This window comes from Pseudomonas sp. F01002, from assembly GCF_004402115.1.
GTDB classification, from domain to species: Bacteria; Pseudomonadota; Gammaproteobacteria; order Pseudomonadales; family Pseudomonadaceae; genus Aquipseudomonas; species Aquipseudomonas frigoris.
In genome coordinates, this window is the sequence record NZ_SOPU01000003.1 from 199,966 (window position 1) to 314,985 (window position 115,020).

Here is a 115,020-nt window from a genome sequence, read left to right on the forward strand (position 1 = left end):
TCCGTATCGCCGCCGCCCTGTTGATCGGCCCGGACGGTCGCACGTTGTTGGTCCGCAAGCGCGGCACAGAGGCGTTCATGCAGCCGGGGGGCAAGATCGAAGCCCATGAGCAACCGGTCCACGCGCTGGCCCGTGAACTGGAAGAAGAATTGGGCCTGGTCATCGATCCGGCACACGCCACTTATCTGGGGCAATTCTCGGCACCGGCCGCCAACGAGCCGGGTTTTACCGTCCAGGCCGAACTCTTTCAGCTGACCATCGATTCAGACGTATCGCCTGCGGCGGAGATCGAAGAGGTGCGCTGGATCGACCCGGCCACCGACGGTAATGTCACGCTGGCGCCATTGACACGGGACCTGATCCTGCCGTTTTATCGTGCCTTGTTAACCGAAACTGCCTGATTATTCCCGGACAAAGGACTGCCCATGATCCCGCTTCAAGACTTGCTGATCTTTGCCGCTGCCGCATTGCTGATGGTGCTGACGCCGGGGCCGAACATGATTTACCTGATCTCCCGTTCGATCTGCCAGGGGCGCAAGGCCGGTGTGACCTCGTTGCTCGGTGTGGTCGCGGGGTTTTTCGTGCACCTGTTCGCGGCCGCTGCCGGTTTGACTGCGGTGTTTCTGGCGGTGCCGATGGCCTACGAAGTGCTGAAGTGGGCCGGTGCGCTGTACCTGATGTGGTTGGCCTGGCAGGCGGTCAAACCGGGTGCGCGTTCACCGTTCGAGGCGCAGCAGTTGCTGCCGGACTCGTCGCGCAAACTGATCACCATGGGTTTTCTCACGAGCGCGCTGAACCCGAAGATCGCCGTGTTTTATTTGTCGGTGTTTCCGCAGTTCATCACGCCTGAGCATGGCTCGGTGTTCACTCAAAGCATCACGCTGGGTCTGACTCAGATCAGCGTCAGTTTCAGCGTCAATCTGCTGATCGCGCTGTTCGCTGCGGGCATCGCCTCCTGGTTCGTCAACAACCCGTCCTGGCTGGCGGTGCAGCGCTATTTCATGGGGTTCGTGCTGTCGGCGCTGGCGGTGCGACTGATGCTGGAACAACGACGGATGGCTTGAACATGTGGATTGAACGGCTTGATGCCAGTCATGCCCTGGACTATCGGGCGCTGATGCTCGAAGCCTATGACCTGCATCCCCAGGCGTTTACCTCCAGCGTGCGCGAACGCGCCGTGATGCCATTGAGTTGGTGGGAATCACGCCTGACCAGCAAGCTGGACGTGGTGTTCGGCGCGTTCGAAAACGGTGAGTTGGCGGGCATCGTCGGCCTGGCCTTCGAACCCCGGGAAAAGGCCCGGCACAAGGCGACATTGTTTGGCATGTACGTGTCGGGCAAAGTCCGGCAACGCGGGGTCGGTTATCACCTGGTGCAGGCCGCCCTGGCTGAAGCGCAGGACCATAAAGGTCTGAAGCTGATCCAGCTGACCGTCACCGCCGGCAATGACGCCGCGTTCAACCTGTACCAGCGTTGCGGCTTCATCCAGTTTGGTCTCGAACCTTTGGCGGTACGGGGGGGCGAGGACTACTTCGACAAAATCCATATGTGGCGAGAGCTCTAAAGATCGCAGCCTCGTTTCACTCGACAGCTCCTACAGGGTTTGGCGAACTCCTGTAGGAGCTGTCGAGTGAAACGAGGCTGCGATCTTTTTATTACCACTATTTAGTCAGCGAACTGCGCTGACGCCGTCGAGTGTCGAAAACGATGTGTCCTTCGCGGTCAGCAGGAAGTCGCGCATGTACGGCGCATCCAGCATGTCGGCGCGAATCCCGGCGTACAGCGTCGCAAACAAACCTTTCTCACCCAGCCGCTTGGCCTTCACATAACCCCGTGAGCTGTATTCATGCAGCGCCCAATGGGGCATGCCGCACACACCGCGGCCACTGGCCACCAATTGCATCATCATCACCGTCAGTTCCGACGTGCGGACCTGCGCCGGTTCGATATCGGCCGGTTCCAGGAAACGGGTGAAGATGTCCAGCCGATCACGCTCCACCGGGTAGGTGATCAGCGTTTCCGTGAGCAAATCTTCCGGGACGATGTAGGCCTTGCTCGCCAAACGGTGCTGGTTGGCCACCGCGAGCATCGCTTCATAGGTGAACAACGGCACGTAAGTGATCCCGGCCAGTTCCAGCGGGTCAGACGTCACCACCAAATCCAGATCGCCACGGGCCAATGCCGGCAGTGGGGCGAAAGAAAATCCTGAGGCCAGGTCCAGTTCGACTTCCGGCCAGGCATCGCGGAACTGGTCGATGGTCGGCATCAGCCACTGGAAGCAACTGTGGCACTCGATCGCCATGTGCAAGCGCCCGGCAGTGCCCCCGGCCAGCCGCGCGATATCGCGCTCGGCGCCGCGCAGCAATGGCAGGGTCGCGTCAGCCAGTTGCAGCAGGCGCAAACCGGCACTGGTGAAACGCACCGGTTTGGTCTTGCGCACGAACAGCGGCATGCCCATGCGCTCCTCCAGTTCCTTGAACTGGTGGGACAGGGCCGACTGCGTCAGGTGCAGGCGGTCGGCCGCATCGACCAGGCTATCGGCTTCGCGCAAGGCGTGCAGGGTCTTCAGGTGACGGATTTCAAGCACCGGGGGCTCCATGAGGAAAACTTGTGATCAACACGAAAAGGTTGAGTTTGTCTCATGTTGGGTTGGGTGTCGACAATAGCGCCATGTTTTACAGCATCTTTTATAGGGAGCAATTTCACATGGCCTTGGCACACACACTTGGTTTCCCGCGCATCGGCGCTGACCGCGAACTGAAAAAAGCCCTCGAATCCTACTGGAAGGGCGATCTGGATCAGGACGCGCTGAAAAGCGTCGGCCGCCAATTGCGCGCCACCCATTGGCAATTGCAGAAAGACGCCGGCATCGACCTGCTGCCCGTGGGCGACTTCGCCTGGTACGACCAGGTCCTGACCCATTCCTTGACCTTCGGTGTGATTCCCGAGCGTTTCGACAGCGCCAAGAACTCACGCGGCCTGCTGACCCTCGACACCCTGTTCGCCATGGCCCGTGGCGCCACGGCTGCCTGCTGCGGCGGCGAACACAGCAAAGCGCAATACGCCCAGGAACTGACCAAGTGGTTCGACACCAACTACCACTATCTGGTCCCGGAATTCACCGCTGATCAGCAGTTCAAACTGAGCTGGGAACAGCTGTTCGACGAAGTCGACGAAGCCAAGGCGCTGGGCCACAACGTTAAACCGGTAATCATCGGTCCACTGACTTACCTGTGGCTGGGCAAGGCCAAAGGCAACGACTTCGACAAGCTCGACCTGCTGGAACGCCTGCTGCCGATCTACGGCGAAATCCTCGGTCGCCTCGCTGCTCAAGGCGTGGAGTGGGTGCAGATCGACGAGCCGATCCTGACCCTTGACCTGCCACAGGCCTGGAAAAACGCTTTCGAGCGCGCTTACCACATCCTTCAATACTCGCCGCTGAAAAAACTGGTGGCGACCTACTTCAGTGGCCTGGAAGGCAACCTCGGCCTGGCGGTCAGCCTGCCGGTACAAGGCCTGCACATCGACGCCGTGCGTGCGCCGGATCAACTCGGCCAAGTGCTGGACCGTCTGCCGACCTACAAGATTCTCTCGGTAGGCCTGGTGAATGGTCGCAACGTCTGGCGCTGCGAACTGGAGCAAGTGCTCGCTCAACTGCAACCGGCCCAGGAACGCTTTGGCGACAACCTGTGGGTCAGCAGTTCCTGCTCACTGCTGCACAGCCCGGTGGATCTGGATCGCGAAGACAAACTCGACTCGGAACTGAAAAGCTGGCTGGCGTTTGCCGTGCAGAAGTGTGGCGAAATCGCCGTGCTGCGTGATGCCTTGAACGATCCGCAATCGCCCAAAGTGCAAGCCGCCCTGTCCGAAAGCCGTGCCATTCAAGCCAGCCGTGCCGAGTCGCCGCGTATCCATAAAGCCGAGGTGCAGGCGCGCATCAACGCCATCGGTTCGGCGGACAGCCAACGTCACTCGCCGTTCGCCAAACGCATCGAGCAACAACGTGCGCGGTTGAAACTGCCGGCATTCCCGACCACCACCATCGGCTCGTTCCCGCAGACCGGTTCGATTCGTCTGGCGCGGCAAGCGTTCAAGCAAGGCAAGCTGTCGGCCAACGATTACACCGACGCCATGCACAGCGAAATCCGCCATGCCGTGCAAGTCCAGGAACGCCTGGGGCTGGACGTGCTGGTACACGGTGAAGCCGAACGCAACGACATGGTCGAGTACTTCGCCGAGCAACTGGACGGCTACCTGTTCACCCGTTTCGGCTGGGTGCAGAGCTACGGTTCGCGTTGCGTGAAACCGGCGATCATCTACGGCGACCTGAGCCGTCCGACCGCCATGACCGTCGACTGGATCACCTATGCCCAGAGCCTGACCGACAAGGTCATGAAAGGCATGCTCACCGGTCCCGTGACCATGCTGATGTGGTCGTTCCCGCGTGAAGACGTCTCGCGCAAAATCCAGGCTCAGCAGTTGGCCCTGGCCCTGCGTGACGAAGTGGTGGACCTGGAAGCCGCCGGCATCAAGATCGTGCAGATCGACGAAGCTGCCTTCCGCGAAGGCTTGCCACTGCGCCGGGCGCAATGGCAGGAATACCTCGATTGGGCGGTGGAAGCCTTCCGCTTGAGCGCATCCGGTGTGCGGGACGAAACCCAGATCCACACCCACATGTGCTACAGCGAATTCAACGATGTGATCCAGTCCATCGCGGCGATGGACGCCGATGTGATCACCATCGAAACCTCGCGTTCAGACATGGAATTGCTGGAGGCTTTTGAAGCGTTCGACTACCCGAATGACATCGGTCCGGGCGTGTATGACATCCACTCGCCACGGGTGCCGGACACGGCCGAGATGGTGAAATTGATGAGCAAAGCCGTGAAGCGCATTCCGGCGGAGCGGTTGTGGGTGAACCCGGATTGCGGGCTGAAGACCCGGGCGTGGCCGGAGACTGAGGCGGCGTTGGTGAACATGGTGGCGGCGGCGCGGCAACTGCGAAGTCAGTTGGCATAAAGTAACCAAAACGGGAGCGGACAAACCGCTCCCGTTTTACGTTCTAAACCTGATCGAAATGTTTGAGTGCTGCTGATTGTTTGCCGATATCGGCATAGGGAAGCGCAGCGTTGTCGGCGTGGGTCAGAAATCGGTGTTCCGGCAGTTTTAGATGAGCCTTCTCGAATGCACCGAATGCAGGTGCTGCCTTGGCATAGTGGAAATGGGCATACCACAGCACCTTGGGAGGTGTTGCAGTCAGATCCCATACTTCGTACTCCTGCAGGTAATCGATTCGACCGTCAGGGCGTTTACCCAGGTTTTTCATTGGGCTCGTTTTGCGTATCTCCAAGACGTGTTGGCCGACCAGGTCGTCGAGCATTCCATCGGTAGGTTTTTTGGTACTCAACGACTGCCGAGTACGTATTTCACGTCCGCGGGTGGTGAGTTCGGCGGCCTTGTCGCGCAGTTGCTGGATGATGGTGTGCTGTGGAGCAATTTCCTCGATGGGAAGGGCGCGCCGGGTCAACTCGCTGGCCTCACTGACCATCATGTGCTCCAGATCGACCGGGAGCATGCCTTGACCCGCATAGGCTTGAACCTTGGCCTCGTACGTCTGCTGCGATTGCAGTCGGCTGCGGGCATCTTCGACCAGGGAGCCAAGGTCCCTTTGAACAGGGCGAGTTGCCTTTTGCGGCGGGTTCAGCAGGCGAAATTTGCCGTTTGAACCTTGTTCCCAAACCTCCTCGAATCCGCCCTGTCCTGTCAGGGAGTATTGCCGCTTTTGGGTCGTCGGTTCCCAGCGTTCCACCCCAATCAGCAATTGATCGTCTTCGGTGGTGAACACCTTTTTGCTGCGTTGCCCGGCAGGGGAAGCGGGAGCCGGCTGATCGATGGCCTTGCGCGCCCGTTCGGCCATTTTTTCGATACCCTCCAGCAGGGGCGGCACGGTGTCCAGATGGAAGTGCTGTGGGTAGCTGGTGGTCCAGACATTCATATTGCGGCGAAACTGCCCGTAAAGATCGAGGCACTCCTGCAATATCTGATTGCGCTGGGCTCTGGTGGCGGTGACTTCCGGCAAGCTGTATTGAGTGAACAAGGAGCGATCGACTTTGGCCCGCAGATTCTCTGCCTGTCCTTGCAGATAGAACCAGGAGATATCTTGGGTTGTGTCAAAGCGTTTGACGATTTCCAGCCGGTGGCCGGTTCTCAAGTAGAGCAGATTGGTCTCGCTGAGCCGCCCATTCAACATCATGACTTCGGAGCTCAGTTGTGCCTTTTGGGTGCTGACTGTTATGCGCTCGTACCACAGGTTGAGATCGCGCATCGCGGCCTCGATTTGATCCAGCTCGTGCATGAAATCCACACGCACCTTTCTGACGTCTTGCAGAATACGGAAGCGCTCGCTGAGCGCAGTGTCCGGCAGTGCGTCCAGACGGTCGATGAAATCGTCGATCCTGTCGAGCATCCGATCGGCCCGATGATTGGCCAAGAACACCCGTTGCTTGTACCGATCAGTGATCAGCAGGGCGTCATGGCTCTGCATTTCCCTGAGCACGCGCCTTTTGTTGCCATGGGTCAGGGGTAACAGATCAACCAGTGTCTGGTAGTGTCTGCTGGCCAGTTCAATGTCGCCGATACACGCAGCTTCGGTAGCCGGTATCAGTGTCGGACGGTGCTCTACGGCGCTGGCATTGTACTGTTCAATGGCGGCGTTGGTACGCGCAATCCGGGTATCGAGTTGCGGGGCAAAGTCGTCGGCCGCTTCGGTCAGTGCGTGATTTCGGCGAAAAGCCTGATCGGCCCACCATCGCGGCAGGCGTTGGCGAATGGCGGCAGGCCAGAGCGGATCAAGGGTATCCGCCAGATGCCCGAGCGCACCGCCGCCGCCGAGCCCGCCGCCCTCGAAGGTCACCCCGTAGACACCGAAGTAAGTGTCCCAACGCCCTGCTTCATCAAGGCCGATGGGTTGTTTATAGGTTTTTTGACGAGTGCCGCTCAGTCGCCAGTTTCGTGAATCCGTGCTGCGTTCAACCTGAAAGATGCGTCCCTGGCGAACGATAAAGTCGCCGTCGGCGTGACGGTAGATATTGCGGTAAATGCCATGGGTGGCTGGTTGCAGGCCTGTCAGGGAGATCGGCTTTTCGTAATCGTAACCGGCGAAGCGCTGGAAACCGTGCTGCGCTTGACGTTTTGTGCGCCCTTGCAACGCTCCCGTGCTTTTGCCCATTGCTGCCGTTTGACGAAGCCGTGTCAGTGAGCGAGCACCCTTGGCTGAACCGGAGCCTGCGGCAACGCCTGGAAGAATGTCCATGGCGGCATCGATCAATGACAGCAGTACCGATTCAATCTCCGCCAACCCATCGCCGACTTCACCGCGCAATAGTGCCGCGACTGCCCGGTTGGCACTGGTCCAGGCATCGTATAAAGCGATGGCCGTGCCGACAAAGGGCACCACGCCCAACGCCATCTTCATGTAATTGAACGCCCTCGGACCACTGAGCGCGTAGCGCTCCAGGTACAAGGCATCGTTGGAACGGGAGGTTCCGCGATGCGCTTCGATCAGGCGTCCCATATGGGCATTGAGCAGGTGCTCCGCCAGTGACGTTGTTTTCGGCCAGGGCAGCCCCACCCCGATCATGGCGTCGAAATGTTTGAGCACGGCCTGATCGATGCGACTGGTATGGGCCTGCACATTACCCTGCAAGGCCCGGCCCGCCAGGTAACTGACCATTTCGCTACGCAGACACAGGTTGAACAACGCCTTGCGCGCCGATTCCAGGGTGGTGTAGCTCCGCAGGAACTGGCCGTCGGGACTGTCGGGCAGATAGAGCAACGTCATCCCGCTGATTTGCTCTTCAATGAAGGTCACCCCGGACAACGTGGTGGGGCCTTGATTGTGGGTGTCTTTTCCGCCGGCACTCAGGTAGGCCGGCAGAATCGCGATGCGCTTGCGATCAGCGCGCCAGGCTTCCTGGGTGTTGGCGTCGATGGCGATGAGCAACACCTGCAATTCGTCGTGGCTGATTTGTTTCTGCAGTCGCGCGGATTCCCCCTGCAACTTGAGCATCAAGCGCCAGGGCTCGATCAGGCATTCGCGCAGGTGTTCCCTCGCGAAGGCAGATTCGGTTGCCGAGCCGGTGAATGCGTCGCGGATCAACTGTTCATAGGCTTTGGGCAGGTCAAGCTCGGGCAGGGTCTTGCGCAGGTAGCGCAGTGTGATGCCGTTGGCAAGCGCCTGACGCTCGGCAGTGTCTGCTGCGGTGACTTCGACGCGCATGGCGCCCAGTCGCAGTGACAGGGGCTCGAGCTGCATCGACGGGGTGTTGTCGATATTGGTTTGGGCCAGTTCTTCGAGTGACATCTTGCTGCGTGCCTTGCTGGGTACCGCGACGAGTTTCTGCGGGGTTCCCGGGGCGGCACCGTCGGTCAGTTGCTTTTGCAGAGTGACGGAATCCGGCAGGTCAAGTTGCACGTCAAAATGACCCTGGATCGAAAAGTCCTTTCGCAGGCGGGCCTGTAAGTGTTGCCGGGTGAAGTCATCGCGAGGCGTCAGGGCGAGTTCCAGCTGTGTGTGGCTGCGACGCATCGCCACAATGTACGACTCGATCAGGGCCTTGAGTTCAACGCGGTCGGCCACAGACAATTGGGTGAGCCATTCGGGCTTGCGGGTGTACAGCGTGGCACTGCGGTTTTGCTCCAACAGGTGCGAGAACGCCAGGCTTCTGGCTGCATGCCCCGGGACCTGTAAACCGGCGAGGGCGTGCTTGCGCAGTGCTTCCAGTTGATTGTTCGTATCGGTCTGGCGCTGACGTATTTCCCCTGCCTTCTCTTCAAAGTCGGTGGTCTGTTTGTTGAGACTATAGAGCAGGGGGTCGGTACTTATTTTTTTTAGCTGCAAGGCCAGAACGTTGTCCCGGTCCTGGATCTTGAACATCTGTCGCTCCAGCTCTGTGCGGTTGGCGAACCGTTGCAAGCCGCCGCCAGCGCCGGGCCAGTACAGCAAAAGGCTGTGGGGCGATGCGGCGTCGAGCAGCGCCCGGGTGATGACGAAAGGGCCGTTGAGCGCCTGGGTCGTGACTTTGCCGGTATGCTCGGTCATTGACAGTGTCAGGCTGGCAGCGGTGATAGTGGCATCACGATCGGCCGCATGCGGTGTGTCCAATACTGCTTTAAGCAAGCTGAATTCGTCGCTGCTGATCTGTTTCAGGGCCAATTGGAGCTGGGCCTCGGCGCGCAGACCATCCATGTGCGCCAGATACAGCGCGCTGAACTCACGGTTGATAGTCGTAAAGTCGAAGGTACGCGACCTGTAAAGCAGGGCGGTTGCGGCCTTGTCGGCGACTTGCTCTGCCGTCTCCAGCGCCTTCAGTGCCGCCTTGAATGGCTGTTGACGGTCGCTTTCGAATTCATCCCCCAATAGCGTTTCGAGTGCATCGCGCTGCCTGTTCAGCGAGACCTGCCGCTGCGACCACGGAATATCGGCATACAGGCTGCCGAACGGCGGTGGTTCGTCTTCATCGACAATGCTTTCGATTGATATCGGGTTATCAAGACCGGGTGGCACGGCGAAAAAGGTTGCGCTCGAGTGCGGTGGGTTTGAAAGCAGAGCGCTGATGCCCGCCTTCAGCGGTTGAGTGTTGGCCGTGTATTCAAAGCGGATTTTATCGTCGGGCAGGCCTTGGGGGATGAGAGATTGTCGCGACAGCCAGTCTTCCATGTCGCTGCGCTGAGTGAAGACCTGAATGGGAACAGGCCGGCAAGGTAGATACAGCAACTGCATGGTGGGTTGCCGATCACCCACGCTGATGACCCAGGCGGCGGGGAGTTTCAGGGTACCGCTGTCGCTCAACACCAGGGTCAACTGCTCTGTCTGGATAGGCTGATTGTCCAGGATCAGGCCCGAGGCGGGAGGGTCCATGATCAACAACAGCGGCTTCAACTGCTCGGCGCTGAGGGTTCTGCGAGCGAACGCCACTTGTGCGGCGGCCTCAAAATGACTGCGGTACAACTGACCCGCCCGCTCGCGCCGCGCCACCGGCGTACCGGGTGCTCGGGCGTCCCAATAGGCATTCCAGCGTTCGTTGAGCGATGGTTCAGTGCGGTGGCTTCTCAACGGTGCGGCGGCGAACAACGCTTGCAAACCCTGGCTGCTGTCGCGCCAGCGCGCCGAGGCACTCAGCAACAGGCTTTCATCGGAGTTATCTTTCAGGGGCGGATGGGCCGGTATCACGACCGGCGGGGAGACGGGCAGGGGGCTGAACGCACTTTCATTCATGGCAACGTGTCTCTGTGCAGGGGAGCGGTGTATCCGCTCTTGAAGAGCGCCATTAAAAGAAATCCGCAACCGTCCATGGCACTACATAGTTATCGCGTCGACCATTGGGCGATATTCATGAAACTGTCACGCAACTGTGGCAGCGCGCTTGAACAAACTTCATCAGACTCGCGCTCTACTGGAGTTCTGCGTTTCGGTGTTTTTCATGCGTGTTTTCTTTTTCCTGGCCGCGCTGTTGTTCGGCCTGCCGTCCTTGGCGGCGTCTCGTTGCGATATCAATGTTCCGACCGAGCGGGTCGATCTGGCACAGGTGAGCCTGGCGTACCAGAGTATCGGCCGTGCGTCGGACCCTGCGTTGTTGCTGGTGATGGGCCTTGGCGGGCAGTTGATTCACTGGCCGGATGAGGTGGTGGTCGCGCTGTGTCAGCAGGGTTTTCGGGTCATTCGCTATGACAATCGCGATGTCGGTCTCTCGACCTGGCGGCAAACGCCCGTCGACGCGAACCTGACCTTCGAAGTGCTGCGCTACAAACTGGGTTTGCCGGTGTCGGCGCCATACACCCTGACCGATATGGCTGACGATGCTTTTGGCTTGATGGATGCGTTGCACGTCGAGCAATTCCACGTGTTGGGCGCGAGCATGGGCGGGATGATTGCCCAGCACATGGCAGCGATGGCGCCTCAACGGGTCGAGAGCCTGACCCTGATCATGACCAGTTCCGGGGCCGAAGGCTTGCCGGCGCCGAGTGCGGCGTTGGTGCAACTGTTGTCGCGTCGTGGGGCGCCCAATCGCGAAGTGGCGCTGGAGCAGCAAGCCGATTTGCTGGCGGCGCTAGGCAGCCCGACGGTGAGTGATGATCGGCAAGCGCTACTGCATCAGGCGGCGCAGTCCTATGACCGGGCGTTCAACCCCGAAGGCGTGAAGCGCCAGATCATGGCGATTCTCGCCGAGCGCAGTCGTGTCGCGCTGCTCAATCAACTGCGCGTTCCGACGCTGGTGGTTCACGGCACTGCTGATCCGTTGCTGCCGGTCATGCACGGTGTGCACCTGGCGGCGCATATCCGCGGCAGTCAGCTGAAGTTGATTCCTGGTTTGGCCCATCGTTTCCAGGAGGCGTTCAAGGCGCCGTTGCTGGCGGCGGTGTTGCCGTACTTGCAGGCCCACCGCGAAGACACCTCGCATTGGGCGCAGATTGATCCGGTGGCAACCCCGAATCTCCTGTAATCCCCAATCCAGATGTGGGAGCGGGCTTGCTCGCGAAAGCGGTGTATCAGTCAAGCAGATGGCGACTGACACGATGCCTTCGCGAGCAAGCCCGCTCCCACAAGGGATTAGTGGAACGGCTGCCACCTCGGTCTCGTCGGGTGTATCGTTCGAACTTTCCGGCGCGTTCCAGTCTGCGAGGTGTGTGATGAGTGCCCCCCTGAAAATCGATTTCGTCAGCGACGTGTCCTGCCCCTGGTGCGTCGTCGGCCTTTACGGCCTGACCCGAGCCCTGGATTTGCTGGGCGACGAGGTGCAGGCCGAGATCCGTTTCCAGCCGTTCGAACTGAACCCGAAGATGGGCCCGGAAGGGCAGAACATCACCGAACACATCACCGAGAAGTACGGCTCGACGCCCGAGCAATCCCAGAAGAATCGCGAGATGATCCGCGCGCGTGGCGCCGAGGTCGGGTTTGCGTTTCGCACGGACGTTAACAGTCGCATCTACAACACCTTCGACGCCCACCGCTTGCTGTTCTGGGCGGGACTGGAGGGGTTGCAGTTCAATCTGAAAGAGGCGCTGTTCAAGTTGTATTTCACCGAGGGCGGCAATCCGTCCGACCATGGGCAATTGGCGCAGATCGCTCAAAGCGTTGGCCTGGATCGGCAGCGGGCCGAGGCGATACTGGCGTCGGATGAATTCGCCAAAGAAGTTCGCGAGGAAGAGCAGCTGTGGCTATCGCGCGGGGTGAGTTCGGTGCCGACCGTTGTTTTCAACGGGCAGTACGCCGTCACTGGCGGTCAGCCAGTGGAGACGTTTGTCGGGGCGATTCGGCAGATCATGAGTGAAGCGAAGGGCGGGACGGTCAGCTGATTCCCACAAAACTTGTAGCAGTTGCCGAGCCTGCGAGGCTGCGCTCGGCTGCGAAGCAGTCGCAAAACTTGCCACCGTGTTCTTTCAGGAAAACGGCATTGATCGGATTACGACTGCTACGCAGCCGAACGCAGCCTCGCAGGCTCGGCAGCTGCTACAGGCGGGTTTCGGGCAGGATCAAAAATCTCAGCCGTGAAGGCGCACCCAAACGCTGACCAGCACCGTCGCCGCCATCAACCAAGCCACCGCCGCTACAGCGAGCGAAGCCTCCAGCCGCATCCGGTCCACCATCACATACAACGTCGCCAGGTAGATGAAGTAAGGAATGATCGACCACATCCCAAACACGATGGTGGTCTTCAAATCCTCCAGCGAACGGCCCTTGCCGACGATGTAATGAGCAATCAACGCAAAGGTCGGAAACAGCGGCACCAATCCGGCGATGTAATAGTTTTTGGTCTTGGCCAGCGCGGCGAGGATCACCACCACGGCCGCGCCCAGCGTTGCTTTGAGAATCAGGTCCATCAGTGGCTCAGCCCGTACTTCTTCACTTTGTCGAACAGCGTGGTCTTGGCCATGCCCAGTTCCAGGCTGGCCTGGGTCAGGTTGCCGCCGCTGCGCTGCAGGGCGTCGCTCAGCAGGTTGCGTTCAAACGCTTCTACCGCTTCGGCGAAGGCCAGGCCCTGATTGCTGCCGCTGGCGCCGGATTTCTTGAAGGCCGGCAGGCCGAGGGCAAAACGCTCGGCGACGTTGCGCAATTCACGCACGTTGCCCGGCCAGTCGTGGCTCATCAGGTTCGACAGGGTCTGATTGTCCAGATCCGGCACAGCACGGTCGAAACGCAGGGACGATTGCTGCAGGAAGTGCTCGAACAATTGCAGGATGTCTTCGCGTCGTTCGCGCAGCGGTGGCAATTCGAGGGTCACCACGTTCAGGCGGTAATACAGGTCGCTGCGAAACTCACCAGCCTTGCTCGACTCATCCAGATCGGACTTGGTCGCCGCGATCACCCGGCAATCCACCGCCACACTCTGGTTCGAGCCGAGGCGTTCCAGGGTGCGCTCCTGCAATACCCGCAGCAGTTTGATTTGCAGCGGCAGCGGCATGCTTTCCACTTCGTCGAGAAACAGCGTGCCGCCGTCGGCGTGTTCGATCTTGCCGATTCGTCGTTTCCCGGCACCAGTGAAGGCGTTGGCTTCATGGCCGAAGATTTCGCTTTCGAACAGGTTTTCCGGCAATCCACCGCAGTTCAGCGCGACGAACTGCTTGGTGTGCCGCCGACTGAAGTCGTGCAGGCAACGCGCAACCAGCTCTTTACCGGTGCCGGTCTCGCCTTCGATCAGCACGTTGGCCGACGTATCGGCGACGTTGGCGATCAATTCCCGCAGGTTCTGCATGGCTGGCGAGCGGCCGATGATTCGGCCTTCGAGGGAATCCCGTTCCGCCAGTTGCCGACGCAACGAAGAGACTTCCCGCGCGAGGCTGCGTTGCTCCAGCGCACGGCGCGCCACATCGACCAGACGTTCGGGGGAGAAAGGTTTCTCCATGAAGTCATAGGCGCCTTTCTGCATCGCACCGACAGCCATGGAAATGTCGCCGTGACCGGTAATCAGCACCACCGGCAGACTGCGATCGCGGGCCTTGAGTCGGGTCAGCAATTCCAGACCGTCGATGCCCGGCAGGCGGATGTCGCTGATGACGATCCCGGCAAAGTTATCGCCGACCCGCTCCAGCGCTTCTTCGGCGCTGCCCACGCCCACGCAGGGAATGTCTTCCAGTGTCAGCGCCTGTTGGCAGCCGAGCAGCACATGGGGGTCGTCTTCGACGATCAGCACACTAAGGTCGTTGTTCATATTGGCTCGGCGTGAGTGGGGCTTACCAACGGTAAACTGAGGACGAAGGTGGTACCACCGCTGGCCGGGTGCTCGACACCCAAGTGCCCGCCGGTGGCGGCGGCCAGGCTGGCAGAAAGGGTCAGGCCGAGGCCCAGGCCCTGTTCGCCGGGTTTGGTGGTGAAGAACGGTTCGAACAAATGCTTGCGCGCTTCGGCGTCGATGCCGTGGCCGTTGTCGCGTACACGAAGGCGATATTTGCCATCGAACTCTTCGCCTTCGAGCCACAGTTCTGGCAGCGGCTGTGCCTGCATGGCGTCTAGGGCGTTGCCGATCAGGTTGACCAGAATCTGCTCCAGACGGGTCTGGTCGATCTGTACCTGCAGATCGGCGAAGTCTCGGTGCAGTTGCAGATGCGCGCTTTCCACGCGACCACCGAGCAGCTGCAAGGCTGCATCCACCGCTTTGCCGAGGCTGGCCTGACCTTTGTCGTCACCGCGGCGAGCGAACGAACGCAGGCTGGCGGTGATCCGGCCCATGCGGTCGATCAATTCGTTGATGGTCTTGAGGTTGGTGCAGGCAACGTCCAGTTGACCGCGTTCCAGAAAACGCACGGTGTTGCCGGACAAGGTCCGCAGCGCCGCCAGTGGCTGGTTCAATTCGTGGGCGATGCTGGTGGACATCTGGCCGATGGCCGCGAGTTTACCGGCCTGCACCAGTTCATCCTGGGCGCGGCGTAGCGTCTCTTCGGCCAGACGCCGTTCGCGGATCTGGCCCTTGAGCCGTTCGTTGCTGGCGCGCAGATCAGTGGTGCGTTCGGTAATCCGACGCTCCAGTTGATTGTTGGCTTCCTGCAAGGCTTCCCGGGCGGCGAGGCGCGTGGCAATGACCTTGCGCCGCTCGTTCCAGGCGATCAGCAGGAACGCCACCAGGGCAAACGCCACCGCCACCAGAATCCCCTGATTGATCGCTTCGCGACGCAAATCCTGCAGGGGGGTGAGCAGGGTGAAATTCCACGGGGTATCGCTCAATGGCCGGGTTTGCGAGAGGTAGCTGATGTCCTCTTCATCTGATTCCACTTCGCTGTTGGCGGGGAAGGTGAGTTTTTCCTCGCCTTCGGCCAGTCGTTCACGGGCCAGCGGTTGAAGTTCGTTCAGTGGGAACCAGTAGTACTGAAGGCTGCGGGCCAGTTTTTCCTTGGTCTCGTCGCTCAGCGGCACAACCGATTTCAGGCGCCGTGCCGGATCGCTGGAAAGAATGATGATGCCGTTCTCGTCGCTGACGAAAGCTTCCAGCCGTGCGCGCTGCCAGCGTTCTTCCATGGCTTCGAGGCGGACCTTGACCACTGCGACGCCAATAATCTTGCCGTGTTCTTCCAGGCCATGCGCCAGGTAATAACCGGGCTCGCCGTTGGTGCTGCCGATGCCATAGAAGCGCCCCGGCTGGCCGCGCACGGCATTCTGGAAATAGGCACGGAAGGACAGGTCTTCGCCCAGGTAACTGTCGACATCGCGCCAGTTACTGGTGGCCATGACACGGCCGGTGGTATCCATCACATAGATAGCCCGACTGCGGCTGCGCCGGTTCAGGCCTTCGAGGTATTCATTGACCGTCTGCCGGTGTTCCGGTGACGGGTCGGCCAACAGCTTCGAAACGCTGGATTCGAGTTCCAGCAGGCTGGGCAGGTAGGTGTACTTGCTGATCTCGCTCTCGACGGCGCGGGCGTGCAGTTCCAGCTGACGCTGGCCGTTCTCGCTGAGGCTGCGGATCCCGTAGTGTTCACTGACCCAGAAGCCGAGGTAACCCAATCCGATCATCAGGGCGATGACCAGCGGCGGCAGGAACAGATGGCGAATCAGACGGGGTTTCACGGCGAGTGATGGCGGCGCGGCGCGATAGAGAGTGGGGTCGCATTTCATCACAGATGCCTTGGGTCAACCACAACTACAAGCCCCGAAGATCCCGTGTAGGAGCTGCCGCAGGCTGCGATCTTTTGATCTGCTCAGCAGGCAACTTGTTGCCTGAGCTGGCGCCAACATCAAAAGATCGCTGCCTGCGGCAGCTCCTACAGGGGCGGCCGTGTAGGTTTTAGTGCTGCAGAATCTTGGCGAGGAAATGCTGCGTTCGCTCGGCGCGAGCGTTGATGTCGCCGAAGAACTCCTCTTTCTTGCAGTCTTCGATGATCTTGCCCTGGTCCATGAAAATCACCCGGTCCGCCACTTTGCGGGCGAAGCCCATTTCGTGGGTCACGCACATCATGGTCATGCCTTCGTGGGCCAGTTGCACCATCACGTCGAGTACTTCGTTGACCATTTCAGGGTCCAGCGCCGAGGTCGGTTCGTCGAACAGCATGACGATCGGGTCCATCGCCAGCGCTCGGGCAATCGCCACGCGCTGTTGCTGACCACCGGAGAGCTGGCCCGGATGCTTATGCGCATGGGCAGACAGCCCGACGCGCTCAAGCAGTTGCAGGCCTTTCTTGGTGGCTTCTTCCTTGCTGCGGCCCAACACCTTGATCTGCGCGATGGTCAGGTTTTCGGTGATGGTCAGGTGCGGGAACAGTTCGAAATGCTGGAACACCATGCCAACGCGCGAACGCAGTTTCGGCAGGTTGGTCTTCGGGTCGGCGATGGACGTGCCATCGACCACCACGTCGCCTTTCTGGAACGGTTCCAGGGCATTGACGCATTTGATCAGGGTGGATTTGCCGGAACCGGACGGCCCGCACACCACAATCACTTCGCCTTTTTTGACCTCGGTGCTGCAGTCAGTCAGTACCTGGAAGTCGCCATACCACTTGTTGACATTCTTGATAGAGATCATACGGCAAACCTTTTTTGCAGACGCTTGACCAGCAGCGAGGCGGCAAAGCTGATTGTGAAGTACGTGAGACCTGCAAAGATCAGGAACTCGTTGGAGCGACCGATGATGTCGCCACTGGCACGCGAGGCATTGAGGAAGTCCACCAGACCGACCGCGTAGACCAGCGAGGTGTCCTGAAACAGGATGATGCTCTGTTGCAGCAGCAGCGGGGTCATCTTGCGGAATGCTTGCGGCAGGATGATCAACCGCATCATCTGACCATACGTCATGCCCAAGGCTTGGGCTGCACCCATCTGACCCTTGGAAATCGACTGGACGCCGGCCCGGACGATTTCGCAGAAGTACGCCGCTTCGAACATCATGAACGCCACGATGCACGAGGCAAACGCGCCGATCGGGGTGTCTTCGCCGGTGATCCAGCGCAGTACGAACGGCACCGCCAGGTAGAACCAGGTGATGACCAGCAGCAGCGGAATCGAGCGGAAGTAGTTAACGTAGGCGCCGGCAATGTTCGACAGCAGTTTGCTGTGGGACAGGCGCATCAGCGCCAGGATCGTGCCGAGGATGATCCCGCCGGACACGCCCAGTGCCATCAGTTGCAGGGTCATGACCATGCCGTTCCACAAACCCGGCAGGGACGGGATGATGCCCGAGAAGTCGAATTCCATCATTTACCCCCTACGGAGATCAGGCCCGGTACGGCCACTTTCTTCTCGACCATGCGCATCAGCAGCATCAGGCCCATGTTCAGCGTGAAGTAGATCAGCGTTGCCAGGGTGAAGGCTTCGAACAGGTTGGCGGAAAACTCGGCGGTCTGTTTGGTCTGCGCGAGCAACTCCATCAGGCCGATCAGCGACGCGACGGAAGAGTTCTTGAACACGTTCAGGAATTCCGAGGTGAGCGGCGGAATGATGATCCGATAGGCTTGGGGCAGTAGCACGTTCCAGTAGATTTGTGGCAGCTTGAAGCCCATGGCGCGAGCGGCGGATTCCTGACCACGCGGTAGCGCCTGGATGCCGGTACGCACTTGTTCGCAAACGCGAGCGGCGGTAAACAAGCCCAGGCACACGACAACGCTCAGGTACGCCGAGGTGGTCGGATTGAGATCCTGCTTGTACCAATCTTGCAGGTTCTGAGGCAGCAGGTCGGGCACCAGGAAGTACCAGATGAACAGTTGAACCAGCAGCGGCACGTTACGGAAGAGTTCGACGTAACAGGTCGCGATGCCCGATACGATGCGGTTCGGCACGGTGCGCATGACGCCCAGAATCGAGCCCAGTAGCAGGGCAATGATCCAGGCCACGACGGCGATGGCGATGGTCCAGCCCAAACCGGCGACGTACCAGTCGAGATATGTCTCGCTGCCCACGCCGGTGGACTTGAAGAACACGCCCCAGTCCCAGTTGTAATTCATTAGGGTCTCCCCTCAGATCGATCGATGTACAAGTGCCCGCCTGGGGAAGCTCCGTTCCCGCCCGACCTAGGTGGCCTGTTTGGTCAGTTCTGTCAGCTCAACTCCGGCCCCGGAAGTCCATCTCCTGCGTTGCTGTTCCTCGCCATAGCGGGCTATGACTCGTCACAGCGCCTTGGATATGAACTTCCGGCACCGAATTTGAGCTAACGAACTGACCGTACAGGCCACTACGGTCAGGCACACACGAGCGGCTCGACAGCCACCGGTTCGAGTGTTTCCAGAAATGCCAGCAGGGAGTGACTATCCCCTGAAAGGGCAGAGCCCTGTCAGGAGATAAGGTTAGTTAGAATTCAGGACTTTTTTTCTACAGGCTTGTCGTCAGCCGCTTTATCGGTCGGATTGGCGATCAGGGCCTTGAGCTCGTTGCTCATCGGGAAGCTCAGGTTCAGGCCTTTTGGCGGAATTGGCTGCATGAACCATTTTTCGTAGATCTTGTTGATCTCGCCGGACTTGTAAGTCGCGACGATCGCGTCGTCGACAACCTTCTTGAACGGCTCGTCGCCCTTGCGGACCATGCAACCGTAGATTTCGTAGGACTGTGGAGTGCCGGTCACGGCCCAGTCATCCGCCTTCTTGGCTTTGGCGGCTTCACCGGCCAGCAAGGCGTCGTCCATCATGAACGCAACGGCACGGCCCGATTCCAGCATCTGGAAGGACTCGCCGTGGTCTTTGGCGGAGATGACGTTCATGCCCATTTGCTTGTCGGCGTTCATCGACTTGAGGATGCGCTCGGACGTGGTGCCGGCGGTGGTCACGACGTTCTTGCCTTTGAGGTCGTCGAAATCCTTGTACGCGGAATCTTTCTTGGACAGCAGGCGGGTACCGATTTCGAAGATGCCGACGGAGAAGTCAACTTGCTGCTGACGCTCGACATTGTTGGTGGTGGAGCCGCACTCGACGTCCACGGTGCCGTTCTGCACCAGCGGGATACGGGTTTGCGAGGTGACCAGGTTGTATTTGACCTGAAGGTTCGGCAGGTCGAGGTCTTTCTTGATGGCTTCGACGATTTTCAGCTGGATATCGTGGGAGTAGCCCATCGGTTTGCCGGAAGCGTCCGCGATGTAGGAAAACGGAATGGAAGCGTCACGATGCCCGAGGGTGATGACGCCGGACTCTTTGATCTTCTTCAAGGTGCCGGTGAGTTCGGCGGCGAAAACTGGAGTGCTGATCAGAGCGGCAGCAATGGCTGCGCCCAGGAGATGGGGAACGATGCGCATCAAATTTTCCTCGACATTGTTTTTATATGGAGCCAGTTCATCGGCCCTTTTTGTGCTTTGAATGCTTGCCGGCTCCTGAAGGGTTGGCTCAGCGGACATTCGTCCAAGAGTGTAGAGCATGACTCGTGCCAGGCCAGGCTGAATAGATCAACTTATTGATTTATAAGGTTATTAAATATTTATGGCGAGAGTTTTGATGCAGGGGGATCCGGTTAACCGAATCGACTGACAGGTCGCGTTCGGAAAACCGAATGGTGTTCGGGGCCGCTAACGTCCTTTCGGCCAGATAATAGAAGAGCCAGTGATCATGCCATTCATATGACAATCAGCCTCCCTGGCTTAGCGGCGTTTCATGCAGGTAAATCCACTGGGCGTTGTGGTGATGCATGCCAATGATCGCCACCGAAACCCGTGAGCTTTCGCGCTGGTTGAGGCGATGGGTTTCCTTGTAGCGAATCGCCACGCTGTTGCCTTCCTGCCATATCGTCTGCAGGTCGCTGATGACGATCTCGAGACCCGGCTTGGCGCCGACCGCACCCTTGAACATCTGTTCGACCATCGCCCGGCTGACGATGGCAGCCGAAGTGGTGACCATGGTGAAGTGCTCGGCGAATGCCGACATCAGCGGCTCGAAAGCGCTCTGCCCCTTACCGTTTGCGTCGGTGAACAGGGTGTGGATCAACTCGTGCACGTGATGAATGCTGTGTTGCGCCTGTTCAACTATTTTGTTGTGCATGACAGTCCTTTTGAGTGTTCAACTGACTCAGTTGAAAGAGTGGAAACAAGCCTGCCAGTGCGGCGATGGCGAAGGTGCCGTGGTAGGCCTGGGTGGTATCGAAATGCTTCAAGAGCAGGTTGAAAACCATCAGGAAGAGGGCAGCGCCGATGCTGAATGACATCTGTCGGTTGATGTTCCAGATGACACTGGCTTTGTGGGTGTCACTGCCCTCAAAGTCCATCAATGACGTGGTTTGGGCTGTATTGGCTCCGATGCCGCCGCCGATCCCCATCAAGCTGTAGGCGAGGACAATCACCCAAAGGTCCGAGGGATTGCTCACCAGTAACAGGGTGGCAATGCCGGCGCTGTGCAACAGCATGCCGAGGGAAAACAACCGCTTCGCGCCCATTCGGTTATAGACCCGGCCACAGATCAGCATCGCGATGAACGCGCCGATGGCGTAGAGGATCATGAACATCCCTGTCAGTCGGGCACTGAAGTGCAGGGTGTTTTGCAGGAAGAAGATGCTCATCAAGTTGACCCCTGAGAACACACCAGGAATCGCGTAATAGATAAAGATGGAGGTGCTGAGTTTTTTGCTTTTGAGCAGGCTCAGTTCAATGATCGGGTTTTTGCAGGTGCGGTAGTGCAGCCCGTACAGCACGACGAAAGCAACGCCGGCCATGACGAAGAGGGCGGCCACCCATGCCGGAGCTTCGCCGCCATACAACGACATTCCCATCAGCAGGCTGCCGAGTGCCGCGCTTACCAGCAGCAAGCCCTTGATGTCGGGTCGGGGCAAACTCGTCGGCCGCGCTTCGTTGATCCAGAACCAGGACAGCAGCGCCGCGATCAGCGAGAACGGGATGTTGCTGTAGAACACCCAGCGCCAAGAGCTGCTGTCGACGATGACGCCGCCGATGGTCGGTGAAATGGCGGGCGCTATCAGGGCAACGGCCATGACCAATGTGGATATTTTCGCCCGCTGCTTACCCGTGAACAGGTTGAACGTCAACGCCTGACCGACAGGAATCAACAGGCCGCCGCCAATCCCCTGGACAAAACGCCAGATCACCAGCTCATTGAAACTGTTGGCCAGCCCACACATCCACACGGAACCTGTGAACACGATCATCGAGGCGGTGAGAATTTCCCGGCTACCAAAACGACCGGCCAGCCAGGTGCTGACCGGGATGATCAGAGTCAGCCCCAGAATATAAGCGTTAGCCACCCAGGCAACGTCTGAAGTACTAACGTGCAGCGCCGCCGATATACTCGGTAATGCGACCGCCGACATAAAGATGTTAATGCAGTCTATAAAAAAGCCGATCAGAAATATCAGTGCAACTTTGTAGCGATAGGTCATGTTGTTTCCCTTTGCCGCAAAGCATAGGGGCGGTGGACTTGAACTGTCGATACGACTATCCTTGAAACAATGTTTGACGGGATTTAACAGTGAGCCATATTGCTATGCACACTCATCTTAATCGGGTCCAGACATTCCTGGCCGTGGTCGATTTTGGTTCTTACACCAAGGCTGCCAATTACCTGAGCATCAGCAAAGCCATGGCCAGCCTGCATGTCAAGGCGCTGGAGGACGTGCTGTCAGCGACGTTGTTGATTCGAAATACCCGAAATATATCCCTCACCGAAATCGGTCAGGACTTTTATGAAGAGTTCAAAGGTATTGTCGCGGACATCGATAACGCCTTCGATAATGTATTAAAAGGGCATAATCGGGTGTCCGGCAAGTTGCGCTTCAGTTCCACCAGTGAATACGGCGAGGCCTATATTCTTCCGTTGATACCGCAATTTATAGAGCGTTATCCGGAAATAAAACTCTGTTATAACTTCAACTCGTCACTCAATGATCTGGTGGCGGAAAAGTTAGACCTGGTTATCCATTTAGGTAACTTGGCGGACTCTGCTTTCAAGAGCCGTAAACTGGCGGATTATGAAATTGTCCTGGTGGCTACCGAGACGTTTCTTGCACGTCACCCGGTGCAGAATCCTCAGGACCTGAATTCGGTGCCGTGGATCGCCAACAGCAACCTGCAGGCACCGACCCAGTGGTCGTTGCGCCATCCGCAATTGGGGGCTGTCGAGATCAACGGGATCAATCAGTTTGAATCCAATTCTTCCACGGCCATCCGCTCCATGACGTTGTCGTCGCTAGGCGTCTCAGTGCTGCCCGCCTGGGTGGTCAAGGACGACATCGCCAGCGAGCGGCTGATCCGGCTGTTGCCCGACTATTCGCTGCCCTCGCAGTCCGTCAACGTGGTGTTTCCCAACAGCCCGCATTTGCCCCACAAATCGAGGGCCTTCATCGATTTCCTGTTGCTGCATCTGGCGCAGTAAGCACCTACAAAAAAGCCCCTGAATCTTGAGATTCAGGGGCTTTGCTTTAACCGGATTGCCGATCAGGCCGCTTCGATCTTGCTGCGGTTCTGCTCGACCTTGCTCAGATAATCCTTGAGCTTTTCCTGTTCCGCCGGGGTGGTGAACAGCCCCAGCTTGCTGCGGCGCCACAGTATGTCATGCGCGGTGGTTGCCCATTCTTCGCTGCACAGGTAATCGACTTCACGGGTGTAGAGCCCGCCGCCGATGTGTTCGCCCATATCGCCGAGATTCTGCACGCCTTCCAGCATGCGCCAGGTGCGGCTGCCGTAGGTGGTGGCCCAGCGGCGGGCGATTTCGGTCGGCACCCAGTCGAACTTGTCACGGATCAAGGCGCACAAGGCTTGCGGGGTGGTCATGTCTTCACCGCCCGGCAGGGTAGCGCTGGCGGTCCAGCTCGGCTTGATGTCCTTGAAGTACGGAGCCAGTTGCGCCAGCGCCGACTCGGCCAGCTTGCGGTAGGTGGTCAGCTTGCCGCCGAACACCGACAACAGCGGCGCTTCTTCGCCGGTGCCCGACAGCGCCAAGGTGTAGTCGCGGGTAACGGCCGACGGGTTGTCGGATTCGTCGTTGCACAGTGGGCGAACACCGGAATAGCTGTGCAGGATATCGTCGCGGCTGATGCGTTTCTTGAAATGGGAGTTGACCACTTTCAACAGGTAATCGGTTTCGCCTTCGGTGATCGCAACTGCAGCCGGATCGCCGGTGTACTCGCGGTCGGTGGTGCCGATCAGGGTGAAGTGGTTCAGGTACGGAATGGTGAACACGATGCGCTGATCTTCGTTTTGCAGAATGTGCGCGTGTTCGCCTTCGTACAGCTTCGGCACGATCAGATGGCTGCCCTGAATCAGGCGGATGCCGTACGGCGATTCCATCTTCAGGTCGTCACGAATGAACTTGGCGACCCAAGGGCCGGCGGCGTTTACCAGTGCCTTGGCGCGGATCGAAAACAGACTGCCATCGGCGCGTTCCAGATGCAGGTGCCACATTCCCTTGGTGCGACGAGCGCTGACGCAACGGGTCTGGGTGTGAACGTGGGCGCCTTTTTCGCGGGCGGCCATGGCGTTCAGTACCACCAGACGAGCATCGTCGACCCAGCAATCGGAGTATTCGAAGCCTTTGGTGATTTCGCTTTTCAGCGGGCTGTCCGGGCCGAACTTCAGGCTTTTCGAGCCTTCGAGTTTTTCCCGCTTGCCGAGGTGGTCATAAAGGAACAGGCCGGCACGGATCATCCAGGCCGGACGCAGGTGTGGGCGGTGCGGCAGCACGAAGCGCATCTGCTTGACGATGTGCGGGGCCTTGGCCAGCAGCACTTCGCGTTCGGCCAGGGCTTCGCGCACCAGACGGAATTCGTAATGTTCAAGGTAGCGCAGGCCACCGTGGATCAGCTTGCTGCTGGCTGAAGAGGTGTGGCTGGCCAGATCGTCCTTTTCGCAAAGAAACACCGAAAGACCGCGACCGGCGGCATCCGCTGCGATCCCCACGCCATTGATCCCGCCACCGATGACGGCGATATCGTAGATCTCAGCAAGAGGGGGCGTAGGCAAGGTAGAAGTGGGCATCGGCTAGCCTCGGGCTTTTATGAGTTTCGGTATTGGAATTCGAACATTAATGTTCATTTGCGAAAATGGTAGCCCATAAAGTCGCCCGCAGCCAGTTAACTTCGATTGAAAATACTGATCGAAGAGCCGTTAAAGGAAAATTTTCGAACATTTAAAGCAAAAAATCGCAGCCTTTGGCAGCTCCTACAGGGGCGAGTGAACCTGTAGGAGCTGCCGAAGGCTGCGATCTTTAGAGGCTGAAAGCCTTAAACGACTTCGAGTCGAATCTTGTGCTGACTCAGCAACTGCGCCAACGCCGGCACAGGTTGCTGATCGGTGACCAGGCAATCAATCAAGCTGATCGGCCCCAGACGAATCATGGCGTTGCGCCCGAATTTGCTGGAGTCAGCCGCGAGGATGACCTGTCGGGCATTGGCGATGATCGCCTGCGACACCCGAACTTCCTGATAGTCGAAGTCCAACAGACTGCCGTCTTCATCGATACCGCTGATGCCGACGAGGGCGAAATCAACCTTGAACTGGTTAATGAAGTCGACACTGGCCTGACCGACCACGCCACCGTCACGCCGCACGTTGCCGCCAGTCAGCAGGACATCGAAGTCGTCCTTGGCGCTGAGCATCGAGGCTACATGCAGGTTATTGGTGATGATCTTCAGGTGATTGTGATTGAGCAACGCCCGGGCGATGGATTCGGTGGTGGTACCGATATTGATGAACAGCGAGGCGTGATCCGGGATTTGAGCCGCAATGGCTTCACCGATACGCTGCTTTTCATCGCGCATCTGATCGGCACGCATGGCATAGGCGGTGTTTTCGACGCTGGAATCGTAGGCTGCGCCGCCGTGGTAGCGACGCAACAAATTAGCTTCCGCGAGCTGATTGATATCGCGGCGGATGGTTTGCGGTGTAACGACGAACAGCGTAGCCATTTCCTCGATGCTGACATAGCCGCGTTCGCGGACCAGTTCGAGGATTTGCTGCTGACGGGGAGGCAGATTCATGGGGCTTCCTTTGGGCTGCCGTGCAAAATTTGCCCATGATGACGCAGGAATCTGCTCCCTACCAGTTACATACAGATACGAGTACTCAGCTTGGCTTATTCAGCGCCTTCATGCGGTTCCCAGTCGCGGGTGCGGCTGACGGCTTTTTTCCAGCCAGCGTAGAGTTTTTCCTTCGCGGTTTCGTCCAGGGTCGGTTCGAATTCGCGTTCGATCACAGCCTTGCCGCGCAACTCATCCAGGCTGCCCCAGAAGCCACACGCCAGACCAGCCAGGTAAGCCGCACCGAGTGCGGTGGTTTCGCGCATTTGCGGACGTTCGACCTGAGTGCCGAGGATGTCGGCCTGGAACTGCATCAGGAAGTTGTTCGCGACGGCACCGCCGTCCACACGCAGGGATTTCAAGCGTTCGCCGGAGTCCTGTTGCATGGCGTCGAGAACGTCGCGGGTCTGGTAGGCAATCGACTCGAGGGCTGCACGAATAATGTGATCCACCCGTACGCCGCGAGTCAGGCCGAACAATGCGCCACGGGCATACGGGTCCCAGTACGGAGCGCCCAGACCGGTGAAGGCGGGTACCAGGTACACGCCGTTGCTGTCCTTGACCTTGTTGGCGAAGTATTCGGTGTCGTGGGCGTCGTTGATGATCTTCAGTTCGTCACGCAGCCACTGAACAGTAGAACCGCCGTTGAACACAGCACCTTCCAGCGCGTAAGCCACTTCGCCGCGCGGGCCGCAAGCGATGGTGGTCAACATGCCGTGCTTGGATTTCACAGCTTTGTCGCCGGTGTTCATCAGCAGGAAGCAGCCGGTGCCGTAGGTGTTTTTCGCCTGGCCGGGCTCGACGCACATCTGGCCGAACAGGGCCGCTTGCTGATCACCCGCGATACCGCCGATGGCGATGCCGCTTTTGGTGTGGCCGTAGATTTCGGACGAGGATTTAACTTCCGGCAGCATCTCGCGCGGAATATCCAGCACCTCCAGCATCTTCGCGTCCCACTCCAGTGTGTGGATGTTGAAGAGCATGGTGCGCGAGGCGTTGGTGTAATCGGTGACGTGCACTTTGCCGCCGGTAAATTTCCAGATCAGCCAGCTGTCGATGGTGCCGAACAAAAGTTCGCCTTTGCGCGCACGTTCGCGGCTGCCTTCGACGTTGTCGAGGATCCACTTGAGCTTGGTGCCGGAGAAGTACGGGTCGGTGACCAGACCGGTGGTTTCGCTGATGTATTGCTCGTGACCGTCGCGCTTGAGCTGCTGGCAGATCTCGGTGCTGCGGCGGCACTGCCAGACGATCGCGTTGTAGATCGGGCGGCCGGTGGTCTTGTCCCAGACCACGGTGGTTTCGCGCTGGTTGGTGATACCGATGGCGGCGACCTGATCGTGATGCAGGCCGGCTTGAGCCAAGGCCTCGACCATCACGGCGCTTTGGGTAGCGAAGATTTCCATCGGGTCGTGTTCGACCCAACCGGCTTGCGGGTAATGCTGTGCGAATTCGCGCTGGGCCGTGCAGACCACGTTCGCGTCGCGGTCGAAAATGATCGCGCGGGAGCTGGTCGTACCCTGATCGAGGGCAATGATGTAGTTTTTATTCTGAGTGTCGGTCATGTCGATTGCCTTGGACGAAAAAAGAGAGAGAGGTCCGGCGTGCGATCTTATGGGCAGGATCACACGCCAACGGTATCAAGAAGTTCTTGGTTTGCCGTCAATGGCCGGTGCTGCGTCCTTTGTAGCAGGTAGGGCGCTGGGCAGATGACGGGCAATCAGCCCGCGATAAGCTGCAGCACCGAGGCAGGCACCGACAATCGGTGCAAAAATCGGAATCAGGAAATACGGAATGTCGCGCCCGCCGGTGAAGGAAATTTCACCCCAGCCAGCGAAGAAAGTCATCAGTTTAGGACCGAAGTCGCGCGCCGGGTTCATCGCAAAACCGGTCAGCGGCCCCATCGAACTACCAATCACGGCAATCAGCAGGCCGATCAGCAGCGGAGCGAGCGGACCCTTTGGCAAGCCATTGTTGTCGTCGGTCAGGGACATGATCACGCCCATCAGGATGGCGGTGATGATCACTTCAACCAGGAAGGCTTGTGCCGTGGTCAAGGCCGGGTTGGGGAAGGTGGAGAACACTGACGCCAATTCGAGGCTGGCCTGAGTACCACGAACCATATGGTGAGTTTGTTCGTAATCGAAGAATAAATTGCTGTACAGCGTGTAAACCAACAACGCTCCACAGAAGGCACCAGCGATCTGGGCGAGAATATAAAAAGGCAGTTTGCGCTTTTCGAAGTCAGCGAAAATGCTCAGGGCAATGCTGACGGCGGGATTGAGATGAGCCCCGGAAACGCCGGCGGTCAGATAGATCGCCATGCTCACGCCGATCCCCCAGATGATGCTGATTTCCCAAAGGCCGAAGCTGGCACCCGCGACCTTGAGCGCGGCAACACAACCTGTACCAAAAAAGATCAGCAGTGCAGTACCCAAAAATTCGGCCATGCATTGGCTTGAGAGCGACGGTTGTTGTAAAGCAGTTGTCATTGAAAACCTCGTTTTTGTTGTTGTCTGGCGCTTTTTCCTAAGGGACAAAGCGCGATTTTCACCGAGACAGGATCCCCATCCTGTTCTCGGCCTACTGCTGGGTGCTGCGATAGGAACATTCGTACAGTATTCAGATTCGAAAAAATATAGACAAGAAACGCTGCTGTCAAAGGTCGAAAGTGAACCATCAGTCACAATCGAACTATTAGTCACATGAATGACCGCATCGTTCACGCGGCAGGCTGAAGGTGGACGAACGGCATAAGGCGCCGCCAAGCCTTTGAAATAGCGCCGCAATAGAGCCATTTGTCGATCAATGCCCTAGAATCCAGCGCAGTATTTTTCTTCTGCCGCCCAGTCTGGAGCTGTCATGACCCCCGCATTGGATTTGTTGAAAAAAGTTCGTGCCGAACATCGCGTGCACAGTTACGAACATGATCCGAAGGCAGCGTCCTACGGGCTGGAGGCCGCGGAGAAGCTGGGGCTGGATCCGGCGCAGGTGTTCAAGACCTTGCTGGCGGCGAGCGAGAAAGGTGAATTGTTGGTGGCCGTGGTGCCGGTCGTCGGAAGTCTGGACTTAAAGGGCCTGGCGCATGCTGCGGGCGTGAAAAAAGTCGAAATGGCCGATCCTGCCGCTGCGCAACGATCCACCGGTTACCTGTTGGGTGGGATCAGCCCGCTGGGACAGAAAAAGCGCTTGCGTACCTTTATCGATAATTCGGCTCAGCCCTTCGCCAGCATTTTTGTCAGTGCGGGGCGACGTGGGCTGGAAGTCGAATTGGCACCCGCGGTGCTGGCCGAACATACCCAGGCGAAGTTCGCCGATATCGGCCGCGCCTGACGAGGGCTTCCGGCCCGGCGCTGTATGGTGCAAATTTACTGGCTCTGTCACTGGTGCCGGGTTGTCGGCAGCTTCATGCTCCGTGACCTGACAAAGGGAGAAGGTTATGCAGCTTGAGTTTCATCAGGTCGATGCGTTCAGTGATCGGCCGTTCAGTGGCAACCCGGCGATGGTCTATCGCCTCGATGCTTGGCTTGCCGATGAGTTGATGCAGAGGATCGCCGCCGAGCACAACCTCGCCGAAACCGCTTTCGTGGTACGCGAAGGGCAGGGCTGGCACATCCGCTGGTTTACCCCGACTACCGAAGTGCCGTTGTGCGGTCATGCAACCCTGGCCAGCGCTTATGTTCTGTTTGAAATCTATAAAGAGCCGGTCGAGCGCCTGGACTTCGTCTGCAAGTCCGGCCTGCTGAGTGTGAGCCGTGAGGGTGAGCGCTTGTGGCTGGATTTTCCGGCGCTCATTCCGTCGGAAGTGGGCGTGACCCTGGATGTCGAGCGCGCGCTGGGTGTGGAAGCGGTTGATGTGCTGGGGTCGAGCGAGTTGTTCGTGGTGCTGGAATCCGAACAGGCGGTGCTCGAATGTCAGCCGGACATGGCGGCACTGGCGAAACTGCCGTGGCCGGGGGCAATTGTCACGGCCAGGGGCAGCCAGCATGATTTTGTTTCCCGCTACTTCGCGCCAGCGATTGGCATCAACGAAGACCCGGTGACCGGTTCCACCCATTGCAGCCTGATTCCGTACTGGTCGAAACGTTTGGGCAAGTCGAGCCTGACGGCTTGTCAGCGTTCGGCTCGAGGCGGGGAGTTGTTCTGTCGGCTGGAAGGGGATCGGGTGAAAATCGGCGGGAATGCGACGCTCGTTGCAAGCGGAACGCTAATGCTGAGTTAAACGAACACCCAATGTGGGAGCGAGCTTGCTCGCGATTGCGGACTGTCAGTCGACATCATCATTGACTGACAGTCCGCTATCGCGAGCAAGCTCGCTCCCACAGGAGTTGTGTTTGTCAGTGGGCGCTGCTGTAGCGGCGGACGCCGGACTCGACGACCGGAATCTGCGCCGCCGTACTGCCCGACGCCTGAAACAGCACCAGGTGTTCAGCCGCGACACGAATGCCGACCTCTGAACCCACCAGATGATCGGCATGGCTCGGGAAAATCGATTCCAGCTGCGCGCCGGTTGGCAACTGCAAGCGATACAAGGTGGACGCACCCTGGAAAGACTTGCCGACAATCCGCGCCTTCAGCGTGCTGTCCGGTGCATAAACGATATCGTCCGGACGCAGCAACACATCCACCGCACCGCCAACCGGCCAGGTGTAGGCACGATTACCGCGTAACTCACCCAGTTCGGTCTGCACCGACTCGGGGCTGCTCAGCTGACCGCGAATGAAATAACCCTGGCCGATGAAACTGGCCACATAGGGCGTCAGCGGTTCGTGATACAGGTTGTAGGGCGTATCCCACTGCTCCAGGCGACCCTCCTTGAAAACCCCCACATGATCACTCACCGCGAAGGCTTCTTCCTGGTCGTGGGTCACCAGAATCGCGCTGGTGCCACGAGCCTTGAGGATATCGCGCACCTCATGGCTGAGCTTGCGTCGCAGCTCGCCATCAAGGTTGGAGAAGGGTTCGTCGAGCAGCAGCAGTTGCGGTTCCGGCGCCAAGGCACGGGCCAGTGCGACGCGCTGCTGTTGACCACCGGACAGCTCATGCGGGAAGCGCTTGCCGAGGTTTTTCAGGTTGACCAGTTCCAGCAACTCTTCGGTGACGCGATCCTTTTGCGGATGCTTGCGGATCCCGAAGGCGATGTTCTCGGCCACGCTCAAATGCGGAAACAGTGCGTAATCCTGGAACACCATGCCGATCCGGCGTTTCTCCGGGGCAAGGGTGAAACCGGCGCGGGAGATTGTCTCGCCCGCCAACTGGATTTCACCTTCGTGTACCGGTTCGAAACCGGCAATCGCCCTTAGCGTGGTGGTTTTGCCGCAACCCGAAGAGCCCAACAGGCAGCCGATGTCGCCGGCATTCAAATGCAGGTTGAGGTTCTGCACGACGCGCTGGTCTTGGTAGCCGCAGGCGAGGTTGCGCAGGTTCAGCAGTAATGGATGGCTCATGCGTGGTGGTACGCCGGTTCGACGAGAAATTCGAGCAGGGCCTTTTGTGCGTGAAGACGGTTTTCGGCTTGATCCCACGCGACGGAGCGCTTGTCATCGAGCAGGTCGACGCTGATTTCCTCGCCACGGTGGGCCGGCAGGCAGTGCATGAACAGCACGTCCGGTGCGGCCAGGTCGAGCAGGGCGCGGTTGACCTGAAACGGCGCGAACAGCTTAAGGCGTTTGGCGGTTTCCTCTTCCTGGCCCATGGAGGTCCAGACGTCGGTGCTGACCAGGTGGGCGCCGCGTACGGCATCCTTCGGATCGCGGACGATGGTGACCCGATCACCGGCCTTCGCCACGAATTCAGGGTTGGGTTCAAAGCCTTCCGGGCACGCGATGCGCAACTGGAAGTCGAACTGGATCGCCGCTTCTATATAGCTGTTGCACATGTTGTTGCCGTCGCCGATCCAGGCCACGGTTTTGCCCTGGATCGAACCGCGGTGTTCGAGGAACGTCTGCATGTCGGCTAGCAACTGGCACGGGTGCAGGTCATCGGACAGGCCGTTGATCAGCGGGACGCGCGAATTGGCGGCGAATTCGGTCAGTGTGCTGTGGGAAAACGTGCGGATCATCACCGCATCGAGCATGCTCGACATGACAATGGCGGCATCGCCGATCGGCTCGCCACGGCCCAGTTGGGTGTCGCGCGGCGACAGGAAGATCGCCTGGCCACCGAGCTGGATCATGCCGGCTTCGAACGAAATACGGGTGCGGGTCGAGGACTTCTCGAAAATCATCCCGAGCACGCGGTTTTTCAGAGGCTCGAACAGTACGCCGCGGTTACGCAGGTCTTTGAGCTCAACGCCTCGACGGATCACGCTGACCAGCTCTTCGGGCGTGCAATCCATCAGGGAGAGAAAGTGCCTTGCGCTCATCATTGACTACCTTTTTGCAACAGACCGCAGATACTCAAAGCCTTGTTTAACTGAAAAACGGGCGAGACCTGCGGCGTAAGCCGCACGGGGCGACGAAATAGGGGAAGGCGCGATCTTATAATTAAATGTCGCGTCTTACCAATAGGGCTACGGTTTTTTGGGGATTTCAGAGGGGCTACGGGATGACCGCAGTAGCGCTTTTGAAGCCTGTTTCCTGACAGCAGCCCGTCATTTGTACACCGGGGTCGCGGGGCTTTGCAATCAAACGGGGCGGGAAAGGCGTAGCAACGGTCGGTTTCTGACCTGTCATTTGAAACATTTATACTCAGGATTGGAGGATGTGTCTGGTCTGAAACATTTGCTAAAGCAAAGTGGCGGGTTATAACTAACGCACGAACGACGCAGGAAGCCTTCGGAATGGAATCGAAAGAACGACAGTTAATGGAATTACTTGGCCTCACCGCCCGCTCGCTCACCCACCTCACCGCGTCCATGACCTCGATGTCCTTCGAGTTGATGCGCAGTGAAGACGAAGTGACCAAGGCCGCCGGCCGGCGGATGATCGACCGCATGGCAACCATCAGCACCGGACTGGACGAGCACTGGCGGCTGATCGGCGAACTCACCGGTGTTCATGTCGCTCAAGAGCAGATCGAAACCATCCAGGAGATCCAGTTGCAGGCGCCGCCGAGGCTGCCGCCGAACTGATCCCCAACGGTCATCGGCTGGCCTGATGGCCGCCGATTCACAAGACGAACGTCGCTGGCGCAGCAGTGGATCAGGCGCCATAGTTTTGTTCCCGCGGCCGATATTGCCCGCCCAGAACAAGACAGAGACTGGCCATGACCAAGACTCTCCATCACCGTGCGTGCCACTTGTGTGAAGCCATCTGCGGCCTGACCATCGAAACCACCGAGGTCGAAGGCGCGGTGCAGATCACTTCGATCAAGGGTGATGCTCAGGATACCTTCAGCCGCGGGCACATCTGCCCCAAGGCCGTCGCCCTGCAAGATATTCAGAACGATCCGGATCGTTTGCGTCAGCCGATGCTGCGGGTCGGCAGTGAATGGCAACCCATCGAGTGGGAAGACGCCTTCAACCTTGTAGCCGAACGGCTGGTGGCGATTCAGGAGCGTCATGGGCAAAACGCGGTGGCGGTCTATCAAGGCAACCCCAGCGTGCACAACTATGGGCTGATGACCCACAGCAATTACTTTCTCGGCCTGTTGAAAACCCGCAACCGGTTTTCCGCGACCTCGGTCGATCAGTTGCCCCATCACCTGACCAGCCATTTGATGTACGGCCACGGTTTGCTGTTGCCGATCCCGGACATCGATCACACCGATTTCATGCTGATCCTTGGCGGCAATCCGCTGGCCTCCAACGGCAGCATCATGACCGTGCCGGATGTGGAGAAGCGCTTGAAGGCCATTCAGGCCCGCGGCGGCAAAGTGGTGGTGGTCGATCCGCGCCGCAGCGAAACCGCGGCGATTGCCGACCAGCATCTGTTCGTGCGCCCCGGTGGCGACGCGGCGTTGTTGTTCGGACTGCTCAACACCTTGTTCGCTGAAGGTCTGACCCGCGACAGTCATTTGCCGGTGGACGGTCTAAAAGAGGTGCGGGAGGCGGTCGCGAATTTCACCGCCGAGGCCATGAGCCCACTATGTGCGGTGCCCGCCGAACAGATCCGCCAACTGGCGCGGGACTTTGCGGCGGCGCCGACAGCGGTCTGTTACGGCCGCATGGGTGTCTCGACCCAGGCGTTCGGCACCTTGTGTCATTGGGTTGTGCAACTGATCAATCTGGTCACCGGTAATCTTGATCGTGTGGGAGGTGCGTTGTGCACCGAACCGGCGGTGGATTTGGTGGCGTCCACCTCGGGTGGGCATTTCAATCTGTGGCAGAGCCGGGTCTCCGGGCGTCCGGAATATGGTGGAGAACTGCCGGTCTCGGCGCTGGCCGAAGAGATGCTTACCGAAGGGGAAGGGCAGGTCCGCGCGCTGATTACCGTGGCGGGTAATCCGGTGCTGTCGACGCCCAATGGCCGACAACTGGAACAGGCTCTGGACGGTTTGGAGTTCATGGTCAGTATCGACCTGTACATCAATGAAACCACGCGTTATGCCGACCTGATCCTGCCGTCCACATCGGCCCTGGAAAACGATCATTACGACACGACTTTCAATATGTTTGCGGTGCGCAACGTCAGTCGGTTCAATCGCGCGATCCTGGCCAAACCTGAAGGTGCGTTGCATGACTGGGAGATTTTCGTGGGGCTGGCCAAGGCCTTTGCTGCGAAGACTGGCAAAGCATTGAAACCCACTGTCGCTCCGGCGCAGATGATCGATCATGGCTTGCGGATGGGGCTGTATGGCGACGCTTCGGAGCACAAGCTATCGCTGGCGACGTTGTTTGATCACCCTCACGGTGTCGATCTTGGGGCATTGAAATCCAACCTGGCTCCACGTCTGAAAACGGCTAGTCAGCGAGTCCAGGCAGCGCCTGCCGTGATCCTGGCTGACCTCGCCCGCTTTGCGGCGTTGCAAGCACCGGCCGTTGATGAGTTGCTGATGATTGGCCGCCGTCATGTGCGCAGCAACAACTCGTGGATGCACAACTATCATCGCCTGGTGAAAGGCAAGCCGCGCCATCAATTGCTGATGCACCCGGATGACCTGGCCAGCCGTGGGCTCAACGACGGGCAGCGAGTGCGGGTCAGTTCGCGGGTCGGTGTGATTGAAGTTGAAGTGCTCGGCAGTCTGGATATGATGAAAGGCGTGGTCAGCCTTCCGCACGGTTGGGGCCATGCGCGGCCAGGCGTGCAGATGACCATTGCCAGTGGTCAGCCGGGCTCCAGCGCCAATGACTTGACCGACGAGTGTCAGCTCGATGAGTTGTCGGGCAATGCCGCGTTGAACGGTGTGCCAGTGACTGTGGCGGCGGCTTGATCAAGTCTGTCGGGGAGACCGAGCAGGGTGCTCGGGTTTCCGTTACAATGCGCCACCGTGCCGACCCCTGAGTCGGAAAGTTCAGCCGAGGTGCTCCATGGATATCATCGAAACGATTAAAGAGCAGATTGCTAACAACACCATTCTGCTTTACATGAAAGGTTCGCCGAATGCCCCGCAGTGTGGCTTCTCCGCGAAAGCCGCGCAGGCCGTGATGGCGTGTGGTGAAAAGTTTGCGTACGTGGACATCCTGCAGAACCCGGAAATCCGCGCCAACCTGCCAAAATACGCCAATTGGCCAACCTTCCCGCAACTGTGGGTTGGCGGTGAGCTGGTCGGCGGTAGCGACATCATGACTGAAATGGCTGCAGACGGTTCGCTGCAAACTACCATCAAGGCTGCTGTCGAAGCTGCTGCTGCCAACAAGACCGAAGCCTAAGACGATTGGCTCCCCTGTAGGAGCTGTCGAGTGAAACGAGGCTGCGATCTTTTGATCTCCAGCAACTAAAAAGCCCCGCCTTCGAAAGAGGAGCGGGGCTTTTTATTGCGCTTGATAAGTTATATCGATGTCGCCACTGCCATCGCCAAGATCGCAGCCTCGTTGCACTCGACAGCTCCTACACAGCTCCTACACAGCTCCTACTCTTCGCCCATCTGCGATTGCAGATAGTTCTCAAGACCGACTTTATCGATCAGACCCAGTTGGGTTTCCAGCCAGTCGATATGTTCTTCTTCGGATTCAAGAATATCTTCAAGCAGTTCACGGCTACCAAAGTCGCCAACGGTTTCGCAATGAGCGATAGCCACTTTGAGATCCGCATGACCGGTGCGTTCGATACGCAGGTCGCACTCAAGCATTTCCTTGGTGTGTTCGCCGATCTGCAGCTTGCCCAGGTCCTGGACGTTCGGCAGGCCTTCAAGGAACAGGATGCGCTTGATCAGCTTGTCCGCGTGCTTCATCTCGTCGATGGATTCGTGGTACTCGTGCTTGCCGAGCTTGTTCAGGCCCCAATCTTCGTACATGCGTGCATGCAGGAAGTATTGATTGATCGCGACCAGCTCATTGGCAAGGATCTTGTTGAGATGCTGGATGACTGTAACGTCGCCTTTCATGATGGGGTCCTGCCCTAAGTAGCTGTCTATAAGGCAGAGTTTGAGCCGCGTAATTAAGAGTGTCAAACCTAAGTTATTGAAACTTAAGTGAAAATTAATCTGAATAAGAATGTTTGTGTTCCGCGTCTGGAGCGTAAGCGGTTGATTTTCAGACATAAAAAAACCGGACATCAAGTCCGGTTCTCTGAAATACGTTAATTACGCGGCAGTAAATTCTACAGGGTACGGAATCGCGGCCTGGGCCGATTGCAATTTGGTCAGGGTTTCGCGGACCACTTCCTTGGCAAGGCAGGCACATTTGCCGCATTGGCTGGCTACGCCGGTGGCCTGACGGACTTCCTTATAGCTGCAGCAACCTTCATAGATCGCTTCGCGGATTTGACCGTCGGTGACGCCAGTGCAGAGGCAAACATACATAAGTGAAAACCGTCGCTGGTTGTGACTCAATTGCGATGGATCTTAATGTTAACGAGAATGATTGTCAAAGTGATTTCTGAAAGCTTTGATCAGGGCTGACGAACGGTTTCCTCTAGGGATCGATCACGAGGAAAACCTGTCGACTGCATTTCCCCTGACAAAAAAACCGTTAAGGACAGGGCAAAAACGCAGTGTATGATGGCCGGTCCTTATGAAGCGGGTTCGTGTCACAGGGCTGTCGCCTCAAGGTGGCAGGCTGGCGCAAACCCGGAACTTCACGTTTTTACACCAGGAGATATCCAATGAGCGTACTCGTAGGCAAACAAGCCCCAGACTTCACCGTACCGGCCGTACTCGGCAATGGCGAAATCGTAGACAGCTTCACCCTGTCGTCGGCCATCAAAGGCAAATACGGCCTGGTGTTCTTCTACCCACTGGACTTCACCTTCGTTTGCCCGTCCGAGCTGATCGCTCTGGACAACCGCATGTCTGACTTCAAGGCACGTAACGTTGAAGTGATCGCCGTTTCGATCGACTCGCACTTCACCCACAACGCCTGGCGCAACACCCCGGTCAACAATGGTGGTATCGGCGAAGTTCGCTACACCATGGCTGCCGACCTGAAGCACGAAATCGCCAAGGCCTACGACGTTGAGTCCGAAGGCGGCGTGGCTTTCCGTGGCGCGTTCCTGATCGACGACAAAGGCGTTGTCCGTTCGCAGATCATCAACGACCTGCCGCTGGGCCGTAACATTGAAGAGCTGATCCGTCTGGTCGACGCTCTGCAATTCCACGAAGAGCACGGCGAAGTTTGCCCTGCCAACTGGAAAAAAGGCGACAAAGGCATGACCGCTTCGACCGAAGGCGTCGCGGCTTACCTGACCGAGAACGCTGCCGCGCTGTAAGGCACGTTTGAGGCATAAAAAAACCGGCCGTTGAGGCCGGTTTTTTTATGGGCGGGATAAACCCGGTGACCGGGATCAGTCGTTGAAGTCTTCCCAACCGCCCATTTGTTTCCAGCGATTGACGATGCCGCAGAACAGCTCTGCCGTCTTCTCGGTGTCGTAGCGAGCCGAGTGGGCCTCACGACCGTCGAAGTCGATGTCGGCTGCTGAACAGGCCTTGGCCAGTACCGTTTGGCCGTAAGCCAGACCGGCCAGGGTTGCAGTATCGAAGCTCGAGAACGGATGAAACGGGTTACGCTTCATGTCCAGGCGAGCGACAGCGGCGTTGAGGAAACCCAGATCGAAGCTGCTGTTGTGCCCGACCAGAATCGCCCGTTTGCAGCCATTGGCTTTCAGTGCCTTGCGGATGCCGCGGAAGATGTCGGTCAGCGCTGCTTCTTCACTCACTGCCATGCGCAGCGGGTGATCGAGTTTGATCCCGGTAAATTCCAGAGCGGCCGCTTCGATGTTCGCGCCTTCAAAAGGCTCTACGCGAAAGAAGTAGGTGTGGTCGGGGTACACAAACCCTTTTTCGTCCATGCCAATGGTGGTTGCGGCAATTTCAAGCAAGGCGTCAGTGGCAGAGTTGAAACCACCGGTTTCAACGTCGACAACGACTGGCAGGTATCCACGGAAGCGCTCAGCCATCGGGTGGCGCGAACCACCTCCGCCGCCTTGACCGTCCTGTTCGTCATCGAAATGGTCTTCACTCACGCGTGTTCCTCCAGCAGGCGCCAGCGCAGTTTTTCACCGGCGCGCAGCGGGATTACGGTCAGCTCGCCAAATGGCAGGCTGGTTGGGGCGGTCCACTCATCGCGGACCAGGGTGATGCGATCGGTGTTCACCGGCAGGCCGTAGAAACGCGGGCCGTTCAGGCTGGCGAAGGCTTCGAGCTTGTCCAGCGCGTTGCGCTGTTCGAAGGCTTCGGCATACATCTCGATCGCTGCATAAGCGGTGTAGCAACCGGCACAGCCGCAAGCGGCTTCTTTGGCGTGCTGGGCATGGGGCGCCGAGTCGGTGCCGAGGAAGAACTTGTCGCTGCCGCTGGTGGCGGCGTCGAGCAGGGCTTCCTGATGGGTGTTGCGCTTGAGGATCGGCAGGCAATAGAAGTGCGGCCGAATCCCGCCCACCAGCATGTGGTTGCGGTTGTACAGCAGGTGATGCGCGGTGATGGTCGCGCCAACATTGGCCGAAGCCTCGTTGACGAACTGCACGGCGTCGGCGGTAGTGATGTGTTCGAACACCACTTTGAGGCTCGGGAAGCGCTCGACCACACGACGCATGTGCTCATCGATAAAGAATTTTTCGCGATCGAACACGTCGACATCGCCACGGGTGACTTCACCGTGAACCAACAAGGGCATCCCGACTTCGGCCATGGCCTCAAGTGCAGGGAAAATCTTGTCGATGCTGGTGACACCGGAGTCCGAGTTGGTGGTCGCGCCGGCCGGATACAGCTTGGCGGCGTGAATGAAGCCGCTGGCCTTGGCCTCGCGAATTTCTTCGGGCTGGGTGCGGTCGGTCAGGTACAGCACCATCAACGGTTCGAAGCGGCTGCCAGCCGGGCGTGCAGCGAGAATCCGCTGGCGATAGCCGTCGGCTTCAGCGGTGTTACGCACCGGAGGTACCAGGTTGGGCATGATGATGGCGCGACCAAAGGTGCGCGCGACATCCGCGACTGTATTGGGCAACACAGCACCATCGCGAAGATGAATATGCCAGTCGTCGGGACGCAGCAGGGTCAGGCGGTCGGACATGAGGGGATTCCAGGCGGGTCAAACTGAGGGGAATGCTACCGGAAAAGACTCTTCCAGGCACTCGCTATCAAGTTTTGCTGGAAGCTTCCGATATCCAACAGGTATGCCGTAAACATCTGTGTGTCGGTCTTTTTGTTGTAGAAGCCAGTGGAGCCTCCCGTGCGCCAGCGTTATTTAGCCTTGCTCAGCGTGTTTGCCAGCCTTCCAGCGATGGCGCTCACTTTCCAGACCCGTCTGGAGAGCATCGAGTGGACGGTCGAAGGAGACAAGTTCGAGTGCCGCCTGAGTCAACCGATCACCGATTTTGGTTCGGGTGAGTTCGTGCACCGCGCTGGCGAGCAAGCGACGTTTCGTCTGAAGGCCTACAACGCGATGATCGGCGGCGGTTCGGCTACCTTGCTGGCGGCGGCTGCACCCTGGCAGCCGGGGCGTGGCGACATCAACCTCGGTTCTGTGCGGATCGGCAGCGGCAACGTGCTGTTCAACAGTTCGCAAGTTCAGGCCGGCCGCTTGATCAGTGGCCTGATGGATGGCCGCAGTCCGGTCGTTCGACATTACTCGGGCGATGGCCGGGTGTCGGAAGTGCGCCTGCTGCCGGTCAAGTTCAGCAAGGCCTTCAACGACTACCAGAGCTGTGTGGCAAAACTGCTGCCGAAGAATTTCGAGCAGGTTAAACAATCGCAGATCGGCTTCCCCGGCGAAGGCATCGATCTCGACGCGCAAGCCAAGGCTCAATTGCAAGTGATGCTGGCGTTCATGAAGGCCGACCCGACGGTCAACCACATCGAACTCGATGGCCACTCCGACAACAGCGGCAACCGCCTGACCAACCGTGACCTGTCGCGGCGTCGGGCCCTGGCAGTCATGGAGTTCTTCAAGGCCAACGGCATTCAGGAATCGCAGATCACCGTGCGCTTTCACGGCGAGCGTTATCCATTGGCGCCCAATACCAATTCCGCCAACCGGGCGAAGAACCGTCGGGTCAATGTGCACCTCGCGCGCGTTGCGCCCACTGAAACGCCGGCCCCTCAGGCCACTGCATCGGCGAGCGCCGCGTCGACCTCCTGAACCCGCTGTAATCGTCGCTCACTCGACATAATCTGTCGCTTCGTCGTCATAAGCTGTCGCGCCTCTGTAAATTATCCTGCATGAGCGGTAGACTTGACGGCTTTCCGTAGAACCCCGTGGAGTGATGGCATGGCGGACGTAAACAAGGTCGTTCTGGCGTATTCCGGCGGCCTGGACACTTCGGTGATCCTCAAGTGGCTGCAGGATACTTATAACTGTGAAGTCGTGACCTTCACCGCTGACCTGGGTCAGGGCGAAGAGGTCGAACCTGCACGCGCCAAGGCACAGGCCATGGGCGTGAAAGAGATCTACATCGACGATTTGCGCGAAGAATTCGTGCGCGATTTCGTTTTCCCGATGTTCCGCGCCAACACCGTTTACGAAGGCGAGTACCTGTTGGGTACTTCCATCGCTCGTCCGTTGATCGCCAAACGCCTGATCGAAATCGCCAACGAAACCGGTGCTGACGCCATTTCCCACGGCGCTACCGGCAAGGGCAACGACCAGGTTCGTTTCGAACTGGGCGCCTACGCCTTGAAGCCAGGCGTGAAAGTGATTGCTCCGTGGCGCGAATGGGACCTGCTCTCCCGTGAAAAGCTGATGGATTATGCTGAAAAGCACAACATCCCGATCGAGCGTCACGGCAAGAAAAAATCCCCGTACTCGATGGATGCCAACCTGCTGCACATCTCCTATGAAGGCGGCGTGCTGGAAGACACCTGGACCGAGCACGAAGAAGACATGTGGAAATGGACCGTCTCCCCGGAGAAGGCTCCAGATAAAGCGCAATACCTGGAACTGACCTACCGCAATGGCGACATCGTCGCACTGGACGGCGTCGAAATGACCCCGGCTACCGTGCTGGCGACCCTGAACCGTATCGGCGGCGAACACGGTATCGGCCGTCTCGACATCGTCGAGAACCGTTACGTGGGCATGAAATCCCGTGGCTGCTACGAAACCCCAGGCGGCACCATCATGCTGCGCGCCCACCGTGCGATCGAATCGATCACCCTGGACCGCGAAGTGGCTCACCTCAAAGACGAGCTGATGCCTAAATACGCCAGCCTGATCTACACCGGTTACTGGTGGAGCCCTGAGCGTCTGATGCTGCAACAGATGATCGATGCATCCCAGGCCCACGTGAACGGCGTTGTGCGCCTGAAGCTGTACAAGGGCAACGTGATCGTCACCGGTCGCAAGTCCGACGAATCGTTGTTCGATGCCAACATCGCGACCTTCGAAGAAGATGGCGGCGCCTACAACCAGGCCGACGCGGCGGGCTTCATCAAGCTCAACGCCTTGCGCATGCGTATTGCGGCGAACAAAGGCCGGAAGCTTTTCTGAGACCTTGAGACTGTAGTGCAGCGACCGTAATGGAAGGATGGCCTTGTCATAGACAAGGCCATCGTTCTGAAAAGGGGATGATCTACCTGACTTTGCATCGCGGCATCCTTCCTGTGTTTTTAACACCTTCCTTCCTGCTTTTTTTAGACCGGGCTTCAAACGCCACTGGTGGCCAGTGGGTACGTTTGATCAATGACCGTAACGCCATTTGAATTCAAATTGTAAGCAACACAGAACGGTACACCGCTGTGTTTCTTTGCGTTTTTTGAGTGTTTGAGTGCGCTTTCCTTCAGCAATCTCTCCGATTCGGCACAGGTGATGAAGACGATCACATGCGCAGGTTTTCCCTGTTCTTTCTGAATTTTCTCCAGCGAGGCACCCAGTTCGATCTTTTGGCTCATACCGCGTGCATCAACGATGTACAGGTCCTTGAGGCGCTCGGGCAGTCGGATGTAGTGCTCAGCGGGGAGGATTGTCTGCAAATCGGTTTCGGGTGGATCCTGCGCATTACAAGGCGGATGAGTGGATCTGCGATCCATCGGCGACGTACTCGGTGCAGAACTTTCGGGCGTCAACCGGGTGTCGTTCTTTTCCGAAGGCTCGGTGTTGTCCATGGCTTTTATGAAATGCTTGCTCTTTTCAAAATCGGAGGGTGCATAAAGCGACCGATAGTTGAAGTTTAAAGTGGCAAAGAAAAGAAAGAGCAAATAAAAAGGAAAGCTGATCAGGAACCAAACGTATATCTCTTTTTCATCCTCTCCGAGAAAGGGCAGAGAGACGGCTGCTGATGTTTCAGACAGAGTTGCGAATATCGCAATAAGTGTCATGGGGTTGGAGATTCTTTGTTTGAGTTTGTTCATGTTTTCTACTCATTTAAGTTTATATTTTCTCGGTGGGTTGTGGGCTATGGTTAGTGATTCTTTGTCATGTTAACTGCATTGTTAGTGCTTCGGGTATATCTGTCTTTCTTGCAATAAAACGTTTGCTGGTTTTTCTGTAAGAATAAATTGATGTTGGGCGCGCGTTGTTTTTTGTAAGAATTCCGGGTCCGAAAATATCAGTTACTTTTCAGGATAGCTCATTAGGCATCGACTGTGAGATTGCCGGTGCTCAGTATTGTTGTTCTGTTCTTTGGGTTGTAAATTGATACAAAAAAATTTTAATAAATAGAATGTCGTAAGACTGATAAATTTTCTGAAGCATTGTATTTGCAGAATTTTTGTAAGAATAATCCGTGTTGTTTGTAGGGAATGTCTCTAGGTGTGGGTGGCCGAGGGGGGCGGCATGCCATGGGTGAAACGACTAGGCTATCGTGCGGGCTCTAAAAATTCGAACAGCGAAAATTGGACTTGCCCATGAATAAAGTGCTGATCGTGGATGATCACCCCGTCATTCGTCTTGCGGTACGTATGCTAATGGAGCGTCACGGCTACGAAGTTATTGCAGAGACAGATAATGGCGTGGATGCGTTGCAACTTGCCCGTGAGCATATGCCGGATATTGTCATCCTTGATATTGGAATACCAAAACTTGATGGGCTGGAAGTCATTGCGCGTCTGACATCGACAGCAATGCCCATGAAAGTACTGATACTAACTTCCCAGGCACCCGGGCACTTCTCTATGCGTTGCATGCAATCGGGTGCTGCAGGGTATGTCTGTAAACAACAGGATCTCACTGAATTGCTCAGTGCAATAAAGGCAGTATTGTCAGGCTACAGTTACTTTCCGAATCAAGCCTTGCATACCGTACGTTCCAGCTTGGGGAACGCCAGTGAAGCCGATATGGTGGATCGTCTGTCGGGACGGGAAATGATGGTCTTGCAACAATTGGCCCGAGGCAAGACCAACAAGGAGATTGCCGATGGAATGTTCCTCAGCAATAAGACTGTCAGTACTTATAAGACTCGTCTGTTATTGAAACTCAATGCACGTTCCCTGGTCGATCTGATCGAATTGGCTCAACGCAATGGTCTGGTGTGACTGCCCCAGCGTTTGACGAGGCGCGATGAGCGGGGGGCATCAGGCGGTACTTAGTAAAAAGCCTCCGTTTCGGGAGGCTTTTAGGTGTCATAGATCAAAATCGTAATCGGCCAATTGCTTTTGCAGTCGGCGCTCCTCCAACAGATTGTCGATGGTACGGCGTTTGCTCAGGTTGGTCTTCGCCACTTCAACCACCGGTTCAGCATCATCAGCCTCAACAGGGGTGAAGTCGTCTTCTACGTCCAATTGCTCTTTGCCAGTGCTCATAGTGTTACTCCAGGCTAAGGCTGCCTTTGGCGCCCCTTATATCGATAATCTCCCGGCGGGTAAAAAAGATTTTTTCAATCGATAAATCGAAAAACCTAATAGCGCCTCAATCGTCCGACGTCTTTTGCTTGTATTCGCACAAGTCTTCGATCCGACAACTGCCGCAACGAGGCTTGCGGGCCAGGCAAACGTAGCGTCCGTGGAGGATCAGCCAGTGATGGGAGTCGAGCAGATATTCCTTCGGCACGAACTTCATCAGTTTTTGCTCAACCTCGACCACATTTTTGCCTGGAGCAATGCCGGTACGGTTGCTGACCCGGAAAATATGCGTGTCCACGGCCATGGTCAGCTGACGGAACGCGGTGTTGAGCACTACGTTGGCGGTCTTGCGGCCGACGCCGGGTAACGCTTCCAGCTCTTCACGGGTTTGCGGCACTTCACCTCCATGACGTTCCACCAGTAATCGACAGGTCTCGATCACGTTTTTCGCTTTGCTGTTGAACAGGCCGATGGTCTTGATGTATTCCGACAAGCCTTCGACACCCAGGGCATAAATCGCCGCCGGTGTATTGGCCACCGGGTAGAGCTTGGCGGTGGCCTTGTTGACGCCGACATCGGTCGACTGCGCGGAGAGAATCACGGAGATCAGTAATTCGAACGGCGAGGAGTAGGCCAGTTCGGTCTTCGGTTCCGGGTTGTCTTCGTGAAATCGGCGAAAAATTTCCAGACGTTTTGCGGCATTCATGGGCAGTGCGTTTCCTCGAAGGCGGTCAGTGTGGGGGCGTCGAGCGGGTCCAGGCCTGACGTGCGGCGAACAGCAGTCCCAGCAGAATGAATCCGCCAGGGGCCAGGGTGGCCAGGCGCAAGCCACCGTCGGCAGTCAGCACCCAGCCTTGCCAGTCCGCTTGCGCAGTGCCAGCCAGCCATGGCAGATGGCTGCCGAGTGTCCCGCTGCCGATGAGTTCGCGCAGCAAGCCAAGGCCTGCCATCAACGCGCCGAACAGGCCACACAGGCGCAGGCGATCACGCCAGGCGCTCTGGAAAAAACCGGTGTGTTCCAGCACAACGCATTGCAAGGCAATCAATCCTGCATAGAACCCTACATGTTGGTGCCATTGCAGCGACCAGACTTGCACGGCGAGCTCCGCGCAACTGGTCAGCGTGGCCGCCAACAGGACGCTGGCAAGCAAACGTGTCGCCGGGACAAGTCGGGATCGCAACGCGCCCATGCTCACTCCAAAGGCGCTGATCACCACGATGAACATCAGCCACAAGCCCAGAGCGGACACCAATGAATCCGTGGCACCGATCAGCGGTGCAAGCATCAGTGAATTCTGCAGCGTCGATGACTTATTCATGAGCGCTGCTCCCGATCAACTGTTGCTGATGTTCGTCGAAGTAGCGCAACGCGTCATGGATGGCGTTGATGACCGCTCTCGAAGTAATGGTCGCGCCCGCCATTTGATCGAATTGCCCCTGATCCTTTTTCAAGGCCCAGCCATTGTCGGCAGGTTCTGTTCGGGACTTTCCGGAAAAAGCCTGAAGCCAGGCATTGGGCCAGTCAGCGAGTCGACCGCCCAGCCCCGGCGTTTCCGATTGCTTGAGCGTTTTGACGCCCAGCACCTTGCCGTTTGCGCCGATGGCGATCAGCAATTCGATGGAACCCTCGTAACCCAGGGTCTGGCTGCGCAGCAACACGGCGCTGGGTTGGCCAGTCTTGGTCGCCAGGTAGCCACCTAGCAGCGTGCTGTTGGCCAATCCAGTGCTTTCGAGGGCGAGCGGCTGTTCCAGCGGCTGATTGTCGTAGCTTTCAGCCGGGAGCAGGTCCAGCAGGTTACGACTGTCGATCAGGCGCTGTTCGGCCGCAATGCGCGGCGCGCTGGTGTGTTGCACGAGGTAAGTCGCGCCAATCCCCAGGCCTGCCAGCAACACCAGGATCACAACGCTCGACACTCGGCTCATGGCGCACCTCGTTCCAGTCTAGAGGTGGCAAACCGCTCCAGCGCCGGCACACAGAGGTTCATCAACAGCACGGCAAAGGCTACGCCGTCCGGATAACCACCCCAGGTACGAATCAGGTACGTCAGCAGCCCTACGCCCGCGCCGAACAGCAGTCGCGCGCCGGGGCTTTTTGCGCCGGACACCGGTTCCGTGACGATGAAGAATGCACCCAGCATGCTCGCGCCAGTGAGCAGATGAAACAGCGGCGAGCCATGGGAGTCGGAGCCCGAGCCGTTCCAGCACAGCAGGCTGACGATGAACAGGCTGGCGAGCATGCCGACCGGCGCATGCCAGCTGAACACCCGTCGTTGCAGCAGAAACGCGCCACCTGCCAGAAAGGCCAGGTTGACCCATTCCATGCCTCGGCCGCCGAAATGACCGAACGCCGGGTTGGCTGCAAACAGTTCGTCCATGGTCAGGCTTTTGTTGATCCGCAGGCTGTCCAGCGCCGTGGCCTGGACCCAGGCGTCTGGCGTCTGCCCGAGGCTGAACCCGAACACCTGCTGCAAGCCGCCGATCAGGTCCAGCCCATGGGATGACGGCCAGTGGGTCATCTGTTGGGGAAAGGTCACCAGCACCAGGGCGAAGCCCAGCATTGCCGGGTTGAACGGGTTCTTGCCAACGCCGCCATACAGGTGTTTGCCGAACACCATCGCGAACGCCGCGGCACAGACCGTCAGCCACCACGGGCAATAAGGCGGCAAGGCCAGAGCCAACAGCGTCGCGCTGACCAGCGCACTGCCGTCGCTCAAGCTCGGCTTGAGCGCAAGCTTGCGCAAGCGCAACACGGTCGCTTCAACGGCCAGTGCGGTAATACCCGTCAGAATCAGGTTGATCAACACGCCCCAGCCATACAGCCAGAAAAACACCAGCATCCCCGGCACGGTGGCCAGCAATACCAGTTTCATGGCTTGCTGGAGGCGTTCGTCGACCGATTCAAGGGGCGGCATAGGCATCCACCTGACGCTCGGCTTCATTCACCGCGAGTTCCAGGGCTTCGATCTGCTCTGCCGGCGCTTCGCTGGATTGGGCTTTCTTGAGTTCGGCACGGCGCATGGCCAACTGGATCTTTGCCCGATTCAGCTGCGCATTTTTCGCCGGAACTACGGGGGCCGCGGCTGGCGGTGCAGAGCTTTCCAGTTTTGCCAACGCCTGTTCGGCAACCTCGAATTGCTGTTGCAGCACGATCAGCTGCGACTGCTGTTCGAAGGTCGGCGGATGCCCGAACGCCTTGAGTGACTTGTTCAGTTGCGCCCGACTCATCGCCAGATCGATCTTGGCCTTTTTCAGCGCCACATCCGCATTCGCTGCCTTCTGTGCACGGACTCGCTCAAGAGCGGCCTGAACCGGGTCGAGTGTCGCCACCTCACTGGGCTGGACGGCGCGCTGGGCTCGGGCCCGACGTTCGGCGATTTTCTGTTCTTCTTCGCGATGCAGGCGAGCGTTGCGCTGTTCAAATCGGCGTCGCGCGTGATTGCGCTTGGCCGCTCGGGCGCGTTGTTCCTCAAGGCTCAACGCCAGGCCGCCGACAATCGGCAGCACCGTGTCCAACGGCAACGGCCGCATCTCGATGCAATCCACCGGGCAGGGCGCTACGCACAGGTCGCAACCGGTGCATTCATCGACGATCACCGTGTGCATCAATTTCGCCGCGCCGACAATGGCATCCACCGGGCAGGCCTGGATGCACTTGGTGCAACCAATACACTCCGCTTCACGAATAAAGGCGATCTGCGCCGGGGCCGAACCGCGACTGACGTCCAGTTCCAGCACCGGCACTTTCAACAGCTCGGCCAGGGCCGCGATGGTTTCGCTGCCGCCCGGCGGACATTTGTTGATCGGTTCGCCGCTGGCAATGCCTTCGGCGTACGGTTTGCATCCGGGGTGGCCGCACTTGCCGCATTGGGTCTGCGGCAAGAGGGCGTCGATGCGTTGAATCAGACTCATGTTTTGATCAGTCCGCTGAATCCGAGAAAGGCCACTGCAATCAATCCGGCGCCGATCAGGTCGATGGGCAGGCCGCGAAAGGGCAGGGGGATATCATTTTCGATTGTGCGTTGGCGCAAGTCGCTGAACAGGCTCAGTACCAGCCAGAAGCCCAGGCCGGCACCCAGGCTCAGGGCCATGGCGTGGAAGAAGCCTTTGTCGTCCTGAGCATTGAGCAGCGTCAGGCCGAGTACGCCAGCATTGCCCAGCAGCAGGGGCCAGAGGCCATCGAACGCAAGCTTTGGAAGTAACCGGGAAAGCACTTTCAGCAGCGGGCCAATCAGCAGAACGCTTAATGGAAGGAAGACGAAAAGGCGCAGCGACGTCAGCTCCAGCGGGACCAGCAACCAACGGTAGGCCGAGTAACCCAGCGTGCCGACGATCAGCATCAAACACGTCGTCGCAAGGCCCAACGCATGGACCTGTCGATGCTCGTTGCCCAGCAGCGGATCGACGCCCAGCGGCCAGTGCAACACGAGGTTGTTGATCAGGGCAGTGCTGATAAGCGTAAGAACAATTTCGGTCATGATCGTGCCGGCAAGAACGGGGCTTTTTAACGGAGCGGTCTAAAAAGCTTAGGCATTATCCGGCAAGGACGGAGGGTGGGCCAGACATGAAAATCCCACAGTCGCGCCTGGCACGACTGTGGGATCGGTTTACAGCAGAGCCTTACTTGATGCGCTGACCTGGCTTGGCGCCGCTGTCAGGGCTGAGCAGGTAGATTTCTTCACCGCCAGGGCCGGCCGCCATCACCATGCCTTCGGAGATACCGAACTTCATTTTTCGTGGCTTGAGGTTGGCGATCATCATGGTCAGACGACCATTGAGCTTGGACGGATCTGGATAAGCGCTCTTGATCCCGGAGAACACGTTGCGTTGCTCGTCACCGATGTCCAGGGTCAGGCGCAGCAGTTTGTCGGCACCTTCCACGTGTTCGGCCTTGAGAATCAGGGCGACGCGCAGGTCGACAGCGGCAAAGGCATCGAACTCGATTTCCGGTGACAGCGGATCCTTGGCCAGTTCGCCATTGCCGGCAGGTGCAGCGTCGCCGGTGTCGGTAGCGCTGGCGGTCAGGTCTTCTTTCGAGGCGTCGCTCATGGCTTGCACTTTTACCGGGTCGATACGGGTCATCAACGGTTTGAACTCGTTCAGCTGATGGTTGCTGAGCAAAGTAGCGTGGTCGTTCCAGGTCAGCGGCGCGACGTTCAGGAACGCCTCGGCGTCGGCGGCCAGCAGCGGCAGCACCGGTTTGAGGAAGATCACCAACTGGCGGAACAGGTTGACGCCCAGGGCGCAGATGGCCTGGACTTCGTCTTGCTTGCCTTCCTGTTTGTTCAGCGACCACGGTGCCTTGTCGGCGATCCAGGCATTGGCACGGTCGGCCAGGCCCATGATCTCGCGCATGGCACGGGCGAAGTCGCGAGCCTCGTAGGCTTCGGCGATGCTCGGCGCTGCGGCGAGGAACGCTTCGGTCAGTTCCGGCGCGGCATTGCCCGCCACCAGTACACCGGCGTTGCCTTTGTGGATGAAACCGGCGCAACGGCTGGCGATGTTGACGACTTTGCCGACCAGGTCGGAGTTGACCTTCTGCACGAAGTCTTCGAGGTTCAGGTCGAGGTCGTCGACGCCACGGCTCAGCTTCGCCGCGTAGTAGTAGCGCAGGTATTCCGGCGACAGATGGTCCAGATAGGTCCGGGCCTTGATGAAGGTGCCGCGGGATTTGGACATTTTCTGACCGTTGACGGTCAGGTAGCCGTGTACGTTGATGCCGGTTGGTTTACGGAAACCGGCGCCTTCGAGCATGGCTGGCCAGAACAGGGCGTGGAAGTTGACGATGTCCTTGCCGATGAAATGGTACAGCTCAGCGGTGGAGTCCTTGCCCCAGAACGCGTCGAAATCAAGTGTAGGCGTGCGGTCGCAGAGGTTCTTGAAGCTGGCCATGTAGCCGATCGGCGCGTCCAGCCATACATAGAAGTATTTGCCTGGCTCGTCCGGGATTTCGAAACCGAAGTACGGCGCATCGCGGGAGATGTCCCACTGTTGCAGGCCGGCGTCCAGCCATTCGGCGATTTTGTTCGCCACGGCTTCTTGCAGGGTGCCGCTGCGGGTCCAGGCTTGCAGCATTTCCTGGAAGTCCGGCAGCTTGAAGAAGAAGTGCTGGGAATCCTTGAGCACCGGAGTGGCGCCAGAGATCGCCGACTTCGGATCCTTCAGGTCGGTCGGCGCGTAGGTCGCACCGCATTTTTCGCAGTTGTCGCCGTACTGGTCTTCGGTGCCGCATTTCGGGCAGGTGCCCTTGATGAAGCGGTCGGCCAGGAACATTTTCTTTTCCGGGTCGAAGTACTGAGTGATCGAACGCTGGGCGATGTGCCCGGCGTCGCGCAGCTTCAGGTAGATCTGGCTCGACAGCTCACGGTTTTCTTCGGCGTGAGTGGAGTGGAAGTTGTCGAAGTCCACCAGGAACTCGGCAAAGTCGGCGCTGTGTTCAGCCTGGACGTTGGCGATCAGTTGTTCCGGGGTGATGCCTTCCTTTTCCGCGCGCAGCATGATGGCCGAACCGTGGGCGTCGTCGGCGCAGACATAAATGCATTGATTGCCGCGGTGCTTCTGGAAGCGCACCCACATATCGGTCTGGATGTATTCCAGCATGTGGCCAAGATGGATCGAACCATTGGCATAGGGCAGGGCGCTGGTGACGAGGATCTTGCGTGGCTCGGACATGGGGCTCGGCTACTTGATGAAACGGAGGTCGGCCACTATAAAGCGCCGGCGCATATTTTTCACCCCCGCGACCCGTATCCACGGTCCATGTAGCAGCTGGCGAAGCCTGCGTTCGGCTGCGCAGCAGTCGTGAATCCGGGCAACTCGGACTACCTGAAACACCGCGGTGTCTGGTTTTACGACTGCTGCGCAGCCGAACGCAGGCTTCGCCAGCTGCTATGGCAGCATTCGACCATGGGTTATTTGTCACATTCTGAAAGCATGCCGTCCGGACTATAGAACAGGTACGATACCCGCCTGATTTTCCAGTCTTGCTATCGGAGTTGCCCATGAGCGCCGTCAATCGCGCAGCGGTGGAAGCCGTCCTTCGCCAATACACCGACCCTTATCTGAACCAGGACCCGGTCAGCGCCGGGTGCGTACGCGGCATCGACATTCAGGGTGATCGCGTCAGCGTCCAGCTGGAGCTGGGTTACGCCGCCGGCCTGTTCAAGAGTGGCTGGGCGCAGTTGCTGCAAATGGCCATTGAAGGGCTGGAAGGCGTGACCATCGCGCGCGTCGAGATCACCAGTGTCATTGCCGCGCACAAGGCTCAAGCGCAGATCCCGGGTCTGGCCAACGTCAAGAACGTGGTGGCCGTGGCATCCGGCAAGGGCGGTGTGGGTAAATCCACCACTGCCGCCAACCTGGCCCTGGCCCTGGCCCGCGAAGGCGCCAAGGTCGGGATCCTCGACGCGGACATTTACGGACCGAGCCAAGGCATCATGTTGGGCATCCCTGAAGGCACCCGACCCAAGGTCAAGGATCAGAAGTGGTTTATTCCGATCGAGTCCCACGGTGTCGAAGTCATGTCCATGGCGTTCCTGACCGACGACAACACGCCGATGGTCTGGCGCGGGCCGATGGTTTCCGGCGCCTTGTTGCAACTCGTCACTCAGACAGCCTGGGGCGATCTGGATTACCTGGTCATCGACATGCCACCAGGCACCGGCGACATCCAGCTGACTCTGGCGCAGAAAGTCCCGGTGGCCGGCGCGGTGATCGTTACAACGCCGCAAGATCTGGCATTGCTGGACGCACGCAAGGGCGTGGAGATGTTCCGCAAGGTCAACATTCCGGTGCTGGGCGTGGTGGAAAACATGGCCGTGCACATCTGCTCCAACTGCGGGCATGCCGAGCATCTGTTCGGTGAGGGTGGTGGTGTGAAGCTGGCCAACCAGTACGGCGTCGAGCTGCTGGCGTCGTTGCCGCTGGCGATGGCCATCCGCGAACAGGCCGACGGCGGCAAGCCAACGGTGATCGCCGAGCCTGACAGCCCGATTGCGATGGTTTACCAGGAACTGGCCCGCCATGTCGGCGCGCGGATCGTGTTGCAGGAAGCGGCGACACCGGCCATGCCGAACATCACGATCAGCGACGATTGATCTGCGTCGACTGTTAAAAGAGCGCAGCCTCGTTTCACTCGACAGCTCCTACACATGGGTTTTGCATTCACCTGTAGGAGCTGTCGAGCGAAGCGAGGCTGCGATCTTTTGATCTTGCTTTAGATCCGCAACCCGCCATCCAACTCCATAATCCGACCGGTGTAGTAGTCGTTCTCGAAAATGTACGCCGCCGAATGGGCGATCTCTTCAGGCTTGCCCATGCGCTTGAGCGGAATCGCGGACGTTATCTTCTCCAGCGCCTCAGGTTTCATGCTCAGCGTCATTTCGGTTTCGATAAAGCCCGGTGCAATGGCTGCCACACGAATACCGTAGCGTGCCAATTCCTTCGCCCAGGTCACGGTCGCCGCGGCGACACCGGCCTTAGCGGCGGAGTAGTTGGTCTGGCCGGCGTTGCCAGCACGGGAGATCGACGAGATATTAATGATCGCGCCGCTGTTGTTCAGCTCGATCATTTTGGCCGCGACTTCACGGGTGCACAGGAATACGCCGGTCAGATTGACGTCGATGACCGACTGCCACTGGGCCAGGCTCATCTTGGTCATCTCGCCGTCCTTGACCTTGATCAGCAAGCCATCGCGCAGGATCCCTGCGTTGTTGATCAGGCCATGGATCGCGCCGAAGTCTTCGGCTACCTGGGCGACCATATGGGTCACTTGCTCTTCATTGGCGACATTGCACAGATAAGCGCGAGCCTCGACGCCATTAGCCTTGCAAGCGGCGACGGTGTCGTCGAGCTTTTCCTGGTTCAAGTCCACCAGCGCCAGCTTTGCGCCTTTACCGGCGAAATACTCGGCCATGGAACGGCCTAAACCCTGGCAACCGCCCGTGATAATGATTACTTTGTCAGTGAGTTGCATTCGCATGCCCCAATAGCAGATCAGAGGAGTGGTTTCCTTTTAGAGAGTAGCCTCTCAATCTGCACCTGATACGGCTTGGCTGCACATGAGAACTGCCCCGATGGCGTGCTGGAACTTATCCCCAGGCGCCTGTCCGTTTTTTTGACGGATTCTATATAAGGAGTCATAAATTGAGCGTTGAAGCGGCCAAGAATGCCCGAGAATTGCTTCTCAAGGAATACCGTGGAGTGCTCTCGACGCACTCCAAGGCGATGCCCGGTTTCCCGTTTGGCTCCGTGGTTCCGTACTGTCTGGACGAACAGGGCTGGCCGCTGATCCTTATCAGCCGTATCGCCCAGCACACCCACAACCTGCAGAAAGATCCAAAATGCTCACTGTTTGTGGGCGAGCGCGGGGCTGAAGATGTGCAAGCCGTTGGTCGCCTGACCTACCTCGCCGAAGCAGAAAAGCTCGAGGACGAGGCCGCCATCGAAGCGGCGGCTGAGCGTTACTACCGCTATTTCCCGGATTCGCAGAGCTACCACAAGGCCCACGATTTCGATTTCTGGGTGCTCAAACCGGTACGTCACCGTTACATCGGCGGCTTCGGTGCGATTCACTGGGTCGATCAGTTAACGCTGGCCAACCCGTTCGCCGGAAAAGCCGAAGCGAGCATGGTCGAGCACATGAATGCCGATCACGCCAAAGCCATCGCCCACTACGTCGAACTGGCGGGCCTGCCGAAAACCGAGCCGGCGCAACTGGCGGGTATCGACACCGAAGGCATGCACCTGCGCATTGGTCAGGGGCTCTATTGGTTGCCGTTTCAAGCGCCGTGTAATACGCCGACACAAGTGCGCGAAGCCTTGGTTTTCCTGGCTCACGCCGAACATTGGCCGAAAAATGAAGTGGCCGACGCTTGAATTCACGAATCGGCGACGTCATCTAGGGAAGACTGGCAAGGCATTCTTGCGTTGAGGAACCATTTGATGCGCCCTTTTTTATTGCTCTTTGTACTGTTTCCGGTGTTGGAGCTGTTCGTATTCGTCAAGGTCAGCGGGGCGATCGGGTTTTTCCCGGCCCTGCTGCTGGTCATTCTCGGCTCGATGCTCGGCGTGTTCGTGCTGCGTATCGCTGGTCTGGCAACCGCATTGCGTGCTCGTGAAAGCCTGAACCGCGGCGAGTTGCCGGCCCAGACCATGCTCGAAGGTTTGATGCTGGCGCTGGCGGGTGGTCTGTTGATCCTGCCGGGCTTCGTCACTGACGCGCTGGGTCTGATCATGTTGCTGCCGTTCTCTCGTCGACTGTTGGCCAATAAAATGCGCCAGCGTGCCGAAGAGGCGGCAATCCGTCAGCGTGCGTTCGCCGACGACCTTCAGCCACGTGGCGGCGGCCCTGCGACCCGCGAGCCGCTGGGCCGAGAGCCCAACGTGATCGAAGGCGAATTCGAACACCGCGATACCAAGTAATCCGCAATACCGGCACGGCACCTTCGGGTGCCGTGTTCGTTTGTGGGGTAGCAACCTGAAAAAATTTGCTTCCTCGCCCTTGTAATAAGCTTATGCGCCCTTATGTAACGGTCACCGCAAGGTTTCTGGCGATTACGCCAGACAGACTTCCGCGGTTCGCTTGACGAACCGCACCCGGCACTGCCGGATTTGTTAAACCCGCCGGGAATACACCGGCCGATGAAAACCACAATTAGGAGAGATCGACAATGAAGCTTCGTCCTCTGCATGACCGCGTCGTCATCCGTCGCAGCGAAGAAGAAAAGAAAACCGCTGGCGGTATCGTCCTGCCAGGTTCGGCTGCTGAAAAAGCCAACAGCGGCGAGATCCTCGCTGTCGGTACCGGCCGCGTGCTGGACAACGGTGAAGTGCGTGCACTGGCCGTTAAAGTGGGTGACAAGGTTGTGTTCGGCCCGTACTCCGGCAGCAACACCGTGAAAGTCGACGGCGAAGACCTGCTGGTAATGAGCGAGAACGAAATCCTCGCTGTTATCGAAGGCTGATTCCCCGCTCATTTTCCCGCTACTACAAAGTATTTAAGGAATATCGATCATGGCTGCTAAAGAAGTTAAATTCGGCGATTCCGCCCGCAAGAAAATGCTCGCCGGTGTCAACGTCCTGGCTGACGCAGTAAAAGCGACCCTGGGCCCTAAAGGCCGTAACGTGATCATCGAGAAGAGCTTCGGCGCTCCGACCATCACCAAGGACGGCGTGTCCGTTGCCAAAGAAATCGAGCTGAAAGATCGCTTCGAAAACATGGGCGCGCAGCTGGTCAAAGACGTTGCCTCCCGTGCCAACGATGACGCAGGCGACGGCACCACCACCGCTACCGTTCTGGCTCAATCGATCGTCAACGAAGGCCTGAAAGCCGTCGCTGCCGGCATGAACCCGATGGACCTGAAGCGCGGTATCGACAAAGCGACCATCGCAATCGTCAAAGAGCTGAAAGCCCTGTCCAAGCCTTGCGCTGACACCAAGGCAATCGCTCAGGTCGGCACCATCTCGGCCAACTCCGACAACTCCATCGGCGACATCATTGCCGAAGCCATGGAAAAAGTCGGTAAAGAAGGCGTGATCACCGTTGAAGAAGGCTCGGGCCTGGAAAACGAACTGTCGGTTGTTGAAGGCATGCAGTTCGACCGTGGCTACCTGTCCCCGTACTTCGTCAACAAGCCAGAGACCATGACTGCCGAGCTCGACGGTCCGCTGATCCTGCTGGTCGACAAGAAAATCTCGAACATCCGTGAACTGCTGCCAGTACTGGAAGCCGTTGCCAAAGCAGGTCGTCCGCTGCTGATCGTGAGCGAAGACGTTGAAGGCGAAGCCCTGGCGACTCTGGTTGTGAACAACATGCGCGGTATCGTCAAAGTGGTTGCCGTCAAGGCTCCTGGCTTTGGTGACCGTCGCAAGGCCATGCTGCAGGACATCGCTGTCCTGACCGGCGGTACCGTTATCTCCGAAGAGATCGGTCTGAGCCTGGAAAGCGCTACCCTGGAACACCTGGGTAATGCCAAGCGCGTAGCCGTAACCAAGGAAAACACCACCGTCATCGACGGCGCCGGCGTTGAAGCTGATATCCAGGCTCGCGTTCTGCAAATCCGTCAGCAAGTGGCCGACACTTCGTCCGACTACGACCGTGAAAAACTGCAAGAGCGTCTGGCCAAGCTGTCCGGCGGCGTTGCAGTGATCAAGGTTGGCGCTGGTTCCGAAGTTGAAATGAAAGAGAAGAAAGCCCGCGTTGAAGACGCCCTGCACGCTACCCGTGCAGCCGTTGAAGAAGGCGTGGTACCTGGCGGTGGCGTAGCGCTAATTCGCGCTCTGCAAGCCATCAGCGAACTGAAAGGCGACAACGCTGATCAGAACGTCGGTATTGCTGTACTGCGTCGCGCTATCGAATCGCCACTGCGTCAGATCGTTGCCAACTCCGGCGACGAGCCAAGCGTAGTAGTCGACAAGGTCAAGCAAGGTTCGGGTAACTTCGGTTACAACGCTGCTACCGGCGAATACGGCGACATGATTGAAATGGGCATCCTCGACCCTACCAAAGTGACTCGTTCTGCTCTGCAGGCTGCGGCGTCCATTGGTGGCTTGATGCTGACCACCGAAGCCATGATCGCTGATGCTCCGGACGACAAACCAGCTGGCGGCGGCATGCCAGACATGGGCGGTATGGGCGGCATGGGCGGCATGATGTAAGCCAGCCTTACCCCTATAAAAAGCCCCGCCTGCGATCAGCAGGCGGGGCTTTTTATTGCCTTCGATTTACCTGGATCTTGAAATTGCACCGGACCACTGTGGGAGCGAGCTTGCTCGCGATAGCGGCATAACAGTCACCATCAATAGTGAAGGTTATGGCCTCATCGCGAGCAAGCTCGCTCCCACATTGATTTTGTATTTCAGGCGTTGACTGGTGATGCTTTAGCCACTCGATCAGCCTTGGAAGCCGGGCGATACAGGATGTAGTAATACGACCCCAGGCAAATCAGCCAGCAGAAAATCGCCGTCCACACATTGTGCGAAAAGAAGTGCGCGCCCTGCATCATCCGGCCGATCGAAAACACCGTGCCCAACGCGAAAGCGAACACAAGCGCCTGGCGCGCCAGACGCGGACGACGGTCCCGCAGGACGAAGAACAGCGCAAACAGTGTGAAACCGGTCGCCGCATGACCGCCGGGCCAGCAACGACCCGGTTTATCGGTGTGCGGGCGAGGGCTGAGCAGTTCGCTGTAGGTTTCGTGGCCGCCGAATTGCTCAAGGCTCCACGGGCATTGCACGGCCGTCACCGCTTTGACTGGCGTGACAAAGGAGGTTGCCAGCGCCAGAGACAGTACCAGGCAACCCAATTCCCGTTTGATCGGTTTGAGCCGGTCCATGAAAAAGGAGGCGATGAAGCCGAAGATGGCCAACACCGAGAAGGCGATGACCACCTGCTTGGCGCGGTCATGCAGGATGTCTTCCAGGAAGGAACTGTGCCGTCCGATAAAATCACCCGCAACCGGGTCATAGAACAGCTTGGCAAGATCCATGTCCAGGGACGTCAGTTCGAGCAGCATCAGAATGATCGCCGCGATGGCGGGAACGCCCAGGCACACCCAGAAATTCAGCGGGCGGGAGGCGGGACGGACAGCAGTTGATGGCATGGTGGATCCTGAACAAAGGAAAAAGCCCCGGGGCATCAGCCCGGGGCGATTCGATTAATGTGCGCTGACTTGGTCGGTGCCCTCCATGGGCGCCCTCCAGCCAAGCAGCTGTTGCTTGAAGCCATAACTGGCGGTTTGGTAATAGGTGATAGCACGGGCAATCAACGGGTCGCTGGCAGTGGCTCGGGACTCGCGGCTCTCAGTCAGTGCTGCATCATGGCGGCGCAGCCCTTGGCGAGGGCTCAGGATCGCCAAATCCTTGCCGTCGAACAAGCCCAAATGCTGGTAATTGCCAACGACCACGCGGGGCGGCAGTGGATTGTCCTGCAGCAGGTTGCGGCCGAAGAAGGTCGATTGATAATCCAGGTTCAGCAAACCCAGCAAGGTCGGCGCCAGGTCGATCTGGCTGGCCAGCTGCGCGGTTTCCCGTGCATCGATCAGCTTCGGTGCATAGATGAACAACGGAATCTGATAGTTTTTGATCGGCAAGTCTTCCATGCCGGCGCTGCCGGCCGTGTGGTCGGCGACGAAGACGAAGATTGTATTGTCAAACCACGGCTTTTGGCGCGCCTGATCGAGGAACTGACCAATGGCATAGTCGGTGTACTTCACCGCACCGTCGCGACCGTTGCCGGATTTGATGTCGATCCGGTTGTCAGGGTAGGTGTAAGGGCGATGGTTGGAGGTGGTCATCAGTTGCAGCAGAAACGGCTGCTGTTTCGCGTAGTCAGCGTCGGCCAGTTTGAGGGTCTGGTTGTAGAGATCTTCGTCAGCCATGCCCCAGGCATTTTTAAAGTGGATCTCTGATTCATCGACGCTGCTCTGGTCCACCACACGGTAACCGTTGCCACTGAAGAACGCGTTCATATTGTCGAAGTAACCGCGTCCGCCATAGACGAACACGCTGTCGTAACCCACGGCGCTGAGTTGCTGGCCGAGGCTGGCGAAACCGCTTTCACGCCCCACACGCTTGACGATCGAACGCCCCGGGGTTGGCGGGATCGCCAGGGTAATGGCCTCAAGGCCGCGATCGGTGCGGGTGCCGGTGGCATAGAAGTTGTTGAAGTACAGGCTCTGCTTGCGCAAGGCATCGAGGTTGGGTGTCAGGTTGCGCTCGTCGCCGTTACTGCCCATGTACTTGGCGCTGAAGCTTTCAATCGTCACCAGCACAATGTTGGGTTTGCGCACAGTGCCCGGGTTGTCGATCATCCGGCGAATGTCCTGCGGATCCTCGCCGATGAAACGCGCATTGGGTTCGCTCAGTTCGGCACGAATCTGTTGCGCAACCACTTCCGGCGGCAGGCTGCTGTAGAACTGCGGGTAATCCAGTTCATTGTTACGGAAGGCGGCGAAGAACTGATACGGGCCATTGCTCGCCAGTTCATTCTGATAGGCATTGCCGCCCTGTGCGCGCGGTGAATCCTGGCTAAGCAATTGCAGGCTCAGACCGGCGACGATCAACAGGCCCAGCGCATTCAGCAGGCGCCCGCGCAGCGCGGGCAAGGGTGAGTCCAGTGCGGCATTGAAGGGTTTGCGCAGCGCGAAACTCAGGGCCACGGCCAGCACGGCGAGGATGCTCAGCAGCGTGCCGATCGGGTAGGACTCAAGAAGGTTGTTCAGCACTTCGTCGGAGTAGACCAGATAATCGACGGCGATAAAGTTGAAGCGAACACCGAACTCATCCCAGAACAGCCACTCGGCTACCGCCGTGAACAACATGGCGAACAGGCTGACGGTCAGCAGTCCCTGAAGGAACCAGCGATGGCCGCGGCGGCGCCATAAGGCCGGTGGGCAGAGCAGCAAGTAGAGACCCATCGGCAGCGCTGCAAAGGCAATGAAGCCCAGGTCGTAGAGCAGGCCAATGCCAAACACCGACAGAAATCCGCTACCGGCCTCATCCAGATGGGTGAGCAGCAAAACCGTGCGGGTCAGCAAGAAAATGACCAGCCATGTGCCGGTGACGAGCAGGAGAAAGCGCATTGGCGCGGTCTTGAAGAGGTCCATTGTGTGTGCATTCCTTAACAACAATTGCGTGGGATTCTCGCGCCTCCACTGTAGTCGGCTTGTGAATCGATAGTGAAAAACGTGTTAACTCTATCATTTGGTTGAGCGGATTGATTCCAGCCACCGTAACCCTAGCCCTGAGCCACGCTTGGCCTTAAGCTGCGCGGGCCACGACGGCCGTTACTGTGTACGCAGGAGACACCCATGCGAATTCTATTGGTTGAAGACAACCGCGATATCCTGGCCAATCTAGCCGATTACCTGGGGCTTAAGGGTTACACCGTGGATTGCGCGCAGGACGGTTTGTCAGGCTTGCACCTGGCGGCCACCGAGCATTACGACTTGATCGTGCTCGACATCATGTTGCCAGGCATCGACGGTTACACCCTGTGCAAACGCCTGCGCGAAGACGCGCGCCGCGACACGCCGGTGATCATGCTCACCGCCCGCGATCAATTGGACGACCGGCTGCAAGGTTTCAAATCCGGCGCCGATGATTACCTGATCAAACCCTTTGCCCTGTCTGAATTGGCGGCGCGCATCGAGGCGGTCATGCGTCGCACCCAGGGTGGCGGTCGCCGTACTTTGCAGGTCGGCGATCTGAACTACGACCTCGACACCCTGGAAGTGACCCGCGAAGGTCGTCTGCTCAAACTCAACCCGGTGGGCCTGAAGTTGCTGGCGGTGCTGATGCAGAAAAGCCCTCATGTGCTGCGCCGGGAAATTCTCGAAGAGGCGCTGTGGGGGGATGACTGCCCGGACAGCGACAGCCTGCGCAGCCACGTCCATCAATTGCGCCAAGTGATCGACAAGCCGTTCGCCAAACCGTTGCTGCAAACCGTGCACGGTGTGGGTTATCGCTTGGCCGAGGGCCGTGATGGAGTTTAAGCAGAGCCTTGCTCAACGGATCATCATCGCCTTTGCGCTGATGAGCGCATTGGTGGCAGGGGCCTTCGCCATGGGCATTGTGGCGACCGTGCACCTGGTGGAAGAAAAACTGATTTCGGCAGGTCTGGGGGGCGATTTACAACGGCTGTTGCTGATGGACAGTGTCACGGACTGGAGCCATCGTCCCGAGCCGGACCAGCTGTTCTATTTCAGTGGCGGGCCGGGCGATTTTCAGTTGCCCAAGGATTTACGCCATCTGGAGCCGGGTTTTCACGAAGTGTTTCGTGAGCAACTGTCGTATCACGCGATGGTTGAAGTCGTCGACGGCCGGCGTTATGTGCTGTTACAGGATCAGAGCGATTTCGAAGAGCGTGAACGGGTGCTGTTTGCCGTGGTGCTGGTGGGCTTCGTTCTGAGTCTGGCATTGGCGGTGTTTCTCGGCTGGATACTGGCGCGCAAAGTGATGGCGCCCGTGGTGCGACTGGCCCGCCAGGTCCGTCACCGTGACCAATTGTTAGGTCTGGCGCCACCGCTGGCGCCGGATTACGCCGCTGATGAGGTGGGCGAGTTGGCCGTGGCCTTCGACGCTACCCTCGGGCGCTTGCGCCAGGCGTTGACCCGCGAACGGTTGTTCACCAGTGACGTCAGCCACGAACTGCGCACGCCATTGATGGTGCTGGCCAGTTCCTGCGAGCTGCTGCTGGAAAACCCCGGCATCGATCAGCGTGGACGTGCTCAGGTCGAGCGAATCGCCCGCGCCTGTGAAGAGATGCGCGAGCTGGTGCAAACCTTTCTGATGTTGGCCCGCAAACAACGTGAAGACGCCAGCATGTCGCCCCAGCAGAACCTGAACCAGGTCGCCGATGGACTGCTCAATCTGTGGCGCGAGCCGATCGAGTCCAAGGGACTGGCGCTGATCTTTGAACCGGGCAACCCGGCAAACACCAGCTACAACGCAACCCTTCTGCACGCGGTCATGGGCAACCTGCTGCGTAATGCGCTGCATTACACCGAGCGCGGGTTTATTCGCCTGACGCTGACGGCCACCGGTTTCATCGTCGAAGACAGTGGCGTGGGTATTCCCGAGGAAAAACGCGAAGCAATGTTCGAGCCCTTCGTGCGGGGCAGCGAGAAACGCGGCGAAGGCCTGGGGCTGGGGCTGTCGCTGGTGCAACGGATCTGTGAAAACCAGGGTTGGAGCGTCAGTCTGACGAACATGGAACCCAACGGCTGTCGTTTTCAGGTGGAGTTGTCAACGAGTAACTGATCGCCTTATTGAAACGCATTAACCCGATACAATCGTTTTCGTCCTGTGAATCCTCGAAATAATTCGGGTTTTACATGACATTTTTTTCACAGCGGCATGACCTGACGCTGACACGGAGCGACCTATTGTGGGAGCCATCAGCAGCTCAGGAAACCTTGATGATGGACGGCCCGATCAAACTGGATTTTTCCGAAAAATACGACGATCAACACGCTCAACGATACCTGCGCAAACATCAGGATGGCTTTGGCCGCCGCCTGTCCCACTGGCGTGACGAGCAACTGGCGCGCAAGGCGCTGGCACTGGCCGGTGAGCCGGGGCTGATCCTCGATTTGCCCTGCGGTGCGGGGCGCTTTTGGCCATTGCTGGCGGAAAAAACCAATCGAGCCATCATCGGGGCCGACAACTCTGAATCCATGCTGAAGATTGCCATGCAGGCGCAACCTGCCGATGTGGTGAAACGGGTACAACCCTTGCACACTTCTGCATTCGACATTGCCTTGCCTGATAACGCCGTCGACAGCATTTTCTGCATGCGTTTGCTCCATCACATCGGTGAAGCCGAGCACCGACTGGCTATTTTGCGCGAGTTCGAGCGAGTCACTCGCGACAGCGTGATCCTCTCTTTGTGGGTGGAAGGCAATTTCAAAGCGTGGAAACGCAAGCGGCTTGAGAAAACCCGTGGGCATGTAGGTTACCAAAATCGATTTGTGTTACCGGCTGCTACGGTTGAAAAGGAATTCGAGCAGGCGGGTTTTCTTATTCAGGAACAACTGGACTTTTTACCGCTCTATGCCATGTGGCGGGTCTACGTATTACGCAAGAGGTAACAGAATGGCAGTGCGATGTGCAGCAGAAACGGAGGTCGCTCCCCAGGACCGCTTCGATTATTTCTGGAATCAGCGCGGTGAATGGGTAGAAGAACCCAACGCCCGTCGCGGTGGAGAAAGCGGTGTGCAGCGCGTCGTGAGCGGCAATGGACAGCTGCTGTACGTTAAACGTCAATCCGGGCATATCCATCGCAGCTTGCTGCACCCGTTCGGTCGGCCGACGGTGTTGCGCGAGCGCGATGCGCTCATCGGCCTGAACCTGCTCGACGTTTGCGTTCCGGAAATCGTTTTCTGCGGTGCACAGCGCGATCCGGTGCATAAATGGCGCGCATTGCTGATCACCAAGGCGCTGGACGGCTTCGAGGAAATCGAACACTGGTACGCTGGCGGTGGTCGCGAGCGTCACGGTGAGGCTGTGCATGATCGAGTGTTGAAGGAACTGGCCGAGAACCTCGCCCGTATGCACAAGGGCCGCTGGCAGCACAGCTGCCTTTATGCCAAGCACGTATTCGTGCGCGTCACCGGTGAAGGCGAGGCTGCCAAAGTTGAAGTGGCCTTGATCGATCTGGAAAAATGTCGGCAGCGTTTCACCGCCCGGCAAGCGGCTACTCATGACATGAAGCAACTGCGTCGCCACTCGTCGTTCAGCACGACGGACTGGCAAAAACTCGTCTACTTTTATAAGACGGCGTTTGGCAGCGCTATCAAGGGTTTATAGCAATGAAACTCGAAATTGCACGAGGTATATTTTTAATAGGAGCCTTGGCAGTTGCTTCACTGGCGGTGGCGGCTTGGGAGCAGCCCCGCACGCAAGTCCTCAGTTCAGTGAACGGCGACGCACACTGTCCATTGCCACGCGTTGCGAAGGCATCCGTGGCATCCCAACCCGATCATGATTTATTGCTGTTCATGTTCGGACTTTCTCAAGGATTGAGGCCACAAAGTTGAACAGATTGAAGCCCAAATAAAAGGCCTCGCTAATGCGAGGCCTTTTTTTATTCCCGACTTTCGAGCCTTGCACCGTCCATGTGGGAGCGAGCTTGCTCGCGATGACGGTGGCACATTCAGCGATGAGGTGACTGTTACACCGCTATCGTCGGAACGCCGCCCGGACCAAGCTCGCTCCCACAGGTTATGTGTGTTCCCTAGGGTTTATCGGGTTTGGCCAAAAGCGTGTAAACACACGGCAGCACAAACAACGTAAATAACGTCCCGATCGACATCCCCGTGGCGATCACCGTGCCGATGTCGAACCGGCTGACGGCGCCCGCCCCCGTGGCGATGATCAACGGCACCATGCCGAACACCATCGCGGCAGTGGTCATCAACACCGGACGCAGACGAATGGCCGCCGCTTCCTCCACGGCTTCGCGCGGCCTCAGGCCTTTGTCCTTGCGTAACTGGTTGGCAAATTCGACGATCAGGATTCCGTGCTTGCTGATCAGCCCGATCAACGTCACCAGGCCGACCTGGGTGTAGATGTTCATGCTCGACCAGCCCAGGAACAGCGGGATCAGCGCGCCACAGATTGATAGCGGCACGGTCACCAGAATCACCAGTGGATCGCGGAAGCTTTCGAATTGAGCGGCCAGTACCAGGAAAATGATCGCCAGCGCCAGGGCGAAGGTGACCCACAGCGCACTGCCTTCCTGGACGTATTGCCGTGATGCGCCGGCATAGTCGAAGGCGTAACCCACCGGCGCCTCTTCCCGAGCGATCTGGCGCACGGTGTCGATGGCTTCACCCATGCTGACCAGCGGCACCCCGGACAGGATGCCAGAGTTGAGTTGCTGGAACTGGTTCAACTGCCGTGGACGCGCCCGGTCGGTCACGGTAATCAGGGTCGACAAGGCCAGCAGTTGGCCTTGGGTGTTCTTGACGTAGTAATTGTTCAGCCAGTCAGGGTTGTCTCGGAAAGGTCGTTCGACCTGCGCGATGACTTTGTAGCTGCGACCTTCAATGGTGAAACGGTTGATCTCCGCCTCACCCAGCAACGTCGCGAGCGTCCCGCCCAGGTCCTGCATGGAAACCCCCATCTGTGCGGCCTTGGCGCGATCGATATCCACCACCACTTCAGGTTTGTCGAAGGCCAGGTCGACGTCGACGAAGGCGAACTTGCCGGACTCCATCGCGCGTTTTTTCACTCGGTCCATCACCTGCAGCAGCGACTCGTAATCGTTGGCTGAGTTGATGACAAACTGAAACGGCAACCCTTCGCCCGTGCCGGGCAAGGAGGGCAGGTTGAAACCGAAGATCTGCAACCCGGAGATGCTCTCCAGTTTGCGCTGGACCTCGGGCAGGATCGCCATTTGCGTACGGCTGCGTTCGTTCCACGGTTTGAGCAGGAAACCGCCGATCCCCGACTGTACACCGTTAAATCCATTGATCTGGAACGAGGAGTAATACTCGGGAAACTCCTTGAAGATCGTGATGAATTCGTCGGTGTAGGTGTTGAGGTAGTCGAGGTTGGCCGGTTGCGGGGCGTTGGCCAGCATGAAAATGATGCCCTGGTCCTCATCGGGCGCCAGTTCCGACTTGGTGAACTTGAGCAGCACCGGGATCAGGCACAGCACGATTACCGCAAACACCAGCACCACCGGCCGGGTGTTCAGGGTGCCGTGCAGCATGCTTTGGTAACGGCGCTTGAGGCCTTCGAAAATCAGGTCCAGGCGATGGGCGAGACCGCTGGGGTTTTCGTCGTGACGCAGTAAAAAGGCGCACATCATCGGCGACAGGGTCAGGGCGACGATGCCGGAGATCACCACCGCGCCGGCCAGGGTCAGGGCGAACTCCTTGAACAGCGCCCCCGTGAGCCCCGTCAGGAAGCCGATCGGCGCATAGACCGCCGCCAGGGTGATGGTCATCGAGACCACCGGCATGGCGATTTCCCGAGCGCCTTCGATGGCTGCATCCAGCGGCGTCTTGCCTTCTTCGATGTGCCGGTGGATGTTTTCCACCACGACGATGGCGTCGTCCACCACCAGGCCGATGGCCAATACCATCGCCAGCAACGTCAGCAGGTTGATCGAGTAGCCCATCATCTGCATGAAGAACATCACGCCGATCATCGACAACGGGATGGTGACCACCGGGATCACCACCGAACGCAGCGCGCCGAGAAACAGGAACACCACCACGATGACGATCAGCACCGCTTCGAACAATGTTTTGATCACCTCGTTGATCGAGGCCTGGATAAACAGCGTGGCGTCGTAGGCGATTTCACCTTTGAGGTTCGGCGGCAGTTGGGCTTCCAGGTCCGGCATGATCTTGCGCACTTCCTTGATCACGTCCAGCGGGTTGGCGCCGGGCGTGGCCTTGATGCCGATGTACACCGAAGGGGTCCCGCCGAAGGAGCTGATCGAATTGTAGTTTTCCGCACCCATTTCAACCCGCGCCACATCGCTGAGCAGCACGCGACTGTCACCCTCGACCTTGAGCGGAATCGCGGCAAAGGCTTCGGCGGACTTGAGCTCGGTATTGGCGTTGATGCTGGTGACGACGTACTCGCCTTTCACTTCGCCGGCGGCGGAGAGGAAGTTGTATTTGCGCACTGCATCGGTCACGTCGCTGGCACTCAGGCCGAAACCGGCCAGCTTGACCGGATCCAGCCACAGACGCATGGCAAATACCTGGTTGCCGAGAATCTCGGCTTCGGCCATGCCCGGCAGGGTCGCCAGTTTTGGCTGGATGACCCGCGACAGGTAGTCAGTAATCTGCGGGTTGCTCAGCTCCTTGCTGAAGAAGCTGATGTACATCAGTGCCGAGGCGTCGGCGGCTTCCTTGCTCAGCACCGGGTCTTCGGCGTCCTGAGGCAGTTGGTTCTTCACCTCGTTGGCTTTGGCCAGCACTTCGGTGAACAAGCGGTCGCTGTTGGAGCCGATGCGCGCGTAGATCGAGATCACCGAGAAGTTCTGGCGACTGACCGACGTCATGTAGTCGATACCTTCGGCACTGGCCAGACTTTGCTGCATCGGTTGGGTGATGTAGCCCTGAATGGTTTCGGCGTTGGCCCCGGGATAAGCGGTGGTCACCGTGATCAGGGCGTTTTCCATTTGTGGATATTGGCGCAGCGGCAGCTTGCTCCAGGCCTGGAAGCCCAGCAGCACAATCAACAGGCTGACCACGGTGGCGAGCACCGGGCGGCGGATGAACGGGTCGGTAAAAGCCATGGGGGTTCCTTGATCAGTCCGCGCGCGGCGGGCTGTTCTTCTCGGCTAAGGTCTTGTCGTCGCTGATCGCAATGTGTGCGCCGTTGTCCAGTTTGATCTGGCCGGCCGTGACCACTTTTTCGCCGTTCTGCACACCTTTGGTGATCATCACTTGCCCATCGCGGCGCTCACCGGTTTCGATGAAACGCCGTTCGGCGATCAGGATCGGTTGGCCCTTGTCGTCTTTTTCCAGGCTGCCGTCTTCGGCTTTTTTCTGCGCGACGACATAGAGCGAGTTGCCGTACAGCGTGTAAGTGATCGCGCTTTCCGGCACGACGATGCGCGGCTGCGGGTCGGGCAACAACACTTGCAGGCTGGCGAACATCCCCGGCAACAGTTTGCCGTCGGGATTGGCCAGGGTCGCGCGGACCTGGACATTGCGCGTACTGTTTTCGACTTTCGGGTTGATCGCGCTGATGGTGCCGGGGAAGGTTTGTGTCGGGTAGGCCGCGACAACGATCTGTACCGGCTGGCCAAGGGCGATCTTCGGTATCGCCTGTTCGGGCACGAAGAAGTCTACATAGAGGCTGCTGAGGTCTTGCAGGGTGGCGATCATGGTGCCGCTGGCCACGTAGTCACCGACGTCCACCTGACGAATGCCGATGGTTCCGCTGAACGGCGCGACGATGCGTTTTTTCTCAAGCGAAGCCTTGAGCTGATTGACCGTGGCCTTGTTCTTTTTGAATATCGCCGATAGTCGGTCGAACTCGCCTTTGGAAATCGCCTGGCTGCCCACCAGCTGGCTGCCACGGTTGTAATCCACTTGGGCCAGTCCGAGGTCGGCGAGGGCGGTTTCCAGCAGGGCGGTTTCCACGGCGCTATCGAGTTGGACGATCGGCTGACCGGCCTTAACCTTCTGCCCCGACTCGAACTGCACATCCGTGACGGTGCCGGCGATTTCCAGGCTCAGGTCGACGCCTTGCAGTGCCTTGAGGGTGCCAACGGTGGGCAGGCGGGCTTGCCACGGCCGTTCGGTAGCAGTGGCCACAGCAACACTGATCGCCGGTTTCGGCACAGCAAAGCCCTGAATCATCGTATAGATGGAGAAGGCTTTGTAACCGGCCAGGACCAGCACGATCAGCAAAACAACACCCAACATGATCAGCATGCGGCGACGCAGCATATTTCCACTTCCTTGGAGAAAATCAGGTGAGACAGTCGGGCACATTACTCCGAGTGTGGCGGGGATTCCAACTGGCAGAACTTACAGGTAGGCGTCACCCCGACCTGTAGCAGCTGGCGCAGCCTGCGTTCGGCTGCGAAGCCGTCGCAAATCCATGCAACGTGGTTTGTCTGATACACCGCGTCGTCGGATCTCACGACGGCTTCGCCGCCGAACGCAGGCTTCGCCAGCTGCTACAAAGGTCCGTGTTTAGATGAGGTGAAGGTGGTTGTCCCAGAGCCCTGCCGGCAGCTCCAGCGGTTTTGCAACCAGATCTGTCTGGCGGCAATCGTAGAACCGGCAGCGTCCTTGCCCCGAGGTCACGACAAAGCCATCGGCTACCGCGCCGACCCCGGCGCAATCGGGAAGCGGCGAGTCCAGGCGCACTTCACCGCTGTCCAGGTCCCAGATGAAAAAGCGGTTGCCCCGTGGCGCGGTCAACGCGACCAGGCGAAGTTCGCTGTGCACCGCGACACTGGCGGTGTAATGCCCCATGGCCTGCAACTGATGCTCAGGCACCGGGAAGGCCACGAATGGCTGGCCGGGACGCTTGATCGCCAGCAGTTCCGACGACTCGTGAGACGGCCCCATGAACTGCTGACCGGCGACGATGGTGCCGTCGCTGGCGATCCCCAAATGACGCACGCTGTTCATCGGCTGGGCGAGGGTTTCCTTGCTCAGCAGGGTGCCGTCGCGTCGCATCAGGACCAGGCTCGGTTCCATGGCATTGAGGTTCATCTCGACGCGGCTTTCGGCCTCGGTGCGAATGCCTCCATTGGCCACCACCAGGGTTTCGCCATCGGGCATCCACGACACCTGATGCGGGCCGACGCCGTGGGTCGAAATCTCGCCGCTGTGCACCAGCCGCTCACCTTCAAATTTATACACACCGAGCAAGCCGCGACCCGGATCGGAGGTGTCGTTCTCGGTGGCGTACAGCCAGTCGCCGCTTTTGTGAATCACCGCGTGACCGTAGAAGTGCCGATTCGGCAGCGAGGTCACGGTTTGCAGCAGCGTGCCGTCGCTCAGGTCGATCAGGTAACTCTCGGTGCCAGGACGACGGGCGACGAACAGCGCAATCGGCAGCGTCGGGTGGTTGATGATGTCGTGGCAACGCTGGCCGACCTGGGTGGCAAACACCCGGGTGCCGTCCAGCCGATAGCCGACGGCGTAGTGTTTGCCGTCGGTGTCGTCCCGCGCCGAGAGCAGCAGCGGGCTTTTGTCCTTTTGCTTGAACAGCGTCCAGCCGCCCAGTGTCATCGCACCCAGCAGCAAACTACCTAACGTCAGAGCCTGGCGTCGCAGCATGGAACTTGCCCTCATCAGTCACCGTCGTTGGCGTTGAAGCCCAGTTGGATGCCTAGCGCCTTGGCCAGTTCGCCTTCGTGCAGGCGGTGGACGACGTTGAGGCTGTCGTAGAGGTCGTTGAGTTGCTGGCGACCGGCATCGTCGTTGAGCATCTCGGTCAGCGAGCGCTGGTTGCTGGCGAACAGTTTCAGGGACGCGGCGTAAGCGGCGTCGATCTTGTCGGCTAAAGGTTTTTGCTCGCTCGGCAACAGGCCGCGCAGGCCTTTGTTGTCGACGCCTTCCCATACCGTTTTGGCGGCGGCGAGGCTGGCTTCGAGGCCGGTCAGGGACGACTGGCTGCGCCATGCATCGGCCTGAAACGGTTGTGGCACACCCTTTGTCTGACGGCCCATCGGCGTGCCGAGTTTTTTCTTCAGGCTGTCGAGGGCGGTGACTTGCACGCGCAACAGATCGGCGATGGCTTCGTGGGAATCGGCGTAGCGCTGGTTCGGGAATTTGCTCAATTGCGCGAGCATGCCGTCGGTGTTGTTCCAGGTTTTCAGGATCTCTTCGGCCAGCTGTTTCTGACGCTCGCCAATCGCTTTCAGCAGCGGGCAGTATTTGGCTTTCTGTGCGTCGTTGGCCACGTCTGGCTTGCTGTCGAACAGGATGTATTCGTAGGCGGAAAGGCCTTGAACCACAACGCTGGACTTGGCCAGGGCAGCGGCATCGATCTGCGGCTGTGCGGTGACCAGTTGCTCGACCTGACGGCCGACGAGGTTTTTCTTGTCCGGCCAGAACTGCACCTGCCAGGCGCGATTGCCTTCGGCCAGCGGCCCGATCAGCAGCGGTTGCAGCTCGGCCCAGGCTTTCTGCGCGTGCAGGAAGTCGGCGCGGGCGGTGTCGAGGTTTTCCTTGCCTTCGCAGTAGGCCAACGCACTGACGGCCAGTTGGCGATCGGCTTCAACCCAACGCGTGTAGGTCGGCAGGATCACCGACTTGGCGATGGCCGCCGACGTGACGGCCTGCGGATCCTGAGGCGAACAGGCGCCCAAGGCTAGCGCGGCAAGGCTGGTGAACAACAATTTGGGACGGAACATGTCGGGCTCCCGCTATGGAATACGTATTAAAGGGAATTCAAGAACGCCAGCAACGCAGCGCGCTGCTCGGCATTGAAAGACAAAACCTGTTGTTGCGCCGCTGTTGCTTCGCCGCCATGCCAGAGCACGGCTTCGAGCAGATTGCGGGCGCGGCCATCGTGCAAAAACTGGGTGTGGCCACTGACCGCCTGTGTCAGGCCGATGCCCCACAACGGCGGGGTGCGCCAGTCGCGGCCGCTGGCCTGGAATTCGCTACGGTTGTCGGCCAGACCGTCGCCCATGTCGTGCAGCAGCAGATCGCTGTAAGGGCGAATCACTTGATTGGCCAGTTCAGGTTCTGCGGCGTTGGCGGCGGTGGTGTATTTCGGGGTGTGGCAGGACTGGCATCCAGCCTGGAAAAACAGAGTCTTGCCGGCCAGCACCTCGGGGGCGCTGACATCGCGGCGGGCCGGTACGGCGAGGTTACGGCTGTAGAACAGCACCAGGCGCAGGATGTTGTCGCTGACTTCCGGCTCGCCATCCGGGCCATTGCCATTAGGTGCCTGTTTGCAGGCGGTTTGCGCGTCGGTGCAGTCATCAATGGGTCTCAGGCTGGTGGTGAGGCCCATGTCACCGGAAAACGCATGAACATTCTGTTGATTGAGGTTTGGTTGGCCGGCCTTCCAGCCAAATCGCCCGAGAACGGTTTTTTGCTGCGCGTCATCCCAGACCCGGTTCGGGCGTCCGGCGATGCCGTTTTTGTCTTTTGCCTGAGCCTCGGCATTGGCAAGGATCGCTTCGTCGGGAATCGCTTCGAGCAGGCCGAGGCCAATCATTGGCGGTGCAACCCTGGCCGAGAAACGGGTGTCAGGGTGCATCGGGCCGTAGCCGAGTTGGGTGATTTGCAACGTCGGCTTGCGCAACTCGACTTCGGTGCCGTCCTTGAAACGAATCGGAACGGGCGTGTAATCGACGCGCACTTTGCCTTCCGGCACGACACCCGGCACGGACATGTCCTGGAATTGTCCGCCGTAGACCGGCTCCGGGACGACACCGAGTTGCTTGATGACGTTGGCATACGCCGGCGTATCGGGAATCGACAGGCGCACCAGCATCGACACGGCGTTCTGCGCATCAGGCGTGGGCGGATGACCGCGGCCGTCCTTGATGTGGCAGCCCTGGCACGCGTTGGTGTTGAACAACGGCCCGAGGCCATCCCGGGCGGTGGTGGTCGACGGCGCGATCACCCAGGGATTACGGAAAAAACTGTTGCCGACACTGAAGTCCACGCGCCGTGACGGCGGCAGATTGGCGGACGGCAGGGAAAATGAGTTCTGATCGGTCTTGCGCACGGTTGCGCTGCCACCGGACCGGGCTTCACCGGGTTCGGCTTGGGTAAAGCGCGGGGCGTCATCGCAGGCACTCAGGCCCAGGGCCAGAAACAGTGCGGACAAGCGAAGAGGCAGCGAGGGCATCGGACATCCTGCAGGACGAGCAAAACAAGGGGCGCAAAGTCTAACAGGGCAGGGGAGATTGAATAAGAGGAATTATCGTTTGGTTGATGTGGAGCAGGGTTTTTCTGGAAAACCGCAATCCCCTGTGGGAGCGGGCTTGCTCGCGAAAGTGGTGTTTGCCGCACTGGAGATGTTGTCTGTGATGGCCCCTTCGCGAGCAAGCCCGCTCCCACATTTTGACTGGTGTGAAACCCGATTTTGGGCAGGGATAAAAAAGGCGACCTGCGAAGGTCGCCTTTTTATTCAGCCAGCGTTGATCAGAACTCGTGATCAGCGTTGTCCGGGTTCAGGTCACTGATGCCCAGTTTGCCAGCGGCGGCTTCGATCGAACCGGTCTGCTTGACCAGGGAAGCGATAGCGTCGCGGACGATCTGGTTGCCAGCGGTGTTGCCGGCGGCGATCAGTTGGTCGTAGTGCTCACCCTTGTTGGCGTGATCGACCATGATCTGGATTTTGGCTTCGGTGGCGGCCAGGTCGGCTTTGAGCGCGGTGTCGGCAGCGGGGTCGGCTTTGGCCACCAGGGACGACAGGCTGGCGCCGGTCATTTTGGTGCCGTCGACGCGGGTGTATTCGCCCAGGTACACGTTTCGAATGCCTTTGGCATCGTAGAAGTGCGAGTTGTGGGTGTTGTCGCTGAAGCAATCCTGTTCGTCTTCCGGGGAGTTGGCTTCCAGGGAAACCTTCATGCGCTCGCCCGCCAGTTCGCCCAGGGACAGGCTGCCCATGCCGAACAGCATTTTGCGCAGGCCGGATTCAGCTGGCTCGGCTTCCAGGGTGGCGCGGTAGTTGTCGGCCACGTTCGGCTTCCAGTTACCGACCATTTCTTCCAGGTCGCTGACCAGCAGTTGGGTCACGGACTTCAGATAAGCGCGACGACGATCGTTATGACCGCCGGTTGCGCCTTTGCCTTCCAGGTAGTCGGAAGCTGGACGGTTGCCGGCGCCAGGGCCGGTGCCGTTCAAATCCTGGCCCCAGAGCAGGAATTCGATCGCGTGGTAGCCGGTGGCGACGTTGGCCTCGGAACCACCCAGCTCGTTCAGGCTGGCAAGTTTTGCCGGGGTGATGTCTTTCACATCGACCTTGTCTTCGCCGACCTGAACCTGGGTGTTGGCGATGATGTTGGCCGTGGCGCCCGGGTTACCCAGTGCGTGCTCGTAGGATTTGTCGACGTAGTCGATCAGGCCTTCGTCCAGTGGCCAAGAGTTCACCTGACCTTCCCAGTCGTCGATGATGGTGTTGCCGAAGCGGAACACTTCGCTCTGCAGGTAAGGAGCGCGGGCAGCGATCCAGGCAGCCTTGGCGGCTTTCAGGGTGTCGGCGTTCGGCTTGGCGAGGAAGGCGTCGACGGCGGTTTGCAGGGTCTTCGCGGTGGATTCGGCATCGCTGTAAACGGCGAAGACGATGTCGGCGTAATGCGCGACAACGGCTTTGGCCGCGGCTTCATCGACTTTACTGGCAGCGGCAGGTGCAGCCGCCGGGGCCATGGTGCTGGCGGCCGGAGTCGGTGCTTGCGCAGCGACAGCTTTGTCTTTGCCTTCGCCACAACCGGCGAGGGAAATAGCGATGGCCAACAGACTGGCGGTAGCCAGAGGCATACGAATCATGGCGAACATCCTGCTTCGAGAAGGGTGGAATGGCGCAGCAAGCGCGCAAAACTGCGACATAATGCAAATCTTTCGCATTATCTGTAAAGGGCTGTACCTGGAAATATTTCTTATTCAGGCGGGAGTTGTGTCGTAGATCAAGAGATCGCAGCCTCGTTTCACTCGACAGCTCCTACAGAGTGAAACGAGGCTGCGATCTTTTGATGTTTTACAAAATAGCCGCATTGCTGCGCTGGGCCTGTTTCAGATACGCGCTCAATTCCCGCGCCGGCAGCGGCTTGCTGTAGAGATAGCCCTGACCTTCGTGACAGCCCTCGGAGATGATGTAGGCCTCTTGCTCGGCGGTTTCCACGCCTTCGGCAATCACCTGCATGCCCAGGCTCTTGCCCAGCTGGATGATGGCCCGAACGATGGTCGCATCATCGTCGTCATCGAGCAGGTCCTGAACGAAGCTCTTGTCGATCTTGATCTTGTCCAGCGGCAGGCTTTTCAGATAGCTCAATGACGAGTAACCGGTGCCGAAGTCGTCGATCGCGATCAGCGCACCGGAGCGGCGCAGGCTCAGCAGGTGCTGTGCGGCCGTGCTGATGTCTTCCATCAGGCCGGTTTCGGTGACTTCCAGCTCCAGGCTGCGCGGTGGCAGGCGGTACATCTGCAGGAGGTTGTTGACCACCCGTGGCAACTCGGCGTGGTGCAGCTGCACTGTGGACAGATTCACCGCCATGCGCAGGTCGACGAAACCCTGGTCATGCCAGTCGCGCAATTGCTTGCACGCCTGATCCAGCACCCATTCGCCGATGGCGATGATGGTGCCGTTCTGCTCGGCCAGGGGGATGAACAAGTCCGGCGGAACCAGCCCGTGCTCGGGATGCTGCCAGCGAATCAGCGCCTCGACACCCACCACCCGGTGATCGCGATAGCTGATCTGCGGCTGGTAGACGAGGTAGAACTGGCCGCGGGCCAAGGCGTCGCGCAGGTCTTTTTCCAGCTCGCGACGGCGGCGCATCTCGGTGTCGACGCTGGCGATATAGAACTGATAACGGTTGCGCGAGCGAGTCTTGGCCAGGGTCATGGTCTGCTCGGCTTTTTGCAGCAGCTTCTCGGTGCTGTCACCGTCCTCGGGGAACAGGGTGATGCCGATGGTGGCGCGCAGGCGAATCTCCTGATGATCGAGGGCAAATGCCGCTTCCAGGTCATCGAGAATGCTTTGGGCCAGTTCGGCCGCTTCGTAGGGTTGTTCGATGTCGGCCTGAACCAGGGCGAACTGGTCGCCGCCGAGGCGGGCGAGGGCGCCAAGGCGTCCACTGTGAGCTCGCAGGCGATCGGCCAGGGCCAGCAGCAGTTGGTCGCCGGTCTGGTAGCTGAATTGTTCGTTGATGCCCTTGAAGTCGTCGAGGCCGACCACCAATACCGCGACCCGACGTTGCAACCTGCCGGCGTCTACCAGGATTTTGTCCAGTTGTTGCTGCAATTGCTGGCGGTTCGGCAGGCCGGTGAGGAAGTCGTACTGGGCCATGCGTAGCAGACTGTTTTCCGCTTCGTGGCGCAAATGGGTGTTGCGCTCGATTGACTCGAGCAACTGGTTGGCGGTGTTGATCCAGATCCCCAGTTCGTTCTTTTCATGCCCCTTGAGTAGCGGGATTTTGTGTGCGCTGGGGCGATCCGGATTGATTTCCGTGAGGTGTTCGATGATCCGCGACAGCGGCTTGGTCAGCAGCCAGTGATAGACCAGGTACAGCACCAGCCCCATGGCCATCGCACGCAACACGCCGGAGATGAAGATGATCACCGAACTGACGATGAAACCCTGGCCGTAGGTGGCGGTGTCGAGGGTGATGCTCAAGTCGCCGTAATACTCGCTGTAAGGGCCGCGACCCACCAGTTGGGTGGTGAAGGTGCGTTCCTTGCCGAGGATCAGGTCGGTCAGCCAGCGACTGTCGGAATGCTGCAGCTCGCGAGACTTTTGCGCGAGCATGGCTTCGTTGGGATGGCCAATGGAGGCCTTGCGCACAGCGTCGTCCTGAAACAGGCCTTCGATCACCTGCATGCCCATTTCCCGGTCCAGGCTGTAGACGGCCTGGGTCGAGGGGTCGCGGAACATGTCGAGGATGCGTTGGGCATCGCTGGCCACGGCCTGGCGTGTTTTATAGGCATCGAAAACGATCTGCGCGCAGCTCAAGACCACACCGACGATCAATGCCGAGAGGAGCACGACCCGAAGCAACTTCACCGACAAGCTGTTCTTGAGTTCCAGCTTCAAAGAGTCATTCCTTGTTCCGTGCGGGTAGCGTCAAGTTGCCGTGAGTATTGGCAATCCGGTGATGGCAGTCAAAGGGACAATCAATCACATGGGGTTTTGCCTGTAGCTTGGCCGAAATGCTGTGGTTTGGACTATTTGTGCTGTTTGTACTGTGTCGGTTGTTGGGTCCTTCAACTTGAGGGGGATTTCGACATATTTTCCGTTTGGTTGATGTTAGACGGCTGTGGCGTTGGGGCAAGGGGCTGAAGGCTGGTTTCATCGTGGGAAATCGCCCTGGTTTCTGCGGATGTACACGTTTTGAATGTGGGAGCTTGCTCGCGATGGCGGCCGCACAGGCAACGGATGCGTCCGTTTAAACAGCGGTAAAAAAACCAGACCTTTCCCACAAAGTTTTCAGGTTGCCTGTCGGAAGCGGGGTCAATAACATTTTGGCTGTCGCTGAAAATCAGCGATCGGGAGTGAGATCCTCGACTAAGCAATTGGAAACCAGCGCTAGGCCCTCCATAATTGCCGCCAGCTCCAGGCTGTCAGCAATTGTTTATGGCGGCTGTGTGCGGGCGGACTTCGGTCCGGCCGGGTTCCTTTTGCCGGTGATCTCACCCTGCACATAGCTGCCACCTCTTCTTCGAGTGAGATCGGGAATCGATGGCACCAAACTCAAAAGGAAATGTAAGTGGATAAATTAATCCCCGATCCCCCCTTCAACAGCTCCAAACCCTACAACCCCAGCCCCATGTACCTGATCTCCCCGGACATGAACACCGAAACCCTCCTGGCCCACGCCTGTGAGTCATTGGCCTCGGCAAGTGTTCTGGCCAGCGATTTCGCCACCTACCTGAGCGGCTCCCAGCGCAGTACGGCGTTGGCCATTGCGCAGATCGTCATGCTGGCGGACCTTGCTGTGAATAGGGCTTTGGATATCGTCGACCCACAGGGCTAGGCATTCCGTCAGGTTGACCGTGTCATCGTTCTTCGCGAGCAAGCCCGCTCCCACCTTTGAAATGTATTCCCCCTGTGGGAGCGAGCCTGCTCGCGAAGGCGGCCGCCCAGGCACCACATTTCCACCGCCCATAAAAAAACCCGACCTAAGCCGGGTTTTTTATGGGTATCGATCTTAAGCGGTGAAGGTTTTGCCTTCGAACTGCTCAGCCACGAATTTCCAGTTGACCAGGTTCCAGAACGCTTCGACGTATTTTGGACGAAGGTTGCGGTAGTCGATGTAGTAAGCGTGTTCCCAGACGTCGCAGGTCAGCAGCGGGGTGTCGCCGTTGGTCAGCGGGTTGCCGGCGCCGATGGTGCTGGCCAGGGCCAGGGAACCGTCAGCCTTTTTCACCAGCCAGCCCCAACCGGAACCGAAGGTGCCGATGGAAGTCTTGCTGAATTCTTCCTTGAACTTGTCGAACGAACCGAAGGCTGCGTTGATCGCGTCAGCCAGTGCGCCGGTTGGTTGACCTCCGGCGTTTGGCGCCAGGCAGTTCCAGTAGAAAGTGTGGTTCCAGACCTGAGCGGCGTTGTTGAAGATACCGCCCGAGGAAGATTTGACGATTTCTTCCAGAGTCTTGCCTTCGAACTCGGTGCCTGGCACCAGGTTGTTCAGGTTCACGACATAGGTGTTGTGGTGCTTGTCGTGGTGGTATTCCAGAGTTTCCTTGGAAATGTGCGGCTGCAAGGCATCGTGTGCGTAAGGCAGCGGCGGCAATTCGAAAGCCATGATGATTCTCCTAATCAGGTCAGTTGCGGTGAGCGCAAGGCCGATCACGGGCGGCCAGACAAGCGCCGGGGAGTTTGTACTCTTTGCGGCGCATCGGATCGGATCATAGCACCGGGGGTGCGGCATAACCACGCAACAACTGTGTGGAATAGAGGTTCCAGAGCCTTTTGGAATAATCAGCTGGCGACGATTAATTGAAAGGCCACTGTGAACATCATGACCGCCACCAGCATATCGAGAATTCGCCAGGTACTTGGCCGAGCCAACCATGGCGCCAACCACGCCGCGCCGAGCGCCAGGGTGAAAAACCACAGTAACGACGCACTGGCCGCGCCCACCACATAAGCGCCGGGCTCTGTTTGTTGGGCACCGAGAGAGCCGATCAGCAACACGGTATCCAGATAAACGTGCGGGTTAAGCAGCGTTACGGCCAAAGCACTGAGCATCACCGCGCGTAGCGAGCGCACCGTTTGGTTTTCGCCCTGTTGCAGGCTCTGTTTCGAGCAGGCCCGACGCAGCGCCTGACTGCCATACCAAATCAGAAATACCGCGCCACCCCAACGGGCGACTGCCAATAGAGTCGGGTTTTGCGCCAGCACGGTCGCCAGGCCGAACACGCCAGCGGCGACTAACAGTGCATCGCACGTTACGCACAACGCCGCCACCGGAAGGTGATGTTCACGCCTCAGGCTCTGAGCCAACACAAACGCATTCTGAGTACCGATCGCCATGATCAGCCCCGCGGCCACCAACAGGCCGTTCACATAGCTTTGCCACATAAGATGTTTACTCCGCGTTGGCCGCCAGATCCCGCAGCACGTGCAGGGCGCGTTCGGTATCGGCCTGGCCGACGAATAAATGGTCGTGGTAATAGCCGGCGATCACGTTGCAGCTGATGCCCGCCTGGCCTAATGCCGTGGCGAACGCGGCGGTCAGGCCGACGGCTTCGAGGGCCGAGTGCACGTTCAAGGTGATCCAGGCCGCGACGTAATCGAAACTGAATCCGGCCTTCTCGGCGTGGGAACGTTCCAGAATCACTGTCAGACCTTCCTGCTCGCGAAAGCTGCCGACAATCTCAAGGCCTGCCGGCAACTGGCCGTCGCGCAGGGTGCAGAACACGTATTCGCCGACGTTGAGTTGCGGGCTCATGCTGCGCAGCAAGGTTGCTAATGAAGTTTCGCCAGCCATGTCGATGATCCTTGTTCAAGAGTTCTTGCTGGCTATTCTCCGGTGTCAGGCTGTATAAGAAAAACCAATCATGCTGATCGCTCATTAGGAAAACTGATGTTCGACTATAAATTGCTTTCTGCCTTGGCCGCGGTGGTCGAGCAGGCCGGGTTCGAACGTGCGGCTCAGGTGCTCGGTTTGTCGCAATCGGCGATCTCCCAGCGCATCAAATTGCTCGAGGCGCGGGTCGGCCAGCCGGTGCTGGTGCGGGTGACACCGCCGGCCCCGACCGAAATCGGCCGACGGCTGCTCAACCATGTGCAGCAGGTGCGTTTGCTTGAACGGGACTTGCAAACCCTGGTGCCGGCACTCGATGAAGAAGGTCTGCCGGAACGTCTGCGCATCGCCTTGAATGCCGACAGTCTCGCCACGTGGTGGGCCGTGGCGGTCGGGGATTTTTGCGCGGAACAGCATCTGCTGCTGGATCTGGTGGTCGAAGACCAGACCGTCGGCCTCAAACGCATGCGCGCCGGTGAAGTCGCGGCGTGCGTCTGCGCCAGCGAGCGCCCGGTGGCCGGCGCGCGCAGCGTTTTGCTGGGGGCCATGCGCTACCGTGCGCTGGCCAGCCCAGCATTTATCGCCCGGCATTTTCCTGAAGGTGTACGCGCCGATCTGTTGTCGAAAACCCCCGCGTTGGTGTTTGGCCCGGACGATTTCCTACAGCATCGCTACCTCGCGTCCCTCGGCGTCGATGGCGGATTCGAACACCATCTATGCCCCTCGTCCGAAGGTTTCATCCGCCTCACGGAAGCGGGACTCGGTTGGGGCCTGGTGCCTGAACTGCAGGTGCGCGAGCAACTGGAACGCGGTGTATTGGTAGAGCTTTTGCCCGATAAGCCGATCGATGTGCCGCTGTACTGGCATCATTGGCGCAATGGCGGTCAGTTGCTGGGGTTACTCACCGATCAGTTGGTGCGTTCGTCGAAGCAATGGCTGGTGCCGTTGGACTGACGGGCAGCGTCAAGTCCTCACGCCTTACGCAATATGCAAAACGCAAAACGAAATATTCGGAGCAATTCATGAAGATTCTGGTAACCGGCGCAAGCGGCTTCATTGGCGGGCGCTTTGCGCGTTTTGCCCTGGAGCAGGGCCTGGACGTGCGGGTCAACGGTCGCCGGGCCGAAAGTGTGGAGCATCTGGTGCGCCGTGGCGCCGAGTTCATCCAGGGGGACTTGAGCGACCCGGAACTGGCACGCGACCTGTGCTCAGACGTCGAAGCCGTGGTGCATTGCGCCGGTGCGGTCGGTTTGTGGGGGCGTTATCAGGACTTCCATCAAGGCAACGTGCAGGTCACGGAAAACGTGGTCGAGGCCTGCCTGAAACAGCGGGTTCGGCGACTGGTTCACTTGTCGTCGCCGTCGATCTACTTCGATGGCCGCGATCATCTGGGTCTGACCGAAGAACAGGTGCCCAAGCGCTTCAAGCATCCCTACGCCGCGACCAAATACCTGGCCGAGCAAAAGGTTTTCGGCGCTCAGGAGTTCGGCCTCGAAACCCTGGCCCTGCGCCCGCGTTTCGTGACGGGGGCTGGTGACATGAGCATCTTTCCGCGGCTGCTGAAAATGCAGCGTAAAGGACGGCTCGCGATCATCGGCAACGGCCTGAACAAGGTTGATTTCACCAGCGTGCAAAACCTCAATGAAGCGTTGCTCAGCAGTTTGCTGGCCAGTGGTTCGGCCTTGGGCAAGGCCTATAACATCAGCAACGGCACGCCGGTGCCGTTGTGGGACGTGGTCAATTACGTGATGCGCAAGATGGATGTCCCACAGGTCACGCGCTACCGTTCCTACGGATTGGCCTACACCGTAGCGGCGCTCAACGAGGGGGTGTGCAAGTTGTGGCCGGGTCGTCCCGAACCGACCCTGTCGCGCCTGGGCATGCAGGTGATGAACAAAAATTTCACCCTGGACATCAGCCGCGCCCGGCATTATCTGGACTACGATCCGAAAGTCAGTCTCTGGACCGCCCTCGATGAATTCTGCGGCTGGTGGAAGGCCCAGGACATCCGCTGACGCGCGGGTTAGCGCCGCCACACTGAACCGAGTTCGGGGTTGAGGGTCAATCGATGCGGCCGTGGGGGTTATACTGCGCCGCATCAAGCCATCACCGCGTTCCACAAAGGTTGACTCAATGTCCATGCGTAACGATGCCAACGACGACTTCGACGATGTGCCGAGCCTGCGTGCCGACAGCCTCGACGACGATGATTTTGTGCCCACTGCTCGCACCACCGTGCATTCGCGGCCCGCGCCAGTCGTCAAAGTCAAAAGCGCGAGCACCGGCCCGCTGTGGGCGCTGGTTGGCGCCTTGTTCTTTGCTTTTGCAGGCCTTGCCTGGTGGAGCTTCCAGCAGCTTTCGCTGATGGAGCAGCAGTTGGTGGCGACCCAGGAAAGTTTCGCGCGTATCAGTGAGGATGCGGCGGGGCGCTTGCAGGACATTTCCGGCAAGGTTGTCGCCAGTCAGACCAACGTCAGCAGCGACAGCGAAGCCTTGAAGCTGCAAATCAAACAGCTGGAAAGCAAGCTCCAGGATCAAAGCAAACAACAGCAAGGCGTTGTCGGCCAGACCACCGATCTGGACAAACGCCTGGCGCAGATGAGTGCACAGACCACCGATCTGGATAAGCGCTTGGCGCAGATAACCGCGCAAGGCACCGAACAACAGACCGCCACCATTCAATTGCAGGCTCAGGTCAAAGTCTTGAACAGCGATGTAGCCGTGCTGAAAAGCAACCCGGCGGACACAGACAAATTCGACGCACAGCTAAAAAGCCTTGGCTCCGACATCGTTGCACTGAAGAAACAAGGCAACCCGAGCGCCGCCATCGAGCGTCTGGAGCAGGAAGTCATTGTCCTCAAAAGCCAACAGGACAATCGCCCGGCCGCGACGCCAGGCGGGACCAATACCGCCGAGTTCGACGCCTTCCGTAGCCAGGTCACCCGCAACATCAACACCCTTCAGGCGCAGATCCAGAATTTGCAGCAGCAGCTGCGCGCCCGGCCTTGAACCATGAATCACTCCCGGATTTCCCGGGAATGATTTCCTTACACACTGCCATTCGCTGAATATCCATACATACCCCATTGCCGTCTACGCTCTTGAAACACCAACAAGAACGAGGGATGCGCAATGGGGTTTTTGCATAGGTTGGCCTTGCTGGGCGTGTATTACAGCCCTTGAATGGTGGTGCCTGACACACCGCTTTCGCGAGCAAGTCGAATCGTCGCACCGCCGTTCCCACAGTAGATCTTCAGTGATCACAGCATTTGTGTACGACGGAGATCCAATGTGGGAGCGGGCTTGCTCGCGAATGCAGGCGACTCGGTCCGTCTATCGAACCTTATCCTCGCGCCCCCGCAACACCATATTCGGCATGGCAACCGCCGCCGCCAGCCCCAGCAGCGATACCGCCGCGCTGACCATCAGCAAATGTTGAAAGGTCAGCAGCAGCTCGGCGCGCAAGGCGTTCTGCGCATCCCCCGGCGCGGCGTTCAAACCATCGAGCAAGACGTTCCCCGAACTGCCCTCGGCAATCATCGACGAGCCGGCCAGGTGGGCAAAACTTGAGTCCTGCAACAATGCCAACAGCAGTGCTGACATCAAGGCCACACCCACCGCACCGCCCAGTGAGCGGAACAGGTTGGTGGTGCTGGTGGCGACACCGATGTCCCGTTGTGCCACCGAATTCTGCGTTCCGACCAGGGAAGTCGGGAACTGCATGCCGCTAGCGATCCCGCTGAGCAACATAAACAGACTACTGAGCACAAATGCCTGGGGAGGACTGAACGCCATACCGAGAATCGAGATCGGCATGATTAGGGCCCCGGTCAGAATCATGGGTTTGTAGCGCCCGGTCACCGAGGTTCGGCGGCCGGCGAAATACGCGCCAATCGGCAAACCTATCGCCAGCGGCAACAGGTGCAACGCGGCGCTGTCGGCCCCGGCGCCGGTAACGCTCTGGAAGCGCAGCGGCATCAACACAATCAGCGAGATCGCCTGGAAACTGGTGAAGAAAATCGTGCACCAGCACAGGATCGCATTGTGATTGGCAAACAAATGCATCGGCAGCAGCGGCTCCCGCGCCCGGCGTTCATGCCAGACGAACAGCGCCAATACCAACACCGCACAACCGAGCAGGCCCAGCACTTCGGCACTGCGCCACGCATGGCCCTGACCGACCTGGGTGATGCCCAGCAACAAGGCGGTCAAGCCGATGATCATCAGCAACGTGCCGAGGTAATCGATGATCGGTTTGCGTTGTGGCACTGGCAAACCCACCAGCGTTCGATTGGCCACCAGCCAGGCACCGAGGCCCAACGGAAGATTGATCAAGAACACCCAGCGCCACGACAGGTACTCGGTCATGTAACCGCCGAGTACCGGGCCGGCCACGCTGGCCACGGCGTACATGCTGCTGAAATAGCCTTGATAGCGGCCGCGTTCCCGGGGCGGCACGATGTCGCCAATGATCGCCTGGCTGACCGAAATCATCCCGCCGGCGCCGATGCCTTGAAGAATCCGCGCCAGCACCAGCTGCTCCATGCTCTGGGCCATGCCACAGAAAAGCGAAGCGACCGTGAACAACCCCATGCCAAACAGCATCAACTTGCGACGCCCGTACAGATCACCCAATTTGCCGTAGATCGGCACGGCCACCGTCATCGCCACCATGTAGCCGGAAATCACCCAGGCGAGCAGGCTGACGTCCTTGAATTGTGCGGAAATGGCCGGCATCGACACCGCGACGATGGTCTGGTCCAGCGCGCCCAGAAAGATTGCCAGCATCAGGGCGATCAACACGCTGCGAATGGCCGGTTTGGGCGTTTCAGGCTGGTTGAGATTGGTCACGGGTTAGAACCTGCGGACAGTGATTGACCCGCAAGGAGCAAGGCGAGCGGGGATGCTCGCCAGTGTAAGTCGATAGCAGGCTATTCGATAGCCTCGTACGGAAGGCCGACGTAATTTTCTGCAATGGTTTTTCGACCAGCCTCGGAGTCGACGAAGTACGCCAGTTCCGACTCGGCGATGCGCTGACTGAAGGCGTCGTTATCCTCGAAACGGTGCAGCATCGAGGTCATCCACCAGGAAAACCTTTCGGCTTTCCACACCCGGCGCAAACAGACCTCGGAGTACTTCTCCAGCAAATCCACACGGCCTTCTCGGTAAACCTTCAGCAGAATGTTGAACAGCGTACTGACGTCGCTGGCCGCCAGGTTCAGGCCCTTGGCGCCGGTGGGTGGGACGATGTGCGCAGCGTCGCCGACCAAAAACATCCGCCCGTACTGCATCGGTTCGACGACAAAACTGCGTAACGGCGCGATGCTTTTTTCGATGGAAGGTCCAGTGACCAACGACGCTGCCAACGCGCCAGGCAGACGGGATTTGAGTTCATCCCAGAAGCGTTGATCAGACCAGTTCTCGACGTGCTCGTCGGCCGGCACCTGGAGGTAATAGCGGGTGCGGGTGGCCGAACGCATGCTGCACAGGGCAAAACCGCGCTCATGCCTGGCATAAACCAGCTCTTCGTGAACAGGCGGGGTATCGGCAAGAATCCCCAGCCAGCCAAACGGATAGACCCGCTCGAACACGTTCAGGCACTCGGCAGGAATCGCCTGCCGGGCCACGCCATGGAAACCGTCGCACCCGGCGATGTAGTCGCAATCGAGTCGATACAGCTCGCCGTCCTTCTCAAAAGTCACGAACGACTCTTCGGTTTTCATCCCGTGAGGAACGACGTTGCTTGCCTCGTAAATCGTCTGCGCACCGGCCTCCCGACGAGCGGCCATCAGGTCGCGAGTGACCTCGGTCTGACCGTAGATCATCACCGTTTTGCCACCGGTCAGGGCTTGCAGATCGATGTGTACCCGGCGTGCGTCGAGGGCCAGTTCGAAGCCTGTGTGGACCAGCCCTTCGGCGTCCATGCGCTGCCCCACCCCAGCCTGGCGCAACAGCTCTACCATGCCTTGTTCGAGGACGCCGGCACGGATTCGTCCAAGCACATAGTCCGGGGTCTGGCGTTCGAGAATGAGGGTGTCGATGCCGGCGTTGTGCAGCAATTGACCGAGCAATAAACCGGACGGACCGGCGCCGATGATGGCGATTTGGGTTTTCAGCGTTTTCATTGTTTTTATGACTCGCAAGCTTCACGCAACCAGGGCCGGTGAATAATTTTTATGGATCGAGTGCTTGCATTTTTCTCTCGCGAGTCTGTCAATTGAAGGGGAAAACTGAGCCGATACCTGTACATTCTGCCAATCGGTGCGATTATCGCCCGCCTACCCCCGAGGCCTGGATTGAAGTGATGAACAAGCCTGACCTACCTTCGATTCCAGTGTTCAAGCTCTACGGTGAAAGCCTGGATTGGCCGACCCCGGACTTGCTGCACTGTGAAACCATTTCCAAACGCAGCCGCGAACACCAATGGGAAATCAAACCCCACCGCCACGCCGATTTGTGCCAGCTGCTCTTCGTATTCAAAGGTCAGGCAGAGCTTGAAATCGAAGGTAAACGCACGCAATTGACTGAGCCGGCGATCCTGATCCTGCCGCCGTTATCGGTGCATGGCTATCGGTTTTCCGAGGACGTCGAAGGGTTTGTCGTGACCCTTGCCGCGCCGCTGGTCGCCCATCTTCAGGCGCAACTGGGCAACTCGGTGAACGCCCTGGCCCAAGCCGAAAGTTATCCGGCGGGCAAGCAAGGCGAATACCTCAACAGCCTGTTTTCAGCGCTGCAAGACGAATACACCGGCCACCAGCCGGCTCGCGAAATGCTCATGCATTCGCTAGTCAGCGTGATCATGGTGTGGGTCAGCCGCCAGGTGATTTGCCGTCGCAACGCCAGCCAGCGTCCGCAGCGTGCCCGGGAATATCTGAACGGTTTTATCCAACTGGTGGAAGAGACCTATCGTCAACACGTCAAGGTCGAGGACCTGGCCCATCGGCTGGGGATTTCCGTGTCCCACCTCAACGGCACCTGCCGTGAGCTGGCGGGACAACCGGCGTTGCAGATCATGCACGAACGTCAATTGCTGGAGGCCAAGCGCTTGCTGACCTACACCAGCATGACCATTTATGAGATGTCCGACGTGTTGGGGTTCTCTGATCCGACCAACTTCACGCGCCTGTTCCGGCGTCGAGTGGGGATTTCGCCCAAGGCTTTTCGCGACCGCTTGAAGGCCGATCAGGACAACGAGGCCTGATCCCCTTCGTTACTTGAGGGCATTGAGGGTCGCGTTGTGGGGAATGCAGCGTTCGAAGTTACAGCTCGCGAATTCACGGGGCAGTTGTCGCAACTGCTCGACGCGCCAGGCCGCCGTGCCATACAGCGCAAGCGTGGCCGCGCAGGTGATGAAAATCGCGAGGTATCTTCTTGTTTTGATGTTCATGGCGTTGACCTCTGAACGAATACCTTTCGGTATTACTTTGAGCATAGGTCAGCGCCTGTGAGTTGTGTAGGAGCTGGCGAAGCCTGCGATCTTCTGATCTTGTTTTTAATCTTCTGTGGCTCTGAAAAGATCAAGATCAAAAGATCGCAGCCTTCGGCAGCTCAGGTTTGCATCCCACGCCGGCTCTTCCGGGAATCTGAGCACCAGAAAATCCAGCATGCTGCGCAACGCCGCCGGCATGTGTTTGCGTGAGGCATACACCGCGTAAATGTTCATTTGCCGGGGTTCGGCGTGGGGCAGCAGGCGGATCAGTTCGCCGCTGTGGATATGCACGCCCGCCTGATAACTGGGCAGCATCGCCACCCCGGCGCCAGCCATCGTCGCGCGCAACAACGTGCTGGCTTCGTTGGCGCTGATGTTGCCCTGCACCGGCACTGACACCTGCTCACCGTCCTCCTCGAAATGCCAGAGGCTTTTGCCGAAGTAGGAGTGGGTCAGGCAATTGTGCTGGCTCAGATCCTCGACCCGCAGCGGTGTCGGGTGTTCGAGCAGATAAGCGGGGGAGGTGCAGATCACCGAGCGGCAGACGGTCAACCGCCGCGCGATCAGGTTCGGGTCCAGGTCGTTGCTGGTGCGGATCGCCAGATCGATGCGCTCATCCACCAGGTTCACCGTGCGGTCGAGCATCTGCATATCGATGCTCACACCAGGGTAACGTTTGACGTAAGCGGCCATGGCATCCGCCAGTTGTGCCTGACCGAACGAAGTGCTGACGCTGATGCGCAACAGGCCGCGTGGTGCCTCGTCCGGTTCGCTGACGGCGGCTTGCATGTCCGTGGACAGGTCGAGCATCTGCCGACAACGGGGCAGGATTTCACTGCCGGCAGCGGTCAGGCTCAGCTTGCGCGTGGTGCGGTGCATCAGGCGTGCGCCGACCCAATCCTCCAGCTCCGCCAGATAGCGCGAAACCACGGGCCGTGACAGGTCCAGGTGATCGGCGGCGGCCGACTGGCTGCCGAGGTCAACCACTGTGACGAACACCCGCATTGCTTGTAGACGATCCATCATTTGCTCACTTTCAGAAACAAACTATGTCCCAGCATCGCATTTTTTGTACTGAGTCATGCAACTAAGCTCTGTCCCCTGTAGGAGCTGATGAGTGAAACGAGGCTGCGATCTTTTGATCTTGCCTTTAAGAAGCAAAGTCACAAGATCGCAGTCTCGTTTCACTCGTCAGCTCCTACAGAGCCATCGGCCAACCCTGGCCATCGACAACGGAGCAACAGATGATCGGCTTCACCTCGCTTAAACGTATTTTGCTGGCCACCGCCACCCTCGGTTTCGCCGCCCACGCAGCGGCTGCATCAAGCCTGACCCTGGACGTCTACAACCCGGGCGACAAGGCGATCTTCCCGGTGACCTCGGTGTTGGTCAGCGGCGAGAAAGACGCGATTTTGGTGGATGCACAATTTGGCAAATCCCAGGCCGAGCAAGTGGTCGAAAAGATCCGCGCCAGCGGCAAGCAACTGACCACCATTTACATCAGCCACGGTGACCCGGATTACTACTTCGGCCTCGAGACCCTGACCGCCGCATTCCCCAACGCCAAAGTGCTCGCCTCGCAGCCGACCGTGGATCACATCCAGAAAACCGTCGACGGCAAACTTGCGTTCTGGGGGCCGAAAATGGGCGCCGACATACCGTCCAAAACCATCGTGCCGCAGGTACTCAAAGGCGACAGCCTGATGCTCGAAGGGCAGAAGTTGCAGGTGGTGGGGCTTGAGGGCAAGCAGCCGGACCGCACCTTTGTCTGGATTCCGTCGATCAAGGCCGTGGTCGGTGGCGTCGTCGTCGCGGAAAACATCCACGTGTGGATGGCTGACACCCAGACGCCGCAGTCCCACGCCGATTGGCTGACTACGCTGCATGCCATCGAAACCCTGAAACCGAAAACCATCGTGCCGGGTCATTACCTCGGTGAAAGCGCCCGTTCACTCGCCGCCGTGCAGTTCACCGCCGATTACATCAAGGCCTTCGACGAAGAAACCGCCAAGGCAAAGGACGCTGCCGCGCTGATCGCAGCGATGAAAAAACGCTACCCGAAGCTGGGTGAAGAAAGCTCGCTTGAACTGAGCGCCAAAGTCGCCAAGGGCGAGATGAAGTGGTAACCCGATTCACCTACTCTCACTGATCAACACTGGAGAACGTCATGAGCAAGATCGCAATCATTGGTGCCACCGGTCGTGCCGGTAGCCAACTGCTGGAAGAAGCCCTGCGTCGTGGTCACAGCATCACCGCCATCGCCCGCGACACGTCGAAGATCGGCCAGCGTGCTGGTGTGGTCAGCAAAAATGTGGATGCGCTCGACGCCGAAGCCTTGCAAGCGGCCGTTGCGGGCCATGACGTGGTGATCAGCGCTGCGCACTTCGCGACCCTTCCTGCCAGCGCCGTCATCGAGCCGGTGCAGAAGGCCGGCGTAAAACGTCTGTTGGTGGTGGGCGGTGCCGGTTCGCTGTTGCTGCCGGACGGAACCCGCGTCATCGACAGCGAGGGTTTTCCGCAGGCGTACAAGGCTGAGGCCAGCGCGGGTGCGCTGTTTCTGGAAAACCTTCGGCAGGAAAAAGAACTGGACTGGACCTTTGTGTCGCCGTCGGCAGAGTTTGTCGAAGGTGAGCGCACGGGGACGTTTCGGATCGGCAAGGATGATTTGCTGGTGAGTAGCGAAGGGCGGAGCTGGATTGCTTTTGCTGATTATGCGATTGCGATGCTGGATGAAGTGGAAGTGCCAAAGCACCCTCGGCAGCGGTTCACCGTCGGTTATTGAGCTCACTGAAAACCTGTGGGAGCGAGCTTGCTCGCGATAGCGGTGGGTCAGTCGACATATTCGTTGAATGATCAACCGCTATCGCGAGCAAGCTCGCTCCCACAGGATGCGCGCCAATCCTGCAGGGCTCAGCGGCTCTGAGCCTGCTCCACCAACCACCCCATCAACTCACGCAACTTCGGCGAAGGTCCAGGTTTCTCGGGGAAAACCAGGTAATACGCCAACCCCGTCTTCACCTTCAATTCAAACGGCATGACCAGCCGCCCCGCACTCAAATCGTCGCCAATCAGCGACCAATCCCCGATCGCCACGCCTGTCCCTTGGGACGCCATCGACATCGCCAGGTCCAGCGTTTCGAAATGCTGACCCTTGGCGACATTGCTCAAGCGAATATCGGCGGTGGCCAGCCAGGCCTTCCAGTCTCGTTCATCCCGGGTCGGGTGCAGCAGCATGTGCTGCTCCAGATCCTCCGGCGCCAGCAGCGGCACCGGACCTTCGAGCAACGGCTTGGAACAGACCGGCGTCAGCTGTTCATCAAACAAATGTTGAGACACCAATGAGCTGTCCGGCGGTGCGCCGTACATCACCGCGGCATCGAACTGCTCGCGATGAAAATCCACACCGTGTTTGACCGTGGTGGTCAATTCCACCGGCACATCCGGGCGCTCCCGTTGCCACTGCAACAACCGTGGCAACAGCCAGCGCATGACGCACGTCGGGGCCTTGAGTTGCAGGGTTTCGCGCTTCTCGCCGATCTGCTCCACCGCCTCGTCGATCAAGCCGAAAATCTGCTGGACCCGAGGCAACCATTCCCGTCCTTCGGCGGTCAGGTCAAGGCCCCGGGCCTGGCGAATAAACAGTTCATAACCCAGATGTTCTTCCAGCCCGGCGATCTGCCGACTCACCGCACCTTGGGTGATGTACAGCTGTTCAGCAGCACGAGTGAAGTTGCAACACTGCGCGGTAATCAGAAAAGTGTGCAGCGCCGGCAGGGGAGGCAATCGTTTCATTGGGATCCAAGGTATGACGTGAGGACATGGCTAGTATGACTTTTTATCCATTGTTGCGGCTACGTGTCGCCCGTTCCAATGAGGTCATCCCTGGACCTGCCCACTCATCATAAACACTGCGCAGGTCCGGCGTCTCAAACGAACAAGAAGGGCAAAGACATGGCGACGTGCGGCGAAGTATTGGTCAAGTTACTCGAAGATTACGGGGTTGAGCAGGTGTTCGGCATTCCCGGGGTTCACACCGTGGAGCTGTACCGCGGGCTGGCCCGTTCGAGCATCAACCACGTCACTCCGCGCCACGAACAGGGCGCCGGTTTCATGGCCGACGGTTACGCTCGCACCAGCGGCAAACCGGGTGTGTGCTTCATCATCACCGGCCCAGGCATGACCAACATCACCACTGCCATGGGCCAGGCCTACGCCGACTCGATCCCGATGCTGGTGATCTCCAGCGTGCAATCGCGCAGCCAGTTGGGCGGCGGTCGCGGCAAGCTGCACGAGCTGCCAAACCAGAGCGCATTGGTCGGTGGCGTGGCGGCGTTCTCCCACACCTTGATGTCGGCGGCTGAATTGCCGGGCGTCCTGGCGCGTGCCTTTGCACTGTTCCAGGCCGGCCGTCCGCGCCCTGTGCATATCGAAATTCCGTTGGACGTGCTGGTAGAAGAGGCCGATGACCTGCTCGCCAGCGTACCGGTGAACATCGACCGCGCCGGTGCCTCGCCGAGCGCAATCAGCCGCATGACCGCGCTGCTGGCCGGTGCCAAGCGCCCACTGATTCTCGCCGGTGGCGGCGCCATCGATGCCGCGGCCGAGTTGACTGAACTGGCCGAACTGCTGGACGCCCCGGTAGCCCTGACCATCAATGCCAAAGGCATGCTCGAATCCAACCATCCGTTGCTGATCGGCTCAACCCAAAGCCTGGTCGCGACTCGCGCTTTGGTGGCTGAAGCTGACGTGGTGTTGGCGATCGGCACCGAACTGGCCGAGACCGACTACGACGTGACCTTCGCCGGTGGGTTCGAAATTCCCGGCGCACTGCTGCGCGTAGACATCGATCCGGACCAGACCGTGCGCAACTATCCGCCGCAAGTGGCGCTGGTATCCGACTCCCGTAACGCTGCCCAGTCCTTGCTGAGCGCGCTGTCCCACAAGTCGTTGGCCGAGCGCCGTAACGATTGGGGCCAGGTCCGTGCCGCACGCTTGCGCGACGAACTGGCTGCCACCTGGGATGCTCCGACCCTGGCCCAGACCCGCTTCCTGGAAACCGTCTTGCACGAACTGCCAAGCGCAGTCTTCGTCGGCGATTCGACCCAACCGGTGTACACCGGCAACCTGACGTTCAACCCGGAACGCCCGCGTCGCTGGTTCAACTCGTCCACCGGTTACGGCACCCTCGGTTACGCCTTGCCGGCAGCGATTGGCGCCTGGCTCGGCGGCAGCGTTGAAAACGGCGCGCGTCCTCCAGTGGCGTGCCTGATCGGCGACGGCGGCCTGCAATTTACCTTGCCGGAACTGGCCAGCGCCGTTGAAGCGCGCACCCCGGTGATCGTCCTGCTGTGGAATAACCAGGGCTACGAAGAGATCAAGAAATACATGGTCAACCGCGCCATCGAGCCGGTTGGCGTCGACATCTACACCCCGGACTTCATTGGTGTGGCCAAGGCGCTGGGCTGTGCAGCCGAAGCCGTCTGCGGTGTCGAGCAACTGCGCAGCGCTCTGCGCGCAGCTGCCGATCGCCAGGGGCCGACCCTGATTGAAATCGATCAGGCTGTGTGGATGAAGGCGGTGTCGAAATGACTTTCCGCATGACTTTCCCAACGGCACTCAACGGCCTGTTTATCGACGGCCAATGGTCCGCCGGCAACGAACACCTGCGCGTGATCAACCCGGCGACCGAAGCCCTGTTGACCACCGTGAACGGTGGCGATGAACATGCAGTCGATCAAGCCGTCACTGCCGCATCCAATGCCTTCAAGGAATGGTCGAAAACCACCGGCGCCGAGCGCGGTGCGATCCTGCGCAAAATTGCTGCGGGCGTGCAGGCCGGTCGCGAACAGTTGATGCATTTGCAGTCGAGCAACAACGGCAAGCCGCTGTTTGAAGCCGCCATCGATGTCGACGACGTGATCGCCACCTTCGAGTACTACGCAGGTTTAGCCGAAGGTCTCGATGCCAAGCAAGACAGCAATGTGGAGCTGCCAACCGACGACTTCAGCGCTCGTGTGCGCCGCGAACCCTGCGGTGTGGTCGGCCTGATCGTGCCGTGGAATTTTCCGATGGTTACCACCGCCTGGAAACTCGCCCCGGCCTTGGCCGCCGGTTGCTGCGTGGTGCTTAAGCCGTCCGAAGTGACACCGCTGCCAGAACTGGAACTGGCGACGATCATCGCCGAGGCCGGTCTGCCCAAGGGTGTGTTCAACCTGGTCTGCGGTACCGGCCTGGCGGTCGGCGCGCCGTTGTCCGCTGATCCGCGCATCGCCAAAATCTCCTTCACCGGCAGCAACGCCGTCGGCGTGCAGGTCATGCAGCGTGCGGCGGAAACCGTCAAAGGCGTGAGCCTGGAACTGGGCGGCAAATCCTCGCTGCTGGTGCTCAAGGACGCCGACCTCGAATTGGCCGTCGAAGTGGCCTGTGGCGGCGGTTTCTTCAACGCCGGGCAGATGTGTTCGGCCACCAGCCGCGTGCTGATCGCCGATGAACTGGCGGACGAATTCCTCATCCGTTTGAAGGCCCGCGCCGAAGCCATTCGTGTAGCCGACCCGTTCGACCCGAACGTGGAAATGGGCGCACTGGTCAATCAGGCGCAATACCAGCGTGTGCTGGGCCACATCGATCGTGGTTTGAGTGCTGGTGCCAAGCTGGTTTGCGGCGGCAATCGCCCGGCGGACTTGTCGCGCGGCTATTTTTTGCAGCCGACGATTTTCACCGAAGTGCCCCTCGACAGTGCGCTGTGGTGTGAAGAGATTTTCGGTCCGGTGATCTGCGTACGCAGTTTTGCCACCGAGGCCGAGGCGATTGCCTTGGCCAATGACAGCCAGTTCGGTCTGGTGGCCAGCGTGGTCACCCGCGACGCCGAAGCGGCAGATCGGGTCGCCAACGCTTTGCAGGCGGGGCTTGTGTGGATCAACGCGCCGCAAGTGATCTTCCCGCAGACCGCTTGGGGTGGCTACAAACAGAGCAGCATCGGCCGCGAATTGGGGCCGTGGGGTTTGCAGGCTTTCCAGGAAATCAAACACGTGATTCGAGCGGTCTGACGGCTCGAAAAGGGTCAGCGCATGCCTCGTGATGAGGCATGCGCTGGCGTCATGGCTTCAATGAGTTTTTATCGATAGTCAGGTTTTTTGCACGACCTCAGGATGAACCCGTTGGCTCAGCGCAAACCCCGTGAATACGGGGGCTTGGAGCAGATCTGGCGGCGCAGATGCAACGGTTGCGACCAGCCTCATACCTACAAAAACAAAGGGAGTCCGTAATGGGCGAGCATGATCTGAACAGACGTCAATTCATCAAAACCGTGGGCGTAGCCTCGGTGGCAGCGGCCGCCATGAGCATGCCGTTCATCAAGGCTAACGCCAGCGACACACGCTTTGCGGGCAAGACCCTGCGTTTGCTGACCTGGTCCGATGACACCGGCTTGGCAGCCCTGCGCAACATCGCCGCGACCTTCGAAGACAAGTACGGCTGCAAGGTCATCGCTGACCGTACCGGCAGTACCTCGGAAATGGTCGCCAAACTCAAGGCCGGCGGTGATCGTCCGCAGTACGACATCATCACCCTGGCAGGCGTCGGCGCCGAAGGTCTGGCCGCGGCCAACCTGCTGGAAAAACCTGATCTCAACCGCATCCCGAACCTGGTCGATGTACCGGAAAAATACCGCACCGGCGCCAATGGCCACGGTATCGGTTACCTGCTCTGGTGCAACAGCCTGGTCTACAGCACGCGCACTCAGAAAGAAGCGCCGGACAGCTACGCCGCCCTGTGGGACGCGGACCTGGCACCGAACATCTTCCTGCCGCCGCCAAACTGGACCGAGGCCATGGACCTGATCATCATCGCCGCCAAACTGGCCGGTGGTGACGAACACAACATTGAGCCGGGCTTCAAGAAACTCGCCGAGCTGAAAGATCGCGTGGTAACCCTGGGTGAAAACCCGAACCAGCTCGCCGAGCTGTTCCGCACCGGTTCCCTGGACATGGGCGGCCTGTACGCGCCGGCATTCTTCCCGAAACAGATCCGCGATCCGGCCTACGGTCTGAGTGCAACCTTTGGCATGAAGGAAGGTTTCTACACCGACTTGATGCAATCGGTGATGCCGAAGAACCGTCCGGGCGACACCGACATGGCGTACGCCTTCATCAACCACTCTCTGGACCCGTTGGTGCAGGGCAAGATGGCTGAAGACATCTACAACGGCCCGGTCAACGCCAAGGCGATCATCTCCGCCGAAGCGCGCAAGAGCCCGTTCATCCTCACGCCAGAGCAGATTACCGAGAAGGCGATCATGCACGACAACGCCTTCCTGGCCACCGTGCATGACCAATGGATTCGTCGTTACACGGAAATCTTTTCTTCCTGATCCGTAGGAGCTGCCGAAGGCTGCGATCTTTTGATCCTGCTCTTCGGTGGCTCTGAAAAAGATCAAAAGATCGCAGCCTTCGGCAGCTCCTACAGGGCCGGGCGCGAGATATTCCTGATCTGCCATTGACGAGACCCTTGCTATGGAACACCAACCTCTGACTCATCCGGTCGCCGTCGCTCCAGTGCGCACCAATCGGGGTGTTTCGCCGACGACGCGTGCCTGGTTTTTTCTCTCGCCGTCGATGCTGTTTCTGGGCGTATTGATCGCCGCCAGCTTGCTGGTTCTGCGCATGAGCGTGGGCACCAAAGGCGCGGAATGGACCGGGATCAGCCTGGCCAGTTACGCCCAACTGCTGGAACCGTATTACCTCAAATCCTTGCTGCTGACCCTGCGTCTGGCCCTGATCAGCGCAGTGATTGCGGTCGTGTTGGCGATCCCGGTGGCTTACACCATGTCTCGCCTGACCTCACCGTTCGTGCGACGGATCTTCCTCGCCGCGGTGTTGCTGCCGTTGCTGGTCAACCTGTTGCTGCAAAGCTACGGCTGGCTGGTGATTCTGGGACCTGGCGGGATGCTCAATCAGGCGCTGATGGGCCTGGGCCTGATCAAGCGCCCGATCATGTTGCTCTACAACCAGAACGGCGTACTGATGGGCCTGGTGCAAACCGCGTTCCCGTTGGCCGTGCTGCCGATTGCCAGCGCCATGCGCGGCGTCGCTCGCACTTATGAAGAAGCCGCTGCAACCCTGGGTGCCAGTCGTTTTCAGGTATTCCGTCAGGTGGTGCTGCCGATGAGCATGCCGGGGATCATCACTGGCGCGACGTTGGTATTCGCCTACAACGCCAGCAGCTTTGTGGTGCCATTGCTGCTCGGTGGCCGACGCGTGCCGATGCTGGCGGTGATGGTGCATGACCAGATCGCCCCGCTGATGAACTGGCCCGCCGCCTCCGCTGCCGGTGTGGTGCTGATTGTCACCACGCTCGCAATCATGACCTTGTCCGAATACATCACTGGCCGTCGTCGGCGCATGCTGGAGGCTTCCCAATGAGCACTCTGATCAAGAAACGTTATGGGCTGCTGCCCGGCGAGACCGGCAAGTTTGCCGGCATCCTGTCGGGCTTCATCCTGCTGCTGGCGGTGTTGCCGATCCTGACCATGATCGTGATGTCGTTCAGCGGTGCGTCGAACCTCGACTTCCCGCCGAGCAGCTACAGCCTGCAATGGTACAAGGCTGCCTGGCACACCTTCGTGTCGCCGGATGCCAGCGATGTGCTGAGCCTCGGCAAGGCCATGACCACCAGCCTGATGGTGGCGTGCCTGACCATGGTGTTTGCAACGATCATTGCGGTGCCGGCCGCTTATGCCCTGACCCGTTGCGAGTTCCGCGGCAAAGCCGTGGCGCTGCAATTGATGTCGCTGCCGCTGGTGTTTCCGATGGTGGTGTTGGGCCTGGCGTTGCTGCTGGTGTTCGACAGCCTGCCGTTCCAGATGACCACCTCGCGGCTGGTGATTGCCCACGTGATCCTGGCGCTGCCGTTCGTGGTGAAAAACTGCACCGCCGCGATGCTCTCCATTGGCAGCGAAGTCGAAGAAGCCGCGCAGATGCTTGGCGCTTCACCGACCCGGGCGATTATCGATGTGGTGGTGCCGCTGATGAAGTCGGGGATTCTGGCGGGGATGCTGCTGGCGTTCATCGTCTCGTTCAACGAATTCACCGTGACCTACTTCCTTTACACCATCGACGTCATGACCGTGCCGATCTGGATGTACAGCCGCACCGTGTCATCGCTCGACCCAACCGTATTTTCGTTTGCCGTGCTGATCGTGCTGATCGACTTCGTCCTTATATGGGCGTTGGAGAAGCTGGTTGGTGAAGGTGGCGTTTCGTTCTAGCTTCTGCCTGGAGGTGCCTGCGCTCGATCATGCTGCGTTAAAAGTCCGCTCAGAATGCTCATTGACTAAAGTCAACTCTGCTTCTTCGCAGACTTTTGCCTTGCCTGATCTTCGCTCGGCGACCTCCAGCCAGAACCTTATTCTTGAGGTGCAACATGACTGGTCTGATTCTGGAAAACGTCGAGAAACATTACGGCTCGGCCTGCGCGGTAAAGGATGTAAACCTGCATTTGCCTGAGGGCAAACTGGTGTGTTTTCTCGGCCCGTCGGGCTGCGGTAAAACCACGTTGCTGCGAATGATTGCAGGGCTCGAAACCCTGAGCGGCGGCGAGATTCGCCTGGACGGTGAAGACATCGGCCACACCCCGGCGCATCAACGCAATTTCGGCATGGTGTTTCAATCACTGGCGCTGTTTCCGCACATGACGGTGGGGGAGAACATCGCCTATCCGCTGAAACTGCGCGGGGTCAGCAAGGCTGATCAGCAGGCGCGGGTGGTGGAGTTGCTGCAACTGATTCAGTTGCAGGAAATGATCGATCGCCCGGTGTCGAAACTCTCTGGTGGCCAACGTCAGCGCGTGGCGATTGCCCGGGCGATTGCCTCGCGGCCGAAAATCCTGCTGCTGGATGAGCCGCTGTCGGCGCTCGACGCCAAGCTGCGCGAGTCGATGCAGGTGGAAATCCGTCAACTGCAACAACGCTTGAACATCACCACCATCATGGTGACCCACGACCAGCGTGAGGCCATGACCATGGCGGATATCGTTGTGGTATTGGGTGAACATCGGGTGCAGCAAGTGGGCACGCCGATTGAAATCTATCGTCACCCGGCCAATGAATTTGTTGCGGACTTTATCGGCTCGGGGAATATCTTCCCGGCCACGGCACTGGGCAACGGCAAGATTGGGCTGCCGGGTGGCGAGGCGCTGGAAGTGCCGATCTGCAGCAGCATCGTGGTGGGTGAGAAAGTGAAGATGCTGATTCGCCCTGAGGACCTGCAACTGTCGCATCCACAGGCGACGGCGGGGAATCGGCTGCTCGGTAAGGTGACGTTTGTGCGTGATATTGGCGCGACGATTGAGACGACCGTGGAGTGTTCCGGGGTGTCGTTTACGGCGTTGAGTACGCCGTGTCAGGGGTTTGGGTTGAGCATTGGCAATCCGGTGTCGGTGACATTGCCGGCTGAGGCTTGTCGCGTACTCGGTGCCTGACATTAGAGGTGGATTGACTGTGCCGGCCTCTTCGCGAGCAAGCCCGCTCCCACATTGGACCGGTGTACACCAGACCCCTGTGGGAGCGGGCTTGCTCGCGAAGGGGCCGGCACAAACAACACAAGATTCAGCTAGACCGTCAACCGCAACCGCGCCAAATCCCTTAACGGCGGAGCCCCAAACAACCGGCTGTACTCCCGGCTGAATTGCGAGGGGCTTTCATACCCTACCCGATACCCCGCTGCCGAAGCCTCCAGCCCTTCCGCCAGCATCAACCGCCGCGCTTCTTGCAGGCGCAGTTGCTTCTGATACTGCAACGGACTCATCGCCGTCATCGCCTTGAACCGGTGATGCAACGTCGACACGCTCAGGTTCACTTCCTTCGCCAGATCATCGATGCGCAGCGGCTGTTCATAGTTGCCGTTGAGCCATTTGATCGCCTGGCTGATGCGATGGCTCTGGCTATTGGCGATAGCGATTTCGTACAGCCGATGACCCTGCTGGCTGCGCAATAGTCGATACAGGATTTCCCGGCGAATCAGCGGTGCGAGCATGGCGATGTCTTTCGGCGCATCCAGCAAACGTGCCAGACGCAACACCGCGTCAAGCATCGCGGTGTCGATCCGTTCGACATACAAGCCGCGTCCCGTCGGCCGGGTGGGCACACCGAGAGGACCGGCGTCGGCAATCAGCGCGGTGATTTCTGCCGGGTCGATATCCAGCCGCACCGCGAGGATCGGTTCTTCAGACGTGACGTTCACCACGCGCCCGCTCAGTGGCATCGAAACCGACACCACCAGGTAATTCAGCGGATCGTAATTGAAGTATTCATCGGCCAGCCTGACCTCTTTACGGCCCTGCGCCATGATGCACAGCGCGGGTTGCGCCAGTACCGGGGCAAACTCATGGGACTTACTGTGGCGAGACATGAACAGCGAGCCGACGGCAGTCGCATAAGTGCCATCCTCCGCCGTGTTGTGGCGAATGATGGCGGCCAGTTCCGCGCGCTGTTTCTCCATGTCGGCGTCCAGCGGGGCTTGAAAATGATCGAGCGACGACATGCAAGGCATCCTCGGCAAGGCGTTGGTAATGAGTTGAGCTTAAGTTTGTGCAAGACGAAGCGCTAGACACATCCTGCCTCAAGCTTGCCTGATTCTGCATGGGCTTCGTGTGCCGCCCCGTCATGACGTGATGCAGATGGGCAACGGCTGACGCAAGCCTGCCCCTGTAGGAGCTGCCGGAGGCTGCGATCTCTAGATCTTGAAAACAGAAGTCAAAAGATCGCAGCCTTCGGCAGCTCCTACACAAAGCTCGTGTGACAGTGGTATGACGGGTTTTACCGGTTGTTACAGGTGTTGAGCCAAGCTGCGCAGGATTGTGCAACAAGCCGGCAGGAATCGACTAACCGCGATGGAAGGGGCGCGCTTAACCTTGGATCCTGTCGCAGCCCGTCCCACGGCTGCCACTCGAGTACCTGGGAGGGTTGAACATGTCTACGCAGATCCCCGTCAGTCATATGGCCTTTGTCCGCGCCCGCGCCGGGCGTTCGGCGGAACTCGGTGCGCGCCTCAGCGCCTTGATCGAGCCGTCCCGCAGCGCACCGGGTTGCCTGAATTTTGCCCTGCAACATTCGCAGTGCGATCCGGAGTTGTGGCTGGTGTCCGGTTTCTGGACCAATCAGCAGGCCATGACCGCTTACTTCAGCACCCCGGCCATGCAGATTTTTGCCGAGTTGGTGCAAGACCTGGTGGTCAACAGCCTGGATTTTCATACCTTCAAGGACGTGTCGGCCGCCCAGGCGCTGGGACAGTCCCAGTCGTGGGTACACAAAATGGCGGGTTGAGGGTTTAATGGCTCAATTCTCAATCAGCCAGGATCCGCGACATGGCACGCAAAGCCTTTGAAACCTTCGAAGCCGTATCTGCCGTAGTACCCCGCGAGGGCGGTTATCACGCCGCAATCGCCACCAAAGCCATCGGTGGTTCGGGTGCACCGCGCTTTCACAAGCTGCTCGAAGAACAGACCTTCAAAACTGCCCATGAGGCCGATGAAGCCGCCGCGCTGCAGTTGACACACCTCAAAGGCGTCAGCGAAGACGGCGACCTGATCTGGTAATTACTTGACCGCCCCCGGGCGATACATCTTGAACAACGCCTCAGGCCCCAGCTGGAAATAATCCGCTGGCCCGCCGCCGCGCAGGATCGGTTCTGCCGCGGCGGTGTCGTACACCCCATCCTTCAACAGCCATTTGGCGATATGCACGGCGACCACTTCGCCGAGAATCAGCCAGCTCGGCACCACGTTGCCATCGGCCCGCTGCAACTGAATGATCTGCGTGACCTTGCATTCGAAGGACACCGGGCTTTCGGCGACGCGCGGCACCTGAATGACTTTCGACGCTGCCGGCGTCAGCCCGGACAGCTCGAACTCGTTGACCTCAGGCCCGACCATGGCAGAGCACTGGTTCATCTGCTCGGCCAGCGGACGGGTCGCCAGGTTCCAGGCGAATTCGCCGGTTCGCTCGATGTTATTCAGGCTGTCTTTGCGCCCCACACTGGAAAAACCGATGATCGGCGGAATGTAGTTGAACGCGTTGAAGAAACTGTAAGGCGCCAGGTTCAGGCGGCCATCGGCATCCTGAGAGGAAATCCAGCCAATGGGACGCGGGCCGACGATGGCATTGAACGGGTCATGCGGCAGACCGTGGCCGTTGGCGGGTTCGTAGAAATGGATATCGTCGGGCATGGTACGGGGTTCCTGAGTTCGATTTGTAGCGAAAAGGGCCATAGTGCAAGCGGTGGCCAGCAATTTCCAGCGCGGCGATTAATCTGGCTCTTTTGCATGTGTGACAGATTTTTCATAAAGCACTTACCTATTTTTCACTGCCCGACCTCCAGTCTGCGTACCGGCCAAAAGCCTGATAAACGGCCGCCATGAACACTGGAGATTTACCCTCGATGAACAAACTTCCTCAAATCACCCTGGCGTTCTGGGTGATGAAAATCTGCGCGACGACCCTGGGGGAAACCGCGGGAGATTTGCTGTCGATGACTCTCAACGTCGGTTACGCCATCAGCTCGCTGATTTTGATCAGCGTGTTCGTACTGACGCTGATCACGCAGTTGATGTCCAAAACCTACAAGCCGGTGCTGTACTGGATCGTGATTTTGTCGACCAGCACGGCCGGCACCACCATGTCTGATTTCATGGACCGCACCCTTGGGTTGGGCTATGCCGCGGGCTCGATGATCCTGATTGCGATTTTGATAGGGATTTTTGCTGCATGGCGCTTGAGCGGCGATTCGCTGAACGTCACCAAGGTCCAAACCTTTCGCGGCGAGATGTTCTATTGGATGGCGATACTGTTTTCCAACACCTTGGGCACTGCGCTTGGCGATTACCTGGCCGATGATTCAGGCCTGGGCTTTGCCGGTGGCGCACTGTTGATTGGCTCAGCCATTGCGGTGGTGGTGTTGCTCAAATACTTCACGAAGATTTCGTCAGTGCTGCTGTTCTGGGTGGCGTTTGTGCTGACGCGGCCATTTGGCGCGACGCTGGGGGACTTCCTGACCAAGCCCCATGAAAAGGGAGGTCTGGATTTCGGCACCGTTGGCTCGTCGTTGGTGTTGGCGGGGATATTGGTGGTGATGATTGCGGGGGCTTCGTATGCGCAGAACAAGTTCACGAAACCGGAAGTTGCCGAGTTGTCTTGAAACCGAGTCGCGGCCTTCGCGAGCAAGCCCGCTCCCACAGGTTGACCGAGTTCTTTCAGAAGAATGCGGTCGAATGTGGGAGCGGGCTTGGTCCGGGCGGCGTTCCGACGAAGAGGCCGGTACAGCCGACCTCGATGTGCCTGTCAGTCCGTCTCGATCCGCGAATGTTTGTGGGTGTCTTTCATGGTCACATAGACCAGCAACGACACGGCAATACACGCGGTGACATACCAGTAGTAACCGGTTTCCATGCCGATGCTCTTGAACCACAGCGCGATGTATTCAGCGGTGCCGCCGAAGATCGACACGGTCAGCGCGTACGGCAGGCCGACGCCCAGCGCACGGATTTCGGTCGGGAACAGTTCGGCTTTGACCACCGCGTTGATCGAGGTGTAGCCGCTGACGATGATCAGCGCTGCCATGATCAGGAAGAACGCGCCCCACCAGGTCTGCACGGTGTGCAGGGTGGTCAGGATCGGCACGGTGAACAGCGTCCCGAGAACACCGAAGGCAATCAGGATCGGACGGCGACCGACTTTATCCGAGAGCCCGCCAATGAGCGGTTGCAGGCACATGAACAGGAACAGCGTGGCGGCGGAAATGGTGGTGGAGTCGGAAATGCTCATGCCGACGGTGTTCACCAGGTATTTCTGCATGTACGTGGTGTAGGTGTAGAACGCCAGGGTGCCGCCCATGGTCAGGCCGACCACGGTCATCAGTTCCTTCGGATGGCGCATCAAGGTGCGCATCGCGCTTTCCTTGGCCTTCTCTTTCTTGGAGAACGACTCGGTTTCTTCCATGCCACGACGCAGGTACAGCGCAACCACGGCACACAGCGCGCCGATGGCGAACGGGATGCGCCAGCCCCAGGCGTACAGCTCTTCAGTGGTCAGGGTCTGTTGCAGCACGATCAGCACTGCCAAAGCGATGAGCTGGCCGGAGATCAGGGTCACGTACTGGAAGCTGGAGTAGAAGCCGCGACGTTCCTTGGTCGCCATCTCGCTGAGGTAAGTCGCCGAGGTGCCGTACTCGCCACCGACCGACAGGCCTTGCAGCAAACGGGCGAAAATCAGCAGGATCGGTGCGCCGATGCCAATGGTTTCATAACCCGGGCTCAGGGCGATCAGCAGCGAGCCGAAACACATCAGGTACACCGAAGCCATCAGTGCTTTCTTGCGACCGGCCTTGTCGGCGTAGAGGCCCATCAACCAGCCACCGATCGGGCGCATCAGGAAGCCCACGGCGAAGATCGCGGCGGTGTTCAGCAGTTGCGCGGTGGTGTCGCCTTTGGGGAAAAAGGCCTTGGCGAAGTACAGGGAGAAGGCGGCGTAGACGTACCAGTCGTACCACTCGACCATGTTGCCGACAGAGCCGCTGAAGATCGATTTGATGCGACTGGCAGTGGTTCTTTCTTTGGCAGGCGAAGCTGCCGACCCAAGAGGCAGGGATTGTGAGTTATCCATGACGGATCCTTCATTTAATTGTTTTTGTGGAGCGCGTTGAAACGCAGCCTGCTTGGGCTATAGCAGGAGATGTGCCAACGGGAGGAGGGCCGGTTTAGAGGGGGTAGCGAGTTTTATTGAGCGGAAATCCGCTTATTCAGGATCGGGTGCGAGCGGAAAACCGCTTATTCAGGCGTGGGATTGCTTCGTCAGTGCTGGCCCCTTCGCGAGCAAGCCCGCTCCCACATTGGATCTACGGTGAACACAGAATTTGCCTACACCTCGAATCAACTGTGGGAGCGGGCTTGCTCGCGAATAGGCCAGTTCAGGCACCACAAAAATCAGCTGTCTTGCAAAAACATCTCGCGGGTCAGGCCATGCCGCTGCATCTTTTCATTAAAGGTCCGGCGCGGCAGTTGCAGCTCTTCAAGCACCGCTTTCACATCGCCCTTATGCCGGGTCAACGCCGCGCGCAGACAATGCGCTTCAAAGGTTTCCTGCTGCGCCGCCAGCGATTGCCCAGGATCGATCCCCACCGGTTCCGGCTCGCCCAGCCCCAACACTTGCCGCTCAGCAACGTTCGCCAATTCGCGCACATTGCCTGGCCAGTCGTGGCTCAGCAGGTGGCTCAACTGCGGGCCGCTCAGCGGTGGAAAAGTCCGCCCCAAACGCTCGGCGGCATTGTGCGCAAACGACTCGAACAACAATGGAATGTCTTCACGCCGCTCGCGCAACGGCGGCAGCCGCAACTCGGCCACGTTCAACCGATAGGCGAGGTCTTCGCGAAAGCGTCCGGCCCGGGCTTCGTCCAGCAAGTCGGGTTTGGTCGCTGCAATGATCCGCAAATCCACGCGGATGCTCTGATTGGAGCCCAACCGCTCCAGCTTCTGCTCCTGCAACACCCGCAGCAATTTCACCTGCTGGGCCAGCGGCATGCTTTCGATTTCATCGAGAAACAGCGTGCCGCCATCGGCGTATTCGAGCTTGCCGATGCGTTTGCCCGAGGCGCCGGTGAACGCGCCGCTCTCGTGACCAAACAACTCGGCCTCGAACAACTGCTCGGGAATCGCCGCGCAGTTCAGCGCCACAAACGGTTTGTCGGCACGCGGACCAAAGTCGTGCAGGCAACGGGCAACCAATTCCTTGCCGCTGCCGGTTTCACCGCGGATCAACACATTGACCGGCAGCGTCGCCAGGTCCAGCACTTGCCGACGCAGCGTCTGCAAACCACGGGACACGCCCAGCAGCGTCGCATCGAGTTTGGCGCGGTTGTCCGCCTGCTCGTGCAGGGCGCGGTTCTCCAGCACCAGCCGCCGCTTGTCCAGCGCACGGCGCAGACTGCCGAGCAGGGTTTCGGGGCTGAAGGGTTTTTCAAGGAAGTCGTAGGCGCCATCGCGCATGGCTTCGACCGCCATCGGCACATCGCCGTGGCCGGTCAGCAGAATCACCGGCAAGTCGGCGTCGCGCCGCTGAACTTCGGCCAGCAGTTCCAGGCCGGTCATGCCCGGCATGCGCACGTCGCTGAGGATCACCCCGGGGAAATGCTTCGGCAGCTGCGCCAGGCATTCATCGGCGCGGCTGAACAATTGCACCTCGAACCCCGACAGGCTCAGCCATTGTTCGACGGCGCTGCGAATACTGCTTTCGTCGTCGACCACCATCACTGAATTCAGCATGAGCCAGGAGCCTCCAGATCGATGGGCAAAGTCACGGTGAACACCGCGCCGTTTGCATGATTGTCGGCGCTCAGGCGTCCACCCGATTCATGAACGATGGCAAAGGATACGGCCAGCCCGAGGCCCAGGCCATCACCCACCGGTTTGGTGGTGAAAAACGGATCAAACACGTTGGCCAAATGCTCTTCGGCAATGCCGCCACCGTTGTCGGTGACCGTCAGGCGCCAGAGTTGTTCGTCGGCTTCGAGACGGATTTCCAGGCGTTTGCAGGGTTTGTCCTGCATGGCGTCCAGGGCATTGCGCAGCAAATTGATCAGCACCTGTTCCAGGCGAATCGCATCGCCACGCACCCAGGCCGGGCGCGTCAGGTGCAGCACCGTGCTGACCTGTTCATCGCGCAACCGTGTGTCGAGCAACTGCAACGATTGGTCCACCACCGCCGCCAGGTCCAGGCGTTCGCGTAAACCGCTGGGGCTTTTGCGGGCGAAGGTTTTCAGGTGACCGGTGAGGGCGGCCATGCGCGTCAGCATCTCATCCACCGGTCTGAGTGCTTTGTAGGCGTCGTCGACCCGGCCGTGATCGAGCAGCAGCCTCAGAGTAGCAAGCTGCATGCGTTGGGCGGTCAACGGCTGGTTGATTTCATGGGCCAGCGCGGCAGACATCTGGCCGAGGGCGGCGAGTTTGGCCGATTGCACCAGACCGTCCTGAGCGGTGCGCAGGTCGCGAGTGCGTTCTTCCACCAGTTGTTCGAGCTCTTCGCGACTGCGCTGGCGCAGCTTGGCCAGACGCCAACGCTGATTGAGGAACAGCAACAAAAACACCACGGCCAGCCACAACCCGGCGGCGGCGAGCCCGGCGTTTCGGCTGTCTTCGAACGCGACTTGCGGGCGGCGCAGCAGGTGCAACGTCCAGCCTTCAGTGCTCAGCGGCAGCGATTCCCACAGGTAATTCGCCGTCCCGTCAGGACCCACAACCCGCGTCAGATCACTGTTGTCGTCGAAGCGCCGCACCGATTGATACTCGAGCGGTGTCAGCGGTTGTTTGTCGTATTGGCGGGTGGCCTTGAGTTCGGCGTGATCGCTGTCACTCAGCGGTTTCAACAGCCGATAGCGCCAGCCCGGCTGGTTGGCGATGAAGATGATCCCGCGTGCATCGCTGACCAGCAGTGTGTCGCTGCCCTGACGCCATTCGCGTTCCAGCTCCGGAAACTCGAGTTTGACCACCATCGCGCCGAGGAACTGGCCGTTGTCATCGGTGACCGCGCTGGACAGGAAGTAACCGGGAATCCCGCTGGTCACGCCCACCGCGTAAAAGCGCCCGGTGCCTTGGGTGCGTGTTTCGCTGAAGTAGGGACGGAAACCGTAGTTGTGGCCGACGTAACTGCTGGGCAAACGCCAATTGCTGGCGGCCACCGCCAGACCGGTGTGGTCGAGCAGTTCCAGGGTCGAGGATTGCGCTGCACCGTTGATCTTTTCCAGTTTGCGGTTCAGTGCGTCCTGCTGTTCAGCGGATACCGAACCCTTGAGCGCGGCGCGCAATTCGGGGTCCAGCGCGAGCACGGCGGGCAGGGCGCGGTAGCGGTCGATCAGGGTGTGCAGGGAATTGGCATAGAGAGCCAATTGCTGATTGGCGCGGGCGGCGTCTTCCACGAGGGCCTGGCGCTCGGCGTGACGCATGGCGAAGCCCGCAACCAGCGCGGCACCGGCGGCAATCAGAAGGGTATAAAGCATCAAACGCAAGGAACGTGAAGTCGCAAGCATGGAAGTATCAGGCGAAAGACAGGGCGAGCACGATAGCACGCAAAGCGTGACGTGTTGCCGCCCGATCAGGCCGCCCTGAGCATGGTTTGTGTCCGCCTCAATTGTGCAATGGTTGCGTCTGTAGCGCTCCTCACGCTTGCGCGCGTGTCGCCGGGAGACTTCCCGAAAATTTTACTGAGCGGACTATAGGTATGAATTGAACTGCGTCCGGCTTGGTCAAACAGGCTTTCAAGTTCACTTACCCCTGCGTTCAATAGCTCGATCATCCCGCTGATGTGTGCGTCCGCTCTGTCTATTTTCTCCTGCGTGAGCTCAGCACCTGCTCCTGCGATTTCATGCAGTACCTCAAATGTGCCTGTCACGGTACTGAGCGCAGCGCCGATTTCACTGGCAAAGGGAGTGCCGGCAGCCTTCATACCGATGCTTGCGCCAACGTTCACTGCTTCCTTACCACCCTTTAGCCACCCCTTCTTGTTCAGTTCAATGATGCCGCGGCCCATTCCCCTGAATTTGTTAATAGCGTATGAACCATAATTCATGGCCTTGTATTCGCCTTTGGCCACTATTCGGTTTGGGTCCAGTTTGCTTGCCTTGAATTTAACCGAGGCGCCGAGGCTCAAGCGTTCTGAAGCAAAATCTACCCCCATACTCACCGCTTTTTTTGCCACGAACCCAAGAAAGATGCCAACGGCGATACCAACAGGTCCTGCGACGCTTCCCAGTGCTGCTGTTGCGGTGCCGATGCCGATACCCGCTGCGTAACTGATGGCTTGTCCTCCGATGTGCGCCACCGTCCTTATCGCTGCGGATTGTCCATGTGCCGTCGCTGACTGGTGGTTGAGAATTGGTGTCTCAGCTTCCTGGGCTCTTCGGGTGGTGAGCTCCAGGATTTTCGTATGTCGTACGATAGCTCCCGATAAGCTCATATTGGCTCTGTATTGAATTTGATCTGCTGCACTCTGACTTTTTCTGCTGGTTCGCTGCTCGTTCGTTTCAACGAACCCGTCCAGGAAGTTGCCAAAAGTCTGTCCATCGGTGTCTGTAAAAACGATCGGATTGTTACCCGCCATCGCGTACAGATTCAGCCCGTCCACATCCCCCGCCGGGTCGGCACTGACCCAACGTTGCAACCACGGCGCGTAGTAACGCGCGCCGTAGTAATACAGCCCGCTGTCATCCATTTCCTTGCCGGAATAGCGGACGGTTTTGTAGTCGACGTCCACCTCACTTCCCCGCGCGAACCAGGCCGTGGCTCCGAACGGGTAATAACCTTCTTCGCTGATCACCTGCGCATTTTGATCGAGCTCCAGCGCACAGGAACCCAAGTGGTCATCGAGGCTGTAGCGCAATTGATCGGCAGCGATGTTGGCGGGTTTGCCGCTGACCCAGTGCAGGCAACGCACGCTGCCGTGCCCGCCAGGCAGGGTGATTACGTGCAATTCTTCGCCGTTGTCGCGGGTGCGGATTTCCAGGCCCGGCAGGTAGATCACTTCCTGGAAATGGCTGAGTGACGACGTGTGGGTTTCGTGGCGTTTGTACACGCGCACGCCCTGGCTGTAGCGGTAGAACTCTTCGTCATCCGGGCCGTTGGTGCGTTTGACCAGCGTTACCGATTCCAGTTGGTCCAGGCAGTTCCACTGCAAGGCTTTGCCCGGCTGCAAGTTCTGGAGATTGCCATGGCGGTCATACAATTTTTCGAAATCAGGGACCGGATCATCAGGTTTCCAGCGCACACCGTGGTTGCTGGCAGGGTCGATGAACATCTCGCGGGTCTGTGAGGCGCCCGCACGTACGTGACGCAGTTTGATCAGGTTGCCACCAGAATCGTACTCATAGTGTTGAGTGTAATTGAGCCGATTGTTCGGATCGTCGGGCAGGGGCCGGCCCGGAATATCCGACGGCTGGGCATCGTCGTAACCGGTGGCACTGGTCAGCCGGTACAGCGAGTCATAGGTGAAGTCGCGGTGGCCGTCGATTAGCTGGTTGGCGAAAAAAGTCGGCTGGAAGGCGTGGTCTGCGAGGCGGATGATGTTGCCAACGCGGTCGTAGAAATATTCGAAATCTTGCAGCGCTGTCTCGGCGTTTTTTTGCGCGCGCTGCGTAGACAGGCGCCCATCGGCCGAGTCGTAGGTCCAAGTGCCGAGCACTTCGTTGCTGGCGCGTTGTTCGATGATCTGGCCGGCGGCGTTGTACTGCGCTTCTTTCAGAACCGATTCCCAGCCCAAGCCATCTTTAATCCGTAGCTCAACCTGCTGGAGCTGCCCGACGACGTCATAACGCAACTGTTGCTGGTGATCACCGGCATCGGTCTGGCTCAGCAGTGTGCCGAGTGGGCTGTAAATCCAGCTGCTGCGGTAGGGCTTGCCCTCGGCCAGGGTTCGGGTTTCGCGCAGTGATTGCCCCAATAAGCTGTAACTGTCGAGACTCAAGGTGCCGGAACGGTCGAGCTGTTCGGTCAATTGGCCGCGCCGGTTGAAAGCAGGATCGGCGGAGGCATCGACGTAGGTAAAGGTTTCGACATTCGGCTCACCGTTTTCCTCGATGGCAATCGGGCGCAACAGAGCGTCGTAGGTGATGCGCCAATGACTACCACGTTGGTCCCAGCGCTGCAGCGCTTCTCCGGCCAACCCTGGCAGGCTCAGACGCCAGCCAGCGTCGACGCTGTCGACTTTCAGCGGTTCACCGGACAGGCGGTAGACCGTGGCCAGGTTGGGGACGACGCCGAACAGTCGCGGGTCCCATTGTTCGAGCAATCGCCCGGCAGCGTCGTAGTGCTGGCGGGTGATCAGGTGTTCCACTGGGCCGGCAGCGACCTTGCGCAAGTACGCGACCTGGCGAATCGGCAAGCCCCGACTATCAATGACCGTCAGGTTCGGAGTGCGCCAATGAACCGTGGTTGTCATTGTTTGCCTCCCTTCAACTCACTTTCAGGCGGCGCAACATAGGTGTCATTAAAGTCCAGGCTGGTGGAGTACCAGGGATGGATGACCTCGAGCGCGACATCTCCTTTGGCGTTGATGACTTTTTTCTGGCGACCCAGCACGTCGTAAAAGTTCTGATCGTGATGGCCGAACTCACGGAAGGAATGGTCATTGATATAGCGGTGCCCATTGGCGAAGTAAGGGCGAAATACCCGAACAGCCAGGCCTTTGTTGTTGTATTCCACTCGTTCGCTGACGCGCCAGCGCGGATTGGCGTGCGCGACCTTTGGCTTGCCGTCTTCAATCACCAGCTCACCGTTTTCCACCACAAAAGCCTGTCCCGGCGCGACCAACTGTTTGGTCTGCAGTGGCCGGCCGAAACCATCCACGAAAGCTTTGACGATCTGGATTTGCTGCAGCTCATCATCCCAATAGCGGTCAGCGGTGAGGACGACGCTGTGCACCGGTTCTCGGGGAATCGAGTGGATCAGGTCGAGCAGCGCTTGTTCAGGCCCGGTCAGGGACTTGAGCCGAGAGAGTCTACGTCTGGCGCTGGCGCGAATATGCAGGGTGGGTAGCACGTAACCTTGCGCAATCCAGGTGGTCAGCCAGTCAGGTGTCTGCCTGACGGAATGGGGGAGTTCGCCCATCCAGCTGAACAGGTCCTTGCGCAATACGCTGGCCGCTTTTTGCAGGGCGCGTTGCGGATTTTCGATGGCAGGGTCCGGACGATGGTCCGCAGGACGTTCGTGTTCGTCGAGGGGGCGAAAACCCATTTCTTCGCCGTCTTCAGTGCCATAAAAACTGATGGCAAGGGGTTGTCCGGACGGCTCGTAAAGGGCTTCCTCGACATTGTCATTGGCATCGATGCTGCGCATGAGTTGCAGCGCGTGATAGTCATATTCGAAACGGGCTTCGCACCCGTCCGGCTGCGTGATGCTTTTCGGCAGCAGACAGTAGGCGTCGTAGCGGGCTGTCGTGATGCCGTAACTGGGCGTTTCGTTGTACTCCATCACTTTGTAAAAACTGTCGAGCTCGCCGTACTTGGCATAACCATACCGGGACGACCATAGATTCCTCTCCTTGTCCTCCTCCTTGTCTGCCGCCTCATCCACCCCGAGAACCAGAGGCATGGTCGAATAGCCGATTTTTTCCAGTTCGTCCCGAATAACGAGCGACGGCACCGTGTCGTAGGCTTGCAGTGCTGTCTTGTCCAGTTGGGCAATTTCCAGCGGTGCCTGCAGTGCCTCGAACTCGGCTTTGCCATCGGCGAGCGGTGTTTGATCGGCAGTCTTGAGGTAGCGATAGACCGACTGCGTGGTCAGTAGCCTCTGAGCGACCCATTCGGGCGAGGCGTACAGATCGATAAATCCTTCATAGGAAATGTCTGCGGGGGCGAGCCCCCCGGATGCTGGCTTCTTGGGCAGTACCAACGCATTGCCACGTTGCAGATAAGGCAGGCCCAGTCGCCAGCCTTGCAGGTCCTCCTTCAAGTGAATGAACTCGGCGCGGGATTCACTCAGGTAGTAGGACTGTTGGGCCGGGTCATGGGCATCCGTCCACCATTTTTTTTCATCAGCGTCATCGAACGGCGGATCGTCATCATCCGGGTTTCTGCGCCGGGCATAGCTGACCGTAATGGCATGCACAGGCAGCCCAAACTCGTCGTGGCCCAACGTGATTTCATGTCGGCACAGCGGGTCATTCACGAAGCGTTCGTACTGATAGCTGATCTTTTCCAGCGGCAAGGGCAGCATGATGGGGTAAGCGTCATGGTCTCCCTTTTTGCGCAGTTCGCGGACCTTGTAACGACTTTCCTCCACTGCGAAAGGCACCGCCATGGCCAGGTCATCGTCGGCGGCGTAGGTTTCCACACGCAGCACTGAACCTGCGAGGGCGCGGGCGATTTCGTGGGTGGTGGCTTCGTCGGGCGGCGGGACTGGGTCATCGAAAGCGTCGTTGCGGTGATACTGGCAGAACAGCGTGGGTTTCAAATCACACGCTTCGGAGTCACGGTTGAAATAGCCATCGCGTGGCAGGTCGATTTGCCGTCCGGTGTGAAACCAGGTGCAGACCAGCGCCGGGGCGGTAAAGCCGATGTCGTCTTCACTTGCGCTGGTTTCGCTGTCGGTCTGGCGCAGCAGCCCGAAGCCGCGAAACTCGCGGTTTCGGCCATCGTAGTAACCGTGCAAATACTGGAGAAACTGGTTCAGGCAGTTGCCGGTGATTTCATCGAGCTGGCTTTGTTGCTTGACCACCGGTACCGGGAACGGCAGGTAGCAAATCGGCAAGCGTTTGAGCTTGAGTATCCGATTCTTTTCATCCAGCCATTCCTGTGCCGAACTGCGATACACCACCTGCGTACTGCAACCCATGTTGTTGTTACTGGCGACCAGCATGTAGGGCTTGGCGCTGACGAAATCGTAGCGCCAGTGCTGTGGTTTCATGTGCGGCACGGTCAGGATCAGGCTCGCGCACCCCAGGCCTTGCAGGTCGGCGAGGGTGACCTGGCACAGGTTGTCGTAGCGGATTTCTTCGGGCCACGGGACCGTTACGGGGGTTTGCTCCAGACCATTGCCGCCGTGATTGAAATAGATCTCGAAACAATCGGACTTCAGATAAATGAGTGCCGGTGCACCGGAGCCGTCCAAGTCAGCAATCCGCACTCGCGCCGCATCGAATGTCGCGTAGTCGAAGGGCAGGGCACTCATGACAAAACCCTTGCCGAACCGCCCGTGACCGAGGTTCGGCCAGCATTTTATTTCGTCGTGCCGGATGCGGCACAGCTCGCTCATGTCGCTGCCCAGTAAATTGCCCAGCATCACCAGTTCGGTGCGGGAGTTGCTGAACAGTGGCAGGCGGTCGGTGGCCGGTGTGTGCTCGACGTCCTGGCCCGGGGCGAAACCGTCCTCACGCCGATTGGCGTACAGGCGCACGCTCCGCGGGCCGATCAGCGCCATCGAACTGAGCCCGTCGCCCATCAAGTCGCCAGATTGTGAAAGCGTGTGGAAGAACTCCACCGGGAACGCCGAAAAGGGAATGAACCCTGACCAGCTGCGATCAGGATTCAGGGTGTGGAAACCGCTCACGCCGGGCGAGGCGAGGATCCAGTCGAGCCGGCCGTCGCCGGTCAGATCGGTCAGCGCCTGATAGGTCGGCTGATTGCGATCGGCCACGGGGATGCGGGCCAGTTCTGTCCATGGGCCATAGTGGATGTCATCGCCCCCCGTCAGTGCGCGTAAGGGTTCGCGGTAATACCAACTCTGGTCGTAACGACAGATAAATCCGGGCACGCCTTCACCGAACAGATCCACGCATTGGTGGTGCGCGCCGTCCTCGATGCCGGGCATGTTTTCGAAGGGGAAGAACGGGCTCGACTCCTTATTGAGTTCGAAGCCTGAATAGTCGAACTCCACCGGTGGCATGTTTTCCACGGTGCCGCTGGCGTCATACGCCTGATAGTGCGCTGCTGCCAGTTGGGTGTATGCCAGGGGAGTCGTTTGGTATTGCAGCAGCAAACGTCGTACGAGTACCGGTTTGGGGCCCAACTGCTCGGGGAAGTGGTGAAACATCAATACCTGATGGCACAGACGTCGGGTGCCCAGTTCGAATCCGTAGGTGTAGCTGTGGAAGGGGTCGCTGCGCAGTTGCCACTCACCATAACCCTCGCCGGGCGCATCAAATGGCGGTCCGTAGAGCGGTTTTTTTTCCAGATCGAGGGTCCGCTCGCCGTAGTCGAACACCAAGTGGAAATGCCAGTCCAGGCTCGCCGGGTTTTCCACCGTCCAGGCGTACAAGTCTTTGCTGGCCCGGGCGTTGCCGTAACACACCCGGTGCAGGTAACGCTGGGCACGATAGTCGTGTTTGTCATTCGGGGTGTGTGCCTGATCTTCGGGCTTGTAGTCGAAACAAATGTGTTCGCCGTGGGGGTTCATGCTTTCGAGCAGTAGCCACACACCGATACGCTGCGGCGCGTCAGCGTTGTTCGGGTCGACAGGTTCGGCACGGCGCGAAGCGTCGGTCTTGCCGTAGACGTGCAGGCTGCCATCGGCCCCGTGCACCAGCCAGAAGGGCAGTTTTTCTTCTGGTTGCCAGAGCTCGATCAAATTGAACGAACTCTCGATCCGCGGCCAGTAGCGCACAACGTGGTGTTCGCCAATATCATCGAGCTCGAGGTAGTGGGTCTCGATTCTGGACTTGGGCTTGCCCTCGTCATCCAGCTCGGGCATCAACTCCTCGCCACCGGGACCGACCATGATGTCGACGTCGAGGTAATCGGGCACCCCCTTGCTGGTCCGGCGAGTGATAGCACTGGTGCCCAAACGCCTGCCAATGCCAAACGGACCGTTACCGCCCTGGCTGTCATAGCTCAGCGCCATTGCGGGATCGAAACCGCGCCCTGCTGAGAAGGGCAGCGGCAATTCGAACGAGGCACTGCCTGTCACGCCGACCGATCCCCAGCTTTTGCCAATCGTGGCAATGGAAGCACTCTTGGCGATGGAGGGCTCAGTGATGCTCAGGGAGGCTTGCTCTTCCATGGGGCTGATCCTGTTTTCCGCTTTGCGCTCTCCCGTAGCAACGGTGTCGCGTGATAGAGCGACGCTAACAAAATCAGGGGAAGGTGTGACCTGTCAGATCTGACAGGTGAGGCCGGTTTTTTTAGACCGATTACCGTGGAAAACGCTGCGTTATATAGCGAATAGTAAAAGTGACACGCAAAAAAACGGCCGGGTCATCTAAAAGACGACCCGGCCGTATTGGCAGGCTGAAGTGCTTACTGCACTTCTACCGCCAGGCTTTCACTGATCTTTTTCTGCCAGATGGCAGGACCGGTGATGTGTACCGACTCACCCTTGCTATCAACCGCAACGGTAACCGGCATGTCTTTCACGTCGAACTCGTAGATCGCTTCCATGCCCAGTTCGGCGAAAGCCACCACGCGGGATTTCTTGATGGCTTGCGCCACCAGGTAAGCCGCGCCGCCGACTGCCATCAGGTAAACGGCTTTGTGGTCCTTGATCGCTTCGATCGCGGTCGGGCCGCGCTCGGATTTGCCGATCATGCCCAGCAGGCCGGTTTGTTCGAGGATCTGACGGGTGAACTTGTCCATCCGCGTCGCGGTGGTCGGACCGGCAGGGCCCACCACTTCTTCGCGCACCGGATCAACCGGGCCGACGTAGTAGATGAAGCGACCTTTGAGGTCAACCGGCAGGGTTTCACCCTTGTTCAGCATCTCGACCATGCGCTTGTGCGCAGCGTCGCGACCGGTGAGCATCTTGCCGTTGAGCAGCACGGTTTCGCCCGGCTTCCAGCTCTGCACGTCTTCCGGGGTCAGGGTGTCGAGGTTCACGCGACGGGCCGACGGGCCGGCTTCCCAGACGATTTCCGGGTAGGCGTCCAGCGGCGGCGCTTCCAGCGAGGCCGGGCCGGAACCGTCGAGCACGAAATGCGCGTGACGGGTGGCGGCGCAGTTGGGGATCATGCACACCGGCAACGAAGCGGCGTGGGTCGGGTAATCCATGATCTTCACGTCGAGCACGGTGGTCAGGCCACCGAGGCCCTGGGCGCCGATGCCCAGTTGGTTGACCTTCTCGAACAGCTCCAGACGCATCTCTTCGATACGGTTCTGTGGGCCACGCGCTTTCAGTTCGTGAATGTCGATGGATTCCATCAACACTTCCTTGGCCATGACGGCGGCTTTCTCGGCGGTGCCGCCGATACCGATACCCAGCATGCCCGGTGGGCACCAGCCGGCGCCCATTTCCGGAACAGTCTTCAACACCCAGTCGACGATCGAATCAGACGGATTGAGCATGGCCATTTTCGACTTGTTCTCGGAACCGCCGCCCTTGGCCGCCACGTCCACTTCCACGGTGTTACCCGGAACGATGGAGTAGTGGATAACGGCCGGGGTGTTGTCCTTGGTGTTTTTACGAGCGCCCGCCGGGTCGGCGAGGATCGAGGCACGCAGGACGTTTTCCGGCAGGTTGTAAGCCCGGCGCACGCCTTCGTTGATCATGTCGTCCAGGCCCATGGTGGCGCCATCCCAACGTACGTCCATGCCCACGCGAACGAAGACGGTAACGATGCCGGTGTCCTGGCAGATCGGGCGGTGGCCTGTGGCGCACATCCGCGAGTTGATCAGGATTTGCGCCATGGAGTCACGGGCCGCTGGCGATTCTTCGCGCAGGTAGGCTTCGTGCATCGCCTGGATGAAGTCAACGGGGTGGTAATAGGAAATGAACTGCAGGGCGTCGGCAACGCTCTGAATCAGGTCGTCTTGCTTGATCACGGTCATGAGTCGC

Annotated in this window: 98 protein-coding genes; 42 read left to right on the forward strand and 56 right to left on the reverse strand. The window is 58.9% G+C overall.

Going from position 1 to position 115,020, the window contains the following annotated elements; all coding sequences use genetic code 11:
* From E3W21_RS01480 to E3W21_RS01490, 3 genes are all read left to right on the forward strand, one after another.
* Window positions 1–401 (forward strand): NUDIX domain-containing protein (locus E3W21_RS01480; RefSeq protein WP_256661470.1); only part of this gene is annotated, 401 nt, incomplete at its 5' end.
* Window positions 402–425: 24 nt separating this feature from the next.
* A complete protein-coding gene (locus tag E3W21_RS01485) occupies window positions 426–1,064 on the forward strand; it encodes a LysE family translocator (protein WP_134417389.1) in 639 nt (212 codons plus the stop codon).
* Between the two features lie 2 nt (window positions 1,065–1,066).
* Window positions 1,067–1,564 carry a GNAT family N-acetyltransferase gene (locus E3W21_RS01490; RefSeq protein WP_134417391.1) on the forward strand — a complete coding sequence of 166 codons (498 nt, stop codon included), beginning with the start codon at window positions 1,067–1,069 and terminating at the stop codon, window positions 1,562–1,564.
* Window positions 1,565–1,669: 105 nt separating this feature from the next.
* Here E3W21_RS01490 and metR read toward each other — a convergent pair whose 3' ends face one another.
* Window positions 1,670–2,587 (reverse strand): transcriptional regulator MetR, encoded by a 918-nt coding sequence (metR, locus tag E3W21_RS01495; RefSeq protein WP_008155262.1) that lies wholly within the window; start codon window positions 2,585–2,587, stop codon window positions 1,670–1,672.
* A gap of 119 nt (window positions 2,588–2,706) precedes the next feature.
* On the opposite strand from metR, the gene metE reads away from it, so the two are divergent.
* Complete coding sequence (metE, locus tag E3W21_RS01500; protein WP_134417393.1) at window positions 2,707–5,019, forward strand: 5-methyltetrahydropteroyltriglutamate--homocysteine S-methyltransferase; 2,313 nt, start codon at window positions 2,707–2,709, stop codon at window positions 5,017–5,019.
* A gap of 43 nt (window positions 5,020–5,062) precedes the next feature.
* Here the strand turns inward: metE and E3W21_RS01505 are convergent, their stop codons facing one another.
* Complete coding sequence (locus tag E3W21_RS01505) at window positions 5,063–10,276, reverse strand: dermonecrotic toxin domain-containing protein (protein ID WP_134417395.1); 5,214 nt, start codon at window positions 10,274–10,276, stop codon at window positions 5,063–5,065.
* 205 nt (window positions 10,277–10,481) lie between these two features.
* Here E3W21_RS01505 and E3W21_RS01510 point away from each other — a divergent pair, with 205 nt between their 5' ends.
* Window positions 10,482–11,501 carry an alpha/beta fold hydrolase gene (locus E3W21_RS01510; RefSeq protein WP_134417397.1) on the forward strand — a complete coding sequence of 340 codons (1,020 nt, stop codon included), beginning with the start codon at window positions 10,482–10,484 and terminating at the stop codon, window positions 11,499–11,501.
* Window positions 11,502–11,688: 187 nt separating this feature from the next.
* Window positions 11,689–12,354 carry a DsbA family oxidoreductase gene (locus tag E3W21_RS01515; RefSeq protein ID WP_134417399.1) on the forward strand — a complete coding sequence of 222 codons (666 nt, stop codon included), beginning with the start codon at window positions 11,689–11,691 and terminating at the stop codon, window positions 12,352–12,354.
* A 186-nt stretch (window positions 12,355–12,540) separates the two neighbouring features.
* Here E3W21_RS01515 and E3W21_RS01520 read toward each other — a convergent pair whose 3' ends face one another.
* From E3W21_RS01520 to E3W21_RS01560, 9 genes are all read right to left on the reverse strand, one after another.
* Window positions 12,541–12,870, reverse strand: a complete 330-nt coding sequence (locus E3W21_RS01520; protein WP_177327890.1) for a GlpM family protein — start codon at window positions 12,868–12,870, stop codon at window positions 12,541–12,543.
* Window positions 12,871–12,878: 8 nt separating this feature from the next.
* Window positions 12,879–14,207 carry a sigma-54 dependent transcriptional regulator gene (locus E3W21_RS01525; protein WP_008155247.1) on the reverse strand — a complete coding sequence of 443 codons (1,329 nt, stop codon included), beginning with the start codon at window positions 14,205–14,207 and terminating at the stop codon, window positions 12,879–12,881.
* A complete protein-coding gene (locus E3W21_RS01530; protein WP_134417401.1) occupies window positions 14,204–16,105 on the reverse strand; it encodes a sensor histidine kinase in 1,902 nt (633 codons plus the stop codon). Before E3W21_RS01530 ends, E3W21_RS01525 begins: the two co-directional genes overlap by 4 nt.
* Before the next feature lie 169 nt (window positions 16,106–16,274).
* Complete coding sequence (locus E3W21_RS01535) at window positions 16,275–17,009, reverse strand: amino acid ABC transporter ATP-binding protein (protein ID WP_046047081.1); 735 nt, start codon at window positions 17,007–17,009, stop codon at window positions 16,275–16,277.
* Complete coding sequence (locus E3W21_RS01540; RefSeq protein ID WP_129445065.1) at window positions 17,006–17,677, reverse strand: amino acid ABC transporter permease; 672 nt, start codon at window positions 17,675–17,677, stop codon at window positions 17,006–17,008. Before E3W21_RS01540 ends, E3W21_RS01535 begins: the two co-directional genes overlap by 4 nt.
* On the reverse strand, window positions 17,677–18,423 hold the full coding sequence (locus E3W21_RS01545; protein ID WP_074874021.1) for an amino acid ABC transporter permease: 747 nt from the start codon (window positions 18,421–18,423) through the stop codon (window positions 17,677–17,679). The genes E3W21_RS01540 and E3W21_RS01545 overlap by 1 nt, the downstream gene beginning before the upstream one ends.
* A 350-nt stretch (window positions 18,424–18,773) precedes the next feature.
* Window positions 18,774–19,700: a glutamate/aspartate ABC transporter substrate-binding protein gene (locus E3W21_RS01550; RefSeq protein WP_129438050.1), complete on the reverse strand. Its 927-nt coding sequence runs from the start codon at window positions 19,698–19,700 to the stop codon at window positions 18,774–18,776.
* Between the two features lie 325 nt (window positions 19,701–20,025).
* Window positions 20,026–20,436, reverse strand: coding sequence for a DUF4440 domain-containing protein (locus tag E3W21_RS01555; protein WP_134417403.1), 411 nt, complete (start codon window positions 20,434–20,436; stop codon window positions 20,026–20,028).
* Window positions 20,417–21,784: an MFS transporter gene (locus tag E3W21_RS01560; RefSeq protein ID WP_134417405.1), complete on the reverse strand. Its 1,368-nt coding sequence runs from the start codon at window positions 21,782–21,784 to the stop codon at window positions 20,417–20,419. The genes E3W21_RS01555 and E3W21_RS01560 overlap by 20 nt, the downstream gene beginning before the upstream one ends.
* A 104-nt stretch (window positions 21,785–21,888) precedes the next feature.
* Here E3W21_RS01560 and E3W21_RS01565 point away from each other — a divergent pair, with 104 nt between their 5' ends.
* Complete coding sequence (locus E3W21_RS01565; protein ID WP_134418005.1) at window positions 21,889–22,776, forward strand: LysR family transcriptional regulator; 888 nt, start codon at window positions 21,889–21,891, stop codon at window positions 22,774–22,776.
* 62 nt (window positions 22,777–22,838) lie between these two features.
* Here the strand turns inward: E3W21_RS01565 and glpD are convergent, their stop codons facing one another.
* The 4 genes from glpD to E3W21_RS01585 all read right to left on the reverse strand — a co-directional run bounded on the left by glpD (window position 22,839) and on the right by E3W21_RS01585 (window position 27,906).
* A complete protein-coding gene (gene glpD / locus E3W21_RS01570; RefSeq protein ID WP_129438042.1) occupies window positions 22,839–24,377 on the reverse strand; it encodes a glycerol-3-phosphate dehydrogenase in 1,539 nt (512 codons plus the stop codon).
* Window positions 24,378–24,622: 245 nt separating this feature from the next.
* Window positions 24,623–25,378, reverse strand: coding sequence for a DeoR/GlpR family transcriptional regulator (locus tag E3W21_RS01575; protein WP_007916700.1), 756 nt, complete (start codon window positions 25,376–25,378; stop codon window positions 24,623–24,625).
* A gap of 95 nt (window positions 25,379–25,473) precedes the next feature.
* Entirely contained in the window at window positions 25,474–26,979 is a 1,506-nt protein-coding gene (gene glpK, locus E3W21_RS01580; protein ID WP_129438040.1) for a glycerol kinase GlpK, read from the reverse strand.
* Between the two features lie 75 nt (window positions 26,980–27,054).
* Window positions 27,055–27,906: an MIP/aquaporin family protein gene (locus E3W21_RS01585; RefSeq protein WP_129445064.1), complete on the reverse strand. Its 852-nt coding sequence runs from the start codon at window positions 27,904–27,906 to the stop codon at window positions 27,055–27,057.
* 370 nt (window positions 27,907–28,276) lie between these two features.
* On the opposite strand from E3W21_RS01585, the gene ybaK reads away from it, so the two are divergent.
* Together ybaK and E3W21_RS01595 are read left to right on the forward strand one after the other, a co-directional pair.
* Window positions 28,277–28,747, forward strand: coding sequence for a Cys-tRNA(Pro) deacylase (gene ybaK, locus E3W21_RS01590; RefSeq protein ID WP_007971306.1), 471 nt, complete (start codon window positions 28,277–28,279; stop codon window positions 28,745–28,747).
* A 106-nt stretch (window positions 28,748–28,853) separates the two neighbouring features.
* Complete coding sequence (locus E3W21_RS01595) at window positions 28,854–29,636, forward strand: PhzF family phenazine biosynthesis protein (RefSeq protein ID WP_134417407.1); 783 nt, start codon at window positions 28,854–28,856, stop codon at window positions 29,634–29,636.
* A gap of 115 nt (window positions 29,637–29,751) precedes the next feature.
* Here the strand turns inward: E3W21_RS01595 and E3W21_RS01605 are convergent, their stop codons facing one another.
* Entirely contained in the window at window positions 29,752–30,861 is a 1,110-nt protein-coding gene (locus E3W21_RS01605; protein ID WP_134417409.1) for an ABC transporter ATP-binding protein, read from the reverse strand.
* On the reverse strand, window positions 30,858–31,778 hold the full coding sequence (gene argF, locus E3W21_RS01610; protein ID WP_129438034.1) for an ornithine carbamoyltransferase: 921 nt from the start codon (window positions 31,776–31,778) through the stop codon (window positions 30,858–30,860). Before argF ends, E3W21_RS01605 begins: the two co-directional genes overlap by 4 nt.
* Before the next feature lie 417 nt (window positions 31,779–32,195).
* On the opposite strand from argF, the gene E3W21_RS01615 reads away from it, so the two are divergent.
* From E3W21_RS01615 to grxD, 3 genes are all read left to right on the forward strand, one after another.
* Window positions 32,196–32,486: a hypothetical protein gene (locus tag E3W21_RS01615; protein ID WP_008155590.1), complete on the forward strand. Its 291-nt coding sequence runs from the start codon at window positions 32,196–32,198 to the stop codon at window positions 32,484–32,486.
* A gap of 134 nt (window positions 32,487–32,620) precedes the next feature.
* Window positions 32,621–34,726 (forward strand): molybdopterin oxidoreductase family protein, encoded by a 2,106-nt coding sequence (locus E3W21_RS01620; protein WP_134417411.1) that lies wholly within the window; start codon window positions 32,621–32,623, stop codon window positions 34,724–34,726.
* Between the two features lie 97 nt (window positions 34,727–34,823).
* Entirely contained in the window at window positions 34,824–35,165 is a 342-nt protein-coding gene (grxD, locus tag E3W21_RS01625; protein WP_007943565.1) for a Grx4 family monothiol glutaredoxin, read from the forward strand.
* Window positions 35,166–35,365: 200 nt separating this feature from the next.
* Here the strand turns inward: grxD and bfr are convergent, their stop codons facing one another.
* Window positions 35,366–35,839, reverse strand: coding sequence for a bacterioferritin (gene bfr, locus E3W21_RS01630; RefSeq protein ID WP_056742015.1), 474 nt, complete (start codon window positions 35,837–35,839; stop codon window positions 35,366–35,368).
* Between the two features lie 198 nt (window positions 35,840–36,037).
* Window positions 36,038–36,256 (reverse strand): bacterioferritin-associated ferredoxin, encoded by a 219-nt coding sequence (locus tag E3W21_RS01635; protein ID WP_008155585.1) that lies wholly within the window; start codon window positions 36,254–36,256, stop codon window positions 36,038–36,040.
* 302 nt (window positions 36,257–36,558) lie between these two features.
* Here E3W21_RS01635 and E3W21_RS01640 point away from each other — a divergent pair, with 302 nt between their 5' ends.
* Entirely contained in the window at window positions 36,559–37,161 is a 603-nt protein-coding gene (locus E3W21_RS01640) for a peroxiredoxin (protein ID WP_064679479.1), read from the forward strand.
* A gap of 75 nt (window positions 37,162–37,236) precedes the next feature.
* Here the strand turns inward: E3W21_RS01640 and rnt are convergent, their stop codons facing one another.
* Together rnt and pyrC are read right to left on the reverse strand one after the other, a co-directional pair.
* On the reverse strand, window positions 37,237–37,914 hold the full coding sequence (rnt, locus tag E3W21_RS01645; RefSeq protein WP_129438030.1) for a ribonuclease T: 678 nt from the start codon (window positions 37,912–37,914) through the stop codon (window positions 37,237–37,239).
* Entirely contained in the window at window positions 37,911–38,957 is a 1,047-nt protein-coding gene (gene pyrC, locus E3W21_RS01650; protein ID WP_129438028.1) for a dihydroorotase, read from the reverse strand. Before pyrC ends, rnt begins: the two co-directional genes overlap by 4 nt.
* Window positions 38,958–39,116: 159 nt before the next feature.
* Here pyrC and E3W21_RS01655 point away from each other — a divergent pair, with 159 nt between their 5' ends.
* Together E3W21_RS01655 and E3W21_RS01660 are read left to right on the forward strand one after the other, a co-directional pair.
* Window positions 39,117–40,025, forward strand: a complete 909-nt coding sequence (locus E3W21_RS01655; protein ID WP_134417413.1) for an OmpA family protein — start codon at window positions 39,117–39,119, stop codon at window positions 40,023–40,025.
* A gap of 129 nt (window positions 40,026–40,154) precedes the next feature.
* Window positions 40,155–41,372, forward strand: a complete 1,218-nt coding sequence (locus E3W21_RS01660) for an argininosuccinate synthase (protein WP_007898502.1) — start codon at window positions 40,155–40,157, stop codon at window positions 41,370–41,372.
* Between the two features lie 155 nt (window positions 41,373–41,527).
* On the opposite strand, the gene E3W21_RS01665 is transcribed toward E3W21_RS01660, so the two are convergent.
* Window positions 41,528–42,232, reverse strand: coding sequence for a hypothetical protein (locus tag E3W21_RS01665; protein WP_129438024.1), 705 nt, complete (start codon window positions 42,230–42,232; stop codon window positions 41,528–41,530).
* A 495-nt stretch (window positions 42,233–42,727) separates the two neighbouring features.
* Between E3W21_RS01665 and E3W21_RS01670 the strand changes: the two genes are divergently transcribed.
* On the forward strand, window positions 42,728–43,354 hold the full coding sequence (locus E3W21_RS01670) for a response regulator transcription factor (protein WP_008155570.1): 627 nt from the start codon (window positions 42,728–42,730) through the stop codon (window positions 43,352–43,354).
* Between the two features lie 87 nt (window positions 43,355–43,441).
* Here E3W21_RS01670 and E3W21_RS01675 read toward each other — a convergent pair whose 3' ends face one another.
* The 8 genes from E3W21_RS01675 to metG all read right to left on the reverse strand — a co-directional run bounded on the left by E3W21_RS01675 (window position 43,442) and on the right by metG (window position 50,329).
* Window positions 43,442–43,621 (reverse strand): PA3496 family putative envelope integrity protein, encoded by a 180-nt coding sequence (locus E3W21_RS01675; protein ID WP_007898493.1) that lies wholly within the window; start codon window positions 43,619–43,621, stop codon window positions 43,442–43,444.
* A gap of 106 nt (window positions 43,622–43,727) precedes the next feature.
* A complete protein-coding gene (gene nth, locus E3W21_RS01680) occupies window positions 43,728–44,366 on the reverse strand; it encodes an endonuclease III (RefSeq protein WP_129438022.1) in 639 nt (212 codons plus the stop codon).
* A gap of 25 nt (window positions 44,367–44,391) precedes the next feature.
* Complete coding sequence (locus tag E3W21_RS01685) at window positions 44,392–44,979, reverse strand: Rnf-Nqr domain containing protein (protein WP_129438020.1); 588 nt, start codon at window positions 44,977–44,979, stop codon at window positions 44,392–44,394.
* On the reverse strand, window positions 44,972–45,583 hold the full coding sequence (locus E3W21_RS01690; protein WP_134417415.1) for an RnfABCDGE type electron transport complex subunit G: 612 nt from the start codon (window positions 45,581–45,583) through the stop codon (window positions 44,972–44,974). Before E3W21_RS01690 ends, E3W21_RS01685 begins: the two co-directional genes overlap by 8 nt.
* On the reverse strand, window positions 45,580–46,572 hold the full coding sequence (locus E3W21_RS01695; protein ID WP_129438015.1) for an RnfABCDGE type electron transport complex subunit D: 993 nt from the start codon (window positions 46,570–46,572) through the stop codon (window positions 45,580–45,582). Before E3W21_RS01695 ends, E3W21_RS01690 begins: the two co-directional genes overlap by 4 nt.
* Window positions 46,559–47,569, reverse strand: coding sequence for an electron transport complex subunit RsxB (gene rsxB, locus E3W21_RS01700; RefSeq protein WP_129438013.1), 1,011 nt, complete (start codon window positions 47,567–47,569; stop codon window positions 46,559–46,561). The genes E3W21_RS01695 and rsxB overlap by 14 nt, the downstream gene beginning before the upstream one ends.
* A complete protein-coding gene (locus tag E3W21_RS01705) occupies window positions 47,566–48,135 on the reverse strand; it encodes an electron transport complex protein RnfA (RefSeq protein ID WP_129438012.1) in 570 nt (189 codons plus the stop codon). Before E3W21_RS01705 ends, rsxB begins: the two co-directional genes overlap by 4 nt.
* 142 nt (window positions 48,136–48,277) lie before the next feature.
* The gene (metG, locus tag E3W21_RS01710) at window positions 48,278–50,329 is read right to left on the reverse strand and encodes a methionine--tRNA ligase (protein ID WP_046047100.1); all 2,052 of its coding nucleotides are present in this window, start codon (window positions 50,327–50,329) and stop codon (window positions 48,278–48,280) included.
* Between the two features lie 329 nt (window positions 50,330–50,658).
* On the opposite strand from metG, the gene apbC reads away from it, so the two are divergent.
* Entirely contained in the window at window positions 50,659–51,753 is a 1,095-nt protein-coding gene (gene apbC / locus E3W21_RS01715; protein ID WP_134417417.1) for an iron-sulfur cluster carrier protein ApbC, read from the forward strand.
* A gap of 119 nt (window positions 51,754–51,872) precedes the next feature.
* Here the strand turns inward: apbC and E3W21_RS01720 are convergent, their stop codons facing one another.
* The gene (locus E3W21_RS01720) at window positions 51,873–52,631 is read right to left on the reverse strand and encodes an SDR family oxidoreductase (protein WP_134417419.1); all 759 of its coding nucleotides are present in this window, start codon (window positions 52,629–52,631) and stop codon (window positions 51,873–51,875) included.
* Between the two features lie 170 nt (window positions 52,632–52,801).
* On the opposite strand from E3W21_RS01720, the gene E3W21_RS01725 reads away from it, so the two are divergent.
* The 4 genes from E3W21_RS01725 to groL all read left to right on the forward strand — a co-directional run bounded on the left by E3W21_RS01725 (window position 52,802) and on the right by groL (window position 56,314).
* Window positions 52,802–53,533 carry a HugZ family protein gene (locus E3W21_RS01725; protein ID WP_134417421.1) on the forward strand — a complete coding sequence of 244 codons (732 nt, stop codon included), beginning with the start codon at window positions 52,802–52,804 and terminating at the stop codon, window positions 53,531–53,533.
* Window positions 53,534–53,599: 66 nt separating this feature from the next.
* Window positions 53,600–54,079, forward strand: coding sequence for an FxsA family protein (locus E3W21_RS01730; protein ID WP_134417423.1), 480 nt, complete (start codon window positions 53,600–53,602; stop codon window positions 54,077–54,079).
* Window positions 54,080–54,327: 248 nt separating this feature from the next.
* Window positions 54,328–54,621, forward strand: a complete 294-nt coding sequence (locus E3W21_RS01735; RefSeq protein WP_047532658.1) for a co-chaperone GroES — start codon at window positions 54,328–54,330, stop codon at window positions 54,619–54,621.
* A gap of 49 nt (window positions 54,622–54,670) precedes the next feature.
* Window positions 54,671–56,314, forward strand: a complete 1,644-nt coding sequence (gene groL / locus E3W21_RS01740; protein ID WP_129438004.1) for a chaperonin GroEL — start codon at window positions 54,671–54,673, stop codon at window positions 56,312–56,314.
* A gap of 200 nt (window positions 56,315–56,514) precedes the next feature.
* Here the strand turns inward: groL and E3W21_RS01745 are convergent, their stop codons facing one another.
* Both E3W21_RS01745 and E3W21_RS01750 read right to left on the reverse strand, forming a co-directional pair.
* Window positions 56,515–57,258, reverse strand: coding sequence for a phosphatase PAP2 family protein (locus E3W21_RS01745; RefSeq protein WP_134417425.1), 744 nt, complete (start codon window positions 57,256–57,258; stop codon window positions 56,515–56,517).
* A 54-nt stretch (window positions 57,259–57,312) separates the two neighbouring features.
* Entirely contained in the window at window positions 57,313–59,262 is a 1,950-nt protein-coding gene (locus E3W21_RS01750; RefSeq protein WP_134417427.1) for an LTA synthase family protein, read from the reverse strand.
* Between the two features lie 204 nt (window positions 59,263–59,466).
* Here E3W21_RS01750 and colR point away from each other — a divergent pair, with 204 nt between their 5' ends.
* The 5 genes from colR to E3W21_RS01775 all read left to right on the forward strand — a co-directional run bounded on the left by colR (window position 59,467) and on the right by E3W21_RS01775 (window position 63,195).
* A complete protein-coding gene (colR, locus tag E3W21_RS01755; RefSeq protein WP_008155536.1) occupies window positions 59,467–60,150 on the forward strand; it encodes a two-component system response regulator ColR in 684 nt (227 codons plus the stop codon).
* A complete protein-coding gene (locus tag E3W21_RS01760) occupies window positions 60,140–61,417 on the forward strand; it encodes a HAMP domain-containing sensor histidine kinase (RefSeq protein WP_134417429.1) in 1,278 nt (425 codons plus the stop codon). Before colR ends, E3W21_RS01760 begins: the two co-directional genes overlap by 11 nt.
* A gap of 161 nt (window positions 61,418–61,578) precedes the next feature.
* Window positions 61,579–62,247, forward strand: coding sequence for a class I SAM-dependent methyltransferase (locus E3W21_RS01765; RefSeq protein WP_134418011.1), 669 nt, complete (start codon window positions 61,579–61,581; stop codon window positions 62,245–62,247).
* A gap of 4 nt (window positions 62,248–62,251) precedes the next feature.
* Entirely contained in the window at window positions 62,252–62,965 is a 714-nt protein-coding gene (locus E3W21_RS01770; protein WP_129437996.1) for a lipopolysaccharide kinase InaA family protein, read from the forward strand.
* 2 nt (window positions 62,966–62,967) lie between these two features.
* A complete protein-coding gene (locus tag E3W21_RS01775) occupies window positions 62,968–63,195 on the forward strand; it encodes a hypothetical protein (protein WP_134417431.1) in 228 nt (75 codons plus the stop codon).
* A 197-nt stretch (window positions 63,196–63,392) separates the two neighbouring features.
* On the opposite strand, the gene E3W21_RS01780 is transcribed toward E3W21_RS01775, so the two are convergent.
* The 7 genes from E3W21_RS01780 to E3W21_RS01810 form a co-directional block, all read right to left on the reverse strand.
* On the reverse strand, window positions 63,393–66,419 hold the full coding sequence (locus E3W21_RS01780) for a multidrug efflux RND transporter permease subunit (protein ID WP_134417433.1): 3,027 nt from the start codon (window positions 66,417–66,419) through the stop codon (window positions 63,393–63,395).
* Between the two features lie 13 nt (window positions 66,420–66,432).
* Entirely contained in the window at window positions 66,433–67,581 is a 1,149-nt protein-coding gene (locus E3W21_RS01785) for an efflux RND transporter periplasmic adaptor subunit (RefSeq protein WP_134417435.1), read from the reverse strand.
* A gap of 249 nt (window positions 67,582–67,830) precedes the next feature.
* The gene (locus E3W21_RS01790) at window positions 67,831–68,928 is read right to left on the reverse strand and encodes a DUF1513 domain-containing protein (RefSeq protein ID WP_134417437.1); all 1,098 of its coding nucleotides are present in this window, start codon (window positions 68,926–68,928) and stop codon (window positions 67,831–67,833) included.
* Between the two features lie 14 nt (window positions 68,929–68,942).
* Complete coding sequence (locus E3W21_RS01795) at window positions 68,943–70,007, reverse strand: imelysin family protein (protein ID WP_134417439.1); 1,065 nt, start codon at window positions 70,005–70,007, stop codon at window positions 68,943–68,945.
* Window positions 70,008–70,033: 26 nt separating this feature from the next.
* Entirely contained in the window at window positions 70,034–71,461 is a 1,428-nt protein-coding gene (locus tag E3W21_RS01800) for a di-heme oxidoredictase family protein (protein ID WP_134417441.1), read from the reverse strand.
* A 296-nt stretch (window positions 71,462–71,757) separates the two neighbouring features.
* Window positions 71,758–73,104, reverse strand: a complete 1,347-nt coding sequence (locus tag E3W21_RS01805; protein WP_134417443.1) for an imelysin family protein — start codon at window positions 73,102–73,104, stop codon at window positions 71,758–71,760.
* A gap of 208 nt (window positions 73,105–73,312) precedes the next feature.
* Complete coding sequence (locus tag E3W21_RS01810; RefSeq protein ID WP_134417445.1) at window positions 73,313–75,364, reverse strand: bifunctional diguanylate cyclase/phosphodiesterase; 2,052 nt, start codon at window positions 75,362–75,364, stop codon at window positions 73,313–73,315.
* A gap of 673 nt (window positions 75,365–76,037) precedes the next feature.
* Here E3W21_RS01810 and E3W21_RS01815 point away from each other — a divergent pair.
* Window positions 76,038–76,304 carry a DUF6124 family protein gene (locus E3W21_RS01815; RefSeq protein WP_134417447.1) on the forward strand — a complete coding sequence of 89 codons (267 nt, stop codon included), beginning with the start codon at window positions 76,038–76,040 and terminating at the stop codon, window positions 76,302–76,304.
* Window positions 76,305–76,478: 174 nt separating this feature from the next.
* On the opposite strand, the gene E3W21_RS01820 is transcribed toward E3W21_RS01815, so the two are convergent.
* The 3 genes from E3W21_RS01820 to E3W21_RS01830 form a co-directional block, all read right to left on the reverse strand.
* The gene (locus E3W21_RS01820; protein WP_095133215.1) at window positions 76,479–77,075 is read right to left on the reverse strand and encodes a superoxide dismutase; all 597 of its coding nucleotides are present in this window, start codon (window positions 77,073–77,075) and stop codon (window positions 76,479–76,481) included.
* A gap of 176 nt (window positions 77,076–77,251) precedes the next feature.
* Window positions 77,252–77,854: a LysE/ArgO family amino acid transporter gene (locus E3W21_RS01825; protein WP_134417449.1), complete on the reverse strand. Its 603-nt coding sequence runs from the start codon at window positions 77,852–77,854 to the stop codon at window positions 77,252–77,254.
* A 7-nt stretch (window positions 77,855–77,861) separates the two neighbouring features.
* The gene (locus E3W21_RS01830; RefSeq protein ID WP_134417451.1) at window positions 77,862–78,263 is read right to left on the reverse strand and encodes an ACT domain-containing protein; all 402 of its coding nucleotides are present in this window, start codon (window positions 78,261–78,263) and stop codon (window positions 77,862–77,864) included.
* 96 nt (window positions 78,264–78,359) lie between these two features.
* Here E3W21_RS01830 and E3W21_RS01835 point away from each other — a divergent pair, with 96 nt between their 5' ends.
* The 3 genes from E3W21_RS01835 to E3W21_RS01845 all read left to right on the forward strand — a co-directional run bounded on the left by E3W21_RS01835 (window position 78,360) and on the right by E3W21_RS01845 (window position 81,308).
* A complete protein-coding gene (locus tag E3W21_RS01835) occupies window positions 78,360–79,253 on the forward strand; it encodes a LysR family transcriptional regulator ArgP (protein ID WP_008156078.1) in 894 nt (297 codons plus the stop codon).
* 68 nt (window positions 79,254–79,321) lie between these two features.
* Entirely contained in the window at window positions 79,322–80,314 is a 993-nt protein-coding gene (locus tag E3W21_RS01840; RefSeq protein ID WP_134417453.1) for an NAD(P)-dependent oxidoreductase, read from the forward strand.
* 118 nt (window positions 80,315–80,432) lie between these two features.
* Window positions 80,433–81,308, forward strand: a complete 876-nt coding sequence (locus tag E3W21_RS01845) for an ATPase (RefSeq protein WP_134417455.1) — start codon at window positions 80,433–80,435, stop codon at window positions 81,306–81,308.
* Window positions 81,309–81,632: 324 nt separating this feature from the next.
* Here the strand turns inward: E3W21_RS01845 and E3W21_RS01850 are convergent, their stop codons facing one another.
* Window positions 81,633–83,150: an MDR family MFS transporter gene (locus tag E3W21_RS01850; RefSeq protein WP_134417457.1), complete on the reverse strand. Its 1,518-nt coding sequence runs from the start codon at window positions 83,148–83,150 to the stop codon at window positions 81,633–81,635.
* An 80-nt stretch (window positions 83,151–83,230) separates the two neighbouring features.
* Window positions 83,231–84,424 (reverse strand): 4-hydroxybenzoate 3-monooxygenase, encoded by a 1,194-nt coding sequence (gene pobA / locus E3W21_RS01855; protein ID WP_134417459.1) that lies wholly within the window; start codon window positions 84,422–84,424, stop codon window positions 83,231–83,233.
* 179 nt (window positions 84,425–84,603) lie between these two features.
* Here pobA and E3W21_RS01860 point away from each other — a divergent pair, with 179 nt between their 5' ends.
* The gene (locus E3W21_RS01860; protein ID WP_134417461.1) at window positions 84,604–85,500 is read left to right on the forward strand and encodes a helix-turn-helix domain-containing protein; all 897 of its coding nucleotides are present in this window, start codon (window positions 84,604–84,606) and stop codon (window positions 85,498–85,500) included.
* Between the two features lie 9 nt (window positions 85,501–85,509).
* On the opposite strand, the gene E3W21_RS01865 is transcribed toward E3W21_RS01860, so the two are convergent.
* The gene (locus tag E3W21_RS01865; protein ID WP_129437958.1) at window positions 85,510–85,731 is read right to left on the reverse strand and encodes a hypothetical protein; all 222 of its coding nucleotides are present in this window, start codon (window positions 85,729–85,731) and stop codon (window positions 85,510–85,512) included.
* A 60-nt stretch (window positions 85,732–85,791) separates the two neighbouring features.
* Window positions 85,792–86,751 carry a LysR family transcriptional regulator gene (locus tag E3W21_RS01870; RefSeq protein ID WP_134417463.1) on the reverse strand — a complete coding sequence of 320 codons (960 nt, stop codon included), beginning with the start codon at window positions 86,749–86,751 and terminating at the stop codon, window positions 85,792–85,794.
* 221 nt (window positions 86,752–86,972) lie between these two features.
* Here E3W21_RS01870 and E3W21_RS01875 point away from each other — a divergent pair, with 221 nt between their 5' ends.
* On the forward strand, window positions 86,973–87,854 hold the full coding sequence (locus E3W21_RS01875) for an MBL fold metallo-hydrolase (protein WP_134417465.1): 882 nt from the start codon (window positions 86,973–86,975) through the stop codon (window positions 87,852–87,854).
* Window positions 87,855–87,895: 41 nt separating this feature from the next.
* Window positions 87,896–88,510, forward strand: a complete 615-nt coding sequence (locus tag E3W21_RS01880; RefSeq protein WP_134417467.1) for an NAD(P)-dependent oxidoreductase — start codon at window positions 87,896–87,898, stop codon at window positions 88,508–88,510.
* Between the two features lie 128 nt (window positions 88,511–88,638).
* Here the strand turns inward: E3W21_RS01880 and E3W21_RS01885 are convergent, their stop codons facing one another.
* On the reverse strand, window positions 88,639–89,520 hold the full coding sequence (locus tag E3W21_RS01885) for a LysR substrate-binding domain-containing protein (protein ID WP_134417469.1): 882 nt from the start codon (window positions 89,518–89,520) through the stop codon (window positions 88,639–88,641).
* 159 nt (window positions 89,521–89,679) lie between these two features.
* Here E3W21_RS01885 and E3W21_RS01890 point away from each other — a divergent pair, with 159 nt between their 5' ends.
* From E3W21_RS01890 to E3W21_RS01915, 6 genes are all read left to right on the forward strand, one after another.
* Complete coding sequence (locus E3W21_RS01890) at window positions 89,680–91,317, forward strand: 5-guanidino-2-oxopentanoate decarboxylase (RefSeq protein WP_134417471.1); 1,638 nt, start codon at window positions 89,680–89,682, stop codon at window positions 91,315–91,317.
* A gap of 8 nt (window positions 91,318–91,325) precedes the next feature.
* Window positions 91,326–92,774, forward strand: a complete 1,449-nt coding sequence (locus tag E3W21_RS01895; RefSeq protein ID WP_134417473.1) for an aldehyde dehydrogenase family protein — start codon at window positions 91,326–91,328, stop codon at window positions 92,772–92,774.
* 218 nt (window positions 92,775–92,992) lie between these two features.
* Window positions 92,993–94,096 (forward strand): extracellular solute-binding protein, encoded by a 1,104-nt coding sequence (locus E3W21_RS01900; protein ID WP_134417475.1) that lies wholly within the window; start codon window positions 92,993–92,995, stop codon window positions 94,094–94,096.
* 142 nt (window positions 94,097–94,238) lie between these two features.
* On the forward strand, window positions 94,239–95,147 hold the full coding sequence (locus E3W21_RS01905) for an ABC transporter permease (RefSeq protein ID WP_134417477.1): 909 nt from the start codon (window positions 94,239–94,241) through the stop codon (window positions 95,145–95,147).
* Window positions 95,144–95,992, forward strand: coding sequence for an ABC transporter permease (locus E3W21_RS01910; RefSeq protein ID WP_129437940.1), 849 nt, complete (start codon window positions 95,144–95,146; stop codon window positions 95,990–95,992). Before E3W21_RS01905 ends, E3W21_RS01910 begins: the two co-directional genes overlap by 4 nt.
* Before the next feature lie 155 nt (window positions 95,993–96,147).
* A complete protein-coding gene (locus E3W21_RS01915; RefSeq protein WP_134417479.1) occupies window positions 96,148–97,203 on the forward strand; it encodes an ABC transporter ATP-binding protein in 1,056 nt (351 codons plus the stop codon).
* 131 nt (window positions 97,204–97,334) lie between these two features.
* On the opposite strand, the gene E3W21_RS01920 is transcribed toward E3W21_RS01915, so the two are convergent.
* Window positions 97,335–98,264: an AraC family transcriptional regulator gene (locus E3W21_RS01920; RefSeq protein WP_134417481.1), complete on the reverse strand. Its 930-nt coding sequence runs from the start codon at window positions 98,262–98,264 to the stop codon at window positions 97,335–97,337.
* 428 nt (window positions 98,265–98,692) lie between these two features.
* Between E3W21_RS01920 and E3W21_RS01925 the strand changes: the two genes are divergently transcribed.
* Window positions 98,693–99,046, forward strand: coding sequence for a putative quinol monooxygenase (locus E3W21_RS01925; protein WP_134417483.1), 354 nt, complete (start codon window positions 98,693–98,695; stop codon window positions 99,044–99,046).
* A gap of 41 nt (window positions 99,047–99,087) precedes the next feature.
* Window positions 99,088–99,318 (forward strand): hypothetical protein, encoded by a 231-nt coding sequence (locus E3W21_RS01930; protein ID WP_134417485.1) that lies wholly within the window; start codon window positions 99,088–99,090, stop codon window positions 99,316–99,318.
* Here E3W21_RS01930 and E3W21_RS01935 read toward each other — a convergent pair whose 3' ends face one another.
* The gene (locus E3W21_RS01935; protein ID WP_129437933.1) at window positions 99,319–99,948 is read right to left on the reverse strand and encodes a flavin reductase family protein; all 630 of its coding nucleotides are present in this window, start codon (window positions 99,946–99,948) and stop codon (window positions 99,319–99,321) included.
* 212 nt (window positions 99,949–100,160) lie between these two features.
* Between E3W21_RS01935 and E3W21_RS01940 the strand changes: the two genes are divergently transcribed.
* Window positions 100,161–100,916 carry a hypothetical protein gene (locus E3W21_RS01940; RefSeq protein ID WP_134417487.1) on the forward strand — a complete coding sequence of 252 codons (756 nt, stop codon included), beginning with the start codon at window positions 100,161–100,163 and terminating at the stop codon, window positions 100,914–100,916.
* 143 nt (window positions 100,917–101,059) lie between these two features.
* Here E3W21_RS01940 and E3W21_RS01945 read toward each other — a convergent pair whose 3' ends face one another.
* From E3W21_RS01945 to E3W21_RS01970, 6 genes are all read right to left on the reverse strand, one after another.
* Window positions 101,060–102,379 (reverse strand): MFS transporter, encoded by a 1,320-nt coding sequence (locus E3W21_RS01945; RefSeq protein ID WP_134417489.1) that lies wholly within the window; start codon window positions 102,377–102,379, stop codon window positions 101,060–101,062.
* A 320-nt stretch (window positions 102,380–102,699) separates the two neighbouring features.
* Window positions 102,700–104,034: a sigma-54 dependent transcriptional regulator gene (locus E3W21_RS01950; RefSeq protein WP_129437926.1), complete on the reverse strand. Its 1,335-nt coding sequence runs from the start codon at window positions 104,032–104,034 to the stop codon at window positions 102,700–102,702.
* Complete coding sequence (locus E3W21_RS01955) at window positions 104,028–105,794, reverse strand: ATP-binding protein (RefSeq protein WP_134417491.1); 1,767 nt, start codon at window positions 105,792–105,794, stop codon at window positions 104,028–104,030. Before E3W21_RS01955 ends, E3W21_RS01950 begins: the two co-directional genes overlap by 7 nt.
* Before the next feature lie 65 nt (window positions 105,795–105,859).
* Window positions 105,860–108,697, reverse strand: coding sequence for an RHS repeat domain-containing protein (locus E3W21_RS01960; RefSeq protein WP_134417493.1), 2,838 nt, complete (start codon window positions 108,695–108,697; stop codon window positions 105,860–105,862).
* Window positions 108,694–113,253: a SpvB/TcaC N-terminal domain-containing protein gene (locus tag E3W21_RS01965; RefSeq protein ID WP_134417495.1), complete on the reverse strand. Its 4,560-nt coding sequence runs from the start codon at window positions 113,251–113,253 to the stop codon at window positions 108,694–108,696. Before E3W21_RS01965 ends, E3W21_RS01960 begins: the two co-directional genes overlap by 4 nt.
* A 236-nt stretch (window positions 113,254–113,489) precedes the next feature.
* Complete coding sequence (locus E3W21_RS01970) at window positions 113,490–115,013, reverse strand: fumarate hydratase (RefSeq protein WP_129437918.1); 1,524 nt, start codon at window positions 115,011–115,013, stop codon at window positions 113,490–113,492.
* Window positions 115,014–115,020 lie beyond the last annotated feature (7 nt).

Excerpts from the sequence above, each read along its gene's own strand:
- E3W21_RS01485 (WP_134417389.1), top strand. The coding sequence starts at position 426 with ATGATCCCGCTTCAAGACTTGCTGATCTTTGCCGCTGCCGCATTGCTG.
- E3W21_RS01490 (WP_134417391.1), top strand. The coding sequence starts at position 1,067 with ATGTGGATTGAACGGCTTGATGCCAGTCATGCCCTGGACTATCGGGCG.
- metE (WP_134417393.1), top strand. The coding sequence starts at position 2,707 with ATGGCCTTGGCACACACACTTGGTTTCCCGCGCATCGGCGCTGACCGC.
- E3W21_RS01505 (WP_134417395.1), bottom strand. The coding sequence starts at position 10,276 with ATGAATGAAAGTGCGTTCAGCCCCCTGCCCGTCTCCCCGCCGGTCGTG.
- E3W21_RS01510 (WP_134417397.1), top strand. The coding sequence starts at position 10,482 with ATGCGTGTTTTCTTTTTCCTGGCCGCGCTGTTGTTCGGCCTGCCGTCC.
- E3W21_RS01515 (WP_134417399.1), top strand. The coding sequence starts at position 11,689 with ATGAGTGCCCCCCTGAAAATCGATTTCGTCAGCGACGTGTCCTGCCCC.
- E3W21_RS01525 (WP_008155247.1), bottom strand. The coding sequence starts at position 14,207 with ATGAACAACGACCTTAGTGTGCTGATCGTCGAAGACGACCCCCATGTG.
- E3W21_RS01530 (WP_134417401.1), bottom strand. The coding sequence starts at position 16,105 with ATGAAATGCGACCCCACTCTCTATCGCGCCGCGCCGCCATCACTCGCC.
- E3W21_RS01535 (WP_046047081.1), bottom strand. The coding sequence starts at position 17,009 with ATGATCTCTATCAAGAATGTCAACAAGTGGTATGGCGACTTCCAGGTA.
- E3W21_RS01540 (WP_129445065.1), bottom strand. The coding sequence starts at position 17,677 with ATGGAATTCGACTTCTCGGGCATCATCCCGTCCCTGCCGGGTTTGTGG.
- E3W21_RS01545 (WP_074874021.1), bottom strand. The coding sequence starts at position 18,423 with ATGAATTACAACTGGGACTGGGGCGTGTTCTTCAAGTCCACCGGCGTG.
- E3W21_RS01550 (WP_129438050.1), bottom strand. The coding sequence starts at position 19,700 with ATGCGCATCGTTCCCCATCTCCTGGGCGCAGCCATTGCTGCCGCTCTG.
- E3W21_RS01555 (WP_134417403.1), bottom strand. The coding sequence starts at position 20,436 with ATGCACAACAAAATAGTTGAACAGGCGCAACACAGCATTCATCACGTG.
- E3W21_RS01560 (WP_134417405.1), bottom strand. The coding sequence starts at position 21,784 with ATGACCTATCGCTACAAAGTTGCACTGATATTTCTGATCGGCTTTTTT.
- E3W21_RS01565 (WP_134418005.1), top strand. The coding sequence starts at position 21,889 with ATGCACACTCATCTTAATCGGGTCCAGACATTCCTGGCCGTGGTCGAT.
- glpD (WP_129438042.1), bottom strand. The coding sequence starts at position 24,377 with ATGCCCACTTCTACCTTGCCTACGCCCCCTCTTGCTGAGATCTACGAT.
- E3W21_RS01575 (WP_007916700.1), bottom strand. The coding sequence starts at position 25,378 with ATGAATCTGCCTCCCCGTCAGCAGCAAATCCTCGAACTGGTCCGCGAA.
- glpK (WP_129438040.1), bottom strand. The coding sequence starts at position 26,979 with ATGACCGACACTCAGAATAAAAACTACATCATTGCCCTCGATCAGGGT.
- E3W21_RS01585 (WP_129445064.1), bottom strand. The coding sequence starts at position 27,906 with ATGACAACTGCTTTACAACAACCGTCGCTCTCAAGCCAATGCATGGCC.
- ybaK (WP_007971306.1), top strand. The coding sequence starts at position 28,277 with ATGACCCCCGCATTGGATTTGTTGAAAAAAGTTCGTGCCGAACATCGC.
- E3W21_RS01595 (WP_134417407.1), top strand. The coding sequence starts at position 28,854 with ATGCAGCTTGAGTTTCATCAGGTCGATGCGTTCAGTGATCGGCCGTTC.
- E3W21_RS01605 (WP_134417409.1), bottom strand. The coding sequence starts at position 30,861 with ATGAGCCATCCATTACTGCTGAACCTGCGCAACCTCGCCTGCGGCTAC.
- argF (WP_129438034.1), bottom strand. The coding sequence starts at position 31,778 with ATGAGCGCAAGGCACTTTCTCTCCCTGATGGATTGCACGCCCGAAGAG.
- E3W21_RS01615 (WP_008155590.1), top strand. The coding sequence starts at position 32,196 with ATGGAATCGAAAGAACGACAGTTAATGGAATTACTTGGCCTCACCGCC.
- E3W21_RS01620 (WP_134417411.1), top strand. The coding sequence starts at position 32,621 with ATGACCAAGACTCTCCATCACCGTGCGTGCCACTTGTGTGAAGCCATC.
- grxD (WP_007943565.1), top strand. The coding sequence starts at position 34,824 with ATGGATATCATCGAAACGATTAAAGAGCAGATTGCTAACAACACCATT.
- bfr (WP_056742015.1), bottom strand. The coding sequence starts at position 35,839 with ATGAAAGGCGACGTTACAGTCATCCAGCATCTCAACAAGATCCTTGCC.
- E3W21_RS01635 (WP_008155585.1), bottom strand. The coding sequence starts at position 36,256 with ATGTATGTTTGCCTCTGCACTGGCGTCACCGACGGTCAAATCCGCGAA.
- E3W21_RS01640 (WP_064679479.1), top strand. The coding sequence starts at position 36,559 with ATGAGCGTACTCGTAGGCAAACAAGCCCCAGACTTCACCGTACCGGCC.
- pyrC (WP_129438028.1), bottom strand. The coding sequence starts at position 38,957 with ATGTCCGACCGCCTGACCCTGCTGCGTCCCGACGACTGGCATATTCAT.
- E3W21_RS01660 (WP_007898502.1), top strand. The coding sequence starts at position 40,155 with ATGGCGGACGTAAACAAGGTCGTTCTGGCGTATTCCGGCGGCCTGGAC.
- E3W21_RS01665 (WP_129438024.1), bottom strand. The coding sequence starts at position 42,232 with ATGAACAAACTCAAACAAAGAATCTCCAACCCCATGACACTTATTGCG.
- E3W21_RS01670 (WP_008155570.1), top strand. The coding sequence starts at position 42,728 with ATGAATAAAGTGCTGATCGTGGATGATCACCCCGTCATTCGTCTTGCG.
- E3W21_RS01675 (WP_007898493.1), bottom strand. The coding sequence starts at position 43,621 with ATGAGCACTGGCAAAGAGCAATTGGACGTAGAAGACGACTTCACCCCT.
- nth (WP_129438022.1), bottom strand. The coding sequence starts at position 44,366 with ATGAATGCCGCAAAACGTCTGGAAATTTTTCGCCGATTTCACGAAGAC.
- E3W21_RS01685 (WP_129438020.1), bottom strand. The coding sequence starts at position 44,979 with ATGAATAAGTCATCGACGCTGCAGAATTCACTGATGCTTGCACCGCTG.
- E3W21_RS01690 (WP_134417415.1), bottom strand. The coding sequence starts at position 45,583 with ATGAGCCGAGTGTCGAGCGTTGTGATCCTGGTGTTGCTGGCAGGCCTG.
- E3W21_RS01695 (WP_129438015.1), bottom strand. The coding sequence starts at position 46,572 with ATGCCGCCCCTTGAATCGGTCGACGAACGCCTCCAGCAAGCCATGAAA.
- rsxB (WP_129438013.1), bottom strand. The coding sequence starts at position 47,569 with ATGAGTCTGATTCAACGCATCGACGCCCTCTTGCCGCAGACCCAATGC.
- E3W21_RS01705 (WP_129438012.1), bottom strand. The coding sequence starts at position 48,135 with ATGACCGAAATTGTTCTTACGCTTATCAGCACTGCCCTGATCAACAAC.
- metG (WP_046047100.1), bottom strand. The coding sequence starts at position 50,329 with ATGTCCGAGCCACGCAAGATCCTCGTCACCAGCGCCCTGCCCTATGCC.
- apbC (WP_134417417.1), top strand. The coding sequence starts at position 50,659 with ATGAGCGCCGTCAATCGCGCAGCGGTGGAAGCCGTCCTTCGCCAATAC.
- E3W21_RS01720 (WP_134417419.1), bottom strand. The coding sequence starts at position 52,631 with ATGCAACTCACTGACAAAGTAATCATTATCACGGGCGGTTGCCAGGGT.
- E3W21_RS01730 (WP_134417423.1), top strand. The coding sequence starts at position 53,600 with ATGCGCCCTTTTTTATTGCTCTTTGTACTGTTTCCGGTGTTGGAGCTG.
- E3W21_RS01735 (WP_047532658.1), top strand. The coding sequence starts at position 54,328 with ATGAAGCTTCGTCCTCTGCATGACCGCGTCGTCATCCGTCGCAGCGAA.
- groL (WP_129438004.1), top strand. The coding sequence starts at position 54,671 with ATGGCTGCTAAAGAAGTTAAATTCGGCGATTCCGCCCGCAAGAAAATG.
- E3W21_RS01745 (WP_134417425.1), bottom strand. The coding sequence starts at position 57,258 with ATGCCATCAACTGCTGTCCGTCCCGCCTCCCGCCCGCTGAATTTCTGG.
- E3W21_RS01750 (WP_134417427.1), bottom strand. The coding sequence starts at position 59,262 with ATGGACCTCTTCAAGACCGCGCCAATGCGCTTTCTCCTGCTCGTCACC.
- colR (WP_008155536.1), top strand. The coding sequence starts at position 59,467 with ATGCGAATTCTATTGGTTGAAGACAACCGCGATATCCTGGCCAATCTA.
- E3W21_RS01760 (WP_134417429.1), top strand. The coding sequence starts at position 60,140 with ATGGAGTTTAAGCAGAGCCTTGCTCAACGGATCATCATCGCCTTTGCG.
- E3W21_RS01765 (WP_134418011.1), top strand. The coding sequence starts at position 61,579 with ATGGACGGCCCGATCAAACTGGATTTTTCCGAAAAATACGACGATCAA.
- E3W21_RS01770 (WP_129437996.1), top strand. The coding sequence starts at position 62,252 with ATGGCAGTGCGATGTGCAGCAGAAACGGAGGTCGCTCCCCAGGACCGC.
- E3W21_RS01775 (WP_134417431.1), top strand. The coding sequence starts at position 62,968 with ATGAAACTCGAAATTGCACGAGGTATATTTTTAATAGGAGCCTTGGCA.
- E3W21_RS01780 (WP_134417433.1), bottom strand. The coding sequence starts at position 66,419 with ATGGCTTTTACCGACCCGTTCATCCGCCGCCCGGTGCTCGCCACCGTG.
- E3W21_RS01785 (WP_134417435.1), bottom strand. The coding sequence starts at position 67,581 with ATGCTGCGTCGCCGCATGCTGATCATGTTGGGTGTTGTTTTGCTGATC.
- E3W21_RS01790 (WP_134417437.1), bottom strand. The coding sequence starts at position 68,928 with ATGCTGCGACGCCAGGCTCTGACGTTAGGTAGTTTGCTGCTGGGTGCG.
- E3W21_RS01795 (WP_134417439.1), bottom strand. The coding sequence starts at position 70,007 with ATGTTCCGTCCCAAATTGTTGTTCACCAGCCTTGCCGCGCTAGCCTTG.
- E3W21_RS01800 (WP_134417441.1), bottom strand. The coding sequence starts at position 71,461 with ATGCCCTCGCTGCCTCTTCGCTTGTCCGCACTGTTTCTGGCCCTGGGC.
- E3W21_RS01805 (WP_134417443.1), bottom strand. The coding sequence starts at position 73,104 with ATGATTCGTATGCCTCTGGCTACCGCCAGTCTGTTGGCCATCGCTATT.
- E3W21_RS01820 (WP_095133215.1), bottom strand. The coding sequence starts at position 77,075 with ATGGCTTTCGAATTGCCGCCGCTGCCTTACGCACACGATGCCTTGCAG.
- E3W21_RS01825 (WP_134417449.1), bottom strand. The coding sequence starts at position 77,854 with ATGTGGCAAAGCTATGTGAACGGCCTGTTGGTGGCCGCGGGGCTGATC.
- E3W21_RS01830 (WP_134417451.1), bottom strand. The coding sequence starts at position 78,263 with ATGGCTGGCGAAACTTCATTAGCAACCTTGCTGCGCAGCATGAGCCCG.
- E3W21_RS01835 (WP_008156078.1), top strand. The coding sequence starts at position 78,360 with ATGTTCGACTATAAATTGCTTTCTGCCTTGGCCGCGGTGGTCGAGCAG.
- E3W21_RS01840 (WP_134417453.1), top strand. The coding sequence starts at position 79,322 with ATGAAGATTCTGGTAACCGGCGCAAGCGGCTTCATTGGCGGGCGCTTT.
- E3W21_RS01845 (WP_134417455.1), top strand. The coding sequence starts at position 80,433 with ATGTCCATGCGTAACGATGCCAACGACGACTTCGACGATGTGCCGAGC.
- pobA (WP_134417459.1), bottom strand. The coding sequence starts at position 84,424 with ATGAAAACGCTGAAAACCCAAATCGCCATCATCGGCGCCGGTCCGTCC.
- E3W21_RS01860 (WP_134417461.1), top strand. The coding sequence starts at position 84,604 with ATGAACAAGCCTGACCTACCTTCGATTCCAGTGTTCAAGCTCTACGGT.
- E3W21_RS01865 (WP_129437958.1), bottom strand. The coding sequence starts at position 85,731 with ATGCTCAAAGTAATACCGAAAGGTATTCGTTCAGAGGTCAACGCCATG.
- E3W21_RS01870 (WP_134417463.1), bottom strand. The coding sequence starts at position 86,751 with ATGGATCGTCTACAAGCAATGCGGGTGTTCGTCACAGTGGTTGACCTC.
- E3W21_RS01875 (WP_134417465.1), top strand. The coding sequence starts at position 86,973 with ATGATCGGCTTCACCTCGCTTAAACGTATTTTGCTGGCCACCGCCACC.
- E3W21_RS01880 (WP_134417467.1), top strand. The coding sequence starts at position 87,896 with ATGAGCAAGATCGCAATCATTGGTGCCACCGGTCGTGCCGGTAGCCAA.
- E3W21_RS01885 (WP_134417469.1), bottom strand. The coding sequence starts at position 89,520 with ATGAAACGATTGCCTCCCCTGCCGGCGCTGCACACTTTTCTGATTACC.
- E3W21_RS01890 (WP_134417471.1), top strand. The coding sequence starts at position 89,680 with ATGGCGACGTGCGGCGAAGTATTGGTCAAGTTACTCGAAGATTACGGG.
- E3W21_RS01895 (WP_134417473.1), top strand. The coding sequence starts at position 91,326 with ATGACTTTCCCAACGGCACTCAACGGCCTGTTTATCGACGGCCAATGG.
- E3W21_RS01900 (WP_134417475.1), top strand. The coding sequence starts at position 92,993 with ATGGGCGAGCATGATCTGAACAGACGTCAATTCATCAAAACCGTGGGC.
- E3W21_RS01905 (WP_134417477.1), top strand. The coding sequence starts at position 94,239 with ATGGAACACCAACCTCTGACTCATCCGGTCGCCGTCGCTCCAGTGCGC.
- E3W21_RS01910 (WP_129437940.1), top strand. The coding sequence starts at position 95,144 with ATGAGCACTCTGATCAAGAAACGTTATGGGCTGCTGCCCGGCGAGACC.
- E3W21_RS01915 (WP_134417479.1), top strand. The coding sequence starts at position 96,148 with ATGACTGGTCTGATTCTGGAAAACGTCGAGAAACATTACGGCTCGGCC.
- E3W21_RS01920 (WP_134417481.1), bottom strand. The coding sequence starts at position 98,264 with ATGTCGTCGCTCGATCATTTTCAAGCCCCGCTGGACGCCGACATGGAG.
- E3W21_RS01925 (WP_134417483.1), top strand. The coding sequence starts at position 98,693 with ATGTCTACGCAGATCCCCGTCAGTCATATGGCCTTTGTCCGCGCCCGC.
- E3W21_RS01930 (WP_134417485.1), top strand. The coding sequence starts at position 99,088 with ATGGCACGCAAAGCCTTTGAAACCTTCGAAGCCGTATCTGCCGTAGTA.
- E3W21_RS01935 (WP_129437933.1), bottom strand. The coding sequence starts at position 99,948 with ATGCCCGACGATATCCATTTCTACGAACCCGCCAACGGCCACGGTCTG.
- E3W21_RS01940 (WP_134417487.1), top strand. The coding sequence starts at position 100,161 with ATGAACAAACTTCCTCAAATCACCCTGGCGTTCTGGGTGATGAAAATC.
- E3W21_RS01945 (WP_134417489.1), bottom strand. The coding sequence starts at position 102,379 with ATGGATAACTCACAATCCCTGCCTCTTGGGTCGGCAGCTTCGCCTGCC.
- E3W21_RS01950 (WP_129437926.1), bottom strand. The coding sequence starts at position 104,034 with ATGCTGAATTCAGTGATGGTGGTCGACGACGAAAGCAGTATTCGCAGC.
- E3W21_RS01955 (WP_134417491.1), bottom strand. The coding sequence starts at position 105,794 with ATGCTTGCGACTTCACGTTCCTTGCGTTTGATGCTTTATACCCTTCTG.
- E3W21_RS01960 (WP_134417493.1), bottom strand. The coding sequence starts at position 108,697 with ATGACAACCACGGTTCATTGGCGCACTCCGAACCTGACGGTCATTGAT.
- E3W21_RS01965 (WP_134417495.1), bottom strand. The coding sequence starts at position 113,253 with ATGGAAGAGCAAGCCTCCCTGAGCATCACTGAGCCCTCCATCGCCAAG.
- E3W21_RS01970 (WP_129437918.1), bottom strand. The coding sequence starts at position 115,013 with ATGACCGTGATCAAGCAAGACGACCTGATTCAGAGCGTTGCCGACGCC.